This window comes from Robertkochia sediminum (assembly GCF_016786255.1).
GTDB classification, from domain to species: domain Bacteria; phylum Bacteroidota; class Bacteroidia; order Flavobacteriales; family Flavobacteriaceae; genus Robertkochia; species Robertkochia sediminum.
Genome location: NZ_JADMKT010000081.1, coordinates 1 through 115,343 on the forward strand (window position 1 = coordinate 1; position 115,343 = coordinate 115,343).

74 protein-coding genes, 2 tRNA genes and 2 pseudogenes are annotated in these 115,343 nt (G+C 44.1%); 37 read left to right on the forward strand and 41 right to left on the reverse strand.

Going from position 1 to position 115,343, the window contains the following annotated elements:
* Positions 1–363 precede the first annotated feature (363 nt).
* From IS446_RS14585 to IS446_RS14615, 8 genes and pseudogenes are all read right to left on the reverse strand, one after another.
* Complete coding sequence (locus IS446_RS14585) at positions 364–1,449, reverse strand: IS110 family RNA-guided transposase (RefSeq protein WP_203057834.1); 1,086 nt, start codon at positions 1,447–1,449, stop codon at positions 364–366.
* 281 nt (positions 1,450–1,730) lie between these two features.
* On the reverse strand, positions 1,731–4,469 hold the full coding sequence (gene ppdK, locus IS446_RS14590) for a pyruvate, phosphate dikinase (protein WP_203061498.1): 2,739 nt from the start codon (positions 4,467–4,469) through the stop codon (positions 1,731–1,733).
* Between the two features lie 429 nt (positions 4,470–4,898).
* Positions 4,899–5,051, reverse strand: coding sequence for an adenylosuccinate synthetase (locus IS446_RS14595; protein WP_203061499.1), 153 nt, complete (start codon positions 5,049–5,051; stop codon positions 4,899–4,901).
* A 17-nt stretch (positions 5,052–5,068) separates the two neighbouring features.
* The gene (locus IS446_RS14600; protein ID WP_235996522.1) at positions 5,069–7,051 is read right to left on the reverse strand and encodes a GumC family protein; all 1,983 of its coding nucleotides are present in this window, start codon (positions 7,049–7,051) and stop codon (positions 5,069–5,071) included.
* Between the two features lie 66 nt (positions 7,052–7,117).
* A pseudogene (locus IS446_RS15600) lies at positions 7,118–7,441 on the reverse strand (Wzz/FepE/Etk N-terminal domain-containing protein); the annotation flags it as partial.
* 10 nt (positions 7,442–7,451) lie between these two features.
* Positions 7,452–8,234 carry a polysaccharide biosynthesis/export family protein gene (locus IS446_RS14605; RefSeq protein WP_203061501.1) on the reverse strand — a complete coding sequence of 261 codons (783 nt, stop codon included), beginning with the start codon at positions 8,232–8,234 and terminating at the stop codon, positions 7,452–7,454.
* A 15-nt stretch (positions 8,235–8,249) separates the two neighbouring features.
* The gene (locus IS446_RS14610; RefSeq protein ID WP_203061502.1) at positions 8,250–10,208 is read right to left on the reverse strand and encodes a polysaccharide biosynthesis protein; all 1,959 of its coding nucleotides are present in this window, start codon (positions 10,206–10,208) and stop codon (positions 8,250–8,252) included.
* Complete coding sequence (locus IS446_RS14615; RefSeq protein ID WP_203061503.1) at positions 10,205–11,338, reverse strand: DegT/DnrJ/EryC1/StrS family aminotransferase; 1,134 nt, start codon at positions 11,336–11,338, stop codon at positions 10,205–10,207. Before IS446_RS14615 ends, IS446_RS14610 begins: the two co-directional genes overlap by 4 nt.
* Before the next feature lie 390 nt (positions 11,339–11,728).
* Here IS446_RS14615 and IS446_RS14620 point away from each other — a divergent pair, with 390 nt between their 5' ends.
* The 15 genes from IS446_RS14620 (at position 11,729) to IS446_RS14690 (ending at position 38,401) form a co-directional block, all read left to right on the forward strand.
* Positions 11,729–13,129, forward strand: coding sequence for a nucleotide sugar dehydrogenase (locus tag IS446_RS14620; RefSeq protein ID WP_203061504.1), 1,401 nt, complete (start codon positions 11,729–11,731; stop codon positions 13,127–13,129).
* A 371-nt stretch (positions 13,130–13,500) separates the two neighbouring features.
* Positions 13,501–14,982, forward strand: coding sequence for a hypothetical protein (locus IS446_RS14625; RefSeq protein ID WP_203061505.1), 1,482 nt, complete (start codon positions 13,501–13,503; stop codon positions 14,980–14,982).
* A 445-nt stretch (positions 14,983–15,427) separates the two neighbouring features.
* A complete protein-coding gene (locus IS446_RS14630) occupies positions 15,428–16,621 on the forward strand; it encodes an O-antigen ligase family protein (RefSeq protein ID WP_203061506.1) in 1,194 nt (397 codons plus the stop codon).
* A gap of 228 nt (positions 16,622–16,849) precedes the next feature.
* Positions 16,850–17,560: a CatB-related O-acetyltransferase gene (locus tag IS446_RS15605; protein ID WP_394370975.1), complete on the forward strand. Its 711-nt coding sequence runs from the start codon at positions 16,850–16,852 to the stop codon at positions 17,558–17,560.
* Entirely contained in the window at positions 17,557–18,735 is a 1,179-nt protein-coding gene (locus IS446_RS14640) for a glycosyltransferase (RefSeq protein ID WP_203061507.1), read from the forward strand. Before IS446_RS15605 ends, IS446_RS14640 begins: the two co-directional genes overlap by 4 nt.
* Positions 18,736–18,940: 205 nt before the next feature.
* Positions 18,941–19,834: a glycosyltransferase family 2 protein gene (locus tag IS446_RS14645; RefSeq protein WP_203061508.1), complete on the forward strand. Its 894-nt coding sequence runs from the start codon at positions 18,941–18,943 to the stop codon at positions 19,832–19,834.
* Positions 19,831–20,982 carry a glycosyltransferase family 4 protein gene (locus IS446_RS14650; RefSeq protein ID WP_203061509.1) on the forward strand — a complete coding sequence of 384 codons (1,152 nt, stop codon included), beginning with the start codon at positions 19,831–19,833 and terminating at the stop codon, positions 20,980–20,982. The genes IS446_RS14645 and IS446_RS14650 overlap by 4 nt, the downstream gene beginning before the upstream one ends.
* Before the next feature lie 389 nt (positions 20,983–21,371).
* A complete protein-coding gene (locus tag IS446_RS14655; protein WP_203061510.1) occupies positions 21,372–22,595 on the forward strand; it encodes a glycosyltransferase family 4 protein in 1,224 nt (407 codons plus the stop codon).
* A 176-nt stretch (positions 22,596–22,771) separates the two neighbouring features.
* Entirely contained in the window at positions 22,772–23,389 is a 618-nt protein-coding gene (locus IS446_RS14660; RefSeq protein ID WP_203061511.1) for a sugar transferase, read from the forward strand.
* Complete coding sequence (locus IS446_RS14665) at positions 23,386–24,429, forward strand: glycosyltransferase (protein ID WP_203061512.1); 1,044 nt, start codon at positions 23,386–23,388, stop codon at positions 24,427–24,429. The genes IS446_RS14660 and IS446_RS14665 overlap by 4 nt, the downstream gene beginning before the upstream one ends.
* Before the next feature lie 13 nt (positions 24,430–24,442).
* Positions 24,443–25,414, forward strand: coding sequence for an ATP-grasp domain-containing protein (locus tag IS446_RS14670; protein WP_203061513.1), 972 nt, complete (start codon positions 24,443–24,445; stop codon positions 25,412–25,414).
* Positions 25,398–26,057, forward strand: coding sequence for an HAD family hydrolase (locus tag IS446_RS14675; RefSeq protein WP_203061514.1), 660 nt, complete (start codon positions 25,398–25,400; stop codon positions 26,055–26,057). The genes IS446_RS14670 and IS446_RS14675 overlap by 17 nt, the downstream gene beginning before the upstream one ends.
* Positions 26,058–26,237: 180 nt before the next feature.
* Positions 26,238–34,142 carry a malectin domain-containing carbohydrate-binding protein gene (locus tag IS446_RS14680; RefSeq protein WP_235996523.1) on the forward strand — a complete coding sequence of 2,635 codons (7,905 nt, stop codon included), beginning with the start codon at positions 26,238–26,240 and terminating at the stop codon, positions 34,140–34,142.
* Positions 34,143–34,247: 105 nt separating this feature from the next.
* Positions 34,248–34,883, forward strand: a complete 636-nt coding sequence (locus IS446_RS14685) for a sugar transferase (RefSeq protein WP_203061516.1) — start codon at positions 34,248–34,250, stop codon at positions 34,881–34,883.
* Positions 34,884–35,119: 236 nt separating this feature from the next.
* The gene (locus IS446_RS14690; protein ID WP_203061517.1) at positions 35,120–38,401 is read left to right on the forward strand and encodes a NeuD/PglB/VioB family sugar acetyltransferase; all 3,282 of its coding nucleotides are present in this window, start codon (positions 35,120–35,122) and stop codon (positions 38,399–38,401) included.
* Positions 38,402–38,442: 41 nt separating this feature from the next.
* On the opposite strand, the gene IS446_RS14695 is transcribed toward IS446_RS14690, so the two are convergent.
* The 12 genes from IS446_RS14695 to IS446_RS14750 all read right to left on the reverse strand — a co-directional run bounded on the left by IS446_RS14695 (position 38,443) and on the right by IS446_RS14750 (position 53,576).
* Positions 38,443–39,447, reverse strand: a complete 1,005-nt coding sequence (locus IS446_RS14695) for a hypothetical protein (protein WP_203061518.1) — start codon at positions 39,445–39,447, stop codon at positions 38,443–38,445.
* Complete coding sequence (locus tag IS446_RS14700; protein WP_203061519.1) at positions 39,447–40,898, reverse strand: MBOAT family O-acyltransferase; 1,452 nt, start codon at positions 40,896–40,898, stop codon at positions 39,447–39,449. The genes IS446_RS14695 and IS446_RS14700 overlap by 1 nt, the downstream gene beginning before the upstream one ends.
* A gap of 30 nt (positions 40,899–40,928) precedes the next feature.
* The gene (locus tag IS446_RS14705) at positions 40,929–42,674 is read right to left on the reverse strand and encodes a carbamoyltransferase family protein (RefSeq protein WP_203061520.1); all 1,746 of its coding nucleotides are present in this window, start codon (positions 42,672–42,674) and stop codon (positions 40,929–40,931) included.
* Positions 42,675–42,710: 36 nt separating this feature from the next.
* Positions 42,711–43,835 carry an OmpA family protein gene (locus IS446_RS14710; RefSeq protein WP_203061521.1) on the reverse strand — a complete coding sequence of 375 codons (1,125 nt, stop codon included), beginning with the start codon at positions 43,833–43,835 and terminating at the stop codon, positions 42,711–42,713.
* A 173-nt stretch (positions 43,836–44,008) separates the two neighbouring features.
* Entirely contained in the window at positions 44,009–45,148 is a 1,140-nt protein-coding gene (gene bshA, locus IS446_RS14715) for an N-acetyl-alpha-D-glucosaminyl L-malate synthase BshA (protein WP_203061522.1), read from the reverse strand.
* A gap of 83 nt (positions 45,149–45,231) precedes the next feature.
* Positions 45,232–48,156 (reverse strand): glycoside hydrolase family 3 N-terminal domain-containing protein, encoded by a 2,925-nt coding sequence (locus IS446_RS14720; RefSeq protein ID WP_203061523.1) that lies wholly within the window; start codon positions 48,154–48,156, stop codon positions 45,232–45,234.
* Positions 48,157–48,229: 73 nt separating this feature from the next.
* Positions 48,230–48,715: an ABC transporter ATPase gene (locus IS446_RS14725; protein ID WP_203061524.1), complete on the reverse strand. Its 486-nt coding sequence runs from the start codon at positions 48,713–48,715 to the stop codon at positions 48,230–48,232.
* A 25-nt stretch (positions 48,716–48,740) separates the two neighbouring features.
* Positions 48,741–49,532, reverse strand: a complete 792-nt coding sequence (locus IS446_RS14730; RefSeq protein WP_203061525.1) for a (Fe-S)-binding protein — start codon at positions 49,530–49,532, stop codon at positions 48,741–48,743.
* 50 nt (positions 49,533–49,582) lie between these two features.
* Positions 49,583–50,029, reverse strand: coding sequence for an LNS2 domain-containing protein (locus IS446_RS14735; protein ID WP_203061526.1), 447 nt, complete (start codon positions 50,027–50,029; stop codon positions 49,583–49,585).
* 28 nt (positions 50,030–50,057) lie between these two features.
* On the reverse strand, positions 50,058–51,386 hold the full coding sequence (locus tag IS446_RS14740) for a (Fe-S)-binding protein (RefSeq protein WP_203061527.1): 1,329 nt from the start codon (positions 51,384–51,386) through the stop codon (positions 50,058–50,060).
* Between the two features lie 25 nt (positions 51,387–51,411).
* Entirely contained in the window at positions 51,412–52,365 is a 954-nt protein-coding gene (locus IS446_RS14745; RefSeq protein WP_203061528.1) for an MlaD family protein, read from the reverse strand.
* A 56-nt stretch (positions 52,366–52,421) separates the two neighbouring features.
* A complete protein-coding gene (locus tag IS446_RS14750; RefSeq protein WP_235996524.1) occupies positions 52,422–53,576 on the reverse strand; it encodes an N-acetylmuramoyl-L-alanine amidase family protein in 1,155 nt (384 codons plus the stop codon).
* 133 nt (positions 53,577–53,709) lie between these two features.
* Between IS446_RS14750 and IS446_RS14755 the strand changes: the two genes are divergently transcribed.
* Both IS446_RS14755 and IS446_RS14760 read left to right on the forward strand, forming a co-directional pair.
* Positions 53,710–56,385, forward strand: coding sequence for a putative LPS assembly protein LptD (locus IS446_RS14755; protein WP_203061529.1), 2,676 nt, complete (start codon positions 53,710–53,712; stop codon positions 56,383–56,385).
* A gap of 22 nt (positions 56,386–56,407) precedes the next feature.
* A complete protein-coding gene (locus IS446_RS14760; protein WP_203061530.1) occupies positions 56,408–56,791 on the forward strand; it encodes a Rid family detoxifying hydrolase in 384 nt (127 codons plus the stop codon).
* Between the two features lie 70 nt (positions 56,792–56,861).
* Here IS446_RS14760 and IS446_RS14765 read toward each other — a convergent pair whose 3' ends face one another.
* The 4 genes from IS446_RS14765 to IS446_RS14780 all read right to left on the reverse strand — a co-directional run bounded on the left by IS446_RS14765 (position 56,862) and on the right by IS446_RS14780 (position 64,537).
* Positions 56,862–57,716, reverse strand: coding sequence for an N-acetylglucosamine kinase (locus IS446_RS14765; protein ID WP_203061531.1), 855 nt, complete (start codon positions 57,714–57,716; stop codon positions 56,862–56,864).
* 73 nt (positions 57,717–57,789) lie between these two features.
* Positions 57,790–58,791, reverse strand: coding sequence for a type I glyceraldehyde-3-phosphate dehydrogenase (gene gap / locus IS446_RS14770; RefSeq protein WP_203061532.1), 1,002 nt, complete (start codon positions 58,789–58,791; stop codon positions 57,790–57,792).
* Between the two features lie 31 nt (positions 58,792–58,822).
* Positions 58,823–59,809 (reverse strand): 6-phosphofructokinase, encoded by a 987-nt coding sequence (gene pfkA / locus IS446_RS14775; RefSeq protein WP_203061533.1) that lies wholly within the window; start codon positions 59,807–59,809, stop codon positions 58,823–58,825.
* A 279-nt stretch (positions 59,810–60,088) separates the two neighbouring features.
* A complete protein-coding gene (locus IS446_RS14780; RefSeq protein ID WP_235996525.1) occupies positions 60,089–64,537 on the reverse strand; it encodes a translocation/assembly module TamB domain-containing protein in 4,449 nt (1,482 codons plus the stop codon).
* A gap of 70 nt (positions 64,538–64,607) precedes the next feature.
* Here IS446_RS14780 and tsaD point away from each other — a divergent pair, with 70 nt between their 5' ends.
* Genes tsaD through IS446_RS14810 form a run of 6 tightly spaced genes read left to right on the forward strand, consistent with a single transcriptional unit; the run spans position 64,608 to position 69,848 of the window.
* Complete coding sequence (tsaD, locus tag IS446_RS14785) at positions 64,608–65,630, forward strand: tRNA (adenosine(37)-N6)-threonylcarbamoyltransferase complex transferase subunit TsaD (RefSeq protein ID WP_203061534.1); 1,023 nt, start codon at positions 64,608–64,610, stop codon at positions 65,628–65,630.
* A gap of 9 nt (positions 65,631–65,639) precedes the next feature.
* Positions 65,640–66,344 (forward strand): 16S rRNA (uracil(1498)-N(3))-methyltransferase, encoded by a 705-nt coding sequence (locus IS446_RS14790; protein WP_203061535.1) that lies wholly within the window; start codon positions 65,640–65,642, stop codon positions 66,342–66,344.
* 11 nt (positions 66,345–66,355) lie between these two features.
* Positions 66,356–67,000 (forward strand): DUF4159 domain-containing protein, encoded by a 645-nt coding sequence (locus tag IS446_RS14795; RefSeq protein WP_203061536.1) that lies wholly within the window; start codon positions 66,356–66,358, stop codon positions 66,998–67,000.
* 4 nt (positions 67,001–67,004) lie between these two features.
* Positions 67,005–67,511: a TrmH family RNA methyltransferase gene (locus tag IS446_RS14800; protein WP_203061537.1), complete on the forward strand. Its 507-nt coding sequence runs from the start codon at positions 67,005–67,007 to the stop codon at positions 67,509–67,511.
* Positions 67,512–67,558: 47 nt separating this feature from the next.
* Positions 67,559–68,659 carry an AI-2E family transporter gene (locus IS446_RS14805; protein ID WP_203061538.1) on the forward strand — a complete coding sequence of 367 codons (1,101 nt, stop codon included), beginning with the start codon at positions 67,559–67,561 and terminating at the stop codon, positions 68,657–68,659.
* Between the two features lies 1 nt (position 68,660).
* A complete protein-coding gene (locus tag IS446_RS14810) occupies positions 68,661–69,848 on the forward strand; it encodes a THUMP-like domain-containing protein (protein ID WP_203061539.1) in 1,188 nt (395 codons plus the stop codon).
* Here the strand turns inward: IS446_RS14810 and IS446_RS14815 are convergent, their stop codons facing one another.
* Positions 69,849–70,559 carry a M15 family metallopeptidase gene (locus IS446_RS14815; protein ID WP_203061540.1) on the reverse strand — a complete coding sequence of 237 codons (711 nt, stop codon included), beginning with the start codon at positions 70,557–70,559 and terminating at the stop codon, positions 69,849–69,851.
* Positions 70,560–70,945: 386 nt separating this feature from the next.
* Here IS446_RS14815 and IS446_RS14820 point away from each other — a divergent pair, with 386 nt between their 5' ends.
* The 6 genes from IS446_RS14820 to IS446_RS14845 all read left to right on the forward strand — a co-directional run bounded on the left by IS446_RS14820 (position 70,946) and on the right by IS446_RS14845 (position 78,906).
* On the forward strand, positions 70,946–71,974 hold the full coding sequence (locus tag IS446_RS14820; RefSeq protein WP_203061541.1) for an L-dopachrome tautomerase-related protein: 1,029 nt from the start codon (positions 70,946–70,948) through the stop codon (positions 71,972–71,974).
* A 73-nt stretch (positions 71,975–72,047) separates the two neighbouring features.
* On the forward strand, positions 72,048–72,437 hold the full coding sequence (locus tag IS446_RS14825) for a hypothetical protein (RefSeq protein ID WP_235996526.1): 390 nt from the start codon (positions 72,048–72,050) through the stop codon (positions 72,435–72,437).
* A gap of 86 nt (positions 72,438–72,523) precedes the next feature.
* Entirely contained in the window at positions 72,524–76,870 is a 4,347-nt protein-coding gene (locus IS446_RS14830; RefSeq protein ID WP_203061543.1) for a CusA/CzcA family heavy metal efflux RND transporter, read from the forward strand.
* Between the two features lie 2 nt (positions 76,871–76,872).
* The gene (locus tag IS446_RS14835) at positions 76,873–78,006 is read left to right on the forward strand and encodes an efflux RND transporter periplasmic adaptor subunit (RefSeq protein ID WP_203061544.1); all 1,134 of its coding nucleotides are present in this window, start codon (positions 76,873–76,875) and stop codon (positions 78,004–78,006) included.
* Between the two features lie 83 nt (positions 78,007–78,089).
* Positions 78,090–78,164: transfer RNA gene (locus IS446_RS14840), tRNA-Val, on the forward strand.
* Positions 78,165–78,462: 298 nt separating this feature from the next.
* Positions 78,463–78,906, forward strand: coding sequence for a hypothetical protein (locus tag IS446_RS14845; protein ID WP_203061545.1), 444 nt, complete (start codon positions 78,463–78,465; stop codon positions 78,904–78,906).
* A 45-nt stretch (positions 78,907–78,951) separates the two neighbouring features.
* Here IS446_RS14845 and IS446_RS14850 read toward each other — a convergent pair whose 3' ends face one another.
* The gene (locus IS446_RS14850; RefSeq protein WP_235996527.1) at positions 78,952–80,355 is read right to left on the reverse strand and encodes an ADP-ribosylglycohydrolase family protein; all 1,404 of its coding nucleotides are present in this window, start codon (positions 80,353–80,355) and stop codon (positions 78,952–78,954) included.
* Positions 80,356–80,459: 104 nt separating this feature from the next.
* On the opposite strand from IS446_RS14850, the gene IS446_RS14855 reads away from it, so the two are divergent.
* Positions 80,460–81,230 (forward strand): peptidase associated/transthyretin-like domain-containing protein, encoded by a 771-nt coding sequence (locus IS446_RS14855; protein ID WP_203061546.1) that lies wholly within the window; start codon positions 80,460–80,462, stop codon positions 81,228–81,230.
* 192 nt (positions 81,231–81,422) lie between these two features.
* Here IS446_RS14855 and IS446_RS14860 read toward each other — a convergent pair.
* Together IS446_RS14860 and IS446_RS14865 are read right to left on the reverse strand one after the other, a co-directional pair.
* Positions 81,423–81,496, reverse strand: a tRNA-Arg gene (locus IS446_RS14860).
* A 186-nt stretch (positions 81,497–81,682) separates the two neighbouring features.
* Entirely contained in the window at positions 81,683–82,534 is an 852-nt protein-coding gene (locus tag IS446_RS14865) for a hypothetical protein (RefSeq protein WP_203061547.1), read from the reverse strand.
* Between the two features lie 223 nt (positions 82,535–82,757).
* Here IS446_RS14865 and IS446_RS14870 point away from each other — a divergent pair.
* From IS446_RS14870 to IS446_RS14900, 7 genes and pseudogenes are all read left to right on the forward strand, one after another.
* Positions 82,758–83,032, forward strand: a pseudogene (locus tag IS446_RS14870) (TIGR03643 family protein).
* A 13-nt stretch (positions 83,033–83,045) separates the two neighbouring features.
* Positions 83,046–84,317 carry an NAD(P)/FAD-dependent oxidoreductase gene (locus IS446_RS14875; RefSeq protein ID WP_203061571.1) on the forward strand — a complete coding sequence of 424 codons (1,272 nt, stop codon included), beginning with the start codon at positions 83,046–83,048 and terminating at the stop codon, positions 84,315–84,317.
* A 299-nt stretch (positions 84,318–84,616) separates the two neighbouring features.
* On the forward strand, positions 84,617–85,924 hold the full coding sequence (locus IS446_RS14880) for a TolC family protein (RefSeq protein ID WP_203061548.1): 1,308 nt from the start codon (positions 84,617–84,619) through the stop codon (positions 85,922–85,924).
* Positions 85,925–85,932: 8 nt separating this feature from the next.
* Complete coding sequence (locus IS446_RS14885) at positions 85,933–87,018, forward strand: efflux RND transporter periplasmic adaptor subunit (protein WP_203061549.1); 1,086 nt, start codon at positions 85,933–85,935, stop codon at positions 87,016–87,018.
* 2 nt (positions 87,019–87,020) lie between these two features.
* Positions 87,021–90,215 (forward strand): efflux RND transporter permease subunit, encoded by a 3,195-nt coding sequence (locus IS446_RS14890; RefSeq protein ID WP_203061550.1) that lies wholly within the window; start codon positions 87,021–87,023, stop codon positions 90,213–90,215.
* 1 nt (position 90,216) lies between these two features.
* Positions 90,217–90,522, forward strand: a complete 306-nt coding sequence (locus IS446_RS14895) for a hypothetical protein (protein WP_203061551.1) — start codon at positions 90,217–90,219, stop codon at positions 90,520–90,522.
* 224 nt (positions 90,523–90,746) lie between these two features.
* Positions 90,747–91,382 (forward strand): DUF2202 domain-containing protein, encoded by a 636-nt coding sequence (locus tag IS446_RS14900; RefSeq protein ID WP_203061552.1) that lies wholly within the window; start codon positions 90,747–90,749, stop codon positions 91,380–91,382.
* 87 nt (positions 91,383–91,469) lie between these two features.
* Here the strand turns inward: IS446_RS14900 and IS446_RS14905 are convergent, their stop codons facing one another.
* From IS446_RS14905 to IS446_RS14965, 13 genes are all read right to left on the reverse strand, one after another.
* Positions 91,470–91,679 (reverse strand): YgaP family membrane protein, encoded by a 210-nt coding sequence (locus IS446_RS14905; protein ID WP_203061553.1) that lies wholly within the window; start codon positions 91,677–91,679, stop codon positions 91,470–91,472.
* A 165-nt stretch (positions 91,680–91,844) separates the two neighbouring features.
* A complete protein-coding gene (locus tag IS446_RS14910) occupies positions 91,845–92,459 on the reverse strand; it encodes a Crp/Fnr family transcriptional regulator (protein ID WP_203061554.1) in 615 nt (204 codons plus the stop codon).
* A 164-nt stretch (positions 92,460–92,623) separates the two neighbouring features.
* A complete protein-coding gene (locus tag IS446_RS14915; RefSeq protein ID WP_203061555.1) occupies positions 92,624–94,138 on the reverse strand; it encodes a sugar porter family MFS transporter in 1,515 nt (504 codons plus the stop codon).
* A 22-nt stretch (positions 94,139–94,160) separates the two neighbouring features.
* A complete protein-coding gene (locus IS446_RS14920) occupies positions 94,161–95,648 on the reverse strand; it encodes a glycoside hydrolase family 30 protein (protein ID WP_394370976.1) in 1,488 nt (495 codons plus the stop codon).
* Positions 95,649–95,670: 22 nt separating this feature from the next.
* Entirely contained in the window at positions 95,671–96,555 is an 885-nt protein-coding gene (locus IS446_RS14925; RefSeq protein WP_203061556.1) for a glycoside hydrolase family 16 protein, read from the reverse strand.
* Between the two features lie 45 nt (positions 96,556–96,600).
* A complete protein-coding gene (locus IS446_RS14930; RefSeq protein WP_203061557.1) occupies positions 96,601–97,305 on the reverse strand; it encodes a hypothetical protein in 705 nt (234 codons plus the stop codon).
* Positions 97,302–100,562, reverse strand: a complete 3,261-nt coding sequence (locus tag IS446_RS14935) for a carbohydrate-binding protein (protein ID WP_235996528.1) — start codon at positions 100,560–100,562, stop codon at positions 97,302–97,304. Before IS446_RS14935 ends, IS446_RS14930 begins: the two co-directional genes overlap by 4 nt.
* 138 nt (positions 100,563–100,700) lie before the next feature.
* Complete coding sequence (locus IS446_RS15570; RefSeq protein ID WP_203061558.1) at positions 100,701–102,536, reverse strand: PKD domain-containing protein; 1,836 nt, start codon at positions 102,534–102,536, stop codon at positions 100,701–100,703.
* A 19-nt stretch (positions 102,537–102,555) separates the two neighbouring features.
* Positions 102,556–104,325 carry a RagB/SusD family nutrient uptake outer membrane protein gene (locus IS446_RS14945; protein ID WP_203061559.1) on the reverse strand — a complete coding sequence of 590 codons (1,770 nt, stop codon included), beginning with the start codon at positions 104,323–104,325 and terminating at the stop codon, positions 102,556–102,558.
* A 16-nt stretch (positions 104,326–104,341) separates the two neighbouring features.
* Positions 104,342–107,422 carry a SusC/RagA family TonB-linked outer membrane protein gene (locus tag IS446_RS14950; RefSeq protein ID WP_235996529.1) on the reverse strand — a complete coding sequence of 1,027 codons (3,081 nt, stop codon included), beginning with the start codon at positions 107,420–107,422 and terminating at the stop codon, positions 104,342–104,344.
* 460 nt (positions 107,423–107,882) lie between these two features.
* On the reverse strand, positions 107,883–110,798 hold the full coding sequence (locus IS446_RS14955) for a ligand-binding sensor domain-containing protein (RefSeq protein WP_235996530.1): 2,916 nt from the start codon (positions 110,796–110,798) through the stop codon (positions 107,883–107,885).
* Positions 110,799–111,013: 215 nt separating this feature from the next.
* Complete coding sequence (locus tag IS446_RS14960; RefSeq protein WP_203061560.1) at positions 111,014–112,450, reverse strand: MFS transporter; 1,437 nt, start codon at positions 112,448–112,450, stop codon at positions 111,014–111,016.
* 273 nt (positions 112,451–112,723) lie between these two features.
* Complete coding sequence (locus IS446_RS14965; RefSeq protein WP_203061561.1) at positions 112,724–114,958, reverse strand: beta-glucosidase family protein; 2,235 nt, start codon at positions 114,956–114,958, stop codon at positions 112,724–112,726.
* Between the last annotated feature and the right edge of the window lie 385 nt (positions 114,959–115,343).

Sequence of the window (115,343 nt, forward strand, 5' to 3'; positions counted from 1 at the left end):
CTTCTATGTTGTTTTCCAAGCAAAAAGCCTGTTTTTTACCATTATAGTCTTTCGGAAGCCCTTTTCAAAGCTTCCATTTCTGTTCATGATTCAAACACTCTTTCTCTTTGATGGTACTACTTTTTTACTAAAAACCCTTTCAATTAATCTTCTATCAACAGTCTCAATGCTTAGGCATTAGCTGCAATTTATTGTTCACTTTAAAAGGAAGGGGGACGTAAACTTCACCGAACAGTCTGCTTGCAGATCAGTGATCTTCAAGTGCTGCAATTGTAAACGAACGTTCGTTCCCCCTTTGTAATTTTCCCAGGTTTATAAATAGTACCATTAAAGTTAAAGCTTTCTGATTCACGCTATTTGTTTTTAACATACGACCCCATACTTATAAGGCTCTCGATGAATTAATACATAACGAATCCGGTTTAAAAGATTCTTGGCAATTCGAATGATAGCCTTATTCTTTTTCATCCGTTTACTCAAGTTGGTAAATCGTAAAGTCAGTGCAGGATCGCTGCGAACTGCACTCCAGGCCGCTTCGATCAATGTGTTCTTTACATTAGTTCGACCTCTGGAGCTTATACCCGAGGAGCTCTCCCGATCTCCTGAAGCATGTACCTTAGGCATTAATCCAAAATAACCGCAAAGACGGTCAAAGTTGGTAAAACGATGTATATCCCCAATTTGAGTCAGCAAAGTCATGGCTGTCACAACACCTATACCAGGTATGCTTTGCAGCAATAGTACATTCTCACGGTAATTATTACTCTTTGCCAGAGCTCTTAAACGAGAACTCACCTCTTTCTTCTTGACCTTTAAATATTGGCCGTAATCCAGATGAGCCTGAATAATGAATTTAAGATCCGGATACTTTACCATCTCACTTTCCAACCACGCAACATAAGCCTTAGTCCAACTCTTGCTCCCCCGGTCAAGTTCCTCAGGAATAGAAATCCCATACTGAAACAAAAGCGACTTAATCCGATTCTTCACCCTGGAAAGATCCTTCGTTAAACTATAACGCAAACGCAGTAAACTACGGTCTAACTCCAAATGCCGATCCGGAACATCGATCCCTTTAAGTAACTGGGATCGCAGTGTATTGGCTAGTTTCCTACTATCGACCGTATCATTCTTTCGTTGGCGATCCTTCTGACTTGTAGGGATATCTGCTGCATGTACCACCTGAGCATCTATACCCAATGAACGAAGTGTTCTGCAAGGAGTAAACCCATTGAAGCCCGCCTCGTAAACAGCCTTATAACAAGCTCCGGGATAATGCTTTTGAAGGTATTTTGCCAACCCTTGAGCATCAGCATCCCTACTCATCGTCTTCAGTTCAAAATTATCACTTAAAAGCGTGACCTTCCAACTCTTCTTATGACAGTCAATTCCAATATAAATTGTTTGCCCATCAAATCCTCTCGGCGTATCTTTAACTAATGTCGGCATAAGTCAATGTTTTTTAGATTGTTATTACCTTAAAATAAAAAACTTGGCTTATGCTTTTTTGTTTAATAATGCCCCAATTCTACCTTTGATTCTTTCCTCTTATTTCATTGGAACTGTGGCCTAAAACAAACATAGTAACTTTACCTCTTTACCTGCTTACCTCTTTACCTGCTTACCTCTTTACCTGCTTACCTACTTACCCATCTACCCATCTACCCAAAATAAAAACACCCCGGGAACGAACGGGCGCTCCCAGGGTGTTTTCGGTTATCCAGGCTCTTTTATGAGTTTCTTGCCTGTGCCTTAATGGCTGCCTGTGCGGCTGAAATCCTTGCGATCGGCACGCGGAAAGGAGAACAACTTACGTAGTCCATTCCGAGCTGATTACAGAATTCGATCGAGGCCGGATCTCCTCCGTGCTCTCCACAGATTCCGATCTTAAGCCAAGGGTTCACCTCGCGTCCGCGGCCTACTCCGATACGCATCAGGGTACCTACACCTTTCTGATCGATGGTTTCGAACGGATCGGCTTTCAGGATATTCTTGTCGAGATAGATCGGCATGAATTTACCGGCGTCATCTCTGGAGTATCCGTAGGTCATTTGCGTAAGGTCATTAGTACCGAAGGAGAAGAACTGTGCTTCATTTGCGATCTGATCGGCAATAAGAGCAGCTCTTGGGATCTCGATCATGGTACCTACCTTGTATTCAACCTTGGTATTTCGTTCAGCGAATACCAGTTCGGCAGTTTTATCGATCACCTCTTTCTGAGCTCTGAACTCTTCGATCGTACCAACTAATGGTACCATGATCTCTGGTTTCATCTGCACGCCTTTTTCACTCACATTGATGGCAGCTTCGATAATCGCTCTGGTCTGCATTTCTGTGATCTCCGGATAGGTGATCCCCAAACGGCATCCACGGTGACCTAACATCGGATTAAACTCTTCAAGGTCGGCTACCTTGGCTTTTACCATTTCAAGAGAAACGTGCAGGTCTTCTGCCAGCTCTTTTTGATGTGCCAACTGGTGAGGTACGAACTCGTGTAATGGTGGATCAAGCAATCTGATGGTTACTGCAGTTCCATCCATGGCTTCGAAAATTCCTTCGAAGTCCGATCGCTGCATTGGTAATAATTTATCGAGCGCTCGCTTACGTCCTTTGGTAGACGATGCCAGGATCATTTCTCTCATGGCTTTAATACGGTCTACTTCGAAGAACATATGCTCCGTTCTTGTTAGTCCGATACCTTGTGCACCGAAGTTTCTACCTACCAGTGCATCGGCTGGAGTATCGGCATTGGTGCGGATCTTCAGTGTACGATACTTATCACTGAGCTTCATGATCTCTGCAAACTCTCCGGTAAGTTCCGGTTCTTTTGTGGCTATCTTACCTTCGTAGATATTACCGGTACTACCGTTTAGTGAGATCCAGTCGCCTTCGTGGAATTCACGACCATCTATCACCATGGTGCGGGTCTTGTAATTGATCTTAAGTGCACCAGCACCTGAGATACAGCATTTACCCATACCTCTTGCCACAACCGCGGCGTGAGAGGTCATACCCCCTCTTGCAGTAAGGATACCTTTTGCACGGTGCATCCCTTCGAGGTCTTCGGGGGAGGTTTCAACACGTACCAGAATGGCGTGCTTGAACTTCTCTACCTCATCAGAGTGGAATACGATCTGTCCGGTTGCCGCTCCCGGAGAGGCAGGAAGTCCCTGAGCAATGGCGGTGGCACTTTTTAATGCGGTGAGATCAAAGATCGGGTGTAGAAGTTCGTCAAGTTTAACAGGCTCTACGCGAAGCAAGGCCTCTTGCTCATTAATAAGTCGTTCCTTAAGCATGTCCATGGCGATCTTCACCATAGCCGCCCCGGTACGCTTACCGTCCCTTGTCTGGAGGATCCACAATTTACCGTTCTGAATGGTAAATTCCATATCCTGCATATTGCGGTAATGTATTTCCAGCCTGCGCTGAATTTCAAATAGTTCCTTATAGATGGAAGGCATGATCTCCTCGAGAGAAGGATAGGTTTCTCTTCTTACCTCTTCAGTAACCTGAGCCAGTTCTGCCCAGCGCTCTGATCCGAGTTTAGTGATCTGCTGTGGTGTACGTACCCCGGCAACCACATCTTCACCCTGGGCGTTAATGAGGTACTCCCCGTTAAATACGTTCTCTCCCGTACCGGCATCACGTGTAAAGCACACTCCCGTACCGGAATTCTCTCCCATATTACCATAAACCATGGCCTGTACGTTCACAGCGGTTCCCCAATCTGCGGGATATCCGTTCATGGTACGGTAGTATACTGCTCTGTCACCATTCCAGCTATTAAATACAGCGATCACAGCTCCCCAGAGTTGCTCCCATGGGTCTTGTGGTAATGTATTTCCTGTTCTTTTGGTGATCGCCTCCTTAAAGCGAAAAACAAGTGTTTTGAGATCTTCCGTGGTCAGATCGGTATCCAATTCGATCCCCTTATCTTCCTTGATCTCTTCCATAATGGCTTCGAAGGGATCGATCTCTTCTTTAGATTCCGGCTTCATACCCATAACCACACCTCCGTACATCTGAACGAATCGGCGATATGAATCCCATGCGAAGCGGTCGTTTCCGGTAAGTTTGGCCAGCGCCTCTACGGTCACATCATTGAGTCCTAGATTTAATACCGTATCCATCATCCCCGGCATTGATACGCGGGCCCCTGAACGAACAGAAATAAGCAGCGGATTGCTGGATGATCCGAAATCGGCTCCCATGATCTCTCCAATACGTTTTACCGATTCCCTAACCTCTTCTCTGATCAGGTTCACCGTAGCTTCTTGTCCGAGTTTATTATACTCTGTACATACTTCAGTGGTAATAGTGAACCCCGGAGGTACCGGAATACCGATCTTGCTCATTTCGGCAAGGTTGGCGCCTTTTCCTCCAAGTAAGTTCTTCATAGTGGCATTTCCATCGGCTTCGCGGTCTCCAAAACTATAGACCCGTTTTTTAATTTCCTGAATAACTTCCATGATTTCGATTTTATGCAATAATTGATTAGTTATATGGTGTTTTTGTTTGTGTTTAACACTTTAAAGTTCGGTCAGTATTACAGGAGATTTTATGACTTAGGTCATGTACGAAGTTTGTTGTCAGAAAAAAGCATCCAGCCAGGATGGCTAAACCGGCATAAACTCACTGAATTCAAGCGATTTAGTCCTTTAAAAAAAATATTTGAAAAAATTTGGGATTTTATAATTCTTACAGAGGCATTACCTTTTCAAACCCTAAAACAGTGTTGTTTAAGGCAACTCAAACGATAGAAATACCAAGTAGTGAATGGAATTATAACGGTTTTGTTCGCCTACTCAAAGTTGGCGATGAACAGAACGAAGTTAAGGCCAAGAGTTCAAGAGTTAAGGTCGGTAACAATTACAGGATTTGAATAATGAAACTCCGGCTTATTGCTTTTTGGAACGTTTCCACAAATAGTAAAGGAATATAAAGAGGAGTGGCAACCCCACATAGAGAATGAGCTCAGTGGCAGAAGTGAAATCCAACGGATCATTCTGATGGGGTTTGGGAACTTCTTCGGGGATCTGGATAAGCAACATATGTTTTCTTTGAAGATCTAAGCTTTATTAAACTTTAATATATTTTTCAATTTCTTACGCCAGGATTCTGGGCCTACCTCCCCGTATCTATATCCATATCGGAGTTGTCCTTTTTTAACATCATTAAATACGATGTTCATATTAGGCAATCTCTTTTCTTCATGTAACCCGATGATATGCGGCATCATTTCCTTTTCGGTATATTCCGCACGTACCAAATAAAGTGTTTGATCGGCCTCTACTCCCAATACCATGGTATCGGACACCAATACAGTAGGAGCCGTATCGACAATGATCACCTCAAAATCCCTTCTTAAAGATCTAAATAGTCCAGAGACCTTTTTATCATCTAAAAGAATTGATGGGTTCACAAAAGCCTGTCCGGCGGTGAGAACAAAAAGATTTTTGAATTCGGGATCCTGTAGGATCACATCCTTTAGGCTTCTTTTTCCACTCAGATATTCAGCTATACCTTCCTTCTTGCTATACTTAAAACTTTTGACTACATCGGGATTCCTAAAATCTGCCTCTACCAAAAGTACCCTGCGATTGGATAAGGCATAGGTTTTAGCCAGATTGGTAGCCACAAAAGTTTTCCCTTCATCATTAATCGAAGAGGTGACAAAGATTACCCGACCAGTTTCGGTAACAGACTTACCGTAAAAATCGAGATTTGTTCGTAAATGCCTAAAGGACTCTGTCGATAGATCGTTCTTCAATTTAAGGTCATTATTTCGATCTATTCCGGGAATCTCTGCAATGATATTGATATTGTTAACATCAGACTTCAGATCTGCCAGAGAACTGTACTTCGTATCAAAAATATTACTCACATATAAAATACCAAAAGGTAGGCCCATTCCCAGGATAATGAGCGCCAGGTATGTTTTTGTCTTATTTGGAGAAACCGGTTCATTTAAGTTTACATGAGCAGGATCAATAACCTCTGCGTTCGGAGATGCCGTTGCCATGGCTATAGCAGATTCCTCACGCTTTTGTAATAGATAGAGAAAAATTGCTTCTTTGATCTCCTGCTGCCTGCGAATATCTCTGCTTTTTCTTTCCTGCCCGGGTACCGAGGTAATGCGGGAGTCGAGTTTTTCATTATTGGCCTCCAGAGTATTTATCCTGATCTTAATTGAGTTTATAAAAGCATTCAAACTATTTAATAAGGATTGATCCAATGAAAACAACTGCTCATTGATCTGGAGAATCACCGGGTTATTTTCTCCGGAACTTCTTAATAAACGCTTCCGTTGAAGCATAAGATCGTTATACTGATTAATAATGGTATTTATGTTGGAGTCTTCAACACCTATATTAGAAGGTAACAGTTCGAACTTTCCTTTGTTTTTTAGATAGATCAACATTTGCTGAGAAGTGTTCAACTGTGTCCTCAGATTAATGATCTGTTCCTGGTTCTTTTCTTCTGCCTGAAGTATTAATCCGGCTTCTGAAGAAATATCTGTTATTTGATTCCCTACCTTAAATTGCTCCTGTTGTTGATCCACATCCGATAACTCGGAAGAGATACGGGTAATACGTTCATTAATGAAATCATAAGTGATATTAGTGATCTCATTCTTGCGCTCTATGGCCAGTAAATTATAATTCTCTACCAGTTTATCGACAAAGGCCTTAGCCTTTTGGGGCTGACTATCTACGAACAGAACCTCTAATAAATTGGTTGGGTCCATTCTATCATTGTCCGACATAACAGAGAGATTCTTCTTATACATATTAACAAACTCCTTAACGGGAGACAGAACCACCTTCAATTTGGTTCCAAAATAATTATCTAAAATATGCTGCTCAGGGGTAACCACAAGATCCCCTATCGCGGTACGAACAGATGAACCGAATTCATGAGTGGAGCTTACTTCATATTCATCAATATATTGAAATTCAGAGGTGCTTAACGGTATTATTTCGAAATAGAGATAAGAATTAAATAATACAGAATCCTTTACCAAAAAGTTAAGGTGTACCGGGGATGTCATGTACAGTTCTTTGTCTTTAAAGTTGCCCTCACTATAAACTTTAAGGTTGAACTTGAGATCCTTTAATGTTTTTTCGATCAATAATCTTGAGCTAATAACATTAACCTCGTCCTTAATCAATTTGGAATTTGTAGAAACAAGACCTGATGCACCAAGGAGGGCTGTTTCAGGTGTAGAACTATTTTCTTGCAATAGTCTTATCACAGATTTGGCTTCGTAAAGAGGTGTCTTATATCTCAAATACAGTTTACCTAAGATCAAAAAGGCAAATAAGGACAGTGCGAACCACTTCCATCTGGATAAATAAAATTTAACAGTCTCCTTAATTTTTATTCTTTCATCCTTTGAATGGTTTCCCTTGATATCTCTGTTTTTCAGAATCTGAGTCATGGATGCAATTTTAATTTCTGGTTAGAATTAAAGCTGTAGATGTTATGAGAACAGAAAATATGGACACCATTATCGTCGCTCTGTTATCTAAGGAGGTAGTTTTTATTGCCGATTCATTAGGTTCTACATAGACCACATCATTCTGAGTAAGGTAATATACCGGGGATTTGATAAATTCTTTTGTCGTTAAATTAATTCTGGTAAAGGTCTTCACCCCATCAAAATCTCTTATGACCAACACATTATCTCTTCTTGCTTTCATCTCTAGATCACCTGCCAGACCAAGTGCTTCTAGCAAGGTTATTCGTTCGGTTGGCACAGAATAAGTACCCGGTTTCTTAACATGCCCCAAAATAGTAACTCTAAAATTTTTGATCCTTAAATTAACCACAGGATCCCTCAACAACTTCTTACCTATCAGCTGACTTTCTATGAGCTTTTTCGCTTCCTCTGTCGTTAACCCCATAAGTTTGATCTTCCCTAAAACAGGAAAGTCTATAAAGCCCTCTTTATCGATAATGTAATCTACCTCCTCATAAGAAATTCCTTCTCCTTTCTTAAGATTGAACGCAGTAGTGCTTTCTATATTATTTGCAGATATGTAAATACTTAGAAGATCATCTACCTTCAATCTAGGCTCAAAATCCCTGGTTTCTACCATAGTCTCGTATGCCCCCGCATTCTGAAAGTAAGCAACATCCTTACGACTTGCACATGAAGTAATCTGAAACAACAAGAATAATAAGAACAGTCTTGTTAAAATCTTTTTTAGAAAAAAAGGTAAGTAAGTCATAGCCTAAAGTTCGTTTTACAGCTTTTTATATGGATTAAAATTTAAGGATTGGAGGATGGAGTAATTCCCAGTTCTATCTTCATCGGATTTATCCAAACAGGTGAAATCTGAATTTTTTGAAATGTATTCCGGAACGATCTGTTTCAATTTTGAAACGATCATATTTCTGTCATTATATAGATTGAAAATACATAAGGCCTCGATCTTTGCTTTCAAATGTTCGTAATCGAGGTCTTTCACCTTACTAATAAGGATCTTGTCATGATAAGTTGGCATGGTGTTCTCCCCATTAGCTAATAACTCTTCATACAACTTCTCTCCTGGCCTGAGTCCGGTGATCTGAATATCAATATCATCGGGATAATTCAAGCCGGATAGTTTGATCATATTTTTCGCAAGATCGAATATCTTCACCCTTTCACCCATATCAAATATGAATATCTCTCCCCCCTTACCCATACTACCGGCCTGTAAAACAAGTTGCGAGGCTTCCGGTATGGTCATAAAATAACGGGTGACTTCTTCATGGGTTACGGTTAGAGGTCCTCCTTGCTCTAATTGTTTACGAAACAATGGGATCACCGATCCATTAGATCCCAGAACATTTCCAAAGCGAGTGGTGATGAATCTCGTGGCTTTAGTTTCTCTTTGCAATGCACCGATGTAGATCTCTGCAGTGCGTTTGGTCGCCCCCATAACATTGGTAGGGTTTACGGCTTTATCGGTAGACACAAGTACAAACTTACCTACCTTATGTTTTACGGCAGCATTCGCTAAAATCCTGGTCCCTACGACATTGATCTTAACGGCCTCATACGGATTTTCCTCCATGAGGGGCACATGCTTATAGGCTGCAGCGTGAAAAATAATATCCGGCTCATAATTCGTAAGAATTGCATCTATTCCATGAGCATCTCTTACATCACTAACAATTACGGTAAAATCTTTTCTGCCTTCCCTTATAAATTCTTGCTGCAGATCGTAAAGAGCCGACTCTGCAATGTCCAGGCATATCAGTTTTTTTATGGGGAAGTGATTAACCTGTCTGGCGATCTCACTACCTATAGAACCTGCAGCCCCGGTAACTAAAATGGTCTTGCCGGTAAATTCTTTCGCAAGTTCCCTGTTCTCTATATTTATAGGATTCCTTTGTAAAAGGTCTTCCAACTGAACCTGCTTGATCTGGTTAAGTTGGATCTCCCCATTGATCCATTGACTAACAGGAGGAATGATCTTTACTCGTGGCACTAACTCGACCATTTCATTTATACTGCCCTGTAAATATCTCCCACTGGTATTAGGGATCGCAATAATGACCTCGTTAATGCCATAACGCTCAACAAAATTCTTATTGAATGCTGCTCTGGAGAGAATAGGTGCTCCATTGATACTACTACCCACCTTTGCCTTATTATCATCTATAAACGCAACTACACGAATGTTTTGTTTTAGGGAGTTCGCTAAGGCATTGTAGGTCATGATACCGGCATCACCTGCTCCATAGATCACAATGCGCTCTGTTAAGTGAAAATCACTCATTATGTATTTATAGGCCAGTTTAAAAAGCAAACGCGATGCTGCCAATGCCACCAGATTAAGTAATGCGTGCAAGATGATGGTTAGTTTAGGAATAGTAAACCCCGGGATAACATCAAAGGTGTTATTCACCAGCAAAAGCAATACCGTAAGAAAGCTAATGACCCCAACCGCCAAAGTCACCTTAAACATATCCCGAACCCCGGTATATCGCAGAATTCCGCGGTATGAACCTGTGATTCCGAAACTGAACAACGAGATAAGACCAATGGCAATAATTCCTGTCATGAACCATTTAAACTCAAAGTTTAAAGTAAAATCAGACGAGAGGAAATAGGCTACAAAAAAGGTGAGCATGACCAAACCGGTGTCCATGGCCAATACCAGCCATTTGGAGCCATATTTTGGGATAAACAGGGGGAGTAAATTATTTATCATAATTCAAATGCTTTAAAGATCAGGTTGGTAATACGATTAAGGTCGTCTTCCGATAAATTAGAGCCACTGGGAAGGCAGAGACCCTTATCGAACAGCTTCTCCGAAACACCATTAACATAGGCCGTTTTTTCCCGGAACACGGGCTGCAAATGCATGGGCTTCCACAAAGGACGAGATTCAATATTATGTTCGTCCAGATATAAACGAATGCGCTCGCGCATTTCAGTATTTTCCAATAGGATACAGGTAAGCCATCGATTCGAATAATACCCTTCAGGTTCTTGACAAAAGCTTACTCCTTCTAAGACATTTAGTCTGTCATAGTAAAACATGTAATTTCTTCTTCGTACTTCTACCCTGTCATCGAGTACTTCCATCTGCCCCCTTCCTATGCCTGCCGTCACATTGCTCATACGGTAGTTATAACCAATATTGGAATGCTCATAGTGTGGCGCATGATCTCTTGCCTGCGTTGCTAGAAAAACTGCTTTTTCTTTAAGGCTTAAAGAAGGCGACACTAATGCTCCACCGCCCGAAGTGGTAATGATCTTATTGCCATTAAATGAAAGAGTAGCAAGATCACCGAAGGTACCGCAGTTTTGATCGTTGAAACGACTTCCAAGCGCTTCAGCACTATCTTCAATTACAGGAATATTATATTTTTCAGAAAGCTGGTGTATTTCATTAACCTTATAAGGCATACCATATAGATGGACTGCAATGATCGCCTTAGGCTTAATACCCTTTTCTAAATGGTCAAGAATTGAACGTTCTAATAATTCGGGTGAAAGGTTCCAGGTGTCTTCCTCACTATCTATAAAGACAGGGGTTGCACCTAAATATGTTATGGGATTAGCACTGGCCGCAAAAGTAAAGCTCTGGCAAAGTACAATATCACCAGGACCAACGCCACACAAAATCAAGGCTAGATGAAGTGATGCGGTTCCTGAAGAAAGTGCCGCAACGTGGTGTGAGCCTCCAAGAAAATTCTCGAGATCTGATTCAAATCCCTGGACATTAGGACCCAAAGGAGCTATCCAGTTCGTACGGAAAGCTTCATTCACATAAAATTGCTCCCTGCCCCCCATATGAGGTGAAGAAAGCCAGATTTTGGTATTAGTTGCGATCATAACGGTTCATCGTTAAAGCCGCAGGAAGTCCATTAGTAAATTGGTAAGCAGGGGTTTAATAATTTACCTTAAACAATGAATACCTTCGATCAAAGCTCCAGGTTAATTCAAGTCAGGCATTATAAATTTATTAAACCAGAGAGCGTTAGAGTCCTTGTCTCGTCAAAAAGGAATAATATTCGGCTAAATACGGATGAAGAAATGAAGCTAAATTATTGTAAATGAGAGAAAAACACTACTTCGGGAAAAGTGTGCTATTCTTCGAAAAATATAGGTTATTGAAATTGCGTCATTTAACGATTTAACTTTGATTTTTCGCGAAGAATCCATGCCTAAAGCTTCCGTAACCATTATCTTTGAGCCTGTAATTTACCTAAAGAACACTACGTAATGAAAGAAGTAAAAAAGATCTGTTGTATAGGAGCAGGATACGTAGGCGGACCTACCATGTCCGTTATCGCCAATAAATGCCCGGAAATTCAGGTTACTGTGGTCGATATTAACGAGAAGCGCATTGCTGCTTGGAATGATGAAGACCTCGATAAGCTCCCGGTATACGAACCCGGTTTGAAGGAAGTCGTTGCCGAATCAAGAAACAAGAATTTATTCTTCTCTACAGAAGTCGACAAGGCCATTGATGAAGCCGATATGATCTTTATTTCGGTTAATACCCCTACAAAAACTTACGGTAAAGGTAAAGGAGAAGCCGCTGACCTCAAATACATTGAGTTGTGTGCCCGAAACATCGCCAGAGTCGCTAAGGATGATAAGATCGTCGTAGAAAAATCGACCCTACCGGTGCGAACCGCTCAGGCCATTAAAGATATCCTTCACAATACAGGAAACGGCGTGAAATACGAGATCCTGTCTAACCCGGAATTTCTGGCCGAAGGTACCGCTATAGATGACCTGCTTAATGCCGACCGTGTATTAATAGGAGGTGATGATACTCCTTCCGGGAAAGAGGCTAAGAATATTCTTAGCAGTATTTATGAACACTGGTTACCCAAAGAAAGAGTACTTCAAACCAACCTATGGTCTTCAGAACTTTCTAAACTGGTTGCCAATGCATTCCTTGCACAAAGGATCTCTTCTATTAATTCCATCTCTGCCCTTTGTGAAAAAACAGATGCCAATGTAGCAGAAGTGAGCAGAGCTATTGGAAAGGATTCCCGAATAGGGCCAAAGTTCCTGAATGCTTCAGTAGGTTTTGGTGGCTCCTGTTTCCAAAAAGATATTTTGAACCTGGTATACATCTGTAAAACTTACGGACTAAGCGAAGTGGCAGAGTATTGGGATCAGGTGATCAAAATAAATGACTACCAAAAAAGACGTTTTGCAGAAAACATCATTTCAACCTTATATAATACGGTATCGGGTAAAAAGATCGCCTTCTATGGTTGGGCCTTTAAAAAAGATACCAACGATACAAGGGAATCTGCCGCCATCTATGTAGCCGACACCTTACTGGAAGAACAAGCAGAGATCGTCGTATATGATCCAAAGGTTAGTGCAGAACAGGTATATGCAGATCTGGATTATCTCAATACCCGCTCTGAAGCAGAAAACCGACGTCTGGTTAAAGTGGTCAATAACCCTGAAGAAGCCGCTAAAGAAGCGCATGCTATTGCTATCTTGACGGAATGGGACGAGTTTAAAGAACTACCGTGGGAGTCACTTTACGAAATGATGCTGAAACCGGCTTTCGTTTTTGATGGAAGAAGAATTCTCGACAAACACTACATGAAGTCTATCGGATTCGATTATTACCGAATTGGAGAAGGAAAGTAATCTGAATTTTAAATAATACCTCATGAAAGCCCGGTTCTGAATACCGGGCTTTTTTTATGGACTATCCCTAAAGTACTTCCTGCTTAAAATGGATTCAAGCACTCCCCTCTTCTCATAGCATATAAACGTTATTTAGCAAGTATATTATGTCAAAATGTACTTTTAAATCTTAAAAACTGTTAAATAACGACCATTCAACGTCTAAACCACGCATTTGAGCGTATAACTATCTTGGAAACCACAATGAATGAAGTGCATAATCGACATCAAATGTTAAATGGTGCATTTCATCGAAAAAAACAAACAGTTCATTGCAAGGTTCTTGATTTTAAATAGTTTAGCGAGAGCCAAATCTTAAACCCAAAGTTACCATGAAGAGACTGAAAAAATTTCAGCCAGTGATGATTATTGCGCTTATTTTAAATTTTCTTATCGCCTGTTCTAGCGACCAGGAAGAACTTTTCCTAGAGGATCAGAATACAAATACCGAGGAGGTTGATGAATATATAGCAGCTACCATTTATTACGAGGAGGAGAATGGAGACAAACATGCTATCGTCTATACCACTGAAGGAGATAAAAAGGTATTTACCAATGGTAAAAAAGTAGAGGAAACTAAGGAGCGTGCTCCTAAGCCTGTAAGACTTCCTGATCATGTTGATAATCCAAAACACTCAGAGATCATTGAAGACGAATCCTGGACAGATGAAGAGGCCATGGATCAGACTACTCCAGATGCTGAAGAAGAAGAACAAGCCACTACTCCTCCTGACACAACCGAACCGGATGCAGGAACAGTTGGATCCCAAGATCTTACAGGACTCTATAATATTGATCACTGGATTAGTGAATTTGACAATGCATGGAATGCAGAATACTCCTATTATTTGCCAAAGGCAGATAGTGGTTCTCCGTTTGACATCTATATGTTAGCATATGCTATTGATGCCAATACTACTATGTTCAAGGTAACCGGTGACAGAAAGTATCTTGATCGTGCATTGGAATATGTGGAGGCTAAAATTGCCAATGCCCAAGTTTCAAGTTCTTTACCAAACAGTTCTTATAAGGACTCCTATTTAGGTTGGTGCAACACTGACAAGGCCAGCTGGCCCGAAGACGAAGTTTCTCTTGGTGAAGCTCACGGATTTAGAATGGTTTCGAGCTTAGTTAGAACGTTACATGATGCTACTGACATTCGTGCAGAACAAAGTTATCAGCAGAGATATGAAGATCTCCTTCAGTTTATGGAAGTTCATATCTGGGAAAAGTGGGAAAGCAGAGGAATGGCTAATATTTACAGAAGCAGAACACACATGGCTAGCCACTGGGCAAGAATGGGAATGGACCTGTATTATATTACCGGAAATTCTAAATATCAAAAAGTTTATCAGGATTTCTTCTATGCAAATTCAGACAGCTATGTGTCTATCAAACCGCTGATTGAAGCCGGATCTACAGACACTCACCTACTTTGGAAGTCTCATTCAAGCAATCCTAACTTCAATGATATTTCACATGCGAATGCAGAAGTTGCACTTTTCTTTGAAAGCCGTGAAATTGGACTAAACGATTTTACAGAAACCGAACTGAACAAACTTATCAGAACTTTCGAAGATAAAATGTATAAGACCGCTGGACCATACCCTTTCTATCTTGATGGATCAGGTTCACAGGACGACAACAGTTTTAATGAAGGATGGTTCAGACTTGGAGGTCACAGCACAAGTGTTCAAAAAAAATTACAGGATTATTACGACGTAAGAAGAAACACAACATTTAACAAAACGCTTCAGATCGCGATCATGGCAAGAAACTATGCTTTACTAAGCAATCAGCCTCTGAAATACTAAATTAGTACCTATCTATTTAAAAAAGGTCACCTGGAACTATGGTTCCAAGTGGCCTTTTTTTTATTGGAGCATGCCACTCTCCAACATCTACCCTTTTGCTGAAATAAGTGCAACATCGATAACACTATAGCCTAAACTCCTATGAAGTTATAAAGAACCATTACTCTTATCCATTCCTGTATGTGTACATATGTGCACACCCCATTATGTAAAAAAAAACGTGTCGGTCCTGTACCGTAAATGCTCCTTCTAATTTGGTTATACATCTAATGATCTCGCCTATTGACCGTAATTTTCATCTAGCCTATTTTAATTCAATATATTCTATGGCCGTTAAGTAATTTCCTAAATGATTTGATTAATATTTTGTTCTACCTATAGCTGTCGGGGGTGAACGAATTGAACACGATTCTGGAACGCCTCCAAAATTTAAAAAAGTAGCATTATGCAACGGTTTATAAGTTCCCTCCGTAAGACTGATCTTGTTGCCTTGGCGATACTGTCCATGTTTTTGATCAATCCTTTTGGGTTTGGTTTTGTATTTGGCTATTTACTTGTTTTATGGGTGGTATTACAACCAAATCTAATCGCAGCTATAACAGGAGATACCATGTTCTGGACGCTTTTACTCTTTTCTGTGGTATATGGTGCATTCTATGCCTTGAATCCCGAACAAGGCATACAATATATCATCATTTATCTTACGTTTCCATGGACCTTTTATCTTCTGGGTAAGAACATGGGAGCCGGAGTATTTGATCGCGATGCTTTCTACATCCTGTTCTTTCTAATTGCTACCTTTTATTCGATCACTCCGATCCTATCGATAGGTAAGAATATTCTAAATGGAGGGTTTGTCCAGTTCTCCCGTGATATTCCCAATTTTTGGAATGGAAAGATTGAGAAGGCAACACTTATAGCGATTCCATTTGCTTTTCAGATGCTTATACTCGCTTTCTTATATACAAAAAAGCAGTATTCGAAGTATCTCTTCAACATAGCTGCTCTGCTCATTTTTGTGCTTGCTATGCTATGTACATTCAGAATAGGTAGTCGTACCTTACTTATGGTTTTTTTTATCACTTCACTACTGGCATTCTTCCTGTTCTTCAATAAATCAAGTATTGGTGTTAAAACTCTAAGTCTGATACTAATGCTCATCGCGGCGGTATATATGATTGATTATATATACATAGACCTGAACTCAGATTATTTATCGGTATTGGGGCAAAGATTACAGGATAGTGATAATGCCCAAAGTGCCGGGGGCAGAACGGAACGCTGGATGAGTTCGGTCGAAAACCTTATTGAGCATCCTCTGGGATGGAAGCTTTCTGAATTTGGTTTTGCACATAACTTCTGGTTGGATGTTGCCAGAGAAAACGGACTGCTTCCTTTAGGGATCCTTATTTTGTTTACCATTCAATCTCTGAAATTATGGGCCAATTTCATTACTAATAATCTTCATGATAACCGAGTGATCTATTTAAGCCTTGGTTTTTTTGTAACATCATACAGCATATTATTTCTTGAGCCTATCATGAATGGCGCCTTTGATTTCTTTTGTGTTTTCTGTCTTGTACATGGTTGGTTGAAGGGGCTTAAAATTATGGAGAACCATGAAATTGCAGTCCGATGATCCGATACGGCCTTCGGCTAATTTGGACATTCACAGCTTTTAAAAACTCATCTGCACATCACTCAAAAGTGTCAGAATCTCTTTGTAAAATATTGAATGTCATCACAGTAAACAGAACATTCATCTAATACTTAATTCAAATCAATTATTAATGTAAGTTTTTCCTGTATTTTAGAATTAGCCTATAAAAATCCTTTTCATCCCATAACGAATGTAAAAGCAAAAATAATGAACCTAAAGCTGCTCGTTCTCCGTATTGGCCCTTTACGCTTCTTAATGCAAGAGCTCTATAAGGTCATGGTCAGGTTCAAAAAAAAGGTGATCCTTGAAAAAAATACATATATCGGATTTTCTTCAACATTTGAAGGAAAGAACAGGTTGAAGAAGAACGTATATTTCTCTAATTCTCAATTAGGTTTAGGCAGTTATATCTCTGAAAATTCAAGACTTTCGAATACCAGGATCGGCAAGTATTGCTCTCTTGGCCCGGATATAAAATGTATCTTTGGCCAACATCCTACACGTGATTTTGTATCTACTCACCCTGCCTTTTTTTCTACACTAAAACAAGCAGGATTTACCTATACAAAAACACAAACTTTCAAAGATTTTGCTCCTCTCCCTGAACCTGAAGAAAAGTTCAGTATCATTATCGGAAACGATGTCTGGATAGGAGCAGAGGTTTCGATCATCGAAGGCGTAAAAATTGGTGATGGTGCAATCATAGCAGCCCGTTCTCTGGTTACAAAAGATATTCCTCCCTATTCGGTCTATGGAGGCATCCCTGCTAAGTTTATAAAATCCAGGTTCACAAGTGAAGAAATAGAATTTCTTACAAAGTTAAAATGGTGGGATAAACCTGAGGATTGGTTGATCGAGAATCAACCCAATTTTGAAAATATCAGTCTTCTCATGAACAAGTATCAGTCTAAAATATGAATGTACCCGCAATCATTGTTGTCACCTACAACAGACCTGCATCTCTACAGCGACTGTTAAATAGTATTGAAAAGGCTTTTTATCCGGATACTGAAGTGAGTCTGGTCATCAGTATTGACTTTAAAGAAGATAATCAGAGAACCGTTCAGATCGCCGATGATTACCAATGGGCCTTCGGTACAAAAAAGGTGGTTACCAGAGATCGCAATCTGGGTTTAAAAGAACATATCCTGCAGTGTGGAGACCTAAGTGAGAAATTCGGCAGCGTGGTCATTTTGGAAGACGACTTATATGTCTCTCCCCTATTCTATTCGTATGCCTGCCAGGCCCTTGATTTTAGCCGAGCTAAGGAAGCATTGTCCGGTATCTCCTTATACAACCATCAATTACATATTCATGCCAGAGTACCCTTCACCTTAATAGAAGATGGTTTTGATAATTGGTTTCTTCAATTTCCCAGCTCATGGGGTCAGGCCTGGACATTCGATCAATGGTCATCTTTCAGAAATTGGTTAAACAGTAATGATCCGGAAAAGTTTTTTGACCGGCTTCCGGAAAATGTAAGTAGGTGGTCTGAAAAATCCTGGTTAAAGATTTTCCTGTGCTATATGCTCGATCAAAACAAATACTTTCTGTATCCCAAGATCTCACTTTCCACTAATTTTAATGAAGCCGGGACGCACATTAGTGCATCCAGTAATAAATTTCAGGTTCCTTTATTAATGGCATCTAAAAAAGAGTTCAAGTTTGTAAACCTGGATCAATCTAAATCGATTTATGACAGTTTTTTTGAGAACACCTATACTTCTCATTTCCTTCAACCAAACTTCCCTGATCTGGAACCAGATCTGTATGCCACAAAATCGTTGTCCCAGGTAAAAAGTAAATACTTACTATCATCAGCGAAATATCCTTTCAAGATCGTCAAATCATATGGCCTTCAATTAAGACCACCGGAAATGAATATCATGCTGGAAAATACTGGTAATGACATCTACCTATACGATACAACCATAAAAGTCGATAGTAAATTCAAGACCAACAAGGTCAATAAGATCCTTTATTTTCTGCGATACATAGAATTAAAAGACGCTATTACCATAGCAACGAATATGAGTCTGGACCGTTTAAAGCATAGAACACTGAAGGTATGGAGACTCTTAATTAAGGCATAACATACACTCCTTTATAACATCAAGAACTTCACAGTATTAAATAAAGTCCTCGGTGAATAGATCATAATATTTTTTTTTCTAAACCCCATTACAACACCTTTTAATATTATACAAAATGTCTAGTATTAGAACAGTTAAACGAAACTAAAAACATGTTTAAGTGCAAAACATTTAAATTTCTGGAAGGATTCACCCAAGAATGACTATGCCTATGTACAAGGTTGCCGCTTTACTTACCATTCACAATAGGAAAGAAAAAACCCTGTCCTGTCTTGAAGCGCTTTATCACAGCGCTGCAACAACCGATCTTCCTCATGAACTTTCTGTTTTCGTAACAGATGATGGCTGTACCGATGGTAGTGTCGAGGCAATACGAGCCAGATTTCCTGATGTGAAGATCATCCAGGGTAATGGAGAGCTCTTTTGGGCAGAGGGTATGCGAATGGCCTGGAAAGAAGCCATGAAGTGTAAATTTGATCTCTACCTTTTACTTAACGACGATACCCTTTTGGATTCTCAAGCATTAAATCTGCTTTTGCAGGGGCATAAAGATTGTCTTAAGATCGAGAAAAGACCAGGTATTTATGTAGGAGCGACAAAAAGTGCAATTCATAATAAATTAACCTATAGCGGTTCTAAGATCCTAAATCGATTTCTATACACCCAAAGGCGCTTAGCGCCCAATGGAAGCTACCAGTCATGTGAACTTGCTAATGCAAACATTATGATGGTTCCACATGATGTAACCAAAACCATAGGTATACTTAGAAGTGGTTATGCCCATGGGGTTGCAGATTATGATTATTCCCTTACGGCAATAGAACATAACGTACCGGTTTTGGTGATGCCCGAATATTGCGGCATATGCGAAAATGACCACAAAGATAAATACGCGATCTTCGTGACCAAGGATCTGGAAGGCAGGAAAGAATACCTTTATTCCCCCTTAGGATTCGATTTCAGATCCCGTCTGAAATTCGTAAAAAGATTCTTTCCTTACAGGTACCCATTTGTTTTGATCATAGGTAAAATGAAAGTATTATTTCCTGAGCTTTACCTCAAGCTATTTTCAGGACGATTTAATAAGGCGATTAAATGAAGATCCACTGCCTGCACCTCTGTAACGATTTCTCCGGCAGTATGGTACACAGTAACCTATACCGTTCGCTTGCCTGTGAAATAGATCAAACTGTTTTCTTCCCTATAAGGCGAGAACAACAGGTAAAAAAAGCAAAAGATCTCGCATCAAGTTCGTCATTGGAACTCGTCTGCTCAAGAAAACTTTCTCCTCTGCATAGAGTCTTTTTTAGGCGTAAGGTAAGTTATTTACTCAAAGACCTAACTCCATTACTCCACCAGGAACAATTTGATCTGGTTCATGCCACTACCTTGTTTAGCGATGGAGCACTCGCCTTCAAAATCTTTAAAGCGTATAAAATACCCTATATCATTACGGTTAGAGCAACAGATATGAACTTGTTTCTCAAATACCGAAAGGACCTTTATGGTCTCGCCAGGGAAATTATTAAGAATGCACAACAACTGGTTTTCATAAGTGAAGCCCTTAAATCTTCATTTATAAGACATCTTCCAAAACTAAAGCTAGGACAGGAAGTTCAGGATAAAGGAATAGTAGTACCTAATGGTATAGACCCTTTCTGGCTGGATAACATCGTATTAAAAAAAACTCTTGATCCCGAGAGGTTCAATTTAGTATATATCGGAAAATTCAATGAAAATAAGAATGTACTTAGCCTTATCAAAGCTGTTTCAGATCTACGGGATAAGATACCCAACCTCAGGCTTGACCTGATCGGTGGGGGTGGCTCTGAAGAAAAAGAAGTACTAAAATTGGTTCAACAACTGGATTACCTTTCTTACCAAGGCGCCATTTACGAAAAAGATCACCTAAAAGATCGCCTTCGCAGTGCAGATGTGTTTATCATGGTTAGTAAGAGTGAAACCTTTGGTCTGGTCTATATAGAAGCGTTGACACAAGGTTTACCTGTTATTTACACTAAAAATGAGGGAGTCGATGGAATGTTTGACTTTGATATAGGAGCACATGCAAATGCCTTCTCGGTAGCTTCTATTGCCCAAGCTATACATCAAGTTAACAAGAACTATAATGACCTTGATCTTACAAAGATCAACTTTAAGCGATTTGACTGGAAAGAGATTAGAAAGGTTTATCTCGAAATCTATCAAAAAGCAGTTGGGTCACATACAAGTGTATCAAAACAATAGCAACTAATTGAATCCCGTTAGATAGGCCGGTGATATCCATTCTCCATTGACCATTTTTTTTGCTAATCAAGACATCATATTAGCTACTACTATATTTCAACTCCAGGACCTAAGAGTTATCTCCTGAATAATTTTACAATCATTATGAAACGAATAAGATATTCATCCATAATTTACTCTAATACAGCTAAATAATTACTTACAGAATTTACTTTCATATACCTTGCTCTTGTGGAATTTTATTTAATGAGGTGATTAGCAAAATTTAAGTTTCCTATTGATATATAATTAAGAAATACCGTTCTAATATCATGAAGACCTAATTTCTATTTTTTTATAAAAATAGCACGGCTTTCACCCCCCCAACCCGATAAAACAAGATTGCCCTAATGAGAATTCTTTACATCCACCAATACTTCATCACCCCTAAAGAACCGGGTGGCACACGATCTTACTGGATAAGCAGAAAATTAATCGAACATGGTCATGAGGTTACTATGCTCACATCAAGTGCCACTGTACCCAAGAATGCAAGCAAGGGCAAGGTAAACATTGACGGGATCGACGTTATATACCTGAATATTCCTTACCATGGATCCATGCCAATTAAACAACGTTTTATCGCTTTTATAAAATTTGCATTGATCACAACAAAGCATGTGCTAACTTCTGGTAAGTTCGATCTTATCATTGCCACCTCTACGCCACTTACGGTGGGCATACCCGCGTTGGCAGGCAGTATTTTTAAAGGCATACCCTATTTATTCGAAGTGAGGGATCTATGGCCGGAAGTACCAATACAAATGGGAGGACTCCAAAACAAACAGGCCATAAAACTTGCGCAGTGGTTGGAATATAAGATCTATAAAAGAGCAAAACATATCATAGCACTTTCCCCAGGAATGAAAGATGGTGTGCTATCTACAGGAATACCTGAAGACAAGGTAACCATGATCCCAAATATGTCAAAACCAGATGCCTTCTGGCCAAGGGAAAAAGATAGCGGGCTCATTGAACGTTTGGGACTGCAGAAAAATAGCTTTAAAGTAACCTATTTCGGAGCTCTTGGCTTGGCTAATGGCCTCGATTACATTCTGGATGCGGCAGAAATATTAAAGGATGAGAGAGATATCGAGTTCCTATTTTCCGGTGGTGGTGGTGCTGAACAGGAATTCAAGGACCAATGTGAGGAACGGAAGTTAACCAACGTACATTTCCTGGGCAATTTTCCCATGAACATCTTGTCTGAGATCGTGAACCTGGCAGACGTTACGCTGGTAACGTTCATGAACCTGCCTATTTTAGCGACTAATAGTCCAAACAAACTTTTTGATTCGCTATCTGCTGGAAAACCGATCATAGTAAACTCTAACGGTTGGACAAAATCTCTGGTAGAGGAAAATAAATGTGGACTATATGCCGATCCATTAGATCCGTCCGATCTCGCCAACAAGATCCATTATCTAAAGGATCGACCTCAACTTTGCATAGAAATGGGTATAAATTCAAGAAGACTGGCCCTGGAAGAGTATGACCAGGATATCTTGTGTACAAAATTCGCTAAGGTGGTTGATAGCCTCGATATGACAGATATGACTGCGGTTACCCCCTGATTTACCGGTCATACGCATTGTTATCACCTGATAAATTAAATTAAGATTACCCCTCTTATCAAAAGAAGCCTATAAATCCTGATAATCAGAATTTTAGGCGCTTCATCTATTTTAGTGAAACCACTTTTATAATGCTTCTATTTTAGCAATGATTCTTATACCGAACTCCAGTCGCTATGTACAAGAACTACGGAAAAAGATTTTTTGACCTTATCCTTGCGACCATGATCATGATCCCCCTTATTCCTATTTTTATGATCGTGTATATCTTTTTGAGTTTGTTTTCTAATGAACCTGCACTCTTTTCCCAATCCCGTCCCGGGAAAAACGGAAAGATCTTTCGGATAAAAAAATTCAGGACAATGAACAACAAAAAGGATAAAAATGGTGAGTTGTTAAGTGATGCAGAACGAATAACCCCAATTGGAAATTTACTAAGGAAGTATTCTCTTGATGAGATCCCACAACTTCTTAATGTACTCAAAGGAGAAATGAGTCTTGTAGGGCCCAGACCTTTATTACCAGAATATTTGCCCTTATACAATAATCATCAAAAGAAAAGACACGATGTTAAACCTGGAATTACCGGATGGGCCCAGGTAAACGGACGAAATGCTATTGACTGGGACACCAAATTGGATATGGATGTTTGGTATGTTGACCATATTTCATTCAAACTGGATCTTAAGATCTTTATGATGACCCTCAAGAAATTGGTAAAAACCAGTGATGTTTCTTCACCGACTCATGCAACAATGGAAAAATTTACAGGTAGTAAAAAAGTAGATATATGATGAAGTTAAGTATTGTACTGCCCACCTATAATCAGGAAAAATTATTGGGAAGATGCCTTGATAGTCTGTTAGATCAGGAACTGTCTGAAGACGAGTATGAGATCATTATTGTTAACGACTCCTCTACAGACAACACGCTTGACATAGCCAATACATATGCCGGTAAATACAAACATATTAAAGTGATCACCCGTGAAAACGGGGGTGCGGGAGCTGCTCGTAATACTGGAATGGATATAGCTGCGGGTGAATATATACACTTTGTTGATCCCGACGATTATGTTACCCGTAATTGCTATAAATACCTTTTAAAACTCGCTACAGACCTAAACCCGGAGATCCTATGCTTTCAACATGAGAAAACAAGATCGGGTAACGAAGTAACGCCTGTTAAAGACCATCAAGAAGGAATTAATAATCCGGAAATGTATTCGGGAAAAGAGTTCATCGCAAAATTTAAGTACCACAATGAGGTCTGGTGGTATCTCATAAATCGTAAATTCCTTGTAGAAAGTGGTATACGATTCATTGAAGGTAAATGGATGGAAGATGTTATTCTAACCCCTACCATTTTTCTTGAATGTCGTAAACTTTGCTATTGTTCCATAGACGTTTACCGACATGTGATCATGCCTAACTCGGCGATGACCAGTAAAGAGCCTTCACATTACAACAAGCTCATTCAGGATATTGAAGATGCCACCTATGTATTCGATAAATTACTTCAGAAGATCTCTGGAAACGATCCTGAGACAAAAGCCTGCAGAGATCGTATAAAATCCAAACAAGAGTCAATGGTCTTTTTCATGCTCGTACGTCTCATGAAATCAAATCTTCCGGTTAATTCCTTTAAAACCAAACTAAATGGATTCAAGGCCATCAATGCCTATCCATTGAATAATTTTATTGGAAAAGACTACAATGGTTTTGGTTTTAAATTTTTAACCTATGTATTCAATAAAGAGCAACTCATAGCACCATTCATGAATACCTTCCGATTTCTTTACCGCCCTGCAATGCAGATCTATTCCCTTTTTTAAATCTATATAGCACATGAAGAACATACTCATTACATCGGCTGGAAAGCGGGTATCTTTGGTCAGGGCTTTTCAAAAGGAGGCAGCAAAAATGCCTTTCCCTGTAAAGATATATTGCTGTGATGCAGCTCCTGAGTTATCAGCTGCATGCCAAATCGCAGATGACTATTTCAAGGTTCCGCGTTTAGATTCGCCTGATTACTGTAAAGTACTTGTTCGAAATTGTATGGAAGCCCATATTAAATTGATCATACCTACTATTGATACCGAACTGCTGCTATTAGCCAAACACTGTAAAGATTTTATTTCCAATAATATTATTCCCCTGGTCTCAGATGCTCAACTGGTCGATATTACAAGGGATAAGAGAAAGATACATCAATTCTTTAGCGATCATTGGATTGACACTGCTGAGACCTATGCCAAGGATAACCTTAAATTTCCTTTGTTCATCAAGCCATATGATGGTAGCAGAAGCGTTGGCACCTACCTTATTCGCAAGCCATCTGAACTTTTACCAAAACATCTCAACAATGAAAAGAACATGTTTTTAGAGTATGTTGACCACGATACCCATGATGAATTCACCTGCGACCTGTATTATGATAAAACTCACAGGTTACGGTGTGCGATCCCTAGAAAGCGAATCGCGGTAAGGGATGGGGAGGTGAATAAGGGAGTTACAGAAAGGAACCATCTGGAAAAAGAAATCCGCAATAAACTGGAGGTGATCCCAGGAGCCAAAGGTTGTCTTACCGCTCAATTCTTCGTAAACAAAAATACCGGAAGAATTATAGGAAATGAGATCAATGCCCGGTTTGGGGGTGGCTTCCCCCTCTCCTATTTAGCCGGGGGCAATTTTCCGGGTTGGATCCTGCATGAGTACTTGTTAAATGAAGAGATTTCAGATCAGTTCAATTCGTGGGAGTCCGGACTACTGATGCTTCGCTATGATCATGAAGTTCTTGTACATGACTATAAAGATTAACCATAATTCTGTGATAGCCTTTGATCTGGATGATACCTTATATAAGGAGGTTAACTTTGTACGGTCTGCATTTACTGAAATTGCTAAAGAAATTCAACCGGAAAACTGGGAGAACCTGTATCTCAACATGTTTCAAAAGTTTAAAGAACAACGGGATGTCTTCGGCTTTTTAGAGGAAACCCATGGGAGGTACAAAAATGATCTCCTCTCAAAATATCGCCAACATAAACCTTCAGTAGGAATTACTAAAATTCCGCAGGAACTGGTTATTTCGATACAGGCAGCAGGTGGTAAGGCCGGGGTGATCACCGATGGCAGAGTAATCACACAGACTAACAAGATCAAGGCCTTAGGACTTAACGACCTGTTGGATTTCATAATTATTTCTGAGGCCACAGGACATGATAAAAAGGACGTTCACAACTTCAATGTACTACAGGAAAAGTTTCCCGGTCATGCATTCACCTATATTGCCGATAATCCCAGAAAAGACTTCTATCACCCCAATGATCTTGGTTGGCAAACCATAGGCATTTTAGATAACGGGAGCCACATTCACCCACAATACATTCCTCTACAAAGTGAGAATTATATGCCTAAATTCTGGGTCACTGATCTCTCCGTGTTCAAAATCAGTTCTTGAACAAAATCCTGTGAACAGGGGATTATTGGCATCTCTTTGCCGATGTTCCAACATCTGCTTCAATTAATCGAATTTCCCCTGTATTAGTCGGCTATTAACATTTTGTTTGTCAATATTTTACGAAATTTTGCTTGCAAACAAAATTGATTAGTAGCGTAATTCAATTTTAAAAAGATGGCTATGGTACTACTACTACTCTCCGCAATCTCGTTAAAATTCAGATCATTAAAGTTTTTAAGCCTTCGAAATGCCCTGATGTTACTATTCCTGGCTTTTGGTTTTCAAAATCAATATGCCCAGGCGCCTTCATGGGGTTCTGCAGGACTAGAAAACGAGAATCTTATCAACCCAACATCCCTGGACTTTGGTCCGAACGAGAAATTATATGTGTCACAACAGGATGGTTTAATTTGGGAGTTTACCATAGAAAGAGATCAGGCTCCTGCCGGGGAAGGTAGTTATACCGTAACGCAGGCCAATACGATCACCCTGATCAAAAACAACACGCCCAACCACCAGGATGACGGTAACCAGAATAGTACCAAGAAACGGCAGATCACAGGTATTCTAGCTACTGGAACAGCTGCAAATCCCATCTTATACGTTAGTTCTTCAGACTGGCGAATTGGGGGTAAGAACGAGCCTGGAAACGATGTAAATCTCGACACGAATTCAGGGATACTTTCCAGATTGACCTGGACAGGTAATGCATGGGAAAAAGTAGATCTCGTGCGTGGTCTTCCAAGGTGTGAAGAAAACCACTCTAATAATGGAATGGAACTTTTCACAAAGAATGGTAAGGAATATTTGTTACTGCAGCAAGGAGGAAATACGAACCAAGGTGCTCCAAGTAACAATTTTGCGGGATCTTCGGAATACTATCTCGCAGGAGCGATTCTAATTATCGATCTCACACAACTTCAACAGATCGAAGACGCCAACGGTGGACCTTTTACAGATCTTCGCGATAACAACACCAAATTCATATATGACCTTCCAACCATTAACGATCCCGAACGTCAGGACATCACGAACGCCCATCCCGAATTCCCATACGGACCAGGGCATCCGCTCTTTAATGCTACCATTGACATCGGTGATCCCTTCGGAGGAAACAACGGATTGAACCAATCGTTTCCGGAGGCTGGCGGACCGGTTCAGATCTTTTCTCCCGGATATAGAAACGCCTATGACATTGTGATCACAGAGCAGGGTGATATTTACACCTTTGACAATGGACCGAATGGTGGATGGGGTGGACCTCCATTCATTCGCACCGCTAACGGGGGTGTAAAAGGAGATCACTATAATACCACGGTAAACCTCGCTGCAGGCGACTATATTACCAATGAATTTAATTATTCTAATGGTGTTACCCACGGTGACCAGTTACACTATGTGGGAACCATTAACGACCCTAACAACACCTATTATGCAGGACACCCTGTACCCATAAGAGCATTTCCTTCGAAGGCACAGGTCATAGAATACGAGTATAATGGTAATGATTGGGTTGTCTCCGGAAAATACGACTGGGAGAATCTGATTCAAGGAGTTAGCGGATATTTTCAGAACAATTTTACCATGAATGATTTTCCTGATGATGGCAGACAAGCCTTATACACCACAGACGATCCCGGAAATCCTGATCTCAATATTCTCGACATTGTGAATTCTTCAACCAATGGGATGTGTGTGTACACCGCTAGTAATTTCAACAACCAGCTAAAGGGAAATATCTTTGCAGCCTCCTTTAACGGGAATATCAATCGTTACGAGCTTGACGTAAACACCAACCAATTAACTGCCAAGAACAACACTTACCTCAGCGGATTTGGTAGTATTCCTTTGGATGTTATCGCCCAGGGGGATGATGAAGTTTTTCCAGGCACCATCTGGGCTGCAACCTATGGTGCAGACAATATCACAGTATTCGAACCTGCCGATTTCGGAATATGTTACCAACCCGGAGATGCGCAATTCGATCCCGAGGCCGACTACGATAAGGACGGATTTACCAATGCCGATGAAATAGCTAACGGAAGTGATCACTGTTCGGCCGGATCCAAACCTTCTGATGCCGATAATGACTTTATTTCTGATCTCACCGATCCCGATGATGATAATGATGGGATTCCGGACCTCCAGGATAATTTCGCACTTGATCCCTTCAATGGAACCAATACGGACCTTCCTGTAACCTATCCTTTCTGGAATAACGATCCGGGAACCGGTATGTTCGGGTTGGGATTCACCGGATTGATGCTTGATCCCACGGGACAAACCAATTACCTTGACATGTACGATGAAGAAAATATGTCATTCGGAGGTGCAGGTGGAAAGGCTACCATCGATTTCACAACATCGGGAGATGCTCTTGAAACACAGAATACACAGGAGTACGCCTTTCAATTCGGGGTGAATATAGACGAGAATTCGGAGCCATTTACAGTACATGGAAAGATCGAAACACCTTTTAATGGAGTAAGCCCCCTAGAAGGCCAATCGTATGGAATATATGTAGGTAAGGGTGACCAGGACAATTATGTGAAAGTTGCCTTGATGAATGGCACACTTCCCGGTGATGAACTTGATGGAATAGAGATCCTTTTGGAGTCTGAAGGCGTGGTAGAATCTCAGATCATTAATGTACCAGGGTTGGTAGATGCTATTGGAGTTGATCTCTACCTAGGCATTGATCCGAAGACCAGAACGCTAGACGTAGCATATTCCCTCGATAATGGGAAAAGCGTTTCAGGGATCGGCAATCAAACATTTCTCCCTGCAGACTTTTTTGACCCGGGCGATGATCAGGGCCTTGCCGTGGGTATTATTAGTACTGCAGGCGCTGCAGAGGAAGGATATACTGCTACCTGGGATTTCCTGAACGTTACAGAAGATCAACCCGGAAGGATCACAGCAAGACCGGATGCTATAGATTTCGGTTTCCTTACGGTGAATAGCAGCCCGGCAGAAGTGATTTTAGAGGTCATTAACCTTGGCGGAAGTGACGACCCGCCGGTAACAATCACATCAATTAATATTATAAACGACCCGGAAGGTCTTTTCGAAGTCAATTCTGATCTACTTTATGAAATAGGTTCCGGAGTGATTCAAAAAATTCCGGTCCGGATCAATCCAGGAGATGCCCCAGGAAAAAAATCTGCCGACCTGCAGATCATTCACGATGGGATAAACAGTCCTTTGAACATTCCTCTTACGGCAGAGCTGGAACAAGCTAAGATCGAGGAACCCCTGGTTAGGATCAATGCCGGAGGAACCGCAAATTTCCTGGCTACCGACGGAGGCCCTGTTTGGGAGGCAAACCCTGAAAATGGCATGTATACGGGAGATAGCTATGTAGTCAATACAGGAAATAATTTTGAATCGGAATTTGATTTCGAACTCAGGGATACTGCAAGTATGCCCAATTATATAGACCGACCAACCTTCGATGCGATCTTTGGAGCAGAGCGTTATGATCTGCCCGATGGTGAAGAGATGCAATATTCCATTCCTCTTGATAACAACACGTATTTGGTTCGCTTGTATTTGGGGACCAACTTCCAGGGTACAAGTTCGGTAGGGAGTAGGGTTTTCGACATTCTCATCGAAGGACAAGAGGTCCTAAACGAATTCGATCCGGTCGCAGCCTTTGGTTTTGGAAGTGCCGGAGTAGTTGAATTCCCTATAACACTGCAAGATGGTGTGCTTGACATTAGCTTTAATCATATTGTAGAGAATCCCAACCTTTATGGTATAGAAATACTCGGGTATTCGTTTTATAACGGGATCAAGGCCCGGGCCCTTGCATTCCCGTTGGAAGGCCCTGCCCCATTAGAAACACAATTTAACGGAAGTAGTTCCAGCGCGGTTAATAATATTAATTCCTATCTATGGAATTTTGACGATGGTACTACCTCCGACGAAATTAATCCATTGCATACTTTTACTACCCCCGGCACCTATAATGTCACCTTAACAATATCTGATGATGCCAACGAGGATACCGACACGCTTGTAGTATCGGTAGAAGAACCTCTGGCACCGGAAGACTTTTCGATCCTGATCAATGCAGGAGGAGAAGAAGCTACATATAATGCTAAGGTCTTCGGTAAAGACGCCTACTACGATTCGGGAAGAGAATATGTTAATAAACAAGCTAAAGTTCCTAACATTTACAGAAGTGAACGAAATGGAAGTTCTAATGAACTAAACTATGAGGTCGCGCTCTCCAATGGTAATTACGAGGTATCCCTGCATTTTGCTGAGATCTATTTTGGTGCAACAGGAGGGTCAGCAAGTTCGGAACCGGGACAACGAATTTTTGATGTTTACATTGAAGATAGTCTGGTACTCGATAATTACGATATCCTTGCTGAGGTAGGCTCCGAGGCTACAGACGTGAAAACATTCAATACAGTTATCACAGACAGGAAGCTTAATATTCGCTTCGATTCAGGTGCACAAACAGGTGGCGTAAACTACCCTAAGGTATCAGCCATCGAGATCAAAGGTTTTAATCCGAATAGCAAGTTCTTACCCCTGGCCATAGCCGATATTCCCGACCAGTTTAATGATGTTGGAGAAACTCCCGACCTGGCTATAAACGCTTCAGGTGGCGATCCTGAAAAAAACTTCACCTATGGGATATCCGGACAACCACCGGGGTTAGACATCGAACCCACGAACGGAATGATCATAGGGTCCATTGCCGAAGGAGCCAGAACGGGAGGCCCTAATAACGACGGAGTTTATGAAGTTACGGTGACCGTTGGTAAATCATTAACCGATACCCTGAGCACAAAATTCAACTGGACCATTGCCGAAGCCTTAAATGCATGGTTCGACAAGGATGAAAGCGAAAACTATACAGCACGACACGAATGTTCTTTTGTTCAGGCCGGTGATCATTTTTTCCTGATGGGAGGAAGAGAAAATGCTAAAAGCATTGACATCTATGATTACAATTCCAATACCTGGACTACTTTAGAAAATAATGCACCCTTCGAGTTCAACCATTTTCAGGCAGTAAGCTATCAGGGCCTCATATGGGTGATCGGGGCTTTCAACACCAATGATTTTCCGAATGAAACTCCCGCTTCAAATATTTGGATCTTCAATCCGCTCACAGAGGAATGGAAACAAGGACCTGAGATCCCTGAATCGCGACGCAGAGGTTCCACCGGTTTGGTAGTACATAACGATATCTTCTACATACTTGGAGGTAATAACGACGGTCACGACGGGGGGTATGTCCCCTATTTCGACAGTTTTAACCCGGCAACAGGGGAATGGACCGTTCTGGCCGATGCTCCCCATGCCAGAGACCACTTTCACGCAGTGGTAGCTCAAAATAAACTCTATGCTATTGGAGGAAGATTATCAGGTGGGCCTGGTGGTGTATTCGCACCAACCATTCCGGAGGTCGATGTATTCGATTTCTCCAATAATACCTGGAGTACCCTTAGCGAATCCCGTAATCTTCCTACACCAAGGGCCGGTGCTGTTACCGTAAAGTTCAAAAATAAGATCTATGTGGCCGGAGGTGAGGCCAATAATCAGGAAGAAGCATTTAAACTAACAGAGATCTTTGATCCATTAACCCAGGTATGGTCCCAGGGTGATGACCTTAATCACGCTCGTCATGGCACCCAGGGAATTGCTTCCGGAAACGGGATCTTTGTAGTCGGAGGTTCACCCAGAAGAGGTGGCGGACAGCAAAAGAATATGGAATATTACAATTATGATAATCCTTCAGGTATCGAACTTAACAAAAGTGAAATTCAACTTCCGGAGGAGCTCATTTTCAGTGCCGGTGAATCTATCGAAGTACAGGCTTTGATCACTGGGGGTAATATGGCCATATTCCCGGATTCTTTATCGGTTAAAGGTCCCAACGCAGACCTTTTTCAACTTGAGATCACGGGTCTGCCATTTCTACTATCGCCAAACAGCACGTATGCCTTCAACATCAACTACCTGGGAACCGGACAATATGATTCGGCAACATTACATGTGTATTATAACGGTGGTCAGGAAACTACCGCTGCCCTGACCACAGACCATATTCCTGTTATGACCGATCTGTTACCGGTATTTCGTATCAATACAGGAGGAAACCTGGTCAATGCCCTTGATGAGGGGCCTGACTGGCTTGGAGACATCAGTAATGGCGCACAGCAATATGAAGACTTCTCGGTAACTACCGGAAATGTATTTGGGGGAACAGAACTCAACTATTTTGACCGTCACCCTTCTATTCCGGACTATATAGATCAGGATATTTTTGAAAAGCTCTTCTCAACAGAACGATATGATACCTCCTCTCCTCCTGAGATGGCGTACAGTATACCCCTTCCTAACGGAAACTACACGGTTCATCTATACTTTGGAACCTCCTACGAACCAACAAAAGATCTTGATAGCAGGATATTTACTATCTCACTGGAAGGCCAGGAGGTAAATCCTTCCTTTGATGTCATTAGAAACTTTGGCTTTAAGGTTGCCGGAATGCTTTCTTACAGCACTACCGTCGAAGATGGAGTGCTCGATATCGCATTTGGTAATGTTGTGCAAAATCCTTTTATAAATGCGATCGAGGTGATGGTAAATGCCAGAGAAATAAACGAGGATCCATTGGCTGTGATCACTTCCAGTGCAACTACCGGTTATACCCCTTTAACTATTAATTTTAGTGGGACTTCATCCCAGGATGACTTTGGTATTGAAAGTTATCAATGGGAGCTGGGCGAAGGTACTACAGCCGAAGGCGCAGAAGTTTCAAAAACATATGCCGAAGCCGGGATTTATCCGGTGGTATTGACCGTTACAGATATTTACGGTCTTTCCGATACAGACACCACTTATATCGAGGTACTTAGACGACCTGATCCGGAACTTACTGTTAGCAATGACACTCTGGACTTTGGAACACAGATCATCAATGGAGAGATCGCTTCCCTTAACCTATCCCTAGGGAATCTCCCTCAAACATTTAATGATCGTATTAGCATTATTGCCGTTACGGTGATGGGAGAGAATGCTGCTATGTTTGCCAGCGACCTTGAATCTCCTCAGGATATCGACACCGGAGCACTGGCTGAAGGAGAGATCACATTTGATCCCCGTACAGTAATTCCGGGAGGAAAAAATGCATTGATCCAGATCGTACACAGCGGGGAGAATTCGCCCTCTGAAGTTATGCTTAGGGCCAACGTGATTAATGACCCGGAGTTAGATCCGTTGTATCGCATTAATATCGGTGGGGCTACTGCCGTAAAAGCTTCCGATGATGGACCGGACTGGGAAAAGAATCCGGAAGATGGATTCTACAAGGGAACCTATTACAACCTTAATGGTGGGACGAACAGTCCAGGGGTATTAGACTATACTCAAAAAGGAACGTCTATTCCCTCCTATTTGAATGAAACTACATTTAATGCACTTTATGCATCTCAACGAAGCAATTCGGAAACCGGTGAAGCAATGAATTTTGAACTCATTCTTCCCAATGGAGACTACATACTAAATTTGTTTAGCAGCAAATCAGAGCTACTGAATCATTCACCTCATTTGACCATTCAAGGGCAGGTCTATAGTGATATTCTCACTCAGCGATCGGTTCAAGAAGATGAAGCTTTGATGATGAGCTTCCCGGTGACAGTAACAAATGAGCAATTATTGATTGATATCCAATCAAATACCGGTGTATTTGCTTTGAACGCATTAGAAATACTTTCGCCCTCAGGAATAGCTCTGGAAGATCTTATTGCCTTTGAAGACGGTCCCGGTGAAAAAGAGCTTAACATCTTCCCTAATCCTTCAGATGGAGAGGTGAACTTTATTTATGGTAATGGAGGCTTGGAGCTTCAAAAAGTGCTGCTATTTGATATGGATGGAAGAATGATAAGAAATATTGATCCCTCTGCCATACCGAGAACAGACGCCCTTACCAACAAAGATGGCTCAAGAATTTATACCCTTGAGTTAACCGGGTTGAGCCGGGGAGTTTATATTCTCGTTACGGAAGATGAGAACGGAGACCAGAAAAAAGCCAAATTGGTTATTGGAAGTACCCAATAATAAAGGAGCTTTTTATTGCAGCATCTGCAATACGATTGATCACGAGAGAAAACCACTTTAACATCGGCTTGTCCTGATCAAAAAGAAAATATAACCCTAGTCGCTATGTACAGATCATTTTTCAAGCGAAGTTTTGACCTTTTATTGGCTGTTTCACTTATTATTTTGTTTAGCCCTGTAATTATTACAGTAACCCTGATCTTATGGAAAACAGCTCATAAGAAACCTTTCTTTTTCCAGGAACGTCCTGGTAGATATGAAAAAATATTTCGCATCGTTAAGTTCAAGACCATGAATGACCAAACCGATGTTGATGGTAATTTACTACCGGATGCTGAGCGATTAACCTCGGTTGGGGCTTTTCTCAGAAAGACCTCGCTTGACGAATTGCCTCAGCTATTTAATGTAGTTAAAGGGGAAATGAGTTTTATTGGGCCCAGGCCATTGCTTAAAAGATACCTCCCCTACTACACGGCTCAGGAGCGCCTAAGACACAGTGTAAGGCCGGGAATAACCGGGTTGGCACAGGTTTCCGGCCGTAACTTCCTGCCATGGAATGAACGACTTCAAATGGATGTAGATTATGTTCAAAGCATGAGTCTTGTGAATGACCTCCGCATAATCCTTCTCACCGTAAAAAATGTGGTAAGTAGAAAAGATATAGAAGTGGTCCCTGATTCGAAGATGCTGGATCTGGAAACATATAGAAAACAAGGCAGCAGAAATTATTTTGTAGGTTAATATTTTACATAACTCTTCAAACTCAGATCAACTTACCCCTGCCCCTGTTATTATAGCGGTAAGATCAAGGAGAAGAAGTTATCCATCAACCTAATAATCAGTTTAATGAACGAAATTCCTCTTTAATAAGAAATTTCCTCATTACATTTTACCTATCGTTCTAATGAACGAGTATATCCCTCATACCTAAACAACCAAGACCCGATTAAAGCAGATTGACAAAAATTACCCATGTAATGAAAAAACAGCAAGTCAAGATCTATGGTGATGGAGGTCATGCCCGAGTAGTCAGGCAAGTCCTGGAAGAAAACGGGATTAATATTCAGGTAGTTATTAATGACTTTCCGATAAAAGGAAAAAAAAATCTACTTTCAGGAATTGCCGAAAATAATATCACCACACTTAATTCCCATATTCAGGACAGTACTTTAGTGATAGCAATTGGGAACAATGAAATACGTAAACGCATAAGCAAACAATTACGTAATGCTACATTTCAGATCGTTAAGCACCGGTCGGCAGTGGTCGCTCCAGACGTAACTATTGGAGAGGGTTCCGTGATCTTTGCGGGTGCAATTATCCAAACCAATACCACGATCGGAAAGCATGTGATCATCAATACAGCCGCCAGTATTGATCACGATAATCATATAGGTGATTATGTACATATCTCACCCAATGCCACCCTTACCGGTCATGTAACTATTGGTGAAGGGAGTCATATTGGCGCCGGGGCCGTGATCATACCCGGTGTAAAAATTGGTAAATGGTGTACCATTGGTGCTGGAGCTGTGATCATCAAAGATATCCCTGACCATTCAACCGTAGTTGGCAACCCAGGTAGAATAATCAAACGAAAAGTTCCGGAGATAAAGGCTTCCCAACGTTTAATCGAAACCGGTTTCGACCTAGCCTTTATCGGAGCAGGAATATCGACTGCTTTCACCCTACTCAATTATCTGCAGCGCAATCCAATCGATAAAACACCTGTAAAAATAGCTGTGATCGATAAGAACGACGAATTTTTTACTGGCATACCCTATGGAAAGCGATCGGGCGAATCGACCCTGCTATTGAGTCCGCTTTCCGACTTCTTACCGGAAAAAGAATTAAACAGGTTCGTTGAATGGCTAAAGGTCAATAAAGATTGGTTGTTAAAAAGGCTTCAAGATCACGGGGGTATCCGCACACACGAATGGATGGTCAATAACCAGAAGAAACTGGATGCAGGAAAGTGGAAATCACTACACATCCCAAGGGTCTTTTTTGGCTATTATATTCAGGAGCGTCTTCAAAACGCCATTAGAGAGGCGGAAAACCATCGTAGAGCAGAAATTGTACTGCTTAAAGAAAACATTACCCGACTTGAAAAGATTGGGTCAAATTTTGTACTCACCGGTGAATCAGGAATACTACACTCCAAAAGAGTGATCTTGGGCATTGGAGCTCCAAGAAAGATCAGATTGAATACTGTTTTTGAATCTTCACAGCTCAGCACACAAAGCCTGGTGATCTCCAATCCCTATGAAAAAGGAATGGATCACACCATAAAAAGCATTCTCAGGTTCGCCAGTAAAACCAGAAAAAGCAAGCCCCGTGTCGTACTATTAGGGGCTAATGCCAGTGCCCTGGAACTACTCTATAAAATGACCGACCTGCAGGGTATTGATAGTAGGATCGAAAAATACTACCTTCTTTCAACACATGGGATAACCCCTAATACCCTCGAAAATAATCACAGGTACATAACCTTCACTCCAAAACATACGCTGGCCCTGAAGTCTGTAAAACAGCTTACTGCAAAGATCATAGCTCAAGCTGTAAATAAAGACCTCACCGATGCAGAAGCATTGGATATCGATCACGCAATTTCAGGTGAACCCATATCCAGGGCCTTCAAACCGCTGATCCAAAAGCTTACCCCGGAAGAAAAAGAAAAGTTCGCTTGTTATTATGGCGATGAGATCGGTCGAAGGCAACGTATTGCGGGATGTCACTACAACAATGCCCTCGAAAACCTAAAAAAGGAAGGACGATTAGAGCACATTCGCGGTAATTTCGAAACACTTCTAAATACAGGGTATCATCCTGTTAGCGTGCAATACACGACTTCCATAGATGATAGATCTGAAAGTGAATCGATATCAGCCGATATCGTGATCAATTGCCTGGGAGCTATCAAGTTGACAGATCCGCAGGTTCCGGAGATCATTCAGAATATGGTTGCCTCTGGTAAGGCTTCGATCAATCCATCACAACGCGGTATCAGAGTTAATCAAAACCTTGAATCAGCACCCGGAATCCATATTATTGGTCCGTTGCTCACGGGGAATGTGATCGACGGAAATCCGATCTGGCACGCTGAACATTGCGGAAGGGTGATCGAACTAACCGAAGTTTTGGCTAACAGACTGGCATCTTTACCTGCTGATCAAAGAGATACCAGGTTACGATTAACAGTCCATGAAATAAGTAGTCAACACGACATAACAGCCTACAAAAACCTTCTAAACGATTATGAGGATCATCCTTACTACCGTTATGAATACTTTGCACATCACAGTAAAGATGAAGGCGAGTTGATCGTGCTGGAACTTCGGGATCCTCACAGGAGCTTGTGTATTATGCCGCTCTTAAAACGTCCGATCAAAACCCTGGGCAAAACGAAACTTTACGATGTGATCTCCCCTTATGGATACAGCGGTCCCTTGTTCCGAAAAGGCATCAACTCACAGACCAAAAAACGATTCTGGGAACTAGTGGATTCATGGTACCAAAAACAACATATAATCAGTGAATTTATACGGTTTAATCACCTCAACAATCACGAAGGATACAACGGTATATTACTACCAACCTTACATAATGTCAAGGGGAAGATCCTGAAAGATGCAGATGAGCAATGGAAGGGATTCAGGTCTAAGGTGCGTAATAACTACCGAAAAGCGGTAAACGATAAGTTATATTTCAGGGCCTATACAGGAAATGAGATCACCATGGAGCATATTAGGTCCTTCCGGGATATCTACATTGAAACCATGGACCGCAATCACGCCTCCAGTAATTATTTCTTCGATCTGGAATACTTCACCCAACTCATTGGCTCCGATCCGCAGAGTTTTATGCTGGCCTTCGCTTTAAAAGAAGAGACCATCATATCTGCCGAACTCATTATTCTCCATAACGATACCATGTTCGCTTTTCTGGGAGGCACTAAAAAGGCCTATTTCTCCAGCAGACCAAATGATTTTCTCAGGGTGGAGATCACCAAAAAGGGAAGAGCAAAAGGAATGCTATGGTACATACTTGGGGGTGGGATCAAAGACTTGGATGGATTGTACAAAAGCAAGAAATATCTTTTTCCGAAAGATACTGACTTCACCTTCTATACCGGAAGGAAGATCGTAAATAAAGAGGTTTACGTAACCCTTTGCAAGGAATTAGACCTGGATACACAACGTACCAATGCATTTTTTCCATTGTACAGAAGTGTAAAGGATCTGCAGCGCGTACGATAAAACACACCTTTTTTGACACTGCCGGATGTACACGCTTCCACCTACTGATACTCCTCGTGTAAATTCAAAGGGATCTGTTTTTGAACTATAGGTGGTTTTTGTTCATTAACAAGATATGCTGCGATCGCTTTAGCAACCAGTTCGCGTCCAAGATCATTCCAATGCTGATCGTAGATGAGGGTTACCGGAGCCTTTTCTTGCCTTAACACCTTCCCGTAATCGATATAAGGAATTCCTGCAGTTAGGAGATAATTTTTTAAATCTTCAGAAAGCAATTGTTCATCCACCAGAAATACGATCTTTTCATGGTTTAATCCCGGCTGACCGACCAGATCCTTAAAATTCTCCAATGTTTTATGTTCCAGACCCTGATCTTTATTCCCTTCAGACTTCTCTTTACCTCCACTACTTCCTGAGATAGCATGCTTCCAGGATACCAATTGTTTGGTCATACTATTAAGGAACCCAATATTTTGAAGATACACCAGAAGCTTGCTATGCTGAAGTAAACCATACATACCCTTCTGTAGTTTGAGTCGTTCTTCAGAAACCCAATAGCGATTCCTTAACAGGTCGTCAGGATAATGCAGATAGACTACAACCATATCGATCTTTTCGAAGAGTTCATCATAGGCTTGTACCAAATGCAGTTCATCGGCCAGATCGTAGCCAGCATATCCAAATTCATAGACTGCGAGCTCAGGCATTCGGCGTTCGATCTTCTTCCCTATTGAATTGTAATAGTCCTGATGAAAACCTTCAATAAAGGAATCGCCTATTAGTGCTACTTCATAGGTCTCTGTTTGCGGGTCGAATTCTCGGTATGAGTTAAATCCGAGGTCATTGATGCGGTATTCTGAAAAATTTTGCCGTCTGTTTCCGGTAGTCACGAATCCCGATTGCCCGGGAACCCACTTCTCTACACCTTTCTCATCGATCATTCGCTCGGGTGTTCCCTTATGGAGGTGTAAACCCCTGACCAATGCTTCTACCAGCAGAAGGATCAGAAAACCATAGGCTAATATTTTAAAAAATAATCGCTTCATTAAAATTGAAAATAGATAAAGGAACGATCTGATCCACTATCGTAGAACAGCAATAAGGCAAAAACAATAAGCGTATAGGTCACCAAACGAACAGCTCCGGTTTTGATAGGAACAGGGTTTCTTTCATCTGCCCTTATATAATATTCATAAGCTATAAAGCATAGCAGCATTAAAAAATAATCGATCATGCGATACCCTTGCGGATGCATATAAAGCGGTAAGGACCACTGCCCTATTAAGCCCTTAAAATAGCCTATGGCATGTCCGAGGTCTTCTGCCCGGAAAAATATCCAGCTTAGGGTTACCATAAAAAATGTGTTGAGCACAGCAAGGATCTCTTTAGCACCCGGAAATTCGTGTTCCCCAAGGAAAGAGCCTTTATACTTTCGGTTCTCTCCTAATAAGAACAGGGGTATGAATAGCAAGGCGTGAAATCCGCCCCACACCACGAAGGTCCAATTGGCTCCATGCCAGAGACCACTCACCAGAAAAATGATAAAAATATTCCTGATGGCCTTCCACTTCCCTTCCCGGGATCCCCCCAAGGGAATATAGAGGTAATCGCGGAACCAGGATGAAAGCGATATATGCCATCGTCTCCAGAACTCTCCGATATTTCTGGAAAAATAAGGGAACCTGAAATTAGACCTCAACTCGATACCAAAGAGCTTGGCCGTACCAATGGCCATATCAGAATACCCGGAAAAATCGCCATAGATCTGAAAACCAAAAAATACAGCTCCCATAAAAAGTACAGGGGCAGCATGCAATTCGTAATGGTTAAAAATATCATCTACTATGGGCGCGAGGGCATCGGCAATGACTACCTTTTTCAACATCCCGTAAAGAAAAAGCCGTAGACCAGCTACCGACTGTTCGTAATTAAATTTTCGTTTACCCGAGATCTGCGGTAGTAAATGAGATGATCGTTCAATTGGCCCTGCCACCAACTGCGGAAAAAAGCTCACAAAAGCTGCAAAATCTACAAAATTATTGGTAGGCTGTACCTTACCGCGATAAATGTCAAAACAATACGACATGGTCTGGAAGGTATAGAAGGAGATCCCAACCGGAAGTATGATTTTTAAGGTCCACACACTGTTCATCTCAAGCCCAAGAGTATGTAACCCATCGACCATAGATCCAACAAAAAAGTTGTAGTATTTGAAGAATCCAAGCACACCGAGATTAAATACCACACTTACCCAAAGCCAAAGCCTTGCCCTACGTTTATCGGGTAATGCCTTTGCCACCATTTTCCCGACATAAAAATCGACAATGGTACTAGCCAGGATCAAAAAAAGAAATCGCCAATCCCACCAGCCATAAAAGATATAGCTACCAACAAGCAGGAGGATGTTCTGCCAAAGATGTCTGCGCCTGAAGGCCACCCAATACAGGAAAAAGATCAGGGGCAGGAATAAAAAGTATGCTAACGAATTAAAAAGCACGTGGCAGGTTCTCTTTTAAATGGTTTATGTTTATCCGGCTACTGCCGTTCTTTCTGAATCAATCATAAGATCTCTGATATCTTTTTGTCCTTTATGTAATAGAAAATCTCCTATTACCAGAGCATCCAGACCTGTAGAGAAGAAACACCGTATGGCATCCTGGGGAGATTCAACCACCGGTTCTCCCTGAATGTTAAAACTAGTATTCAGAACCACGGGAACCCCTGTTCGCTCTCCCAGCTTTTTAATTAGATCATAATACCTGGGGTGCAATTCCTCCCTTACCGTTTGCAGTCGGGCACTTCCATCTACATGGGTCACGGCCGGGATCACGGCTTGCTTCTCTGGTCTTACCTGACACACTTTGAGCATAAATGGTGCTTCCACCTCAAGATCGAAAAATTCATCTTTCGCTTCGATGATGGCAGAAGGAGCAAATGGACGGTAAGCCTCTCTGAACTTCACCTCGGCATTGATCTTGTCCTTCATTTGCGGAAAGGCCGGATTGGCAAGAATACTTCTGCTCCCCAAAGCCCTTGGTCCGATCTCCATCTTACCCTGGAACCATCCTATGATCTTTCCTTTTTCAAGTAAGGCAGAAGCCGCCTCGCAAACATCGTCAAGTCGTTCATAACGCAACTTAGCACCTTTTAGTACCCTTTCGATCTCATTGTTGGTATACGAAGTCCCTACATATGGATCTAAATGCACATAAGACCGGGACTGTTTCAGTATGCCGTTATAGAGGTAATAGGCCGCACCGATCGCTGTACCATTATCCCCGGCGGCAGGCATTACATATACATCTTTAAATTTGCTATCGCGAACAATGCGACCGTTCATAACGCTATTTAATGCAACCCCTCCCGAGAGCACCAGGTAGTCGGCCTTTGTTCTTTCATAAAGTATATCGCAGATCTCCAATACCCTATCTTCCAAAACTGCCTGAAAAGCCGCTGCCATATTCTTATGGCGGTCTTCAAAAGGTTCCCCGTGATTTCGTCCCGGACCAAAGGTCTTATAGAATTTATCAGAGAGGCGGCGCCAGTGCATGTTTTGAAAATTAAACCAGCTTAGGTCAAAATGCAGTTGTCCGTTGCTGTCGACCTTCACCATGGATTCAACCTCCTTGCGATACACCTCCGGATCGCCCATGGGGGCCAGACCCATCGTTTTACCTTCATCATAAGAGGTTCTGAATCCACAATACTGGGTTACTGCCTCGTAGAACGAACCTAAACTATGTGGAAAAAAGCTCTCGCCGAGACATGAAACATCTTCATCCTTACCATATCCCATCCAGGTAGTTGCCCATTCTCCGGAACCATCGATCCCCAGCAATGCTGCCTCGCGATAGGGTGACACGTAGAATGAACCGGGAGCATGACTAAAATGGTGCGGAATAAAATGAACTTCAGGTCCATCACTTTTTTTGTCCCAATGGTAATGAAACCAATTCCAGAAACTCTTTTGCTTATTATAGGCATGAACGAATTCATGATTTACGAACGGCTTAAAGGTCCTTAGATTAGACAAACAGTACCTCGATTTTTTTCCGAGGTTATGGGTGGGTTGTATAGACACTGCAATATGGTCAATATCATGATACGATAATCCCGCGATCTGTAAACAACGATCGATTGCTTTCATGGGGAATACCCTGGTATGTTTATCCCTGTTGAGCCGCTCTTCTTCTATAGCCGCCAACAGCTCACCATCAACGACCAAGCAAGCGGTCGAGTCGTGAAAATAGTAGTTGAGTCCTAATATTACCATAAGTTCGTTTTATTTAAAGGGTCTGTATCACATATATTATTCTCCAGCGGAGTTCGTTACCGGGCTTATCAGCACGTAGTTGGTCCTACGGTTAGTTCTATGTTCGCTTTCTGAACAAGAAACCCCATTGATGCAGCGATTAAGGATCTTTTTCTCTCCAAATCCTTCGGCTTTTATGCGATCGGTTGAAATACCTCCTGCCTGCGCGTAGTCTGCAATGCGCTTAGCTCTTCGCTGTGCGAGCCAATCGTTGTATTCATCTGTCCCCCTGGCATCTGCATGCGCGTGAACCTCTATTACTGCTTCCGGATATGCATTCATAAAGGCTATCAATTGATCTAGGATCACTTTATCTTCGGGAGTGAGGTAAGACGAATTGAATGCAAAATACACCACCGGAAGCTCCTCAAGATCCCTTTTCATAGCCTCCATTCTCAACTCCCCGGGCGATCTTTCCGGTAATGCAGCAACAACAATTGGCGAGGGATCTTGCATCTTAGTCATATCCGAAACGCTATCCTCTTCTACTGGAACTATCGAACTTTCCGGTTGAGCCATTTCTTCGAATTCCTCATCAATTTTAGTGACCTCTTTTTTCCCAAGCTTAAATATTAACCCCAGTGAATGCTGTAAATGGTTGGTCCCCTTATCAGTGAACAATCCCCATTTTGCCATCGAATTGAGGTTAAAACCAATCGTGGGAGTAAACCAGATATTAAATCCGCCACCGGCATTAAACGTTGCTCTGTCTGCCGCACCGATCCAGGTATAACCCGCACCTGTCATGAGATAAGGATCAAACCATCCGGTCTGACCAAAAATTTTATTAAGATCATAACTGATCTTTCCGTCAAGAGCCACATAGGTCTGATCTTCCGGCAAAACATCGCCATCTACGATCTTTCCGGCATCGTATTCATTATAGCTTCCTATGGCTTCAAATCCGAAACCATTTATAAGGTAATAGCCTACTGTTAGTCGCGATGGATAGGGAACGGCATGCCAGATCTCCTTAAAATTAAAGTAGTCGTTAAGACGGGGGCCGGAATCATCTACGAAGTTGTATCCAATACCCAATTGCCAAAAATTAGTCTCTTCTTGTGCATTTACCGTGCAAACACCTAAAAACAGTGCAAACACAATGGTTTTCAGTGTATCCATAAACGAGGGGGATTTAGGATACCTAAATTATTATCTGACAGACAGATAAGGAAAAATTCCCTATAAAAAGTCGTAAACTATCGATGGTTCACTTCAGTAAGAAACACAGGTGATCACCATCATCAATGAAATGCGATATAAAGGGCATTAACGGCCAATGAAACCCTGTATCATTAGGATTGAGGACAAACTTTATCGAAGGCTTTTTGGTAGAGGTTCTCGTAAATGGTAACGATCTTTTCAATGGCAAATTTACCGGCTTGTTCCAGAGCCTGCTCTTTAAACCGACTTAAGGTCTCATCATTTTCGAGAATATGTATGCCGTTACTTGCCATTTCATCGCAATCGCCAACATCACTTAAGAATCCGCTAAAGCCCTGTTCATTTACTTCGGGGATCCCGCCGGTATTGCTGGAAATAACAGGTGTACCGCTGGCCATAGCTTCCAGGGCTGCAAGTCCGAAACTCTCCGTTTCTGAAGGAAGGATAAAAAGATCGGAATACCCAAGGATCTTATCGACCTCATTACTGTTTCCCACAAAAAGTACCTTTTCGGCTATCCCAAGATCTTCACAAAGCTGCTCAGCGTTCTCCTTCTCCGGCCCCTCACCCACCATGATAAGTTTTGAAGGCACCTTTTTCTGTATGCGGTAAAAGACCTTGATCACATCGGGAATACGCTTCACCTTGCGGAAATTACTAATATGAGTTACTATTCGCTCATTCTCATCGGCCATACGCAATCGCCCCTTGGCATGCGTTGCGATCTCATGACGTGAAAAATCAATAAAATTGGGAACTACATAGATTTCTTGCTTTATATCAAAATGGGTATAGGTATCCTGCTTAAGACTTTCTGAAACAGAGGTAACAATATCCGATTTATTGATACTGAAGGCTACTGCAGGTTTGTAAAAAGGGTGATTTCCTACCAAAGTGATGTCGGTACCGTGAAGGGTGGTCACCATGGGAAGTTTGATCCCTTCTTCTTCCAGCATCTTCTTTGCCATATAACCGGCATAGGCATGCGGAATAGCATAGTGCACATGCAACAGCTCGATACCGTGCATTTTCACCATATCCACTAATTTACTCGATAGGGCCAATTCATACGGCTGGTAGTGAAACAGGGGATACTCAGGAACAAATACCTCGTGAAAATGGATGTTCTTGTGCAATAACTCCAGGCGAACCGGCTGGCTGTAAGTAATAAAGTGAATCTCATGGCCTCGTGCAGCCAGTGACATTCCCAATTCTGTAGCTACTACACCACTCCCCCCAAAGGTCGGATAACAAACAATACCAATTTTCATAATGAACGCATTTGATCTTTTTGCCCTGTTTTGTCAAGCTTTTCGGGCCGAAAGAACAAATTTAAGTATTCTCAATGGTATATCTAATTAAATATGGCGTCGTATATGATCTCCTGGATAACGGTACGGGTTCCTTCGGTAATAAGCTTTCTGTTCTCCATACTCGGGAAGGTCCTGTTCGACAGGAACACATACACCAGTTCTTCTTCCGGATCTGCCCAGGCGTACGTTCCCGTAAATCCGCTATGCCCAAAACTGGTCATGGAAACACACCCACAGGTAGGGCCTGTCTCACCCAGTTGGGGTTTATCAAAGCCTACCCCACGGCGATTATCTTCTTCACAGAAATAGCAGGTGTTAAACTTGCTAAGGGTGGCAGCACTCATAAAACGATCACCACCATAGTAACCTTTTTGCAGGTACATTTGCATGATCTTGGCCACATCATCGGCATTACTGAACAATCCCGCATGACCACCTACGCCACCAAGCATAGCTGCTCCCATATCGTGAACATAGCCCTGCAGGGTCTGATAACGGTAATAATCATCGATCTCTGATGGTACGATCTCGCCTTTTCTGAATTTTTCCAGGGGTCTATAGGTGGTATAGCTCATCCCCAGCGGAGCATAAAAGTTTTCCTGAACGACCTCGTTAAGGGGCTTTTTGAGCTTTGCCTCAATAAAACGCTGCAGGAAATAATAAGGCAGGTCGCTATAGCGATACCTTTTGAACTTAAGGAGATCACTCTCTGCTATGGTTTGCAGGATAGAATCCTGGTAATCCTCCCTCATATAGAGTCCGTCGGCGATCTTCACCTTGAACTTGCCCTCCTTTTTCGGGCGGTAATACAGGTCACTCGGCTTTTTTGTTCCGTCGTCGAGCGTGTACATATAAAAAGGGATCCAGGGTTTCAGGCGTGCATAATGCGAAAGCACTTCGATAAGTCGAAGGCGTTCCTTATTGGTGCCCTTGAGTTCCGGAAGCAGTTCACCAAGTCTCGATTCTAAGGAGATCTCTCCCCTCTCGGTAAGTTGCATGATCACCGGTAAGGTAGAGAGGATCTTGGTTAGGGATGCGAGGTCGTAGATATTGCTATCTCTAACCCTTTCGGCATCCTGAGCATAATCAAAACGTCCGAAGCTCTTGTTGTAGATCACCTTGCCCCTCCTGGCGATCAGGATCTGTGCGCTTGGAGTAACCCCGGTCTTAATGGCCCTGTTGATCACCGAATCGATCTTTTTCAGGGTATCAGAAGCCATTCCTACCGCCTCGGGGTAATGATAACCCAACCTGGATAGGTCATGGGTGCTAAGCCCCGTATTCTGAGCAAGCCATTCCCCGGCTGTTACCGGTAGTTTTCCGCGGGCCCTGATGGCGCCAAAGATAAGTTCGGCAGAAACAGTTTGAGTGATCGCATCGTTCTGGTAACTCACGATCAAAGATTCAATATTCCCGATACTTTGAAGATCCTTCAGGGCATATGGTTTTACAAATACATCGAGGATCACATCCTTAACCCTTGCGATCTCATAGAGCCATGTTTTTTCTTTATCGTTGAATTCTGAAGCCTTCCAGGGGGTATCGGTGTTGCGATGAAATCCTATGATCACCGTCTCATAGGGTTTTAATTTATCCATTAGATCGGCGAGATTCCCGGCAGAAACCCTGTCGACCCTGTTATATTTTTTCAGTGTTCGGAGAAAGGGCAAATAATCGCCATCGCCCATGTTCACATAGGCGATCCTGCGGTCTTCGAGGTCTCTTACCGGTACGAGCTCGCGGTTGTTGCGAACCAAAGTAACCGCTTGCTCCATGATCCTTTTATAAAGTACTTCATCTTCCCGGGTGTTCAGATCTTCCACCAGCCCTTCTTCAACTACAGGAGTGTATGCGTGCAGTCCCACCTTGTATTTGGCCGCAAGGATCTTTTTTACACTGTGAGCCAGACGCGCTTCAGATAGCTTCCCCCGGTCAAGGGCCTTTTTAAATTCGGCCACTGCTGCGGGAACGTCTTCCGACATCAACATCACATCATTTCCGGCAATAAAGGCTTTAAGATCGGTCTCTCCGGGCTTATCGTATTCGGAAACTCCTTTCATTCCAAGCGCATCGGTAAAGATGAGGCCCTCGAATTGCATTTTTTCCTTTAGCAGGTCATTAACGATATGCTCCGATAACGAAGAAGGTAGATTTTTTCTACGCTCCAGGGCAGGCACATTGAGGTGAGCCACCATCACACTTGCCAGCCCCTCATTGAACAAGCGCTTGTATGGGTACAATTCGATGCTGTCCAGCCTTTCCTTGTCGAATGCTACGGTGGGCAGTGTCTTGTGCGAATCCTGATCGGTATCGCCATGCCCCGGAAAATGCTTGGCATTGGCCAGTACTCCTGCATCCTGCATTCCTCTCATAAATGCTAAGCTCTTTTCTGTTACCCTTTCCCTGTTCTCTCCAAAAGAACGGTTCCCGATAATCGGATTATCGGGATTGGTATTGACGTCTACTACCGGTGCAAAGTTCACATGCACCCCTAGACGCTTACAGTGCTCTGCAATGCGCTTACCTGCTGCCTCGATAAGCGCATCATCGGCAACGGCCCCCATGGCCATATTATACGGATAGGCAAAGGTGGAATCAAGACGCATGGACAGTCCCCACTCTGCATCCATGGCAATAAGCAAAGGGGTCTTTGAGCGTTCCTGCCATTTATTCGTGAGTCGTGCCTGTTGTACCGGGCCTCCTTTAGTGAAGATCAGGCCTCCGATCTGAAAACTGTCTATAAGGGTTGTGATCTCTTGTTCGTAGGCCTCTCCTTTATTCGAATACGCCTGCACCATGAACAGTTGCCCGATTCGTTGTTCGGTAGACAAGCTGTTATATACGCTATCTACCCAATGCATTTGTTGCTCAGGGTCTGATGCAATTAAGGGGTTTGGAGACGTTTGACCGGCAAGGTTAAAAACCGACATCACAATACACAATACAGCAAGGGTTGCAGTTCTCATTCAGCAATCAGTTTTTTTGGGGTTTTAGAAGATCATATGAGCAAAACTGCCCTCATCAGAGGGCAGTGGTATTTTAATGCATAAAACGCACGTGCCAGCTGTCTCTTGCAGGCACTTCCCAGTAATTCTGGTATTCTTCCTTGGTATTTACCAGGTTGTTGAATACGATCGTATTCTGAGATACCGCACGATCCTTGGCCATCTTCTTGAAATCGGCAAGTGGCTTGTAAGCGATAAAATCACCCTGACGGTAAGATACGTTCATTTTGTCAAGAAGGGTGATGTTGTATTCTTGCTCCAGTCCCTGAATAAAGTGCACCGAAGCATCAATAGAACAACCCGAAGCACTGTTCATAGACTGATCGAGTCCGATCACCAGAAAACGCTTGTAGCGTATCTCATAACCCGCTTTCAGATTACTTCCGTGAACGGTCCATTGTTCAAGGAAAGCATCTAATCGGGCTTTGATCCCTGTTAGTTCTTCTTCAGTTAGCGATCTGTTTGCCTGATAGATCCAGATCCTCGCATCTTCGGGTAATTGTTCAAATGGTACCAACATAGTCTTTTACATTTATATCCTTTCCTTAGAGGTCTTGTGCATTGGCGATCAATTCTGCCACATCGAGCACTTCAACCTCTCCCTCTTTTTCCTTTCCTTTCACACCGTCGGTAAGCATGGTATTACAAAACGGACACCCGGCTGCAACAACATCTGGTTTGGTATCTAATGCCTGCTCGGTACGTTCAATGTTTACTTCCTTCTTACCTTCTTCCGCTTCTTTGAACATCTGAGCACCTCCGGCACCGCAACAAAGTCCTTTCTTGCGACAGTTCTTCATCTCTACCAGTTCGGCGTCGAGTTTTTTAATAAGCTCTCTGGGGGCCTCATAAACATCGTTCGCTCTCCCGAGGTAGCAAGGGTCGTGAAAGGTGATACGCTTCCCTTTGAACTTACCTCCTTCGATCGTTAAACGGCCATCGTCTAATAGCGATTTAAGAAATTGTGTATGGTGCACCACCTCGTAGCTACCACCCAGGGAAGGATACTCGTTCTTGATGGTATTAAAGCAGTGCGGACAAGCCGTTACGATCTTTTTTACCTCATAGGCATTGAGTACCTCAATATTGGTCATAGCCTGCATCTGGAAAAGAAACTCGTTACCGGCACGCTTTGCAGGATCTCCGGTACAACTTTCTTCTGTTCCTAAAACAGCAAATTCTACTCCCGCCTTATTGAGAATGCGAACAAATGCTTTGGTGATCTTCTTGGCCCGATCGTCAAAACTTCCGGAACATCCTACCCAAAATAACACTTCGGGAGTTTTTCCAGCCGCCATCATCTCTGCCATGGTGGGCACTTTTAAGGTTTCGCTCATGGTTATATTATGTTTTTATGATCCCCCCGGGTTACGGGGGGATATGATGATCAATCGTGTTTCCCGTCGTCAAATACCTGAATGGTCACCTGCTTGTCTACGAGGTCGGTGAAGTGACCGTTGTAGCGTGTTGCCTTTACCAGGTGATTATCGATCCAGTGGTAATTACCTCCTCGCGGTTTCCCCATCACCATACCGTGATATTTAAATCCGTGACGGTTAAGCCAATCTTCGGTAACAGCGCGGTGCTCCTCGGTACGTGAGGTAAAGAAGCAGATGATGTGCCCTTCGTCATACCATTTGTTCAACGTCTTCAAAGCATCAGGGTAGACCTCTGCGGTCGCCATACGCTCAGGCTCCTCGTTGGGAATGTCATCACAGATCGTACCGTCGATATCGATCAGGTAGTTCTTGATACCTTCCGGTAATACCGGACTCACATGAGCTCCTTCTTCCAGTTTTTCTTTTAAGATGCTATCAATCTCTTCTTTTTTCATAATAAAATATTGGTGGGTTTCGGTTAAATTATTCGTCTTTCCAGTTTAATCGGTCCATCTGATTAAACGGCCAGGGTGCGCCGTTATTCTCAATATTAGACATCATATTATTCAATTCTACAGGCGCAGCAGACTGCTCCATAACGAGGTATCTGCGCATATCCATGATGATCGATAATGGGTCGATACTCACGGGACAAGCTTCTACACAGGCATTACACGAAGTACATGCCCAAAGCTCTTCCCTGGTGATATAATCATCCAGAAGCTGCTTTCCATCTTCCTTAAAGACCCCGTTATTGGCATCTATATTCTTACCAACCTCTTCCAGTCTGTCGCGGGTATCCATCATGATCTTACGCGGACTCAGTTTTTTTCCGGTCTGGTTTGCCGGACATTCACTGGTACAGCGTCCACATTCGGTACACGTATAGGCATTGAGTAATTGAACCCTGTTTAGATCCATAACGTCTGAGGCTCCAAATTTCCCGGGTTCTCCTTCCACCTCATCTTCTGCCGGTGCTGCAAATGGATCGGCATTGGGATCCATCATCAGTTGTACCTCTTTGGTAACCGCCTCCAGATTATCCAGTTGTCCTTTAGGCTGTAATTTGGCAAACCAGGTATTCGGGAAAGCCAGTAATATATGCAGGTGCTTGGAATAATAAAGGTAATTCAGAAAGATGAGTATCCCTACGATATGCAACCACCATGCGGTGCGTTCAACCAAGAACAGTGCACTCTGGCTCATGCCATCAACCAAAGGCAATAAATACTGACTTACCGGAAAGGCTCCGGCCTCGGTATAATGAGCTGCTCCTAATGACTGTAGCTGCAGGTCGGTGGCATTCATCAATAAGAAGAGGAACATAAGTACCACTTCGAAATAGAGAATGATATTGGCATCGTTCTTTGGCCAGCCCTTCATCTCCGGCTTAATAAACCGCTGAAGTCTTATGATATTTCTTCGTATCCAGAAAATTACGACCGATACCACCACAAGAAACGCCAGGATCTCGAAAGAACCAATGAGCACATCGTAGAGTCCGCCCATAAAGGCAAATACCCTGTGGGTACCGAATAAACCGTCAATAACGATCTCTAACACCTCGATATTGATGATCACAAAACCGATATACACAATAATGTGAAGGAGTCCGGCAATGGGTCTGACGACCATTTTTTGTTGCCCCAAGGCGATCAAGGCCATGTTCCTCCAACGTTCTCCCGGCCGGTCTGTGCGGTTGATCTCTTTACCCAGCTTAATATTTCGGCTGAGTTTTTTAACGTTACGTACAAAGAACCCGATCCCGAAGGCGAGTATAAGAGCAAAGATCAATTGAGGTATAAGTGTCATTGGTGGTATAATTTAAAGGCAATTTCTATTCCGGAATACTGTCGGCAGGGGTCTCGTAAGGCTGATTCTTTTTGCCGAAAACAGAGAAATGAACGTAGCGTTTAGGATTGTTCTTCACATCCTCAAGCAATAACTTCAGTTCTTCTGAAGCGTTGTTCAAATTGGTATATAATGCATCATCATTAATGAGCTTAGCCATACTACCATCTCCGGATTCCAGTTTTGCGATCATCGCATTAAGATGCGCTGCTGTGCTTTCGAGAGAACGTATAGTATTACCCAGATTGGCATTAACCAGGGTATCGCTTACCTGTGCGAGATTAGCACTGATCTTTTTCACGTTCTTCAGCGACCCGTCAAGGTCTGCAGTATTCTTATCGAGAAAGGCATCGAGCTTGGCAGAGATCCTGTTCACATTTTGTAGTACGTTATCCAGATTAGCGATCCCGGATCGCAAATGCCCTCTTGATTCTTCATTCATTACCTTATCCATACCGATCAATACGGTATCGGCACTGTTAAGCAATTCTTCCAGTTTCTCCTGAAGCGGATTCAAACGCTGGGTTACCAGTTCGGTGATCCCGGGCTTTACACCCGAAACTAATGTATCTCCGTTCTTTGCCAGCGCACTACCATCGAAAACGGGCTTTATGCGCAGGGCACGCCCCCCAATAATTCCGGTATCGTAGATCTCAACCTCACTGTTGCTGGAAAACTGAAAATCATTATTCACCGTAAAGGTCACCAAAAGCAATCCCTTATCGTCGAGAAAACGAATGTCTTTGATCGTACCTACACCAAGGCCGTTAATATCTACCGGTGTTCCGGGCGTGATCCCGTTCACATTATTGTAAACGGCATAAAAAGTCTTGTTATCATCAAAGAGTGAAGACGACTTCAAATAGGTGAATCCAAGAATGAACAAAAGGATTCCCCCGATAATGATGATGGCTGTTTTTATTTCTCTGGACAACTTCAAAAGGCTGCTAATTTTGGGTAAGTAACAAAATTAGAAATATTTTCAATAGAAGAAGATTAATTGGCTAAGGATTTCACTGCAGTTGCAAGGTCCATTTTCTGACCATTTTTGTAGGCTACGATAAAACAGGAAGGAAATCCTTTATCGATCGCTGTTTTTTGCAAGGCCTGCACTTCTTGCCAGCTGTGGGTAGCCCCGTAAAAATAACGGTAGATAGCTCCCGATCGTTCCCTGCTCAGGTCATCGAGTCCGTTAAAATTAAAGGGAGCCAGTTCCAGGTCCTTTGAGCTTGCTGCGATCTGCACCTTAAAGACCACATCGTGATCGGGATCGTTTTGTAGTGCCTGCTTCGCCAGTGCCGGAGGGGTTGAAACTGCTGTGCCTTCGCCTGCTTCATTACTCACCTCGAAGGAGAAATCGTCTCCAACAAAGGCCTCTACCATTTTTCTATAGGTAAAAACGGCATCGGCTACAGAACGAGCCATGGCCTGCTGACCAGCCGGGGAATTCAGGTATCTTCCTTCGGGACGGTAGGTCAAAAATCCCGTCTCTATAAGTACACTGGGCATATAGGTTTGAAGTAAAACCACGAAAATATTCTGCTTTACGCCTCTGTTCTTGCGCTTGAGCTTCTTTTCAAAATTCTCCTGTATCGCATTGGCCAGAAGAATACTTTGATCCAGGTACTCCTCCTGCATCATGGTGAGTCCGATAAGTGACTCCGGACTATTAATATCGTAACCCGCATAGTTGATCTCGTAATCTTCCTCAAGGTAGATCACCGAGTTCTCCTTCTTGGCCACTTCCATATTGTATTTATTCCCATTAAGACCAAGCACCCAGGTTTCTGTTCCATGAGCACTGGAGCCATGAGAATTACAGTGTACCGAAATAAACAGGTCGGCCTTGGCCTTATTGGCAATGTTCCCTCTTTCCTTAAGATCTACAAACACATCGGTCTTACGGGTATACACTACCTTGAAGGCAGGATTCTTTTCCAGCATCTTCCCGATCTCTAACACGATATTCAGAGCGATCTCCTTCTCCCTGAACCCATTCCCGAGGTTACCGGGATCATGACCTCCATGACCGGCATCGAGAACTACGGTAAATACCTTTGCAGGGGGTGAAGGATCACCTGCCTTTACCGTTAAAGAACTCGCCATTAAAAGACTGAAGAAAAAGATGGAAAAAAAATTGATTTGCTTCATAGAATTCAAACGTAAATCAGGGCTCCTTTATTGGTTAAAAATGGTCATAAATAATTAACAGACCAAAAAATATACGTAAGTTTGGCACGGCTAAAACCTCACCACTTTTTGTACAAAAATAGGATTTAAAGCATTGCTAACAAACAAACCTTACATACTTTTAAGTCTTATCCTTCTGTTTTACAGCAGCATCTTTTTTGCACAGGAAACTCCTCTTCAGGAAAAGTTGCCGGCAGGGAACGCTGCAGACTCGATCACGATAGGAAAGAACGCTGAACAAACACTTCCGCAAACCGTTCAGGACAGCACCGAACAAGACAGCATAAAACCACAAGGCTTTATCGCCGGTGATATTACGTATCACGCTGTGGACTATATGCGTATGAACCGTAAGGAAAATCGTTTATACCTGTACAACGAGGCCGAAGTATATTACCAGGAATACGAGCTCAAGGCCGGGATCATCGTTATAGACTACAACACCAACGAGGTCTATGCCGGACGTATCAAGGACAGCCTGGGTAATTACACCCAGATCCCTTATTTCAAACAAGGAAACAATATTGTAGAACCCGATTCCATTCGTTTTAATTTCGACACAAAGCGGGCCCTTATCTTCAATTCGCGTTCGGAGCAATCTATGGGCGAAAGTATGAACCTGTATGCCAATACGGTAAAAAAGGAGAACGACTCGGTGTACTTCCTCAGAAACGGTAAGCTCACTACGGCCGAAGATGTTGAGAATCCCGACTACTACATATTGGTGAGAAAGGGTAAGTTCGTCCCAAAGAAAAAGGTGATCGCAGGCTTCAGTAATATGTACATCGCCGATGTACCCACCCCTATAGCCGTTCCTTTTGCGTATTTCCCGCTAAACCAGGAAAAGAGCGCCTCAGGGATCATTCTCCCTACCCCGGGACAGACTAACCTTAGGGGATACTCCCTGCAGAACGGGGGATACTATTTTGCCCTAAGCGATTATTTTGACCTGGCGCTACTGGGTGACTACTACACGAACGGAAGTTATGGAGCACGGGTAGAAAGCAGCTACGCCAAACGATACAAGTTTCGTGGAGGCCTGAGGTTTCGCTACGAAAACCTGGTGAACAGCCAGCGTGGATTCCCGGACTACAGCCGAAGTACTATTTACAATATTCAGTGGAACCACAACCAGGACCCCAAAGCCAATCCGAATTCCCGACTCTCGGCCTCGGTAAACTTTGGTAGCAGCCAGTATTACCAACAATCGGTAAACCAGCTCAACACCCCGAACTTCCTGAACAACACCCTGCAATCGTCGGTTTCCTATAACAAGACCTTCCCCAACTACCCTATGGTCAACCTGGGGATCAACGCCAATATCAGTCAGAACACCCAAACGCAATCGGTTAACCTTTCCCTGCCTACCATTCAGGCGAGTATGGAACGTATTTTCCCTTTTGCAAAACGTTCGGGCACCAAGAAAGGGATCATTCAAAACATCAACTTCCAGTATACCGGTAGAGGAGAAAACCGCATCAACACCATCGATAGCCTGCTCTTTAAACCCGAGATGTTCGATGACGCAAAAACAGGATTCAGACATACCATCCCGGTATCGACCAACTTCAAGCTCTTCAAGCACTTTAGTACCTCGATGAGCATGAATTACAATGAGGTTTGGCAGCTCAAGACCATTCAAATAAACGACTACGATCAGGACCTCATGATACAACCCCGCGATACCATTAGCGGATTTGACAGGTTTGCCACTTACAACTTCAATGCAAGCATCGGAACCACTCTGTACGGAACCTTCAACTTTAATCCTGAAGGAAAGATACAGGCCATTCGACACACCTTAAGACCATCGGTGAGCTACGGATACACTCCGGCATTCGAGGAATATTATGACGAGTACCTGGACGAAAATGGCGTACAACGCATGTATACACGCTTTGAAGGCGGACTCTTTGGTACGCCGGGACTTAACGAATCGAACAACCTGAGCTTCGCCCTGAGCAATGTGGTAGAGGCCAAAGTTCGCGATAAGGACACCACAGCCACCAAACCCAAAAAGATCAAGCTCCTGAACAACCTCAACTTCTCTGCGGCCTATAACCTGGAAGCCGATTCCCTGAACTGGAGTCCGCTGCGAATGACCGGAAACACACAGTTGCTGGACAACAAAATGAGCATTAACTTTGGGGCAACCCTTGATCCTTATGCTTTAGACAATTCCGGAAGGCGTATCGACGTGTTCAACATGGAAAATGGAGGTAGTATTTTCAGGCTTACCCAGGCCAATGTGAATGTGAGTTACAGCATTGACAACAACACCTTCAGGAGAGACGGCGAAGACGAAACTGCCGACAACAGCGAGAGCGGTGGCCGGCCTGACGACCTCTTTGGAGATGGCCAGGATATGAGCAGACGCCAGGGAATGGATAGCAGACAAAACAAGAACCAAGGGCAAACCCAGGAATACTACCAGGCCAAGGTGCCGTGGAATTTCAGGATGGCCTACGCCCTGACCTACTCCAACGCCAGGAGGCAGAATGAGATCACGAACAACTCGCTCATGGCTTCCGGTAATGTAGACCTGACCCCAAAATGGAGCGTTGGCATCTCCTCAGGTTACGATTTCAAGCAAAAGGGATTCACCTACACCCAATTCCGTTTTGCACGTCAAATGGACAGCTGGCAGATGAACTTCCAGTGGGTTCCATTCAGTACCAGAGCGTCGTGGTTCTTTACCATAGGTATTCGCTCTTCTATGCTTAGCGACATTAAGTGGGAACAACGTCGCGAGCCGGATAGACGACTATAGAAACATTTAAGACCACCATAATATGAAAACTATCATCCAAACAGATAAGGCTCCAGCACCGATCGGACCTTACAATCAGGCTGTGCTCGCCAACGACACTCTTTATATCTCGGGGCAGATAGGGATAGACCCTGCCACCGGTGAATTGGTAGAAGGGGGCGTAGACGAAGAGACCAAACAGGCCATGAAAAACCTGGAAGCCATTCTTAAAGAGGCAGATATGACCTTCGAAAACGTCGTGAAAACATCGATATTCCTAAGCGACATGAACGACTATCGCTCTGTGAATGGGATCTATTCGGCATACCTCGCCAATAACCAAACAGCACCGGCAAGAGAGGCTATAGAGGCCGCTAACCTACCCAAGTTCGTGAAGGTAGAGATCTCGATGATCGCTGTAAAATAAAAAAGGTTGCAGCCCCATCTAACAAAAGGCTGCAACCCGATTAAACCAACTTAATTAAAATCGCTTTTTTCTACTCGAATAAAGACTTGTGGTATTCTACCAGTCCATCGATAGGACGGCGCAGTACTTTTCCAAGCATCAGGCCATTCTCTTCCATCACCTGCTTAAGTTCATCCTGCAGGTAAAAGGCGATACTTCCAACGAAGTGTACCGGCACATGTTTGGATTGTTCGTACTGTTTTACAGCGTTATCAATAAACAACTGCATCCCCTTCTTGATCAGTCTTTGCGAATATTCCTCATCCTTGTTCTGGATCAGGAATCGGGCAAAGGTCGCCAGATAGGTATTGGGATTAGGCTGCTTATAAAGGTTGTTCTTTATAGTGTCTTCATCCAGGTCGTATTCTCTGGCAAACTTGGTAGCAAGTTTTGAAGGTGTTTTGCGATAGTAATAATCCCTTAATAATTGTCGTCCAAAATAATTTCCACTACAATCATCCATCAGGATATACCCCAGTGAGGTAACTTTTTGTACCAGCTGCTTCCCATCCCAGTAACTACAATTAGAACCGGTGCCGAGAATACACACAATCGCGCTCTCATCGGGAGTAATAGTGGCATAAATGGCGGCGTAGGTATCTTCTTTTACCGAGATATTGGCATTTACGAAATACCCCTTAAAAATATCTTTAAGGAAATCGCGCATACGTTGAGTTCCGCAACCTGCGCCATAAAAATAAAGCTGGGTAACATCTTTACGATGTCTGTACAACTCGAAATTATTTGCCAGCCGCTCATCGATGATCTCTTTGGTAAGCACTTCAGGACTCAATCCCAGGGTCTGGGTCATGAACATCTTATTCCCGTCGTCATCCAGTGCTATCCAGTCGGCTTTTGTGGCTCCGCTGTCTACTATTAATATCATAATCTAAAAGATACAAGAATCCCCTCCCCTGCTCAGAGGAGAGGATTTATATTAGCAACTAAGCTTGTAGTAATTACAGGCTGTTCACATAAAGAGCGAGATCTACTAACTTGTTAGAGTATCCCATCTCGTTGTCATACCATGAAACTACTTTAAAGAAAGTAGAGTTCAGTTCGATACCAGCTCCGGCGTCGAATACAGAGGTACATTTTTCTCCAACGAAGTCGTTAGAAACAACATTCTCATCTGTGAAACCAAGGATCCCTTTAAGTTCTCCTTCAGAAGCCTCTTTCATAGCCTTAGTGATCTCATCATAAGAAGTCTCTTTCTTAAGCTTAACAGTAAGGTCTACTACAGAAACGTTAGCAGTTGGTACACGGAATGCCATCCCGGTAAGTTTACCTACCAGTGAAGGGATCACCTTAGTTACCGCTTTGGCAGCACCTGTAGAAGCAGGAATAATGTTTAACAGTGCACTACGTCCACCTCTGAAATCCTTTCTTGAAGGTCCGTCAACAGTTAGCTGAGTAGCTGTTGTGGCGTGAACAGTGGTCATAAGCGCTTCTTCGATACCAAACTTATCGTTCAACACCTTAGCTACAGGAGCAAGACAGTTGGTGGTACAAGACGCATTAGAAACGATCTTATCTGAAGCTTTTACTTCATTGTGGTTAACCCCCATTACGAACATAGGCGCATCTTTTGAAGGTGCAGAGATCACCACTTTTTTAGCACCGGCATCAAGGTGATACTGCGCTGTATCCAAAGTAGTGAAGATACCGGTACATTCTGCTACGATATCGGCTCCAACGGCATCCCACTTCAGGTTCTTAGGATCTTTCTCTGCAGTAATTCTAATGGTTTTACCATTAACTACAAGATGACCATCTTTAACCTCTACAGTTCCGTTAAATCTTCCGTGAACAGAATCGTATTTAAGGAGGTAAGCCATATGATCTACTTCCAGCAGGTCATTGATCGCTACTACTTCTACATCTGATCTTTCTACAGTGGCTCTGAAAACGAGTCTACCGATTCGTCCAAATCCGTTTATACCAATTTTTAATGTTGACATGTGAATTAGTTTTTATTCTACTTTATTAAAATTATATGGACATGATCTCAGATACTCTGATGAGTTCTTTATCGATCTCCGATTTTCCTTTTACTGCTCTGTCAAGGGGAGTAAGGGACAATTCATCGTTATTGATCCCAACCATAAAGTTGGATTTACCCTCCAACAAGGTTTCCACGGCTTTAACTCCCATTCTGCTGGCAAGCACACGGTCTGCACAACTCGGAGTTCCTCCTCTTTGCATATGTCCGAGAACAGAAACCCTGATATCATAACCCGGCATGTTCTCCTCCACATATTCTGCTAACTGAAATACATTCTTTCCGATCTTATCACCTTCAGCCACCACAACGATAGACGAGGTCTTTCCGCTCACGCGACTGGTTTTTAAAGATTCGAGCAAACGATCAAGTCCCATATCCTCTTCCGGGATAAGGATCTCCTCTGCACCTGCACCAACCCCTACGTTAAGTGCAATATGCCCGGCATCACGCCCCATCACCTCGATAAAGAAGAGTCGGTCGTGCGAGCTGGCAGTATCCCTGATCCTATCGATCGCCTCTACAGCGGTATTTAATGCTGTATCGTAACCCAGTGTACTTTTGGTTCCGAAGATATCATTGTCAATGGTTCCCGGAATTCCGATCACCGGATAGCCAAACTCTTCGTTAAAGACCATACCTCCGGTAAAGCTACCATCACCACCAATAACCACAAGGGCATCCACTTCATTTGCCACCAAAGTCTCATGGGCCTTCTTACGACCTTCTTTGGTGCGGAAATCCTGCGAACGAGCCGATTTAAGGATCGTTCCTCCACGGTTAATGATATTTCTTACACTACGGGCGTCCATCTCTTCCAGGTCGCCTTCAATGAGTCCTTGATAACCTCTGTAGATCCCCATACATTTTATGTTGTGAAATGCACAGGTTCTTACCACTGAACGAATAGCTGCATTCATTCCCGGAGCATCTCCTCCGGAGGTCATAACTCCTATTTTCTTAATACTTGAAGCCATTTAATTTTTTTTGAACAATGTAAAACTATTAAACAATTTTCTATAAATAGGTAACGAAATACATTGTATTATTAAATATGAAAATTTCAAACGATTTCGTTGATAATTTCTTATTTATCAAGCTGTTTGACCTAACAAAAGTAAATGATTTATATAAAATGACGCAAGGCAGGATGCCTGAAATTCACCGGAAATAAGGTGTTTTCGTTTAACCTTTCGCCGCCCATTTTCTGGTAAAATCGGGGTAGAATGGGTTAAGTGTTTAACGAATGGGGATGGTTAATTTTTTTCCTTGGCACTAATGGTCACCATGCCATTACCAAGAGATCTTACTTGCTTAGAAGTGACCTCCGGAGGGGTTGATCTCGTCTGTTTGACTACTTCTTCCTCCTGTTTACCCAGAAGCTTTCTAAAAAGTTCCCTAAAGGTATCAAATTCTACCTGATATGACAAACCTACTCCTTGTGTATATCCCTGTTCCTGAGCGAAAAACTGCCGGATCTCATTCTCACGGTTAAATATAGTAGCACTCAGGGTGCCGTCGTCGTTCAAAAGGATCTGTACTTCGACATCACCGGCAACGACACTTTCACTCACCCCGCCAATAGGCATACCGATCTTTCCATTCACCAGAATGCGATCGTTGATCTGGGTAGAAACGGTCACGCCCAAACGATCGTCGGTCACAAAATCCTGGTTCGGATTACGCTCTCCGATCTCGTAAGATACCCCCACATCAAAAACCCCGTCTCCTGAATTCAGGATCTGGTTAAACATACTCGAGGCACTTTGCACCAGGTTTCCGGCAAGGGCCTGGTTGGTTAAACTAAGGTCGTTAATGAATGCCCCCTGCGAGAGCAATGAAAACACCTGCATTTCTCTTTTGGTGTTGTCATCCAGACGGTATTGAAGTTCAGAATTGGTAACTGCACTGGCGGTTGGGAACCTGATCTCATAATCAAAGGTAGGCTGCACCAGTTCTCCTAACATATTGATCACCACCTCTGTTTCGATCTTTCGGGTGTATTGGGCATTATCCAAAAGTACCGCCGGATTGGCATAAAGGCTATAGGTTGCCGTAATATTAACATCGGCCTGCAGCGGATCTCCATTCCATACAATGGTTCCGTTAGGCTGCACCGTAAAGCGCTTATCGATAAATCCGCCATACTTAAAGTTGTACTCCCCGCGAGAGGTAATAAAGTCACCCCACATATTGAACTTACCGTTGGTGTTGATCTCAATAAGCATATTCCCGGCCCCGCTTCCTTTTAAAGAGCTTCCGGTTTTTTCATCGATCACGATCTCTACTTCGGCATCGGGAGTTACATCCAGGTCAAAGAAAAGTTCTAGCCCCTTATACTCCTGTAGCTCCCTCCTCGAAGGATCGTCCAAACCTTTCCCCTTCTCTATAAAATTAATGAACGAGAGGTCACCGATCTCGGTCTCATCGCTGATCGGGATCTTAAATACCGTACCTCGTTCTGTTTGGGCCGCTACATCGATACTCAAAAGCTCATCGGTAAGTCCGGAGATCCTCGAACTCCCCGAAATAAATGCCGTACCGTAATACAACTCATCGTTACCTGCCTGGGTATCGAGCACCAGAAAACGCTCTCCCCTGGTCTCCAGGGCAAGGTCTAAATACCAATTGGCGAACTTATTGTGATTTATGGTTCCATCGAGTATGGCTTGTGTCTTGTATTTGGTATCGGTAAGCTCCATATCGTCAAAGATGAACGACTGACGCTCCAACCTGACTCGTGCCAGCTTATTAAAATCAAGATCTACATTGAGGTAAGGAATCTTTAAGCCGCCATCGATCACATCGATATACCCATTCATATCTGGGTTACCTAAAGGCCCGGTAATGCTTACCTCTCCATTGGCGGTCCCACGAAGGTCTGAAAGCACGATGCCTCCAAGCGGACTAAATGCATCGAGCAGGAAGCCATTTAACCTCGCATCCAGATCGAGCAGGGCCTGCTTGTTTCTGTATTGTATACGTCCAAGAATGTTCATACTCTCAACGTAGTCTTCCACCACCTTCACATTAACGTCATAGCTCGACAAATCCCTGTTACCAAGCATGGAAACAAAAAGATTCCCCATTCTAAAATCATTAATGCTAAAATCGGCGATCTTCACATTAGAGGTAGGCACATAGTTATTATCCCGTTGCAGGATATTAAGTGAACCATCTACCTTACCGCTGAGGCTCAGGCTGTCGATATCGGGTATAATATCTTCCAGGTTCACATCGGTAAATTCCAGATCGATGTCCTTATAGGTTGTATCCCTGAGCACACCTTCCAGACGAATTCGTTCGTCCTTATAGTTCATCACCAGCTGATCGATGTTGATCGAGTCAAGGTCCCTGTTAAAGGTTACTTTGTTCAAATGGTTGTTCTGTTCATTGATCACCCAGGTCTTCCCTTTTAGTCCAAGCTCAGAACGTTTAAGCCCGATCACCGAACGCTGCTCTTCATTAAAAGTATGATAGAAGTTCAGACTGTAGGTGTCATTGTACTCCTTGCTCCCTTTAAATTCGGTTTGAAAGAATAGCGTATCCTGGATCTTGGTGTTTATAAGGCTCAGTTCAGAAACATCGTAAAAATTAGACTGAATGGTCCCTACTTCCACATAGGTATTAAAAAGGGGGTTTTTGTTGTCTACGTTCACATTGATATTGTCGAAGACATTTCCGAACACATCGATATGCGGCGACCGGAAGGTAAGTTTAAAATCACCGTCATCTGCAGCCATACTTCCTTTGATGAAGGTATTTGGTCCAAATTCCATTTCCGGAAGGAACACCTCAACGATCTTGTTGTAGATCTCCAGGTTAAAATCAACATATTGGCCGGGAGTGATCTCGTAAGGCTCGTAATTGGTATAGATACTACCTACCGAGTTACTCACCAGTTTCCCAAACTCATCTATCCGGAACAGGCCTTCTACCGTCCCGGTAATAATGTCAGGCGAATTGATCTTTAACACACGCCTGTTCTCCAGGAATTCTGACGTGATCTTAAAGTCGGCAAAGTAATAGTTATCGTTCTGATTGATGAATTCTGTTTTGGAAAACCGTACTTCCCCCTCAAAATCATCGAGGTTGTTCCCCACGACATTCATATTGATCTTCCCCTTAAAAACGGCCATGCTGTCTCGCTTCAGAAAATTCAGCCTGCGCAGATCGGCATGAGCAACGGTAGCCACGAAGTTAAAAGCATTCGAAGTACCTGAAAGATCGGCCAGCCCCTTAAAGTTCATGTCAAAATTCGGATCCCTCGAGATCAGGTTACCGTCGAACAGCAGGTCTTTCACCAGACCGGAAACGCGTATGTCGTTGTATGCGTAATCATTATAGGTAAACTTAAATATTTGCCCGATCACCTCGGTATTGAGCAACTCCTTTTTGAAGCCCATCCCATCGACATTGAGGTCGAGAGATGCGGGACCGAGATTCGGATTTTCCAGGAAGCTTCCCAGATCGAAATCGGTTAGTGATAAGAATCCTTTATAAGAAGCCTGTTCGATATTATCGATATTGGTTATCGTAAGGTCGGTAAATCCTTTTCCAACTTCGGTATCAAGTGCAATTCTGGAATAAACCTCTTCTTCGGTAAGTGCCACCTTTCCGGTAACATTAAACTGCCCCACCCTGCCAATGATCTCGGGCAACGCCTTTCCCAGGATATTGGGCATAAGCGAACGCAATTGGAAATAATTGGACGAAGCCCTTGCCAGATCGGCATCCATTTTGAACTCCCTGCTACTCTCAAAGAGATTGTGAAAAACAAAATCGCCCCTGATATTCGTATTACCGGAGCGCAGGCTCATATCTTCAAGTCGTAATTTATTCAAGGTACCCGAGAAGCCGCCATTAAAACTCACTCTTTTTCGTTTGCCGAATTCATCGTAATACAGGTCGATCTCATCCAGAGCGATATTTGAGTCTTCAAAGTTTCCTTTGAATTGCACTTTATCGAAAAACTCCGAAAAATCTTCACGGTTATAGGTAAGGTAAATAGCGCCGCGAATATCCGATTCGGCGGTTTGGATCTCCATCCCCTCCAGTTGCATACCTTCTTTGGTATAGGTATAATCTCCTTTTAATTGCTCGACCACCAATCCTTTTTCAGAAACAAAACTCAGCCGATCTATCGGAACATAGACCTTGGGGCCAAGCACTTTGAAGTCTTCGATCTCGGCTGCGATATTATTGAGTGTGAGTCCTTTTCCTGCCCCTCCGTTCCTATCGAGCAAAACGAACTTTCCGTTTGTAATATCAAGCTCACTCGCATTGAGCTCAAAAGGCTCCTGATTCGGGTCGGACGGACCGGTATCTAACTTGTCGACAAAAACATCGAGATTGGTTTCCTCGGCCCCCTCGTAGGTAATGATCTTAAAAAGCACCTCATTGGCTTCGAGCCCCCCGAAATCCAATTTCCCCCGCATCAAACGGTTCAGACTCAGAAGAGAAGTATTGATATCGCGCACATAGACAAGGGTATCTTTCTTGTAATCTTCGATATACACTTCTTCCAGAGATACGTCCCCGAAGAAAACCGACAATTTTACCTTATCTACGTTAATGTTGGTACCAAAGGTTTCATTGAGATATCCGGTAGCTTTTTTAGCGAGTTGCGTTTGCACAGGAGGCAAAGAAAGTACGATCCCTGTTAATACAATGAGGCCTAACAGGACCAGGACAGTACGCAACAATATTTTTCGAAGTTTACGGATAGGGCTTTATGTTTTACCTTTGTGGTCCAATAATTATTCCAAATATAAGATGAATAGCCAAGATATTTTCATTCTAGCCATCGAATCCTCTTGCGACGATACCTCGGCCGCTGTTATGTGCAACGACAAGGTACTGAGCAATGTGGTAGCCAACCAGGCCATTCACGAGGCCTATGGCGGGGTGGTTCCGGAGCTCGCGTCAAGGGCACACCAGCAAAACATCGTACCGGTGGTTCATCAGGCTCTGGCCAAGGCAAATATCGATAAAAATCAGCTATCGGCAATAGCTTTTACGAGGGGTCCCGGACTAATGGGCTCATTGCTTGTAGGCACTTCATTTGCCAAATCCCTCAGCCTGGGATTAAACATCCCGCTTATCGAGGTAAACCATATGCAGGCACATATCCTGGCGCATTTCATCAATGAAGAAAATACGGCTAAGCCCGAATTCCCTTTTCTGGCTGTAACTATTAGCGGAGGCCATACCCAGATCGTAAAGGTCGACGACCATTTTAACATGGAGATCATCGGCGAAACCCTTGACGATGCGGTGGGCGAAGCCTTTGACAAGAGTGCTAAGATCCTCGGACTGCCCTATCCCGGCGGTCCGCTTATTGACCGCAATGCCGCCCTGGGCAACCCCAAGGCCTTTGAATTCCCTATTCCTAAGGTGAGGGGACTCAACTTTAGCTTCAGCGGATTTAAGACCTCTGTACTCTATTTTGTGGAAAAGGCCCTGAAAGAAGACCCCGATTTTATTGAAAAGCACATGAACGATATCTGTGCTTCGGTGCAGGATACCATTGTAAGGATCCTGATGCAAAAGATCAAAAAAGCGGTCAAGGAAACCGGAATTCGCACAGTAGCGATAGGCGGCGGAGTATCTGCAAATTCAGGCATCCGAAAAGCCCTGGAAGATGCCGAAAAAGATTGGGGATGGAAAACCTTTATTCCTAAATTTGAATATACCACAGACAATGCCGCCATGATCGGGATCGTGGGTTACCTGAAATATCTGGAAAAGGATTTTACAGATGAAACCATAAGTGCCAAAGCGCGCTTCGCCTTATAACGTATTTATATGCAATTATTTTACGCTCCCGGAATACACCCCGACACCTCCGAATTTCATTTTGACAAGGAAGAGAGTCGCCATATAAGCAGGGTGCTTCGAAAAAAGGAGGGCGATGCTATCCACCTTACCGACGGTAAAGGCCATCTTTACTACGGGGTCATAGGGTTATCTTCGCCTAAATCATGCCAGGTACTCATAGAAAAGGTCGAAGAGCAACCGTCAAAAAGGTACAAACTACATATGGCCGTTGCCCCTACCAAGAGTAACGATCGTTTTGAATGGTTCCTGGAAAAGGCTACCGAGATCGGTATAGACGAGATCACGCCCATTATCTGCGATCACTCCGAACGCAAAGTGGTCAAGACCGATCGTATGGAGAAGATCCTTCAGGCGGCCATGAAGCAGTCTTTAAGCTGCTACCTCCCTGTGCTTCACCCGCCCGTAACCTTTAGTGAGTTCATGAGCCAGGAGCATCCCGAATCCCGGTTTATTGCCCATTGCTATGACACCGACCGTTACGACCTGAGAAGGAGAATTCAACCGGATTGTCCGGTACTGTTGCTCATTGGCCCCGAAGGTGACTTTTCAGAAGAAGAGGTTGCTCTGGGTATCAAAAATGGGTTTATGCCGGTATCCTTAAGCGATAACCGTTTGCGTACAGAAACTGCAGCCATTGTTGCATGTCATACAGTGGCTATCTTTAATCAATAAAAATCCCAGGTATGCGCATTGTACACACCCTTATCATCACCTTGATCTTTGCTGCCACCGGTGCCGCCCAGGAGATCGCCGTTCTCAAATACCAGGGAGGAGGCGATTGGTATGCTAACCCTACTGCCCTGCCCAACCTCATCCGGTTTTGCAATGCGAATATCAAGACAAGGCTCGAGACCAAACCCGCCACCGTCGATGCCGGAAGTGATGCCCTCTTCGACTACCCCTTTATACATATGACCGGTCATGGCAATGTGTTCTTTAGTGAAGACGATGCACGCCAGCTCAGGACGTATCTCCTGGGAGGCGGATTTCTGCATATTGACGATAACTACGGAATGAGACCCTACCTGGAAAAAGAACTTAAAAAAGTTTTTCCCGATAAAGAACTCTCCACCCTCGGAGCAGACCACCCCATATTTCACCAGACCTTTGAGTTTCCAAATGGGTTGCCCAAGATCCATGAGCATGACGGACTCCCACCGGAAGCCCTGGGTATCTTTCACGAGAATCGCCTGGTACTGCTCTTTACTTTCGAAAGTGATCTTGGCGACGGATGGGAAAATCCCGAAGTACATAACGACCCTGAGGATATTCGCTTAAAGGCGCTACGTATGGGAGCTAACATTATTCAATACGCCTTCGAAAACTGATCCTATGCCTGAACAACTCGAACATCACCAAAACCGCTTTAAGCAACGAAAATTCCCGGTTACCATAGTCTGCGACGGATTGAACAGTGCGTCAAATACGGGGTCCCTGTTTCGTATTGCAGATGCCTTTGGCGTGGAGGAGATCATATTTTGCATCTACGTTCCGGTTTTCAGCAGAAGAATGGAAAAAACGGCCCGGGCTACCCATAAAACAGTACCCCACAGTTTTGAACCCGAAACAGAAGTCGCCCTGAAGGCCTTAAAAGACGATGGGTATACCCTCATAGCCCTGGAAATAACCAACAACAGCACCCCTCTTCAGGACCTGCAATTAGAGTCTAATGAAAAAGTAGCCCTGCTTCTGGGTGGTGAAAACCACGGCATTGCACCGCAACACCTGGCAATGGTCGATCATATGGTACATATCGATATGTATGGCAATAACAGCAGTATGAATGTAAGTGTTGCCGCAGGAATATGCCTTCAGACCATTACCCAACAAATAAAATAAATTTTTTATCCTAAATTGTAGGAAAATAACAGGACCCAACCACCCTTATGAATTCAAAGATCATCGCTAACGGCATCCTCAGAGCCGTCGCAGTTTTAGCCGGAATTGTATTACTGGGATTCTTTTTATACAAGATACAATCGGTCATTGCCTATATCCTGATCTCTGTTGTGATCTCCCTTATCGGCAGACCGATCATTCATTTTCTCATGCACCGGTTAAAATTTAAAAGCACCCTGGCAGTGGTGACCACCATGATCCTGATGATCCTTTTCCTTACCGGGATCATTAGCTTATTTATTCCCCTGATCATGGAACAGGGTAAAAACCTTTCGCTCCTGAACTACGACCAACTTATTACTTCGCTGGAGGGGGTTTACTTTCAGCTGTCCGACTATCTCAATATCAGCAGGTCTCAGGTAGAAGCCTCCCTGGAAGCCACCTTAAAACAATCGGACCTCTTGTCCAGCTTCGGACTCTCGGCCATACCTACCCTTCTCAATAATATCCTTGGAGGTATAGGCACGTTCAGCTTTGGCCTATTTACCGTGATCTTTATTTCTTTTTTCTTCCTTAAAGACAGCATGTTGTTTCAAAATGCCCTTATGGCCTTTATTCCGGACGAAAGAGAACAGCGCGTTATACGATCCATAGAAAAGATCAAGAACCTGCTCTCCCGTTATTTTGTGGGCTTGCTCCTGCAGATCACCATTCTCTTTGTTTTCTATACCATCGTTCTGTTGCTCGTCGGGATCGAGAATGCTGTAGTGATCGCTTTTTTATGTGCCCTGCTCAATCTTATTCCTTATATCGGCCCACTCATTGGCGGTGTGCTCATGATAGCCCTCGCCATGTCAAGCAATCTTGGGGCAGATTTCAGTTCGGTAATTTTACCTAAGGCGTTGTACGTGTTCATTGGATTTATGATCGGACAGCTTATTGATAATTTTTTCAGTCAGCCATTTATATTTTCAAACAGTGTGAAATCGCACCCTCTGGAGATCTTCCTGGTGATCATTATTACCGGCTTACTGTTCGGTATCCTTGGTATGGTGATCGCTATTCCTGCCTATACGGCCATCAAAGTAGTCCTTAAAGAATTTCTTTCAGAAAATAAGATCGTAAAATCGCTAACTAAAAACCTCTAAGGTGAATCATGAGATCCTTAATTCCCGTGTACAGGAATTCATTAATGAGAACCTGCATACCGACATTGCCTCTCTGGTACTCAAAGGCTCTCCCTTTGAAGGAATAACCCCCGCTGCCCTGGCAGAACAGGTATACGCAAAACGAAAATCTGAAAAGAAGCTTCCTACCTGGTTCCATACCGGGAATATCTATTACCCACCGGTGCTTTCTATAGAACAAACCTCTTCAGAAATTACCGCAAAGTATAAGTCCGGCCTCTTTTCCGGTGATCATATAACCGATATTACCGGGGGCTTCGGCGTAGACGATTATTACTTTTCAAAAAGGTTCAGCAGGGTGGTTCACTGCGAACTCAACAAAGAACTGTCGGAGATCGTTCGCCATAATTTCGAACAGCTCAAAGCCTCGAACATCAGTTGTCATGCCGGCGACGGATTGTCATTTGTGGAAACCATAGCGCATACCGACCTTATTTATACCGACCCGGCAAGAAGAGACGATGCCAAAGGCAAGGTATTCTTGCTCTCCGACTGTACGCCGAATATCGTGGTTCACCAGGATGCGCTGTTCAAAAAAACGGGCACAATCATGATCAAGACCTCCCCCCTGCTCGATCTATCTGCAGGAATCGCTGAACTCGACAAGGTTGTTGCCATACATATCGTAGCAGTAAGGAATGAGGTAAAAGAACTTCTTTGGATCCTGGAGAGGGAACCCGTTTCAAAAGATATCACCATAACCGCAGTGAACCTAAACGAACACGGCACGGAGCACGCTCCTTTTGAATTTCAGCTGGGTGAGATAACGACGGCCATCGCCCGGATCGGACCTGTTACTAAATACCTTTACGAGCCCAACGCGGCGATCATGAAATCGGGAGCCTTTAATCTTATTGGCGAAAAGTTCGGTCTTGACAAACTCCATCCTCACACCCATCTGTATACAGGAGACACCCTTGTCGATTTCCCGGGAAGACGTTTTGAGGTATTAGAAGTTCTGCCCTATAATAACAAGGTAATGAAGAAAAAGCTGGGAGGATCACAATGCCATATTACCACCCGAAATTTCCCTGTTGCCGTTGCCAATTTGCGTAAGAAGTTCAAGATAGGTGATGGCGGAGATCGCTATGTATTTTTCTGCATGGGACCGGAAGGTCAAAAACAGGTGATCATGACTAAAAAAGCCTGATCACTCCGGACAGTCCCATCTAAAATCGGCAATACCATATTCGAGGGTCGGACCGTAATTATAATGCCACCATTCTGAAGTGATCGCATTAAAGCCGTGAGCTTCCATTGTAGATCTTAACAGCATCCTGTTATCAAGCACCTCCTGCGAATGCCCCGTATAGGCATGCCTGGCCTCCCTGCCGAAAAAATCGAAGGGCGTACCCATATCCAACTCCTCCCCTGCAGCATTGACCAGGGTGATATCTACAGCACCACCCTTGTTGTGTATGGAACCCTTTGCCGGATCTGCCACATAGGTAGGATTAGGGACGATCTTCCACATCTTCTTTTGAATACTATGAGGTCTGTAACAATCAAAGAACTTGATCCGGTAACCCTTCTCCATAAAAGCCTTATTCACCTCGATCAACGCTTTTGCCGTGCTCACCCGGGTATAGCATTCCGGACAATCGTAAACCACCTCGTTAAGAAAATTATCGGCAGTGGCATATTTCATGTCGTAAACAAAATCCGAACTGTAATCGGTTAACCGAACAAATGCCGTATCCGGCAACCTTTCTAAAGAAACAGGCCAGTCTGATCGGGTTTCGGAGACCTCCATTTCGGCTTCCGGAGTTGCAGTAACCCCTGGAACTTTTTTAGAAGGTTCTGTTTTACAAGCGATCGCGATCAGGAACAAAGCAACAAGGATAAAGGTCTTCCTATGCATATATTAAGGTTTACCGGTAAAAATAACCGATTATTCCTGAATTCGAACATAATCGTTAAAATGAAGGGGGATGGAACGATCTTTAAGACTTCCGGCGTACCCGGGCTATAAAAACCTTCGCTTCGAGAAAAGGTTCGATCAAAGAGTCAGCACAAAAGCGTTATTTTCTTATTATCAACACGTTAAAAGTAAATTTTCATTAGGAAGGTATGTTCTTGTGCACTACTTTTATAAAACTTTATCGGGGTGCTAATTATGGCTGAGATCATACCCGTAGGATTCAGGAGGTAATGCTGCTGAAGATTTAAAGGGTGAGGGGGAATACAATTGAGCAATTCAGTTTCTATTCCCCTTTTCTTTTGTACCAACCACAAATAACGGATACGATGAAAACGGTTCATTTCACCTCCGCCCTCATCCTTACCTTTTTTCCTTTAATAATCATGGCCCAGGCAGAACCTGTAGCGATGATCAAAGGCCAACAGCTTACCGGTGTTACGGTGAGCGATTCCGGCAGGGTATTTACGAATTTTCCACAATGGCGGGAAGGTGTGGAAAATGCCGTGATCGAGATCGATACTTCCGGTAACGATCACCAACCTTATCCGAACAAGAACTGGAACCGCTGGAAACCGGGCGACACCATCACTAATGATCTCTTTGTTGCCGTACAATCGGTGGTAGCCTTTAAAGAGTACCTCTACGTGCTCGACACCAGAAATCCGTTCTTTCAGGGAGTACAGGGCGCCCCAACCATCTTTGTATTCAACCTGAATACCGATAGTCTCGTACGCGCCTATGAACTTTCCGAAAACAGCTTTCACGCTGATTCCTATATCAACGATCTTCGAATTGACCCCAAAAGGAATAAAGCCTGGTTTACCGATTCAGGGCATCCCGGCCTGGTGATCCTGGACCTGGATTCAGGAGTGAGTACCCGTATTCTTGATGCACACCCTTCTACCACAGCAGAAACCGATCAACTTACCATAGATGGAAAAGCATGGAGCAATACCGTGCATTCTGATGGAATTGCCCTCGATTCAAATAAAGACCTGTTATACTATCACGCATTAACGGGATACACCCTCTATGCCCTGCCATTAGATCAATTAAATGAAGGCAGTACTCCTCCGGAAGCGCTGGTGATCTCCTTAGGAAAAACCCCTGCACCCGATGGCATGATCACAGACCGAAAAGGAAATCTCTATATGGCAGACCTTGAGGGGCACAAGATCGTATACCGAACGCCTGAAGGCAACATGCAAACCCTGATCGAGGGGCCCAACGTTAAATGGGCAGATACCTTTAGTATTTATAACGGTTACCTGTACTACACCAATTCTAAAATACATATGGCCGGTCCCGATGTGTCGAATATGGAATTCGAGATCTATAAAGTTCCCCTGCCCTAGTGCGCTTATCGACAAACTACGATCAAGATCCCGGGATTATGGTCATTAAAGGATAAATACCTAACTTTAAGTTATGTTTAAGTGTATGGCCATTGTTTTAGCAGGAGTGATCAGCTTTCAATCGCTTCACATTTCAGCCGGGGATATTTCCGGCCTGGATGAGCTTGTCGAGCATTATCGCTTTCACCAAAAAGAGTATGGTGACGATCTGTTCACCTTTATGGCCAAGCATTACGGTGCTGATGACAGTACCGGAATGGATCATCAGGATGAAGAGAACCACCAGGGTTTGCCATTTCAGCACAGCTTTTTAAGTGCACACGGCCCACTGGCCGTTCTGGAACCTACTGAGTTCACCTTGAGTATTCCGGAAGTTGAAGCGCGCCTTACCGACAACTTCCATAACTCCTTTAACAGCACGCTCTTTGTGAGCAAAACCTTCCAGCCTCCGAAAAAGAGCTGATTCCCTTCACCATCATTTCCAATTTGTCTTCCTGCATCCATAATGATGCGCTGGGAAGTGTAATCTGTCATTTTTAACATGGAATCATGCTCACTCGCTTAATACATTTCAGCGTTAATAATAAGCTGATCATTTTTCTTTCCACCTTCTTCCTTATCGGATTTGGATTGTATTCGCTATCCAGACTTTCCATTGGGGCTGTACCCGACATTACCAATAACCAGGTACAGGTGATAACGACCTCAAGGAACCTGTCTACCCAGGACATGGAAAAATTCATCACCTATCCCGTAGAACTGGAAATGGCCAATTTACCCGGAGTTACCGAGATACGATCGGTATCCAAATTTGGTCTCTCCGTAGTCACCATTGTATTTGATGACGATATGGGCACCTACTTTCCCAGGCAGCTTATTACCGAAAAGATCAAATCGGCCAGCGAACGCATCCCAGAAGGCTTCGGCACTCCAGAACTGGGCCCTATAACCACCGGATTAGGAGAGATCTACCAATATGTACTCGATGTAAAACCAAAGTACAAGGATCGGTATACGGCTATGGACCTGCGCACCATTCAGGACTGGATCGTAAAGCGAAAACTGTCGGGTATTCCGGGGGTCGTAGAGATCAATACTTGGGGAGGCTATCTCAAACAATACGAAGTAGCAATAAATACCTCCAGTCTCAACGCTTTGAACCTGTCTGTAGGTGAGGTTTTCGAGGCCCTTGAAAACAACAACAATGTTTCCGGAGGAGGCTATATCGAAAAAACCGATCAATCGTATTTCATCCGCGGAGAAGGACTGGTGACTTCCCTGGACGACCTGCGCAAGATCATAGTAACCACCAGGAACGGAAGTCCGGTTGCCATTGGAGATATCGCCCAAGTCGGATATGGTTACGCCACCCGCTTTGGTGCGATAACCGGTAACGGAGAAGGCGAAAAAGTATTGGGACAGGTCATGATGCTTAAAGATGCGAATTCCAAACAGGTGATCGATGCCGTAAAACAACGGGTTGATGAGATCTCAAAGTCCCTGCCTGAGGGCGTGTATATCAATGCCTTCCTGGACAGGAGCGAGCTCATTAATAAAACCACCTTTACCGTCACCGAAAATCTCATACTGGGCTTTTTGATCGTGATCTTCGCTGTGATGCTCATTCTGGGCAATCTGCGTTCAGGACTGGTGATCGCCTCTGTGATCCCCTTATCCCTGCTCTTTGCATTATCACTCATGTACATCTTTGGCGTCGATGCCAATTTGATGAGTCTTGGTGCTATCGATTTTGGGATCATTATAGACGGAGCGGTAATTATTGTGGAGTTCATAGCCTTTAAACTGGCGGGAGAGAAATTGGGCACAGACCGGCTAAAAAAGAAGGAACAGCAAGAATTAAGAGATCGGGTTAGTATTCAGGGTGCATCAGAAATGATGAATTCTGCCGTCTTTGGGCAGCTTATCATCCTTATCGTTTTCATCCCCATACTGTCTCTTAGTGGTATTGAAGGTAAAATGTTCAAACCCATGGCGCTTACCTTTTGCTTTGCCCTTATCGGCGCCATGATCCTATGCTTTACCTATGTTCCTGTAATGTCGGCACTCTTCCTTCGGGAAACCCGTAAAAAGAACAACCTCTCTGCAAAGGTCATGGGCATCATAGAAAGCATGTATACACCATTTTTATACATGGCCATGCGTAATAAAAAGACGGTATTAGTGCTGGCGTCCCTGCTTGTACTGCTCGGAGGTATCATTTTCTCAAGGTTGGGAGGAGAATTCGTGCCCACCCTTGATGAAGGCGATTTTGTGATCCAACCGGTATTAAAAACAGGGACCTCCCTGAGTAAAACCATTGAGACCACCACCCGTATCGAGAACATACTCCTGGATAATTTCCCGGAGGTCAAACAGGTGGTTTCCCGTATAGGAGCTGCCGAAGTGCCCACCGATCCCATGAGTATGGAAGACAGTGATGTGATCATTACCCTCAAGGATAAAGATGAATGGGTATCTGCCCATACCAAGGATGATCTTGCAGAGAAATTCAAGGAAGCCCTCGCAGTGATCCCCGGTATCGAAATAGAATTCACCCAACCCATCGAAATGCGATTTAACGAGCTTATTTCAGGGGTGCGCTCGGATATTGCGGTCAAGGTTTTTGGAGAAGATCTGGAAACCCTTGCCCGTTTAGGCGATCGCATCAAAACCTTGGCCGAAAGTGTTCCCGGAGCTGCTGATGTAACCGTAGAAAAGATCGAAGGACTCCCCCAAATGAATGTTTCTTATAATCGTACAAAGATCGCTAGATACGGTCTCCATATTCATGAGCTCAATGACCTTATTGCCATGGGATTCTCGGGAAAAACAGCCGGTAGCATTTTTGAAGGCGAAAAGCAATTCGACCTGGTAGTGCGTTTACAGGAAGAGCACAGAAAGGGCATCGAAGACCTGCGATCACTATTTGTAGACCTTCCCAATGGCCAGCAGGTGCCACTGGGAGAACTGGCCACGATAACTTATAAAAAAGGAGCAGCCAAGATCTCAAGGGATAACACCCAAAGGCGTATTGTAGTGGGTATCAATGTACGTAACCGCGACCTGCAATCGGTCGTAGACGATATCAGGGGGCTTATCGAAAAAGAGATCGACCTGCCTGTAGGCTATACGGTGGCCTATGGCGGACAGTTTGAAAATCTGCGGGAAGCGAAATCCAGGCTTTTGGTGGCCGTGCCCATTGCCCTGGTGCTCATTTTCTTCATGCTCTTCTTTGCTTTTAACTCCCTTAAAAAGGCCGTGCTCATTTATTCGGCCATCCCCCTGTCGGCAGTGGGAGGCGTATTGCTACTGGCCCTAAGGGGTATGCCTTTCAGCATTTCTGCCGGAGTAGGTTTCATTGCGCTCTTTGGGATCGCCGTCCTCAACGGGATCGTTCTCATAGAGCATTTTAAAGATATGAACATGTCTAAATTTAAAAGTGTAGAAGCCCTCGTTATCCAGGGAACAAAAGACCGCCTCCGTGCCGTAATACTAACGGCCACGGCAGCCGCCCTCGGATTTCTCCCCATGGCCGTATCGACCAATGTGGGAGCTGAAGTACAAAGACCTTTGGCTACTGTGGTCATTGGCGGACTCATTACCGCTACCCTCCTAACCCTGGTCGTTTTACCGGTACTCTACACCATGATCTATGAAAAGAAAGACACTAAAACAAACACCTCACGACCGGAAACTCCGGTAGCGGGGATCGTGTTCCTGATCGGGGCATCCCTATGGGGTACGGTAGCCACAGCCCAGGTTCCTGTTCTCGATCTCGATAGCCTTGAAAGTGCAGCCCTGGAGAACAATACGGGGCTAAAGGCGCTATCTTTTGAAAAGCTCCGGGAAGAATCTCTTAAGGGTGCCGCATGGGATTTTGATAAAACCTCCATCTACTACCAATATGACCAGAACAATCTGGCTATAAATGGCCGACCTATTGAGGTGATCGGCATTCAGCAGGATTTTCGTTTCCCCACCGTATACACCTCCATGCGAAATGTACAAAAGGTCCGCGCAGAAAGATCGGTATACCACTACGACCTGAGCTCCCGAAGACTCCTTCGCGATCTGCAAACCGCCTATTACCAATATCAGATCACCCTTGAAAAACAACACATTTACGCAAAGCTTGACAGCCTGTATAAAAAATTCGCCAATGCTGCCTCCCGTCGTTTTGAACTGGGAGAGACCAATTACCTCGAAAAGATCACTGCCCGATCCAAACAGCAACAGGTAACCATACACCTTCAGGAAACGCAAACCGAGGTAAACATCCTCAAAAACCGGATCACACTGCTCGTACAGGCCAAAGACAGCTTCGCGATAAACCGGGAACCACCGGAAAAACTCCCCTATTTTCCACCTGATACCCTGCTATCTCCGGAATTGAATATCATGGATAGCGAAGTAAGGCTGCGAGAGGCCGAGAATACCCTCGAAAAGCACAAACTACTGCCGGATATCAGCCTGGAGTATTTTCGCGGTTCGAACAGCACATTGAACGAACAACTCTACGGGTATCAGGTAGGTCTTAAGATCCCCATTCTCTTTGGAGGCCAGGCATCGAAGATCAAAGCCTCAGGCCTGGCAGAAGCGGCCATGACTAACGAGAGGCAGGACTTCCTCCTCAATTACAAGAATAAAAAGCAGGAGCTCGAAAGCCTCTTACAGACCTACGATAATAACCTGGCGTACTATGAGAACGAAGGAAAAGCTATTGCCGGTGAGCTCATACACACTGCCGAAGCCGGATTTATCAATGGAGAACTAGACTTTTTCCAATACATCCAAACCCTTGAAAACGCCTACCGCATCCTCATCGACCGACTCGATCAGCTGCGATTGTACAACGATACCGTTATCCAATTAAGACACCTAACCTTATCTGAATAATTATGAGAAACTTCATTTTATATATGGCCATAGTCCTCGTGGGATGTAAATCGCCTTCGGAAGAAGGTGCACAGGCAATACAAACCGCACAAGACACCCCGCAGACTACGATAAACAAAGAGCAATTCCGCTCGAATGGCATGGAGCTGGCCACGATAAACGCGATCACAGCAACCGAACGTATCCGAACTACGGGAACCATTGATGTGCCTCCCGAAAACCGAGTAGAGGTGAGTCCGCTAATGGGCGGATATGTCACCCACACCCCCTTATTGGTAGGCGATCGGGTAAAGAAGGGTCAACTGCTTATGAGCCTTGAAAATCCGGAATTCGTGACCCTCCAACAGCAATACCTGGAAGTAAAGCAACAGCTGGAATACCTCGAGGAAGAATACGAGCGGAATCAGAAACTTCTAGAAGAACAGATCACCTCCAGGAAAAACTTTTTAAAAGCACAGAGCGAATACCTTACCGCTAAGGCACGGTTTCACGGATTGCAAAAACAACTACAACTGCTTAATCTCGATCCGGAGGCCATTACTGGAGAAAACATAGTCCCGGTATTTCATATATATGCACCGATTTCAGGGAGTATTACAGGAATCGACGTCAACCGCGGAAGCTTTGTTCCCCGGTCGCATCCGGCCATGGTGATCATCAATAGTGACCACCTGCACCTGGAACTCAATATCTTTGAAAAGGATATTTTGAAAGTGAAGAAAGGACAGCCCATACACTTTCGAATCCCCGAAGCCTCCAGGGAAGTCTTCCCCGCCGAAGTTCACCTCATTAGCGATGCCCTTAGTAGTGACAGAACGGTGCGGGTTCACGGCCATATAGACGATGCTCTGAAAGAACAACTTAAGGTGGGGATGTATGTCGAAGCAGAGATCACGACCGATGCCACCGATCCCGGCACACTAATGCGATATACAGTGCCCACTTCAGCCGTTATCGAAAAGGGACAAAAGCATTTTATAATGATCCTTGAAAAAGAAGATGAAGCGCACTATGTATTCCGTATGCTCGAAGTTACCCCCGGCAATGAGATCGCCGAGCAAACCGTGATCTTGAAGCCCCGGCTGGATACCACGGTTCGAGTGTTAGCAAGAGGGGCTTTTGATCTTATTCGGTGATGGGTAAAACATGAAAGGCGTCAAAAATAAAATCCCTGACAGCATTAAATATTTTACATTATTATGTATTTTTCCCCCGAATAGGGTCATTAACTCAGTTGGTTTAGAGTGTCACCTTGACAGGGTGGAAGTCACCGGTTCGAATCCAGTATGACCCACATCAAGCACAAAATCCATCGCTTTCGCGATGGATTTTTTTATACCCTGAAGCTTCGAAAGCTCGCTTTCGTAAGCGAAAGGGCTATGAAAAAATCAATCCTGCAACAGCAGGTTTGGGTTTTGTATTTGCAAAAGCGGCTCCAGTCTGGTTCACGAGCTTGTCTGTCGAATACAGGCGTAGGGAGTAATCTCCGCGTTAAAGAATCGTAAAATATCTGAAGGGCAACACATTAAGCTGTGATTAGTTTGTAGCTTTATAGTGTAAGAAAGAATAATTCCCTGAACACCTATGATGCTATGAAAACCTTAAGCCGCCTTCCGGAAAATTTGAAAATAGCCTATTTCAAAAAAACAGCATTCCTGATCTTACTCCCCTTTTTATTTGCCTTTCAATGTGAAGAAGAGGTGGAAAACATCGATTTTGCAAGTGACTACATTATCCAGAATAATTCAGGTACGCCAATTTTCCTGATCAGGGATAACAACAACATCGAGGAGATCCCCGCCGGCGATATCCTTTATGTCTCCACCGATTTCAATAGTGTTGAAGGGCCCGTGTCTCCTGCAGAAACCGAATCTATAAACTTCATCAGACTCTACATCGATAATGGAGGCGATCTTATTCTCTTTTATGAACAGGAACCGCTAAATAACGAGGCATGGGTATTCAGTGATATCGGGAATATGAGGTATGAATATCGTCTTATTATTACCGATGTCGATGTGAACGGATCCCTGTAAGATCGGCTATTTCCAAGACTTATAGCTTTACTTAGCTCAGGCCAGCTATTTTTGAGTTGTAGAAATAGAATTCACAGGAATGATCCAAAGATCACGTTCCTCATCCACCTTACCGTTCAAGTGTTCAATAACCACACGTTCTGTTATGGACATTCCCTTATCAGCCATCTGGTCAAAAGTATCCATACCATCATTGGGAAAATTTTGTCGGGTACGGTGAATATGAAACTTATTTGAAAGTGTTCTTCCAAAGGCAGCTTCTACCCCCTCTTTTCCCAACATAAATCCGATCAATCCGCCCCAGGTAGCTGTAGGATTATCAGAATCCCATCCGGCAAGGGTTCCGATCTTAATAGTTTCTTTCAGATCGCCTTCACCGTAAAACAGACTTACCAGGCTGGAGGCAAAATTAATTCCTCCGGCAAAGCACCCGTTGCAATACAGGTTACGTGAAGTGATGTCGTAGCCATCCATTTGCTGTACCTGATAGCGCTGGTATATCGAGTCCCGGGTTTGTTCCCACGGAATTCCCGAAGTGTATTTTTCATATACGTAATCGTACATTTTTGCAGTGTAAGAAGTATCAGGTAAGAGGTTCCTGGCCACCCTGGCCATGCCCTTTAGTCGCTGTCCCATACTAAGCGTGGTATCTGCTACTGGCGCCAAAGCGTACATAGTCACATAGAATTCGGCAATTTCCGCAGCCTCCTTTTCCGCTACCGTTCGTATAGGCAGGTAGGCCATCCTGCGTGCTACCTCAGGTTGGCCGGGTGCAAATAATCCGAAGATCTCAGTGGTAAGCTGAGCATCGATCATATCGTAATGTTCATTGTTTTCCGGTTTCCCTGTTTCCGGTGGTAACATCCCTTGTCCCATCAGATCAAAGGCCCTTTGGTTGGATACCCATAAAAAGTTTTCCTCTTCCTTCCTAATGTGCTTTAACCAGCCGTCACGTATTTGTTCAGGAGTAAGCATAGCCGTTTTATCGGTGTACAGTAAATGCTGATACATATATTCAATATCCGTATCATCATCGGCACCCCATACCTCAGAAGTATCACGAAGTACAAAATCGATGGTTGGCGACAGGTCACTGGGAGCATCCGGATTGAAAATACTGGGCTGGTCCGGTTGTCCCCAATCTTCGCGGGTATAGAAAGGTCCTGTTCGTAATTCCCCTATATTCCCGATCTTATCCATTTCGGTCACCAATCCGGTCCAGTTGGCAATGCTTTGACCCAGCCAGAAACCTTGTAATTTGTCATGGTAAGCCTCCCGGGAGATGGTGATCTGTTCGGACTCCTGTGGAGCATTACAGGAGAGGTTTAAAAGGGTGAGTAACCATAAGAGAATGAGGTAAAAGAAGTGCTTGTACATGGGGTTGAAATTTACCATATAAAGATCTTCAATACTATGAGTATTTGCAACGAACAACACAGATTTATTCATCACCTCACTCTTTAACAGCATTTTAGCAGCCTTTAACGTTTTGTAGTAAAAATTCGACAGGATTAAGGTTGTAACTTTCATAACACAACCATCAATAGCTAATTTTGAAACACCACATCCTCAGTAAGACAGAAAAGCTACAACTGATCCTTTTATACACCTGCTTCCTTATTAGTCCGCATTTAAAGGCACAAGAACTAAACGGAAGAATATTTAATAATGATACCCCTTTAGAGGGAATCACCATCAATAACAGGTCCGGTAATGCAACTGTTTACTCCAATACTCAGGGATATTTCTCCATTCCCGGAAAAGAAGGCGACAGTATATCCTTTCGTTCCAATTTTTTCAGGACGGAGGTCTTGATAGTGACACAGAAGATACTGGATCAAGGCTGCATTATTGAACTTAAAAGCAACGATATCAAACTGGATGAAGTCGTGGTCAAAAAGACCATGAAACCAAAGAAGTTCGAACCCATTGCATATTCCAAAGATCTCAACATAATCATTCAGGAGGATATAAAGAAGCACCCTGAAAAGTACAGGCCATCAGCTCCCAATTACGGGGTGAATTTTGCATATATCTTTCGTTCCCTATTGCGATGGTTTAAAAAGAATAAGAAAGTAAACTCCACAGAAAAGATCTTCCTTTCTTCTGAAGATCTCGAAAATGCCTTCCGCGTACATCATTTAGTCAATGCCAAATTTCTAAAAGAGGAACTTGACATTCCCCTGGAACAATATGGCCTTTTCTGTGAATACCTCGAAAAACAGCACCTTAATACTGATTTACCGGCTAATGGCAATGAGTTGCAATTCCTGGAAGCTGTAATGGAGAATGCACGAAAATTTAAGGATTTGGAAAAGGAATAAAAGTAGAAGCGAGCTTGCGAGGCTTCAGGATTACTGCGTCATCCTTTACCAATGCACTCCTGCAAATACAAAACCCTGTGCTGCTCTCGCAGCACTGTTTTTTTTATACCCTCTCGCCTCTTGCAAGCGAGCTTGCGAGGCTTCAGGGTATAAAAAAACCCATCGCTTTTGCGATGGGTTTTGTGCTTGATGTGATCGAGACAGGATTCGAACCTGTGACCGTCTGCTTAGAAGGCAGATGCTCTATCCAGCTGAGCTACTCGACCGTTCCTTTCGGGGTGCAAATATAAGCGTACTTTTATTTATTTTCCAACAGAAAATTAGATTTTTTAAAAAATAAAAGGGCTGTCTGCCAAAGCACAGACCGCTTGCAGCCCCTGCATCAGAATATAACCTAACAATTTTCAATAAATTAACCCGTCAATTTTCAGCATTTGGTCTACACCAAAAGATCATTGTTTATCCATTCCCGACATGGAGAAACTTTGGTAATCTGCCTTATTAAGAGTAAGTGACTGCTGTTTAAGATCAACACATCGCATGGAAACATCATTTCCTTTCCCCGTCCTATCTTTCATATGCATCTCCATCATGAGACCGTATTGTCCGTCCTTCCGTATCCATTCCGGGTCAAATCCGCTGGGAAGGTCTTCGGTAACCCCAAAAACATTAGCCAGGGACACCTCAGCTTCAAACGTATTGTATACAGTAACCAAATATTCAGGTGTCTCTACCTCGAAACCCTTACAGTCATAACCCATGATCTCCTTCCCCGGGATCTCCCGAACCTCAAATTCAGAAGCTTCAGCTGCTTCTTCTGTCATATCTCCGACATCGGATTTAAAGGCCATCGCCATTTGCTGTCCGTTCTGATCTATAAACATCACCATCAGGTCCCTGCCGGCATCATGTACCATGGTCATCTGTTCGGCCTGTTGCATTTTCATACCCCAATAATCGGCATTGGCCTGTAAATACATATCCATGTTCACCGCTTCATCACGTGTATCATCCTTCATCTCAAGGGTGTACACATAATTAAAAGTATACGTATCGGCAACCTCTGCCATATCGGCCATTTCACCCTGATTCATCATCGGATTGGACTTCATCAGGTCACCTTCCAACATGTCTTCCATGACCTTACCTGCCTCATGTTGCACCTTCTCGTTGGTTTTATCGATCACGGTTTTCTCCAAACCCTTTTCGATCTTCTTCTTTAACTTTTTCAGGATCTGGGCTTCCACAGAAATGAATCCGCCGGAAACAAAAATAACAGTCAGTAAAAATCTCAATAGTTTCATAATACACTGATTTAATTCATTTATTGGATCATTACCGGAAGTGTAGGAGAAACGCTTAAAGAAGTATCCTTAAACTAATAAAAAAGAGCAACATAGGCAACGAATACCACCACAAAAACGAAGGCGTTCTAACTGAAATACAGTGAATTACAAAATTTTATGAATCTGTTAAAAGCCCGTTTCCCATAAATTTTGTTCCTTCCCTTAAAGTTGCTGATAAAGAATGGAATTAACAAATCTTCAACTGGACAGGATCATTGAAATGGTTTGGGAGGACCGTACGCCTTTTGAAGCCATTACCTATCAATTTGGTCTTTCAGAAATAGAAGTTATTCAGCTCATGAGAAGCGAACTGAGACCTTCTGGTTTAAAAGATGGCGCAAACGCGTCAATAGCGGGGTAAGTCAAAAACACCTCAAAAAGCGCAACCCGGAGATCTCGCGCTTTGAATGCTCACGGCAAAAGGCTATTAGCGGTAACCTTATGAGCAAACGATAAAAAAGGAAACATGATGAAGGAAAAAAAACAGGTAGTGATCATCGGTGGCGGATTCGCGGGATTGGAGTTGATCAATGAACTGCAATCCACCGACGAATTCCAGATCACCCTTGTCGACCTCAATAATTACAATTTCTTTCCTCCCCTGCTCTACCAGGTAGCAGCTGGATTTATGGAACCTTCTGCCATTTCCTATCCTTTTAGAAAGATCTTACGAAAAAAAAGAAATGTGCGCTTTCGACTTTCCGCCCTACAGGAAGTCATTCCACAGGAGAACAAGGTGATCCTGAGTAACGGAGAACTGCATTACGATATCCTGGTGATGGCCACCGGTGCTGAAACGAATTACTTCGGGAACGAAAATGTGGCCAGATACAGCCTTCCCATGAAGACCATCAGTGATGCCCTGGCCTTAAGAAACCTCATACTTACCCGCTTGGAACGGGCTACCCGCGTAAACGATCCAGAGCGACGTAAAAAACTACTCTCTTTCGTGATCGCTGGAGCCGGACCTACAGGTGTGGAGCTCTCCGGAATATTTGCTGAAATGCGAAAGAACATCCTGATCAAAGATTATCCGGAACTAAAAGACGAAGACCTGGGCGATATCTACCTGATCGACGGACAAGGAGCGGTGCTCTCGGCCATGTCGTCTAACTCTCAACGTTACAGCGAAAAAAAGCTAAAGCAACTGGGGGTAGACATCCGCCTGAATGTTATGGTGAACGACTTTAAAGACGAGACGGTCTACCTCTCCGATGGCACTACCATTCCCACGCGAAACCTCATCTGGGCGGCCGGGATCTATGCCAGGGTATTTGAAGGCTTTAAGCCGGAAGATCTGGGCCCCGGCCGACGTATGCAAACAGATGCGTACAATAAATTGTACAGCTATAACAATATCTATGCCCTGGGCGATTGCGCCTATTTAAAAGACGATCCCCGCTATCCCAAAGGACATCCGCAGGTAGCTCAGGTGGCTATACAAATGGCTAAGAATCTGGGAAAGAACCTGAAAAGACCAGAAGGTAGTTCATGGAAGCCCTTTGAATACAAAGACAAAGGCTCTATGGCCATTATCGGAAGAAACAAAGCCGTAGCCGATGGTCCGGGGAACAGCTTCTTCCTCAAAGGCTTCCCTGCATGGTTCTCATGGGTATTCGTACATATCATGTCCCTGGTAAACTTCAGAAACCGACTTAGAGCCCTTTACAATTGGACCGGGTACTACATCAATATGGACCAGCAGTTCAGAATGATCATCAGACCCAGAGACAATAAGTAAACTTTACCCCCGGTAAGTCCTTCCTTTCGATCTTCAAAATCAAATCCCCCTGTAAACCCTTAATTCTTTATCGCCAAAAGGGCCGGCTTACCCTTTTTTGCCGTGACCTGTAATTTTCTCTTCATTCATTTCATTAAGAACTTCATCAATGATTTCTGCTCCAGACCAACAAAAGATATCATTAACTCTTGAAAATCAGCTGAAACACCCTTATTTACGCACCAAACATCCTCAGTAACAAGGGTTACTGAACTCGGCAAAGTCCCACCCTACCTTTGAAAAATAAATTATTCAAGACGATGAGAATTCATATAACCATACTCTTAATGCTTTTTCTATCCTCCGGGATCTCCACCGGTCAGGAAAAGATATTTCTCACTAAAGAGGAGGCATTAGCGAATATAAAGGAGAAAAACCTGCATATACGATTGGCGCAGGAAGAGGCTCTTAAAGCCAGGGCAGCATACCGACAAACCAATTCGGTTTTCCTTCCTTCGGTAACCGCTTCCCATACCGGATTTCTCACCACGAATCCGCTTATGGCCTTCGGATCCAAACTGAACCAGGAGATCCTTACCCCGGCCGATTTTGATCCTGCCGCGCTTAATGACCCTGAAGAAACACGAAATTTCGCCACCGTGATCGAGGTTCAACAACCCCTGATCAATGTCGACGGATTCTATCAGCGCCGGGCTGCGAAACTGGGTATGGAAGCCATGGAACTTCAAACATTGCGAAGTACCGACCATATGCTACTGGAAACCGAGAAGGCTTACATGCAGCTGCAACTGGCCTACAAGGCTGAATCGGTTTTACAAAAAGCCCTTGAAGCTGCGCGGGAAAACGAACGCCTGGCAAGAAACAGCTTTGAACAGGGACTGCTGCAACGGGCCGACCTACTCGCAGTAGAAGTACGCGTAAACGAAGTGACCAGTCAGCTGCATAACGCTCAGAATACTATTAAGAATGCCTCCAACTACCTGGCATTTCTAATGAACGAGCCGGCAGAAGGCATATATCAACCAAAAGACAGTTTGACCCTGGCAGGAATGGAAAACCCAAACTCCTTGCTGTCTGAACACAGAGCAGATATTAAAGCCTTAGAAATGGCAACCCATGCAAAAGAAATGATGAGTAAGGCCGATAAATTAGCCTTTCTCCCACGACTCAATGCCTTCGGAAATTACCAGCTTTACGACAATGAAGTATTTCAGGGCAACGCCCAGGGATATCTCGTTGGTGCCAGCCTCACCTGGGACATCTTTAAGGGATACCAGAATGTGGGCAAGGCCGAACAAAGTAAGGCAGAATATGAACGCTCAAGGCTGGAATTGGAGCAATACGTCTCCCAAAGCGAGATGGAACTCAACCAGGCCAAACGCGCCCTTGAAGTTGCCGAAAGCCGACTCGACCTTTCTGCAAAAGCCCTGGAGCAGTCTGAAGAATCCCTGCGCATACGCACCAACCGCTTTCGCGAGGGACTGGAGCGCACCACCGACCTTCTGATGGCTGAGACCCAGTATGCCCAAAAACAACTCGAATACTATCAAACCATATACGAATTGAACTACGCGCAGGCCTACCTGCAATTTTTAACCAAAGAATAAACGCGATCATGAAAAAGAAGCTATATACCCTCTTATTTACAACAGCTCTCCTTGTTACGGCCTGTGGCCATGAGGAAGAAGTCAAAACCACAAAGTCCACTGAAGCGGTACCCGTAACGATCAGAACCGTAGCCGAAGGCAATGACCAACGCATTCTTAACGCCAGCGGAACGGTTCAGGCGGTAAAAAGTGCCAACCTCAGTACCCGCATGATGGGATTTGTAGAATCGGTGAAGGTCGGCGTAGGCCAAACGGTTCGCGAAGGACAGCTCTTGTTGGTGATCAACGATGCCGATATCGAGGCGAAGCGCGCCCGGGTAGAGGCAGGAATTATTGAAGCGGAAACCGCCTTTGAAAATGCAAAGAAAGATCATGACCGGTTTAACAAACTCTTCGCCGAGAACAGTGCTTCACAGAAGGAAGTAGACGATATCACGGCGAGATACCGAATGGCAGAGGCGCGATTGGAATCGGCCAGGCAAATGATGAAGGAAGTGAACGCTCAAATGGCCTATAGCCGTATTAAAGCCCCATTTAACGGGGTGATCACAGGAACCTACGTTAAGGAGGGTGATATGGCCAATCCGGGGCAACCCCTGGTTGCTGTTGAAGGACAAGGGGCACTTGAAGTCACTGCCCTGGTCCCTGAAAGTGAGATCTCCGGTGTAGCAAAAGATCAGGAGGTCAACGTACAGGTGCGTTCTGTTGCCGGGGTGGTTTCCGGAAAGGTAACCGAACTCAGTACCTCCTCTAGAAATACCGGTGGTCAATTCATGGTCAAGGTGGCCCTGGAAAATCCACGGGAAGATATCCTTCCGGGAATGTACGCCACAGTGCAATTCCCGGTATCCGGAAATTCTAATGCCCAACAGGTAAGCATCCCTGTGAGTGCACTGGTTCATCGCGGGCAACTTACCGGAGTTTACACCCTGAGCGAAAACAATACAGCCTTACTACGCTGGCTGCGACTGGGAAGGACATCCGGCGATAACGTCGAAGTGCTTTCAGGACTTTCTGCAGGAGAGTCTTATATCGTCCCCGGAGCTACCAGGCTGTACAACGGAATCAAAGTAACGAATAAAAACAACCAATAACCATGAAAGAAGGATTAGCAGGAAAAATTGCCAAGGGGTTCCTCACCTCTAAGCTCACCGTACTCCTTATGGTCGTATTCATGGTGATCGGTGTCTATAGCTCTTTCCTCATTCCCCGTGAGGAAGAACCCCAGATCGACGTCCCCATGGCCGACATCTTCGTTGGCTACCCCGGGGCGAGTCCGCTGGAAGTAGAATCAAGGGTCATCAAACCCCTTGAAAAGCTCATTTCCAACATCAAAGGTGTCGAGTACGTATACTCCACCGCAATGAAAGAACAGGGTATGGTGATCGTTCAGTTCTACGTGGGAGAAGATATTGAACGCTCGTTCGTAAAACTCTACAACGAGATCAACAAACATATGGACCAGATGCCGGAAGGCGTCACCTTTCCGCTGGTTAAAACGCGGGCCATTGACGATGTCCCTATTATGGCGCTCACCCTTTGGAGCGAAAACTACGACGACTACCAGCTGCGGAAAATGGCGCAGGAACTCTCTGATGAGATCGAAAAGGTATCTGAAGTTTCGGTAACCAAACAGATCGGAGGAAGAAACCGCCAGCTTCGCGTTGTACTCGATAAGGCTAAGCTGGCCGCAAGCGGACTCGATGTGTTGAGTGTTGCAGAAATGATCAGGGCCAACAACGCCCAATTGAGTGCCGGGAAATTTAACCGCAATGATGAAGAATTCCTCCTTCACACCGGTGGGTTCCTGGAAACGGTTAGCGACGTGGAAAATCTCGTGGTAGGGGTCAACAATAATATGCCGGTTTACCTGAAGCAGGTGGCTAAGATCATCGACGGTCCGGAGCTACCCGGGAACTACGTGTCCATGGGCTTTGGGCAGGCATCTGAAAAGGCTGCCAATTACCCTTCAGAATACCCTGCTGTCACCGTCTCTGTAGCCAAAAGAAAAGGGGCAGATGCCATGAAGATCGCCGATCAGATCATGGAGAAGACCGAGCACCTCCGCGCCAACCTCATCCCCGATGATGTTCACGTGGAGGTCACCCGTAACTACGGAGAAACTGCCTCACAAAAGGTATCCGAGCTCCTTATGCACCTTATCGGTGCCATCATAGCGGTTACCCTCGTGGTGATGCTGGCCATGGGCTGGCGTGGCGGCCTGGTAGTTTTCCTGTCAGTACCGATCACCTTTGCCCTGACCTTGTTGAGTTACTATATGCTGGATTACACCCTAAACAGGATCACCCTGTTCGCCCTGGTATTCGTAACCGGGATCGTGGTAGACGATTCTATCATTATTGCCGAGAACATGCACCGGCACTTTAAGATGAAACGCCTGCCCTTTAAACAGGCTGCCATCTATGCTATTAACGAGGTGGGGAACCCCACCATCCTGGCCACTTTTACGGTGATCGCCTCGGTACTACCTATGGCCTTCGTCTCGGGGCTCATGGGACCGTATATGAGTCCGATGCCCATAGGGGCTTCCATCGCCATGATCCTTTCGCTCTTCGTGGCCCTGACCATTACCCCTTACCTTGGATATATTTTCCTGAGAGAAAAAGATAAAAAAGCGGAGGAAGACCCGGAGAAACAAGACCTGTCGAATACCCTGGTGTATCGCATTTACGAGAAGCTGGAGCGTCCGCTTATCGAGAATAAGTTCAAACGCACGGTATTTCTTGGGGTGAACGTACTGCTCCTATTGGGATCCATGAGTTTGTTCTTTACCAACTCGGTAGCGGTTAAAATGCTGCCTTTTGATAATAAGAACGAATTCCAGGTGGTGATCGATATGCCCGAAGGAACCACCCTCGAACGCACCGCAGCCGTAACCGCCGAAGTGGCCCAATACCTGCGTACGCGTCCGGAAGTGGTGAATTACCAGAGTTATGCCGGAAGTTCGGCTCCGATCACCTTTAACGGACTCGTAAGACACTACGACCTTAGGGGAGGCAGCAATATGGCCGACATCCAGGTGAACCTCACCGACAAGCACGACCGTAGCGAACAAAGTCACGATATCGCCAAAAAATTACGTCCGGAGATGCAACGCATCGCTGCGAAGTACGGGGCCAACCTCAAGGTGGTCGAAGTACCACCGGGGCCACCCGTACTCTCTACCATCGTGGCAGAAGTGTACGGCCCTGATTACGACAAACAGATCGCCATAGCCGATTCGCTGCGCCAGATCCTTTCGAACACCGAGGATGTGGTGGATATTGACTGGATGGTGGAAGCCGATCAAAAGGAATTCCGCTATGAAGTAGACCGCGAAAAAGCCATGCTAAACGGGGTTGCTCCAAAACAGGTGGCCTATACCATGCATACGGCCCTCTCCGGCAACAGCATTGGAACCCTTTATGATGAGAAGGCTTCAAAACAAGTGAGTATCGTTATGGAACTGGATGAGGCAGAACGATCGTCGGTGATGGATATCAACCAGCTCCAGGTACGTTCCGAACAAGGAAAGATGGTGGCCCTCGGCGACCTGGTAAACGTGAAGGAAGCAACCCGCGATAAAAGTATTTACCGAAAGAATCAAAAACGTGTGGTCTATGTGCTGGCCGATATGGCAGGAACATTAGAAAGTCCGGTATACGCCATCCTGGGAATGGAAGACAAGCTAAAGGCGATTGACCTGCCTCAGGGATATACTATCGAAGAACGCTATATGGAACAACCGGAATTAGAGGATAACTACACGGTAAAATGGGATGGTGAATGGCAGATCACCCTTGAAGTATTCCGCGATCTGGGTGGTGCCTTCCTGGCCGTGATCTTTATTATCTACATCCTGATCGTAGGATGGTTCCAGAATTTCAAGACCCCGGTAGTAATGATGGTGGCCATACCCTTATCACTGGTAGGGATCATTCTTGGGCACTGGATGCTCGGTGCCTTTTTTACCGCGACCTCCTTTATCGGAATGATCGCCCTGGCCGGGATCATGGTGCGTAATTCGGTACTGCTCATCGACTTCGTCAACCTGAGACTGGAGGAAGGCGTGCCCTTAAAACAGGCGGTGATCGAAGCCGGGGCCGTGCGAACCACCCCGATCCTGCTAACTGCAGGAACCGTAGTGATCGGAGCCTTTGTGATCCTCTTTGACCCTATTTTCCAGGGACTGGCCATTTCCCTTATGGGAGGTACCATTGTTTCGACCATCCTCACCCTGTTGGTCGTTCCCCTGGTGTATTATATGATCGAACGTAAAAAACATCCATAATATGAAACTGGTAATCGTAACCGCAGTAGAAGAATTCAATAAAGACATTCGCAAGCTGTTCAGAAAGGCTGAGATCGAGAACTTCAGTTCTTCCGATATCGACGGATTCAAAACCATGCCCGCTGTGTTTAAAGCAGCGAGTTGGGTCACCGGAGAACGTTCAGGAGCAGATTCAAATATGTTCTTCTCCTTTACCGCCCCGGATAAGATCGATATCCTGTTCGACCTGATCGAAGAATTCAACAAGAACATCGAAACCAATAATCCGATCCGCGCCATTGTGGTGCCCATCGAGAAGTTTATATAAGTACACTTTTTCATGTGTGTTTACATAGTGCCTATGGTTTAGGTTTGTTAGTGAAAACCCCTTCAGTAGTTTACCTGCTGCGGGGGTTTTAGTATTTAGAACAGGTCTGCTTAGTGACCCGTGTAACATGGGAAATAACAGGAAAGCCGTAATTTTAGTCCCCCGGTTAAAGCCTTTTCATAAAAGGACCAGACCGTCTTATAAAGCATAAAAAAACTATTACCATGCACACGTTGATCATTAAAATAATAACAGCCATTTTGTTGTCGCTACCCGTAATGGGAATCGCGCAACAGCAGGAACTAAAAGAACAAGATGCCAAAGCACTCACCTACCTTTTGGAGGAAGAGAAAATGGCCCACGACGCATATACTGCCTTTTACGAGCAATATGGCAAACGTATTTTCAACAATATCGCACAAAGTGAACAACGGCACCTGGAAAAGGTGAAAACGATGGTTGATACCCATAAGATCGAATACCGCCTCGACGGGGAAAAAGGAGTGTTCTACGATCCTGAGATCAAAATGCTTTACGAACAGCTTATAACGGCCGGAATGACCTCAGAAGAAGAAGCCTTAAAAACCGGTAAGCTTATCGAAGAAACCGATATCGCCGACCTTAAAGAGGCGCTCGCAAGCACAGCAAATGAAGACCTCAAGGTGATGTATTCCTATTTACTCGAAGCATCTGAACGTCATCTGGCAGCCTTTAACCGTCATCTGGGTGAAGGAGGAGAAAAGACCGGTAAGCAAGGATGCAAAAAGGACGGATGTAAAAAAGATGCTACCGGGAAGGAGGGTTGCAAAAAGGAAGGCTGCAAGAAAGAAAATTGTAAAAAAGAAACCACCAAACTTTAAAATTGCTTTTTATATAGGGTTTGCCCCAACCAAAAAGCCCCTGCTGTCAGGGGCTTTCTCATTTTATGAATTCAAGCTAAGCGTTGCTTACTTTTCTTTAACCGGACAGGTATTGATCCCAAATGGGGCATAGAGCGGACAAAAACTGATCAAACTGGTTAGAACGAATACTGCGCCAAGTGCGAGCAATACCGTACCCAGGGTCCCGCTAATGATGCCGGTATAATACAATACGCCAATAACGACTGCTACGAGTATCCTCAGGATACGATCGGTAGCTCCCATATTTTTCTTCATGATAATTGATTTTAGTTGAACAAATATTTAATGGTTAAAACGATCAGTGTGATCAGTCCAAAGCAGATCAAACAGACCATTGCAAATTTTATTAGTTGACTTTTTTTCATCGATCATATCAAATATACTCATGGTCCTGAAGTCATGCAGTGACTAAGGTCACAACTACAACACTTCAATTGCATTCCCCACCTGTTTAACCAGTCCTTCACCCTCCAGTTTCTTCATGATCCTGCTCACCACCTCCCGAACAGTGCCCAGTTCATTGGCGATCTGCTGATGCGACATATTGAGAGGATTCTCCCTTTTCAAGGCGACCTTCTCCTTTAAATGCTTATAAAGCCTTACATCCATTTTACTGAATAACACATGATGAATGGTGTCCAACAACTCGGCATATCGCTCTTTGTATTGTTGAAAGAAGAAAGTATTAACAAAGGGATGTTCATGACTTAAAGCATGGATCGCGGTAACCGGGATCAGGAGGAGTTCACTATCCTCCTCGGTAACCGCATACACCTGGCTCGGTTCACGATTGTTTCCGGCAGCAAACGACATGATACAACTTTCATCAGGGCGTATGTAGTACAGCAATAGCTCTCTGTCTTCATACCTCGTAAAAACCTTGACCAATCCTTTTCTAACCAAAGGGACTACGGTAACGTACTGTCCTTCCCTGAGGATCTCCGTACCCTTTTCGATATAGTGCACTTCTCCTGCCACGGTCATTTTATCAATGATCCGTTGAAGTGATACAGATGGTTTAGAATCGTTATTCATGGTTAAGTCTTACGAAAATTATTGAACCGCATTTATTAAAGATAATAAAAACTATGTAGGGCTAAAACTACATTGCCCAGGTATGTTCCAATAGAAAATGGTGCAAAAAAAGAAAACCCACGCAAGGCGAGGGTTTCTATGATATTACGGTCGTTTGTTCAAGCTTATTTAACCAGCAACAGCTCTTCGACCTCTTCCAGGGTTTTCCCTTTGGTTTCGATCACGAACTTCATTACGAAGAACAGGGCCAGTAAGGCCAGCACCGCATATATGGCAAAGGTTATCGTTGGTCCAAGGTTCGATAGTTCCCAGGGGAAGAACTGGGTAACGGTATAACTCACCAAAGAGTTAAAGAATCCAACCACCGAAATGGCGATCCCTTTAACATTCCCGGGGAAGATCTCCGAAAGCAAGGTCCACATCACCGGTCCCAGAGAGATCGCAAACGCCGCCACATAAAGCAGAATAGCGATCAATACCAGGGTGGCATTGATAGAAATGAACTTCTTGGTCTCATTGCGTTTAAAATCCTGTAGCTGTGCTTCTGTAAGCAAAGGCTGAAGGTTTTCTGATAATTCCTTTTGTGAATAGAAGGTGCTTCCCTCAAGTGACTTAATTGCTTCCTGAACCTCTTCCGACGCTACCTGGCTTATCGCTTCAGGAGTCAGGGTGTACGTAGCCTTATAAAAGGCATAGGTGGCCATAGAAAGGGCAATGGTCATCGCAACGGTTCCGATCATCAGTAAGGGCTTTCGGCCCAGGTTATCGATAAGACGGATCGCTACCAGAGTGAATACGAGGTTGGTCAAACCAACCACGATGGCCTGGAGGAAAGACGAATCGGTACTTCCACCGGCCTGTTCGAAGATGGTCGGTGCATAATAGAATATGGCATTGATCCCTGTGATCTGTTGGAAGAATGCGATTCCCAGAGCAATGATGATGATGGTACGCATCCTGCTGCTGAACAGGTCTGAAATTGTTCCTTTCTTCTCCTTTTTATCCACCCCACGCTGGATCTCCTGCAGGGTGAGTTCGGCATAGTCCTTCCCTCCGATCTTTACCAGGATCTTTTCCGCAGCCTTCTTCAGGTTCTGACTTTGAATAAGCCAACGCGGACTCCGAGGTACAGAGAAAAGCGCCAGGAAATAGATGAAGGCCGGAATAGCTTCAACTCCCAGCATCCACCTCCAGCTTTCGCCTTCGATATCTTTAAGGAAATAATTTGAGAAATACGCTACCGAGATACCGATCACGATATTGAGCTGATTTAACGATACCAGACTCCCTCTGAGCTTTGGCGGAGCGATCTCTGCGATATAAATAGGCGCAATAAGAATGGCACCCCCGATCCCGACACCCCCGATGATACGGGCTACGACAAATTCGACGTATCCGGTTGCCAGGGCCGACCAGGTGGCAGAAACCGTGAAAAGAATCGCGGTAACAATAAGAATGTTCTTACGGCCAAAACGGTCGCTTAACGGACCGGCAGAGATATTCCCGGCCATGGCGCCGAAGATCACACAGCCTACGGCAAAGCCCAGTTCCCAATCGGACATCTGGAAATACGTTGTGATCCCGTTCACGGCGCCGGAGATCACGGCACTGTCAAATCCTAAAAGAAAGCCTCCCAAAGCAACGACGAGGCTGATAAAAATAGTATACCCTTTATTCATGGTAAGATGGTTATAACGTCTGTTAGTAGATCAATGTTTGCATCGCATGGGGCATGATCTCAAGGTTGACCTCACTATCTCCCACGATCATTTTATACGCGATCTGTTCGTCTGTAGAATTCATCACCACGGTGGCCATGCTTCCATCAACATTAACAAATGTAGTACTTTCCAGCGTACTTCTGCTCGTGGTAGTACTCACCCGTTTAGCACCGGGCTGTATGTATCTGGAAAAGTGGCCAATATAATAATAAGTTGGCGTAAAGATAAGTTCATCTGTTTTCGTATTGGCATGAACCGGAGCAAAGCAAAAGTTCTCCACATGGTTCGGGCCACCGCGTTCGTCGAGCAATACATTCCAGTCGGTCCACCCTACAACCCCGCTGTTGAAATCGTTGATCATCGAATTCCCGTAACGTTCTGCATTAGGCCAGTAGAACATGAGCTCAGGGTCGAACCCTTCCTGACACCCTTCTGTAAACAGTAAATTCTTGGATGGGAAAGATTCATTGATATTTTTAAGGTTATCGTATTTAGGTAACCCACCGGTCCATGTCTCGTACCAGTGAAACCCGATCCCCCAAACATATTTTGCAGCTTCAGGGTCTTCGAGGATCGTATTGGCCCTGTCGGTGATCAGGTCGCGATTGTGGTCCCATACCACGATCTTTTTATCGCCCATCCCGGCCTTTTCCAAAGTAGGTCCCAAATAATCTTTTACAAAATCACGCTCTTCTTCGGCGGTATAGATACACGACTCCCAACGCTGCACGGCCATGGGCTCATTTTGCACTGTAAGTCCCCATACCGGGATCCCTTCGGCCTCATAGGCTTCGATAAACTTCACATAGTAATTGGCCCATGCCTGACGGTATTCGGGAAGGAGTTTCCCTCCCCTAAGCATATGGTTATTGGTTTTCATAAACGCAGGCGGACTCCATGGACTGGCGTAAAACACCAGGTCGTCGCCAACGAGATCGATCGCCTTTTTGATCATTGGAATGCGCTTTTCCTTGTCCTTTTCAATGGAAAATGTCTTTAATTCAGCATCGCCTTCCTCTATATAGGTATGACTACCGAGTCCGAAGTCACTACTGTGAATACTGGTTCTGATAATGTTGTAAGCATTCCCGTCCTTTCCGTAAAGAGCTGTTAAGAGTTTTTCCTGTTGGGCAGGGCTCAAGGTTGAAAAAACTTCAGCAGAAGCATCGGTAATGGCACCTCCGATACCCAGGAACTCCTGAAAGGTCTTTTGCGGATTTACCATCACAGCCACTTCGGTTTCCAGGGGTTGTACCTTCCCTTCAAATTGAAGTTCATGCGTTTTGGCCAGTCGCAAAGCAGTATCCCTGGCCGTAGTGTATACAACCAGGGAACTGCCTTTATAACTGCTTTCAGAAGTTTGTTCTTTCATTTCATTGTTTTGCTTTTGAGTTGCAGATCCCGAACAGGAAACCAGTCCGACAAAAACTCCCAGCAAAAGCCATTGACATATAGAGGTATTGGTCATCTTACAGTATAATTGATGTTACTTACTTTTTGGCTTCGTGTTTTACCCAATCAACTTCCATCACCCATTCGCCTTCCATAGGAGCGTCTGTGATCTTGGCAAAGTTCAGAATAGCGAACATGGCTTCAGGGTATTTATCTCCTTGCCCTTCGTTTCTGTAGATCTCCTCGCCATCCAGACGGTACACCAGATCACTTCCTTCCCACTCTACAGAGTATTCGTGATACTCACCCAAAGTTGCCGGAAAATCTTTACGCATGCTCCACCAGTCACCTTTATCGCATTCGCCTTCGCTCTTAATGGCGCCGGTAGTAAAGCGATCCTTATGGTGGTCACCGTGGTGTTCGAAAATATCGATCTCTCCAGAACCGGTCATTGGCCAGCAAACATTCTCATCTTCCTCCTGTACGGGTGGCTCATTATTTTGAGCTCCCAATAGCCACCACGCAGGGAACATACTCGCTTGTCCGTTATCGTGGATCTTTAAACGAGCCGTCCACTTACCTTTTACAAACTCCTTTCGGTTCTTGGTCACGATCCTGGAGGAGACGTAGCGCGTGTCAGGATGTTGTTTCCCGAACTTGTCCAGGTTGTCACAAGGCAATTCCTCTTCGAGGCTTACGACCTTGATCTTTAGAGAACCATCGCTTACTTCACGGGTGCCATATTGCCCATCGGGAACATAGCAATGAAATTCATTGTTTACCCAAATACGCTGTTCCTGCCAGTTGTCCTCATTAAAGGTGTCGAAATCGTCAAAAAAGTCGACTTCCCAGACGGAGGAACTCTCAGTAACCCCGCCAGTTGCCGTATCTTGTGCTTCTTTTTTAGTCTCTGTTTTACACGAGAGTAAAACTGTTGCTATCCCGACCAGGGCGAGCCATTTTAAATGATATGCCTGTTTCATTGTACAGTAATTTTTAGATGTTATTTATTTTTGGTCTGTTGTGAATTAATTCGCATAAAATTGAAAAACCGGCGAGTCTGATGCGTTTCCCAAAGCATCGGTAGTGACCACTTTCCAGTAATAGATATTACCCGAAGTTATGGGGATCAAAACATTTTTTACACTGGTTTCGGTTACCATAGTTTCCGGAGGCGATTGGGTATCTGCAAAGACGCTGTAAGATACGATATCATTGTCAATATCTGAAGTTTCCCATGACAGGGTAACCGTAGTGCCTTCTATGGTAGCGCCCATTTTTGGACTCACAACCTCAGCAGGAAAAGGGGGGTGACTTTCCCCGGGGAGTCCGGCATTGTAGAACTTCCATGGTTCACTATCTGCCGTAAGATTGCTGTTTGCATTCTTCGACCGCACCTTCCAGGTGTATGGTGTCGCACGGAGTAACCGCGCAGGAAACATATTCTTATTCGTTTTCAGGGTTTTACTACTTCCGTCTGCAAGGTTAGTAACAATAAGCTCATAGGAGGTGGCATTAGCAGCATCTTCCCATTCAAAAGTAACTTCGGTTTCTGTGTCCGATAAAACACGTCCTTCATTGCATTCAGTATTGTTATACGGAAATAACAACACTGCTTTCCCGGGAGCAGTTGCACTTCCGGGGTCATCACCCGGTTCATCGCCACTACTGCAAGAAAACGAAACCAAAGCGCTGCATAGGATCATCGGGAATACTTTTATAAATGCTTTCATTTCTTGATGATTTTATAATTAAACATTTCGTCTTCCAGGCCTACATTCAACAGATAAACCCCCTGGGGCAATCCACTCATATCGATTCGAAGTTGATCACTTCCCGGAACATGCTTTTCAGAACGCAGTAGCTTTCCGGTGATATTGTACAATGCTGTTGTGGCTGTCGACTTCAGGAATAAAGCTGAATATACCTGAATGGCATCGCTGGTAACCGGGTTCGGAAAGACCATAGGCTTTTCTGCATAGATCAGTGTTTCCTTATAAGTACCCTGACATACCACATCGGTTCGCACCTCCAGAGTGTTCACACCGGGACTCAGGTCCAGGGTTAGCTCACTCCGACCGGTTGTAATGGTTTGTTCATTCAGGGTCACATAATACGTCTTAGCTCCTTTTAATGCAACAACGATCTTATTCGGCTCTTGCGCTTTGGCACCTGTAGTTACACCCAGATCATCAGGTTCTGCGACCACCACGGTAAAACACTGTTCGTAGTCTGCATTCCCTTCAATGGTGATACACATACGATAGGTACCTGCACTCAGACCGCTAAATTCAGCTTCTGTGGTGAATGTCATCCTATGTTGTTCCCCTTCTCCCGACAGTGTTGCGGTGTAGGGGTACTCCAGCTGCGTTGAAATTTGAATACCTCCGTTATTCTCGGCACGACAGGTTTCTGAAAAAACGCTAAGGGCATAATTGTTGGCTGGGAGTGAAAACACTTCGCAACCATGTACATCTACCGCGGCATTTTCCGGGGTGTCCGGACACCTGTCTACCTCATCCAAAACACCATCGCCATCGGAATCCGGCGGACCAAAAGCGATCCAATTAAAATTGAAGCCTCCGGCCAAAACGCGCATTCTCATCTTGTGGATACCTTTTTCAAGAAACATGGTTGCCGTAACCGTTTCCCAGGTTTGCCAACCATTGGTAACAGGAGTGTTAACAACGACCAATTCGGTTTCTTCTCCGAGATCACCAACCAGGTAAAGGCCGACACGCCCCTGATCAAAACCTGCAAATCGAAATTGCAACCCATAGTTCCCGGCTCCCGGGGCAAAAATGGTATAGTCTGCAAAGTCGCCGGCGTCGGTATAATTGAGGTTGCGCCCTTCTCCTTCATCGGTCGATTCTTCGGTACCCATTCCCTCGATGTAATCATAGTCTTCCATCTCAAGTTTCCCCGGAAGAACGAAGATCTCTTTAAGGAGATCATTGATCTCGAGGTCTTCAAATACCTCCAGGGGATCTCCCGAATCAGAAGTGATCATAGTTCCGGAGTAACTTACCGTTACCTTATCACCGCTTAATACATAATCGTCGAGTATCAGGGCAAAACGTCTGTCGTTTCCCTCTACAGGAATTACGGTGTTTACGACCACCTCATTATCGTTCACCATGACCTGAAAGTGTTCGGCACTACCCTCAAGAGAGGCTGGCAACAGGGATTCGTTCATGGTCAATGCGATCGATCTGTGATCATCACCGGTCTGACCGTTCAGGATCTTTACCGGGATGGCACCTGTATTTCCTGAAGCTTCAAAGTAAATGCTACTCAGGTTTACCGGCGTATTATTTGCAAAATGCAGTTTAAGGTCATGGACCCCTTCTTCCAGTTGTATGCCTTGAATTTCAATATCCACAAAGGAGGTCCAGCCCCCCGTAGTGGTTACTTTTTGGTTAGCGGTGATCTCCTGTCCGTCGAGAGAGAGAAAAAAGGCTCCGCCACTCTCCTGGGTTGCTACCCTTACGGTAGCCCGGTATACTCCTGTGGCAGCGATATTGACCGTGTACTTCAACCATTCACCTTTATCGACATACCCTACGTGAAAACCGTTGCTATTTACGTTATCCTCATTCTTTTCGATATCTACCCCGTCATTACGATAAGACCATCCTTTGTTCCAGGCTTCAAATTGACCGGTAGACAGGTTGTAATCGGCCACATCGGTATCAAAATACGCATATCCGTTCTTACCGAGGTCAAAATTAGCAGCGTAAATAATACCGGGAATGCTCGCCGGGGTACCTTCAAAAGGCTTGGTATCATCTGTTGCTACTTGTCTGATCAATGCGTCGGGAACATCTCTTCTGTACCGGCTGTTATCGACCAATAAATTTTCGGCAAGCTGCATCATTGCGGCATAGGTCTCATCTTCGGTGGGTCTTGGCCCTTCTCCCTTCCAGTAGTCGATCACTTTTTGATACCCGGGATTGACATCTACAGCGTACGGACTATCGATATCGCCGATCTTACGCATGGTCCACCAGGCCCAGCCTATATTGTTGTTCTCAAATAAGGTCACCGCATCGGTAAACCAGGTATTGGAATTTTCTCCTGATTCTCCCATCCACAAAGGAACGTTGTATTGTTCTCTGAGCGGCAATATCCAATCGAGGTCACCCGGCTTGTTGGTATTCCAATATTTATGAAAACTGTACACCAGGTTATCATCCCATGGCGGGGTGAGACCGCTATGGTCATTGGCATAGGAATTTCCTTCAATAAAAATAATGTGCTCGGTATCTACAGCTCGTATCGCATCGGTAATACGCCCATAGATCTCCCTTAAGGCGGTATTTCCCGGTAACTCCCAGTGGGTTTCATTGATGAGGTCGTACCCCCCGATCCAGGGATGGTCCTTATAGCGTTCTGCAATGCGCCCCCAAAGGGCTACCAGCTTGTCGCGATTTTCCTGACTTTCCCACAAGGATGGCTTGGAAGGATCGTAATCATTGATCTCTGAGCCCCTGCCCTGTCCGCCGGGTGTCGCATGCATATCAAGAATGATATACATATCATGGGGTGCCGCCCATGCCAATACGTTATCAATGAGCTCAAATCCTGTTTCGATCCAGGTGTTCTCTCCTGGAACAGGCTCTTCTTCTATGGGCAAGGTGAACAGGTTGTAGTGCATAGGAATTCGAATACTGTTAAATCCCCAGGCTGCCAGTGAATCTACATCGCGTTGCGTAAAATGATTGGCACGCCACTTTTCGAAGAAGGTTTCTGTTTTGGCTTCTCCCATCAGATCGATCAGTTTTTCCCTGATCTCATGTTGGGATCCTGCAACTCCGGAAGTTTGCATCATATACCCTTCCATGATCTGCCAGCCACCCGGACCAACACCTCTCAAAAGGACTTCGTCGCCCTGGGCATTCACTATGACCTTCCCTTGAGCCTTTAAGTTCTGGCCCCAGGTAACTCCCATCGTCAGGAAGAAACCTATAATTATCATTATTCTTTTCATCTCTGTTGATTTTATCCCCTTTTATATCGTAAAGAGGTTTGGTGTAATACCTCATAAGAAATAAGGCCGCATGAACTAAAAAGGGGATGGTTGCCCGGTTTTATGTTTTCATACGACCTCATCTTATGACTTCAATATTTAATTAACTTTCAACAAAGACATATTGTCGATCACGATTCCGTCAGGACCATAGGTAGCACCTCCGGTTCTGAACAGCAGGTAATAGGTCCCCGCCGCAGTGATCTCGAACTGACCCGGATTGGCTTCAGGATCACAACCGCTTTCGGTCGCTTTACCATTATAGGTTTTGGCATCGGCGCAATCCCATGCGTTATAAGCTACCAATACGCGCTGATCTCCTGAATAATCTACATTTTGCTGTGGTTCCTGGGTTCCGATGTATACTTCACCCCAAACGTCATTGATCTCTGTATAGGTCATATCCATCTCGAATTGGTAGATTCCCGGCTCAAGTGTTACCGCGGTGTATAGACCTACATGCTTCCATGGTCCGGCCTCGGTCTCATCAATTTTAACTGCGCCATCTGCGATGGTAACAGAGCCAAGAGTATTGGCTACCTCATAGTGGTTAGTCACCGTCCATCCGGCGTCATCGTCGAAGCTACCGTTGTTTATAAAATTGGTACTTGAAGTGATCTCTTCTACCGTAACATCGGCTGTGAATTCACCGGTTGCACCTCCTTCACTGGTAGCGGTAAGGGTTACAGTATATGTACCGGCCTGCTGGTAAGCATATACGGGATTCTCATCGGCCGAAGTTCCCATGCCATCGCCAAAGTCCCATGCATAGCTTACTGCATTGGTCGTTGTATTGGTAAAGGTTACCTCTAAACCGGAAATGGAAGAAGTAAATCCTACCTCAGGAGCAGCATTCGGATCGGTCACGGTAATGGTTTCTGTAAACTGAACCGATTCGGTATCGTTCGATGCGGTAAGGGTAACGGTGTACGTTCCACCTTCATTATAGGTATAGGACGGATTCTCATCTGTAGAAGTCCCTGCACCATCTCCAAAATCCCAGCTATAGCTGGTGGCATTTACTGAAGCATTGGTAAAGGTCGCTGTAAGTCCTTCAAGACTGGAAGTGAAGCTTGCAGCCAGTGGTGGTGGCGCTACTTCTGTCGATTCCAGGGAACGAATAGCTACATTATCAATAGAAACTCCGTTAGCGCCATAATCGGCACCTCCACCGCGAATAACGAGGTAGGCCGTACCTCCTGTTGCAAATTCAAAAGTAGGTCCGCTACCGGCACAATTGATCTCTACAAAATCACCATCAAACGGCTCTCCGCCACATCCTGCCCAAGTATTCAGGGCGAGACGCGCACCACCATCGGCATAATCCTGTCCGGGTACCGGTGCTTCCATACCTACATATACTTCGAACCATGAATCGGTTAGCGGACCTCCTTTGATGTCCATTGAGATCTGGTACAGGTTATCAGGTAGTACGCTAAAGGCCTGGTAGATCCCTTGCTGACCCCATCCGCCTCCGGTCCACCGGGCTTCGCCATTGTCAAAATTCACGGCTACCCCATCAGAGATCGGCAGGATCGTCCATGGGTCGCTTCCTTCAAACTCGCCGTTCTGCAATACGTTAGGTCCTTCAAAATCCTGGTTGATCACCACGGTCTGAACAGATTCTGCTGTTCCCCCATCGGTAAAGATCTTGAAACGCACATCGTAATCTCCTTTTTTAAGGTACACCTTACTTGCCTCCAGGCCTTCGGCAGCACTGTTGTCTCCGAAGTCCCAATGCGTATACCAGGTTTCTTTCCCGGGTTCAGCTTTAAAGTGAACCTTGTTCGGGTTCTCCTCGTCAAATGTAAAGGAGTATGCTGCATCCTCACTGGTAGGAGGAGTCGCTGCAAAATCTTCATCATCGTCGCAGGCTGTAAACGCAGCAAAGAAGATGAGCAGAAATAATTTGCTTATAATATTTAATGTTTTCATGAATGCTATTTTTTCGGAATTAGTACAATGGGTTTTCTACCAATTTCGGGTTGTTGTTGGTTCTTGACTGACCAATGGGGAAATAATAATGCCTTTCATCGAATCGCATTGGCGTGGCTTCCGCATCAAAGGTCTCATAGGTAAAGGTCTCATTACCGAATCCGTCGATATGTCTCAGAGTTCTTATCCCTTCCACCTGAATGCTCAACACTTCTGTGGCAATTCTCCATCTTCTTACATCCCAATAGCGGTGATCTTCAAAGGCTAGCTCAAGTTTACGTTCATTACGAATACGGTCTCTCAATGCTGTTCCCGCATATGGCTCAAGACGTAGGTTCTGTTGAAGCCCTGCACGTCTTCTTAAGGGTTCGATAAGGTCTCTCGCAAGACTTTCGTCATTCAATTCGATCGCAGCTTCTGCCCCGTTCAAATAGATCTCTCCCAGACGGAAAATAATACAGTCCGTACCTGAATAATACTCCTGAATGAACAGGGGAGATCCACCATCCTGAAGGTATTTTCTAATATAGAATCCGGTCTTGGTCGCATCGGGGTGAATTCCCAATCCGTCTTTCCCTACTCCCGTACCACGTTCAGTATCGATAGCCCCGTCTCTTTCTGTACCGTACCAAACTTCTACAGGCGATCCCTGGAAGGTATCCAAATTGGTAAGGAGGGTACCTTTCATTCGTGGATCTCTGTTCGCAAAAGGATCGTTCTCATCGTATCCGGAACCGGCTTCTTCCGGTAATAATCCGGTGTCGAGCATCTCATAACTATCCAGAAGTTGCTTTGTAGGCGACATACTTGCCCCCCAGTCTACACGGTAGCTAAAAGGTACATTATGGAGGTCATATGAATGTCCTTTTTCAAAAGGGATCCATAGCTTAGAGAAGATCGTTTCATCTTCGGTCTCATCCAAAAAGAGTCTGGCGTAATTTTCACTTGGATCAGGATACTTGTTGAATAAGATGTGTCCTGATTCATTGATCACTTGCTGAGATGCTTCCAGGGCCTTTCTGTAGTAGGTTTCTGCATCACCGGCAGGAATTCCAACAACGCCATCCAGCTGCACCGTACCATACCTTGCGATACTTCCGGCGTACAAGGCAGCTCTTGACTCCAATGCCTTAGCAGCCCATCTCGAAGCGCGACCCCGCTGTGCAGACCATACTTCCGGTAAAAGATCGAAGGCTATTTGTGCATCTGCCAGGATCTGATCGTACACCTCTTTTTCTGTATTTCGCTCAGGGAATAATTCCTCCTGGGGCGTAGTTTTAGGATCCTGCGCTTCCAGAATGATCGGCACTCCTCCATAGCGCTTCACCATATCAAAATAAGCGTATGCTCTTAGGAAATGTAGTTCTCCCAGTCGGTTGTTACGCTCCTCATCGGTGAGCACACTCCCCGGAGTATTGGCGATATTCTCGAGAGAATAATTGATCTTCCACATCACATCGTAACCCCACCAGTCGGTTGGCCAGGTGTTATTTGCGGTTCCCCAGTTTCCGGGACGATATACATTGTTTAGTGCCGTCCAGGAATAGGTTCCACGAGCCAGATCAGAAAGAGCATCACGGTGTGAACCACCAACACCCCAAAAATCTTCCAGGTAATCCCATACCATACGATCATAGATCTTGAACAAATAAGCATCCATCAAATTCTTATCGTTCCATACGTCATTCTCGGTGACACGATCCAAAGGAGGCTGACTCAAAAAGTCGTCCGAACATGATAACACGTTTACAAACAGGATCGCAGCAACTATAATTTTAATAAGCTTCATATCGTAGTGCGTATTTTTAAATTGAAATATTTAAACCAAAAGTGTAGGATTTGGTCTGCGGATAATACCATCCAAGACCGGATCCGATCTGAGGGTCAAAGTCTTCATCAAAACTTTTCAGTACGAACAGGTTATATCCGGTAACGAATAGCCTGATCTCCTGGAAAGCCGACAACCAGTTTACCTTTGGCAGGGTATATCCCAGATTAATATTCTTAAGACGTAAATGCTTTCCGTCTCTTGTCCAGTAATCTGAATACTTGTAGTTATTCTCATTAAATCCACCGTTGGTGATCCTCGGGAAGGTCGCATCGGTATTCTCCGGAGTCCAGTAATCATTGAGGTAGTCGTAACCGTTGAATCCATTTCGCAGCGGACTCTGAGCTTCGCCTTCAAGATAGATATCGTATCCGGCAGCACCGGTTAACAGTACAGAGAGTGAGAAATTCTTATACTCTGCCCCGAGATTCAGGGAGTAGTTCACGGCAGGCTTACTACCTCGGCCAAAGACCTTCTGGTCTTTTACATCGATAGTACCATCGTTGTTCAGATCGACATAACGAACATCCCCGGGTTGCAAACTGGAGTTATTGTTCTGATCCTGAACGGCATGAGCATTGATCTCCTCCTGACTTTGGAACAAACCGTTTGAGATATATCCTCTGCGCAATCCAGTGAAACCACCGGTTATGGTAAGGTTCTCTCTCATAAAAGGATCTTCCTGCAGGGTCTCATCGATAAAGAGCGCTTTCTCTCTCGACTTAGAGAAGTTAAGCAATCCGTTAAGTTTCCAATTCTCGCTTACCTGCTTATTATAGTTGATCGAGAATTCAAATCCTTCATCAGAGAATTCGTAGAGGTTCTCTGCAGCCAAAGCTACTCCGAGTGTACTTGGTACACTGGCATTGGCTCCGGCGATCACGTCTTCACGTTTACGGTAGAAATAATCGAACGAGAAACCAAGGCTGTTATCAAAGAAGGTAGCGTCGAGTCCCACATCGTAGGTGGTATTGGTCTCCCACGTGATCGCACGATTAGGTAAAGCAGCATTGTCTATGGTAGGCAGTGCTGTTTCATTGATCACAAAGAAGTGATTAAAATTAAATCCGCTCAACCACTGGTATGCCGCCGTACCATCGAACCCTGCAGTACCCACAGAGGCACGAAGCTTCAGGTTAGATACGGTATCTTTCCATGGTTGGAAGAAACCTTCCTCTGAGATTCTCCACCCAATAGAAAGGGAAGGAAAGAGTCCCCATTGATTCTCAGGTGCAAATCGGGACGAACCGTCGTATCTGTACGATGACTCCACAAAATACCTGGAAGCAAAATCGTAACTGAAACGACCTACGAATCCGAGACGGTTCTCACGAAACTCTCCTCCGTTCGCCCCCTGATTTTCCAGTGAACCTGCAAAGAGTTGATCGATAAGGGTCGATTGAAAATCCTGACGACGTGCGCTGATATTCTCTCCCTGGATCTGTTGTACTTCCGATAGCAACAGCGCAGAAACATGGTGCTCTCCGAAGGTACGATCGTAGGCAATGGAGTTCTGCATTACGTAGTGATTACTGTAATTAGAACCCTGCTCTAATATCGTTTCACTAAATGCACCTTCAGGCACTGCAGTGAACGGATCGTATTCTCCGGTTTGTCTGTTGAGCGTATAAAGCTCATAACTCTTCCCCCAATCTTTAGAAAAGAAGTTGTTATACACTACAGATCCGTAAGTTTTAAGTGTAAGTCCTTCAACCTGCTTTACATCCCAGGTCAGAGACATCTTAGCATCGAAGTTATTGTTTCTGGTACGGTAGTAACCGGCGTTAAAATCTCTGAGACCTTCAACCACGTGGTTCGGGGTTGTACTTGGTCTGGCCGGTGTTCCGTCTGGGTAATACGCGAGGTCAGAAGGCAGAGACCTGCTCAGCTCACGAAAGATATCATAAGCAGAGTAAGCAGGTGCTTCCTGTAATTGTCGACGACCTCCCATATTAAAATTCAGTTTCAGTTCGTCTGTAATATCGGCATCGATATTTGCTCTCAGGTTGTAACGCTGGAAGTTCAATACATCGGCAGTATAATTAGACCCCTGATCTACAAAACCGGCAGAAACAAAGTACCTTACTTTTTCTCCACCTCCGGAGATATTCATATTGTGTTGTTGTTGGAAGCCCCAATCTTTAAGTACCAGATCCCTCCAATCGGTATTCGGATAATTAATTGGATCTGCTCCCGACCTGAATAAGGCCACTTCCTCTTCAGTATAAAAAGGATCAAGCCCTGCATTTCTCAATCCCTCATTGAGGATCTCTGCGCGATCTCCTGAACTTAGGTATTCGGGATAAGCCGTGAATCCGGTAAAGGTGAATTGGTTACTGTAATTAAGGGTTGGCTTTCCAATACTACCTCTTTTGGTGGTGATCAATACAACACCGTTACCCCCCTGAACTCCATAGACTGCTGCGGCTGCAGCATCCTTAAGTACAGAGATATTTTCGATCTCATTAGGATCTAACTGGTTGAGATCTCCAGGTGCTCCATCGACAATTACGAGGGCACTACCAAAGTTTCTGATCTCAAAGCTGGAATTACTAAATCCGGGCTCTCCGGAACTCTGTTGCACAAAGAGACCTGACGCCAGCCCCTCAAGGGCATTACTCACATTAGGCACAGGCTGTTGCTTTAAGGTTTCTTCATCTACAGTAGATACAGCAGAAATAAGTTTTGCCTTCGATTTGGTACCATACCCCACCACGACCACTTCATCGAGAACGTCCATATCTTCTTTCAGAGTGATCGTTATATAGGTTTGCTCTCCAAGAGTGATCTCCTGGGTTACAAAACCAATATAGGATACAACGAGTACATCGCCGGCTATTGCGTTGATCGAGAATTTACCATCAAAATCAGATTGTGTTCCATTGGTCGTTCCCTTGATAATGATATTAGCTCCGGGTAAGGGCAAATCACCATCGGTCATCACCACACCGGAGACCTGATCCTGGGCAAACCCGATTCCCAGGTTCACAAAAAATGCCAGCAACAATAAAGACAGCATTTTTAAATGTTTCGAAAGAATCGATAGCTTTTCTTCCATAGTTTAGTTGAATTTAATTTTAAATATTAGGTTGTCATATCGTCGGATCCTATTCCCTGCCCCAGCACGAAAAGGCCACGATCCGATGCGAAAAGTGAAGTGCTGCAAAAATTTGTTAACAATTGTGATAGATAAAAAAGCTACCGGGGTGCATAACCCCAAAAGTGCTTTGGAGATCCCGAGTCTTAAGGGTTGGAGCGCAGATGTTATAAATGAAATAAGACCGAAGTCTGAAAACACTATTTTTAGAGGTAGCAACATATTTGTCTGGTTTCACATGAACGTATCTTGACCAGATAAGATTCATGATAAATAACGCTAAACAAATATCTCCTAAAAGCACAGTACGTGCCTTAAAACCAGCCTCTACAAAACCTGTGAGCTACGTTGTAGAGCAGTCTACAAAACCTCTACAAGAAACACACAAAAAGCTGACAATGAGAGATATAACACCCTACAACTAAAACGTTTGAAAGTAATTTACAAGGCCCACGTCCTTGGGAAGATCAAGTTTCTTGCGCAATCTCCAACGCCCCTGCTCAACACTCTTAACAGAGATGTTCATAAGCGATGCGATCTCCTTTGTAGAAAGGTTAATTTTAAGATAAGCACTTAGCTTTATTTCAGTGGGAGAAAGATCGGGGTGACGTTCGGCCAGGTTATCAAAAAAGTCGGTATGCGCATTTTTAAAGTTAAGCTCAAAGGTGAGCCAATCATCTTTATCATCGAGGTGCTTATTGATCTTTTTGATCACATTCTTGATCGGGCGATTAAGTTTACTGTTGAGCACCTCCTTGTCGATGGCTTTAATATCTTCGATCAACTCATTAAGCAACTCCTTCTTTTTGATATTATTAAGGGTGGATGTGGCGAGTTCTGAGTTTTTCTTAACCACTGCCAATTGCAGCTTCTCTTCCCTGAGCAGTAACTTTTCCTTTTCTGATGCCAATCGCTCCAGTTCAAATTTCTCCATTTGCCTCAAGCGTTTCTCCTCCTCCTTTTGTTTCAGTTCATCCAGGTCCTTTTGAGCTTTCTTCTTAAAATAATTTCGATATCCCAGGTTAAAAACAACAACAAAAAGAAAATAGGTGAAGAATGCCGTATTACTGAAATACCATGGCGGATTAACCCTGAAACTCTTTTTTAATACAGGTGAGGTATTGTCGGCTCCGGCATCTGTACGGACCTCCAGTGTATAGGTTCCAGGAGACAACCCGGGAAAACTCAATGGAGATCGAAGGTCCATATCCTGCCATTCATTACTTATACCACTAAGTTTATACTGAATGGTTCTTGGATTGGAAAGGGCCACCTTGGCATGAGAGACCCCTATCTCAACCATTCGGTTACTGTATGGTATCTCAAAAACATCCTTCTGGTCGATCGGAGCTAAAATGGTATCCTTAGCTCCTATAAGATGTATGTACCTGATCACCGGCTGTTTGTGATCTGAAGTGATCTGTAGAGAACCATCCATTACATGGAACACCATACCGTTCTTAATGCCAAAGGCATAAAGGGAATCGTTTAGTTTGGTAAATGAATTAAAATCGTTCAAATGTTTATTCCGAACCGAATAAAATGGTTCATTTATCCTTACGAATGAGTTATTACTCAACCGAAGTACAGAGCCTAAATTATCCGGGGTTGAATACCAAAAGAACTGACCACTTTGTGTAATACTATTTACTCCCTTTAAACCTTTAAATACCGTCGAAGCATATTTTGATCTTGTAAAACTATTGTCAATGGGGTCATAATTAAATAATCCGGCGGGATTATAAAACACAAGTTCATTATCCATTATAGTGAAATAGGCATACGTCTCAACAAAGGGGTTGTCTATTCCATAGAACTCAACGTCCCGAAGATGGAACCCGTCATGAGAAAGTGACAATCGATAATACCCTTTTGTTGGGTGTGATACCCAAAGGTTGCCATATTTATCGAACTCCATGAACCTGGAAGACTCTCCGTAATTTTCCAGTTTATTCACATAGGACCAGGTTTCACCAGAACGTTTAAAAACTTTAATTCCGGAGTAAAAACCCACATACAAAATATCATCGTAGTTGTGATGCTTTCTGAATATCCACGCCCCAGCCTCTTTATGTAATGAAGTGAGCTTTTTACCTTCCAATACCGATACCCCTTGGTGAGATCCTACAAGTAAGTTACCATTGAGTTTATCAATGGTCCACACCTGGCCTACACTCTCGTCTATAAGTTCAGGAACCGAATTCTCCTTAGAGAGGTCTTTAACAAATAGTCCCTGGTTGGTTCCCAAATACAAAAGGGAGTCTTCCATAAAGCAGGTATAAACGGTACCGAAAACACCTTTGGAATCCATTAAAAAGTTGGTTTTCGTATTGGTTTGCACATAACTAAGGCCGTTATCCATTCCTAACCAGATATTATTATCCCGGTCTGCAAAAGCCTTTCGAATCGAACTTCCCGAAATACCATCCTCCTTTTTTAGGTGCGATAATAACCTACCCGCGTTAGAAAGAATGAAAACACCATCCCGTACTGTTCCGAGGGCCATCTTTCCAGAATCGAGCACTGCAACATCATTTACCAGAGCTCGCTCCAGGGCGGTATTTACCTCAAGATCTAATTTTTGAAGGCCTCCATCCTTAAGCCTCCACCATCCCCGGTCTTTGGTGATAATATGAAGCTCATCCTTCCCCTTTGCCACGATGTCAACGATATGAAACTCTTCCGGATTGGTAGGATCGATCAACTCGAGCTTTCCATTCCTGTACTCGTAAAGTCCACCCAGATCCTGGATGAAAGCCCTACCTTTTGAAAATATTAATTTGTTAAAACCGGTAATGGCATTGAGCACTTCTGTCGTATGGGCCTCCGGATCATAAACGTAGATACGTTGAAAGGTCTGAAACAGGATCTTACCCGAAACTTCGGCGATCTGAGAAAAGACAGGGAGGAGCGTATCATCCTTTTCGGGACGCTTAAAAAACAAACTGGTATATTCAAGTAAACCGAGCTCATTCTTTGACCAATAGCCAAATCCTCCATGCCCGGATACATAGATCCGGGAATCATCCTTGTAATAAACAGCTCTGAGATCTGACTCTTGTTCAAAGCTATTGACCTTCCAGTCGATACCATCAAATTGCAACAAACCATGCGGGGTAGCAAAATACATGGTACCCTTTTCACCCTGAGCAACATCAAATATGGTGAGGTCGTTCCTTACCTCTTCCTCGGTGAAATTTTTGATATAAGGAGTTCCGGGAATAGCAGATAATTGCGCATGCAAAGCATTAAATGACAAAAGATATATCCAAAATATCCCTGCCAGCGCAACAAACGAATAAGATCCGGGTCGCTTCTTAAGCTTGATACCATTCATGCTGTAGTGTTTCTAGTAGATCTTGGAGGTTGGCAATTTATTAAACATAAATTAAAAAGAACAAAACGAATGTCATAAGGGCGTTAGTTTTTAAAGGGGTTAAGATCACTTTCAATAAAAATACGTCTTATGTGCTCGCACTTTTGAAATATTATAAGAATGAAACAGGCAGCAACAGAATTTTGCGCTAACAGGATAAAACGATGAGTTGTTTGTCAGGATTTTGTCGTTTTAGCCCTGCGCACTTCGAGTGCAGCAGTGATCTCGTATGCCCTGGCTTCAGTGAGTTTGTAATCTTTCATGATCCATAATGCGAGTAGGGTTCCCACGATAGGAACACCGGAGAAAAATAAACGCAATCCTGTTACTGCTCCTTCCGGTTGTACAGCAGCATCAGGATCAAGACCAACATAAGATATGATCAAACCACTTAACCCGCCGGCAATGGCAAATCCAAATTTCACCATCCACCAGTAGATGGCGCCAAAAATACCTTCTCTGCGCTTCCCGGTATTGTATTCATCCAGATCACATACATCGGCCGTCATCGACATCATTAGGGTGAAAAGGCTTCCAATTCCAAAGGAAAAGAAGGGTAAGGCGAAAATAAACATCCAGGGTTTACCGGGAATAAACAGAAACCAAAGCATGATATACCCTACTATGGAAATGGCCTGAGACCACATAAAGGCTTTCTTCTTTCCGAGAACCTTGGACATCTTCGCTACAATGGGGATCACAAGAATTGTGGTGACCAGCGCCCCCAGACTCCCGAACAAGGTTGGCCATATGCCTGCGGCAGCAGTATCGCCTTCAAACAAATGATAGACCACAATAAAGAAAGAAAATGCTGCAACGGTATTAAAGGCATTAAAGATCAAAAAGGTGGAAATACAAAGTCTTCTGAAAGGCATCATCTGGAAAGCCTCTCTAAATCCCTTAAAGATACGGGTGAGGCTGCTTCTGATGGTACTAAGGGACAGGGGCGCCAGCCAATCGTCATTCAAGGTCGATCGGCTTTTGATAAATATGGCCGGTACCATGGCAACCAGAGCACAGATCACTCCAACCCAGATAGCGAGTTCCCGTGTAGCAGAGTCGGCATTCGGAAACCATTCAGGATCATACATGATCACCCAAAACCACGGTGCGATCACCCATGCCCATTGCCCAACCCATTGTGCTATCGCCATGATATTGGTACGCTCATGAAAATCATCGCTCATTTCGTAACCCATAGCTACATATGGAACGCTGAAGATGGTCAATCCGAGATAGAAAACAAACGACCACAGCATAAAATATATAAAATTGTAGGTAAGGCCATTCTCCCGGTACAATTGCCACATGGCTACGAAGGCAATTCCCATTATTATTGCTCCAATAAATACATACTGGCGTCGCCTTCCCCAACGGGAGCGAGTATTATCGGAGATGAATCCCATAATGGGATCGGTGATCGAATCTAGTATCCTCGGAAAAAAGTACATCGCACTCCACATCCATCCGGGAAACCCCAGGTCCTGAACCAGGACTACCATAAAAATACCGAGAACTGCAGGAAACATTTGATTGGCTAGCATTCCAAGGCCAAACGCTACTTTCTGACCAAAAGCAACAGTGCCTTTGGTATTTTTAGATGGGTGACTCATATATACTTAAGGTATTAACAGGAAAAAATCCCCTGGAACAAGTTCTATCTATCACATGGCTACAAGGATCTATATCCGTTATTCTGTTGGGTGAAAAAAGATAAGGATTTTTATGTTAAAAAATTAAATTTCAAATCATTGAGGTAACAAAAAGAGGGATGAAGCATCTTAACTCCCCCCTCTCCTTTATAAGTCACATATTGATTTAAGCAGTATGCACCCCTAAACGATATTATTCATCTAAAAGTTCCCCCTACCGCAATTTGATTTCCCTTACCGGATTACGATAGTAGCTTCTCCTTTAATATCCCTGGATGAGGCTCCAACCCGGATCGTGTACTCCCCTTTCTCTACGACCCATGTCTTTTGAGCGGTATCGTAATAGGCCAGGTCTTTGACCTTAAAGCTCAATGGTACAGTCACGGTTTTGCCAGCGGGTACTGCCACCTTGTTAAAGGCCTTGAGTTCCTTTTGCGCCCGTTCTACCTGAGAATTTTCGGCAGAGACATAAAGCTGAACCGCTTCCTTACCGTCTACTTCAGAACGATTGCTTACCTCGACATTCACCACAACGGTATCTTCTTCATTATATTCCGACTTATCGGTGATCATGTTCCCGTATTGGAAATCAGCATAAGACAATCCGTACCCGAATTCATAGAGCGGATCAACATTTTTAGTATCGAACCAGCGATACCCGACCAAGATCCCTTCTTCATAAGTTACGGAATCATCACCGGGGAAACTGTTGGTAGCATGGGCCGGAGAATCCTCCAGCTTCTTCGGCATGGTCCACGGCAATTTCCCTGAAGGATTCACAGTTCCCAGCAGGACATCGGCCAGGGCATTACCGCCCTCAGATCCGTTGAACCAACTCCAAACTAAGGCATTTGACTTTTCACTGATATCCTGAATGTCGAAAGGCCCTCCGGCGATAAACACCACAATGGCATTGGGATCGATCTCCAATACTTTTTCGATAAGTTCTTCTTGTCCGTAAGGCAAGTCCAAACTTGCGCGGTCCGAAGCTTCGGTCTCATAATCCCGGTTAGAACCGGCAAAGACAATGGTGAGGTCCGAATTTCGAACTGCATCGAGCGCCTGTTCTACCAGCTCAGGCTCCAGTTCATTGATGGGCACCGGGCCATTAAGGGTAATATCTCCAAAAACCGCCTTTTCATTTTCGGCATAGCGTTCCCGGTATCCTTCGGCATATTGCACTTCAACCCCTTCCGGAAGACGGCCTTTTAATCCTTCCAGTGGTGTAATCTCCCTTTTGGTCTTCACCCCGGCACCATATCCGCCCAGAGCATTCTTCTTGGTAGCGTTGTTCCCGATCACTGCGATACGCTTTACTCCGTCGAGTTTCAATGGCAACAGATCGGATTCATTCTTCAACAATACCACAGACTCTGCTGCGATGGCGTAGGCGTCCTGGAAGTGTTCTTCGGTATTGATGCTCCCTTTTTTCTGACCTACCCCATCGACAGTCTTTAAATTGAACATCACGCGAAGGATACGTTTTACGTGCTTGTCGAGCTCTGCTTCTTCAATTTCTCCTTTGGCTACCGCCTCTGCCAGCGGATCGGCAAAATAGAATTCGTTAAAGGGTTTTGGTGTTCCCATTTCGATATCGGTTCCCGCCTCGAGCGATTTCTTGGTATCGTGCACCGCCGCCCAATCGGAGATCACGATCCCTTTGTATCCCCACTCATCTCTCAGGATATCCTGGAGCATATACGGATTCTCACAGAGGTATTCTCCGCGGAATTTATTGTAGGCCCCCATAAAACTATAAGCGTTGGCCTCTACAGCGGCGGCTTTAAAGGCCGGCAGGTAGATCTCGCGCAGTGTACGCTCGTCTACGAGGACATCTACAGAATCCCTGTTGGTTTCCTGGTTGTTTACCGCGTAATGTTTTACACATACGGCCACGTCGTTTTGCTGTACCCCTACGATAAAAGGAACCGACATACGGGCGTTCAGGAACGGATCTTCGGTAAAATACTCATAGGTACGTCCGCCCAGGGGAGTTCGGATGATATTGATAGCCGGAGAAAGCAGGACGTCTTTTCCTCTGGCCCGGGACTCTTCACCTACACTCTGTCCAAAGCGGAGCGACAATTCGGTATTCCACGTCGCTGCGAGTCCGCCACCGGCCGGGTAATAGGTCGCAAAGTCGTTATCCCATCCTGCAGGCGCCCAGGAGTCGCGGGAAATCTCTTCCCGCACACCAAGGGGACCGTCGGCCATGGTGAGCTCGGGAATTCCCAAACGCTCAACAGCCTTATTGGCGAACATACTGTTGCCGTGGAGCATGCCGATCTTTTCTTCGATGGTCATTAAGGCAATGAGACTGTCGATCTTTTCATCGTATTGCAGCGAGAGTTCAGGCGTCTGGATGCCGTTGTCTTTTTCTTTCAAAACTTCTGGTGTTTCCGGTTTACAGGAACTGCCTATGAGGATAAGCATAATGATCCCTAAGTGCAGTATGGATTGCTTTTTCATGAAATGGTACTTGGTTAGTTTAATAAGGTGGTATAGAACACCGCTTCACTCCTCTCTTGAGGATGGTAAAACCTGATCTTTACATGCGTCCTTGAGGACATGTAGAGATCCACTACGGTATCCAAAACCATTTGATCGTCATAAAATTAGCGAATTTTCACACAGTTCAATATGACTTTCATCATGAGTTGTATGGTGGAAATTCAAAGCGATTCGGGATGGAAAAAAGCAGGATTCACTCGCTCCGCTCGTGATCCTGTGGTGGGGAGCCTTAGGAAAGCCGATCAAGCGCAACACTGCGCTAATCAAAAAACATCTCCTTCCTCTCACAGGGGAAGGTGGCAGCACGAATGTGCTGACGGAAGAGGTTTTCAAAATCTCAATA

Excerpts from the sequence above, each read along its gene's own strand:
- IS446_RS15570 (WP_203061558.1), bottom strand. The coding sequence starts at position 102,536 with ATGAAAACATTAAATATTATAAGCAAATTATTTCTGCTCATCTTCTTT.
- IS446_RS14645 (WP_203061508.1), top strand. The coding sequence starts at position 18,941 with ATGCCTATGTACAAGGTTGCCGCTTTACTTACCATTCACAATAGGAAA.
- ppdK (WP_203061498.1), bottom strand. The coding sequence starts at position 4,469 with ATGGAAGTTATTCAGGAAATTAAAAAACGGGTCTATAGTTTTGGAGAC.
- IS446_RS14585 (WP_203057834.1), bottom strand. The coding sequence starts at position 1,449 with ATGCCGACATTAGTTAAAGATACGCCGAGAGGATTTGATGGGCAAACA.
- IS446_RS14865 (WP_203061547.1), bottom strand. The coding sequence starts at position 82,534 with ATGAAACTATTGAGATTTTTACTGACTGTTATTTTTGTTTCCGGCGGA.
- IS446_RS14965 (WP_203061561.1), bottom strand. The coding sequence starts at position 114,958 with ATGAAAAAGCAATCCATACTGCACTTAGGGATCATTATGCTTATCCTC.
- IS446_RS14835 (WP_203061544.1), top strand. The coding sequence starts at position 76,873 with ATGAGAAACTTCATTTTATATATGGCCATAGTCCTCGTGGGATGTAAA.
- IS446_RS14910 (WP_203061554.1), bottom strand. The coding sequence starts at position 92,459 with ATGAATAACGATTCTAAACCATCTGTATCACTTCAACGGATCATTGAT.
- IS446_RS14720 (WP_203061523.1), bottom strand. The coding sequence starts at position 48,156 with ATGAGAACTGCAACCCTTGCTGTATTGTGTATTGTGATGTCGGTTTTT.
- IS446_RS14765 (WP_203061531.1), bottom strand. The coding sequence starts at position 57,716 with ATGATATTAATAGTAGACAGCGGAGCCACAAAAGCCGACTGGATAGCA.
- IS446_RS14655 (WP_203061510.1), top strand. The coding sequence starts at position 21,372 with ATGAGAATTCTTTACATCCACCAATACTTCATCACCCCTAAAGAACCG.
- IS446_RS14615 (WP_203061503.1), bottom strand. The coding sequence starts at position 11,338 with ATGATCGCAACTAATACCAAAATCTGGCTTTCTTCACCTCATATGGGG.
- IS446_RS14735 (WP_203061526.1), bottom strand. The coding sequence starts at position 50,029 with ATGAAAAAAGAAGAGATTGATAGCATCTTAAAAGAAAAACTGGAAGAA.
- IS446_RS14920 (WP_394370976.1), bottom strand. The coding sequence starts at position 95,648 with ATGACCAATACCTCTATATGTCAATGGCTTTTGCTGGGAGTTTTTGTC.
- IS446_RS14750 (WP_235996524.1), bottom strand. The coding sequence starts at position 53,576 with ATGAAGCAAATCAATTTTTTTTCCATCTTTTTCTTCAGTCTTTTAATG.
- IS446_RS14725 (WP_203061524.1), bottom strand. The coding sequence starts at position 48,715 with ATGTTGGTACCATTTGAACAATTACCCGAAGATGCGAGGATCTGGATC.
- IS446_RS14665 (WP_203061512.1), top strand. The coding sequence starts at position 23,386 with ATGATGAAGTTAAGTATTGTACTGCCCACCTATAATCAGGAAAAATTA.
- IS446_RS14800 (WP_203061537.1), top strand. The coding sequence starts at position 67,005 with ATGCCTGAACAACTCGAACATCACCAAAACCGCTTTAAGCAACGAAAA.
- IS446_RS14690 (WP_203061517.1), top strand. The coding sequence starts at position 35,120 with ATGAAAAAACAGCAAGTCAAGATCTATGGTGATGGAGGTCATGCCCGA.
- IS446_RS14820 (WP_203061541.1), top strand. The coding sequence starts at position 70,946 with ATGAAAACGGTTCATTTCACCTCCGCCCTCATCCTTACCTTTTTTCCT.
- IS446_RS14885 (WP_203061549.1), top strand. The coding sequence starts at position 85,933 with ATGAAAAAGAAGCTATATACCCTCTTATTTACAACAGCTCTCCTTGTT.
- IS446_RS14640 (WP_203061507.1), top strand. The coding sequence starts at position 17,557 with ATGAATGTACCCGCAATCATTGTTGTCACCTACAACAGACCTGCATCT.
- IS446_RS14805 (WP_203061538.1), top strand. The coding sequence starts at position 67,559 with ATGAATTCAAAGATCATCGCTAACGGCATCCTCAGAGCCGTCGCAGTT.
- IS446_RS14660 (WP_203061511.1), top strand. The coding sequence starts at position 22,772 with ATGTACAAGAACTACGGAAAAAGATTTTTTGACCTTATCCTTGCGACC.
- IS446_RS14930 (WP_203061557.1), bottom strand. The coding sequence starts at position 97,305 with ATGAAAGCATTTATAAAAGTATTCCCGATGATCCTATGCAGCGCTTTG.
- IS446_RS14670 (WP_203061513.1), top strand. The coding sequence starts at position 24,443 with ATGAAGAACATACTCATTACATCGGCTGGAAAGCGGGTATCTTTGGTC.
- IS446_RS14605 (WP_203061501.1), bottom strand. The coding sequence starts at position 8,234 with ATGACTTACTTACCTTTTTTTCTAAAAAAGATTTTAACAAGACTGTTC.
- IS446_RS14895 (WP_203061551.1), top strand. The coding sequence starts at position 90,217 with ATGAAACTGGTAATCGTAACCGCAGTAGAAGAATTCAATAAAGACATT.
- IS446_RS15605 (WP_394370975.1), top strand. The coding sequence starts at position 16,850 with ATGAACCTAAAGCTGCTCGTTCTCCGTATTGGCCCTTTACGCTTCTTA.
- IS446_RS14710 (WP_203061521.1), bottom strand. The coding sequence starts at position 43,835 with ATGGATACACTGAAAACCATTGTGTTTGCACTGTTTTTAGGTGTTTGC.
- IS446_RS14845 (WP_203061545.1), top strand. The coding sequence starts at position 78,463 with ATGAAAACCTTAAGCCGCCTTCCGGAAAATTTGAAAATAGCCTATTTC.
- IS446_RS14960 (WP_203061560.1), bottom strand. The coding sequence starts at position 112,450 with ATGAGTCACCCATCTAAAAATACCAAAGGCACTGTTGCTTTTGGTCAG.
- IS446_RS14830 (WP_203061543.1), top strand. The coding sequence starts at position 72,524 with ATGCTCACTCGCTTAATACATTTCAGCGTTAATAATAAGCTGATCATT.
- IS446_RS14875 (WP_203061571.1), top strand. The coding sequence starts at position 83,046 with ATGAAGGAAAAAAAACAGGTAGTGATCATCGGTGGCGGATTCGCGGGA.
- IS446_RS14900 (WP_203061552.1), top strand. The coding sequence starts at position 90,747 with ATGCACACGTTGATCATTAAAATAATAACAGCCATTTTGTTGTCGCTA.
- IS446_RS14905 (WP_203061553.1), bottom strand. The coding sequence starts at position 91,679 with ATGAAGAAAAATATGGGAGCTACCGATCGTATCCTGAGGATACTCGTA.
- IS446_RS14915 (WP_203061555.1), bottom strand. The coding sequence starts at position 94,138 with ATGAATAAAGGGTATACTATTTTTATCAGCCTCGTCGTTGCTTTGGGA.
- IS446_RS14695 (WP_203061518.1), bottom strand. The coding sequence starts at position 39,447 with ATGAAGCGATTATTTTTTAAAATATTAGCCTATGGTTTTCTGATCCTT.
- IS446_RS14880 (WP_203061548.1), top strand. The coding sequence starts at position 84,617 with ATGAGAATTCATATAACCATACTCTTAATGCTTTTTCTATCCTCCGGG.
- pfkA (WP_203061533.1), bottom strand. The coding sequence starts at position 59,809 with ATGGCTTCAAGTATTAAGAAAATAGGAGTTATGACCTCCGGAGGAGAT.
- IS446_RS14730 (WP_203061525.1), bottom strand. The coding sequence starts at position 49,532 with ATGAGCGAAACCTTAAAAGTGCCCACCATGGCAGAGATGATGGCGGCT.
- IS446_RS14600 (WP_235996522.1), bottom strand. The coding sequence starts at position 7,051 with ATGACATCCCCGGTACACCTTAACTTTTTGGTAAAGGATTCTGTATTA.
- IS446_RS14650 (WP_203061509.1), top strand. The coding sequence starts at position 19,831 with ATGAAGATCCACTGCCTGCACCTCTGTAACGATTTCTCCGGCAGTATG.
- IS446_RS14935 (WP_235996528.1), bottom strand. The coding sequence starts at position 100,562 with ATGAAAAGAATAATGATAATTATAGGTTTCTTCCTGACGATGGGAGTT.
- IS446_RS14815 (WP_203061540.1), bottom strand. The coding sequence starts at position 70,559 with ATGCATAGGAAGACCTTTATCCTTGTTGCTTTGTTCCTGATCGCGATC.
- gap (WP_203061532.1), bottom strand. The coding sequence starts at position 58,791 with ATGTCAACATTAAAAATTGGTATAAACGGATTTGGACGAATCGGTAGA.
- IS446_RS14945 (WP_203061559.1), bottom strand. The coding sequence starts at position 104,325 with ATGAAGCTTATTAAAATTATAGTTGCTGCGATCCTGTTTGTAAACGTG.
- IS446_RS14620 (WP_203061504.1), top strand. The coding sequence starts at position 11,729 with ATGAAAGAAGTAAAAAAGATCTGTTGTATAGGAGCAGGATACGTAGGC.
- IS446_RS14925 (WP_203061556.1), bottom strand. The coding sequence starts at position 96,555 with ATGAAACAGGCATATCATTTAAAATGGCTCGCCCTGGTCGGGATAGCA.
- IS446_RS14740 (WP_203061527.1), bottom strand. The coding sequence starts at position 51,386 with ATGACACTTATACCTCAATTGATCTTTGCTCTTATACTCGCCTTCGGG.
- IS446_RS14850 (WP_235996527.1), bottom strand. The coding sequence starts at position 80,355 with ATGAATAAATCTGTGTTGTTCGTTGCAAATACTCATAGTATTGAAGAT.
- IS446_RS14685 (WP_203061516.1), top strand. The coding sequence starts at position 34,248 with ATGTACAGATCATTTTTCAAGCGAAGTTTTGACCTTTTATTGGCTGTT.
- IS446_RS14625 (WP_203061505.1), top strand. The coding sequence starts at position 13,501 with ATGAAGAGACTGAAAAAATTTCAGCCAGTGATGATTATTGCGCTTATT.
- IS446_RS14950 (WP_235996529.1), bottom strand. The coding sequence starts at position 107,422 with ATGGAAGAAAAGCTATCGATTCTTTCGAAACATTTAAAAATGCTGTCT.
- IS446_RS14955 (WP_235996530.1), bottom strand. The coding sequence starts at position 110,798 with ATGAATGGTATCAAGCTTAAGAAGCGACCCGGATCTTATTCGTTTGTT.
- IS446_RS14705 (WP_203061520.1), bottom strand. The coding sequence starts at position 42,674 with ATGGTAATATTAGGACTCAACTACTATTTTCACGACTCGACCGCTTGC.
- IS446_RS14675 (WP_203061514.1), top strand. The coding sequence starts at position 25,398 with ATGACTATAAAGATTAACCATAATTCTGTGATAGCCTTTGATCTGGAT.
- tsaD (WP_203061534.1), top strand. The coding sequence starts at position 64,608 with ATGAATAGCCAAGATATTTTCATTCTAGCCATCGAATCCTCTTGCGAC.
- IS446_RS14630 (WP_203061506.1), top strand. The coding sequence starts at position 15,428 with ATGCAACGGTTTATAAGTTCCCTCCGTAAGACTGATCTTGTTGCCTTG.
- bshA (WP_203061522.1), bottom strand. The coding sequence starts at position 45,148 with ATGAAAATTGGTATTGTTTGTTATCCGACCTTTGGGGGGAGTGGTGTA.
- IS446_RS14795 (WP_203061536.1), top strand. The coding sequence starts at position 66,356 with ATGCGCATTGTACACACCCTTATCATCACCTTGATCTTTGCTGCCACC.
- IS446_RS14890 (WP_203061550.1), top strand. The coding sequence starts at position 87,021 with ATGAAAGAAGGATTAGCAGGAAAAATTGCCAAGGGGTTCCTCACCTCT.
- IS446_RS14825 (WP_235996526.1), top strand. The coding sequence starts at position 72,048 with ATGTTTAAGTGTATGGCCATTGTTTTAGCAGGAGTGATCAGCTTTCAA.
- IS446_RS14790 (WP_203061535.1), top strand. The coding sequence starts at position 65,640 with ATGCAATTATTTTACGCTCCCGGAATACACCCCGACACCTCCGAATTT.
- IS446_RS14680 (WP_235996523.1), top strand. The coding sequence starts at position 26,238 with ATGGTACTACTACTACTCTCCGCAATCTCGTTAAAATTCAGATCATTA.
- IS446_RS14595 (WP_203061499.1), bottom strand. The coding sequence starts at position 5,051 with ATGTTGCTTATCCAGATCCCCGAAGAAGTTCCCAAACCCCATCAGAAT.
- IS446_RS14610 (WP_203061502.1), bottom strand. The coding sequence starts at position 10,208 with ATGATAAATAATTTACTCCCCCTGTTTATCCCAAAATATGGCTCCAAA.
- IS446_RS14760 (WP_203061530.1), top strand. The coding sequence starts at position 56,408 with ATGAAAACTATCATCCAAACAGATAAGGCTCCAGCACCGATCGGACCT.